Consider the following 113,200-nt stretch of genomic DNA (forward strand, 5'->3'; position numbering starts at 1 on the left):
CGGCGAGCTTCTCCAGGGCGGTGTTCGCGCCGGTGACGTAGGCCTGGTGGTGCTTGGAGTGGTGCAGCTCCATGATCCGCCCGGAGATGTGCGGCTCGAGCGCACCGTAGTCGTAGGACAGCTCGGGCAGGGTGTAAGCGGGCATCCGGATGTACCTCCTGGTACGGACCGCCGGAGGTCGTCCGACGGTCCCTGGGCAGTGAACTGACGGTGTCCCTGCCGCCTCACGCGGGCGCTGTCGCGCCCCCGGGGCAGAGACGACGATGACCCGCGACCTGCCCACCTGGAAGAGGGGGCTGGTCGCGGGTCATCGTCCTACTGTGCAGGAACCCGGAGGTCAGCGCTCGTCGGCGCCCTTCTCCGGCTCCACGAGGTCCCGACCGCCGCCGACGGGGGCGGTCCCGGCCTCGATCTGCTCGTGGCTCGTGCTCTCGAGGGCGTCGTGCTCACCGTGCGAGTGCGCGGCGGCGAGCTCGGCCGGCGTCACGGGCTCGATGCGGTCCTCGTAGAAGAAACGCGACAGGCGCTGGAGACGCTTGTCCTTCTTGTAGCCCTTGCGACGCACGCCGCGGGAGTCCGTCGCCGGCTCGATCTCGAGCGGGGCGTGGGCGGAGTAGTTGACCCGCAGCCAGCGCTCCTGCTCGTCGAGCGGGCGGTGGACCTCGATGTACTCGCCGTGCGCGAACCGGACGATCCGCCCGGTCTCGTGGCCGTGCAGCACGAGCTCGCGGTCCTTGCGCTGCAGCCCGAGGCAGATGCGCTTGGTCACCCAGAACGCGAACCAGGGGCCCACGAAGATCAGGATCCGGAAGGCCCAGGTGATCGTGTTGATCGACATGTGGAAGTGCGTCGCGATGAGGTCGTTCGACCCGGCGAGCGCCAGGATGATGAACGCCGTGAGGAACGCGACGCCCAGGCCGGTACGAACCGGCACGTTGCGCGGGCGGTCGAGGACGTGGTGCTCGCGCTTGTCCTTCGTCACCGCGGACTCGAGGAACGGGTAGACGAAGAGGAACGTGAACAGCAGGCCCGGCACGACGACCGCGGGGATGAGGACGTTCAGCGACAGCGTGTACCCGCCGATCACGAACTCCGTCTGCCCCGGCATGAGTCGCAAGGACCCCTCGAGGAACAGCATGTACCAGTCGGGTTGTGCTCCCGCGGAGACCGGTGACGGGTCGTAGGGGCCGTAGTTCCAGACGTTGTTGATCGCCATCGTGCCGCCCATGAGGGCGAGGATGCCGAACACGACGAAGAAGAAGCCGCCGGCCTTCGCGACGTACACGGGGAACAGCGGGAAGCCGACCACGTTGGTGTCCGTGCGGCCGCCACCCGGGTACTGCGTGTGCTTGTGGAGCACGACGAAGAACAGGTGGAGCGCGACGAGCGCGAGGATCAGGCCCGGCACCAGGAGGATGTGGACCGTGAACAGTCTCGGGATGATGTGCTCGCCCGGGAACTCGCCGCCGAAGATGAAGTACGACATGTACGAGCCGATGAGCGGGATCGCCTTGACGACGCCGTCGGTGATGCGCAGGCCGTTGCCCGACAGGACGTCGTCGGGCAGCGAGTAGCCGGAGAAGCCGGCGGCGAGGCCCATGATCATGAGCAGCATGCCGACGAGCCAGTTGACCTCGCGGGGCTTACGGAACGCGCCCGTGAAGAACACGCGCATCATGTGCGTGACGATCGACGCCATGAAGATCAGCGCGGCCCAGTGGTGGATCTGCCGCATGAGCAGACCGCCGCGGACCTCGAACGACATGTGCAGCGTCGACGCGAACGCGTCGGACATGAGCACGCCGTCCATGGAGGCGGGCTCGCCGTGGTAGGTCACCAGGGACATGCTCGGGACGAAGAACATCGTCAGGAAGATGCCGGTGAGGATCAGGACGACGAACGAGTAGAGCGCGATCTCGCCCAGGAGGAACGACCAGTGGTCGGGGAAGACCTTGCGGGCGAACTCCTTGACGGCGACACCGATGCCGGTGCGCTGGTCGAGGTAGTCCGCGGCCTTCCCGGCGGGGGTCGTCGGCGCGGCTGACTTCGGTGCGGCCGCCCGAGGTGCGGCGGTTCCGGTGCTGGTGGTCACTTCAGACGCTCCCAGAAGCTCGGGCCGATGGGCTCGTGGAAGTCGCTCTGCGCAACCAGGTAGCCCTCGTCATCAACGGTGATCGGCAGCTGCGGCAGGGGCCGCTTCGCGGGGCCGAAGACCACCTTGGCGCTGTCGGCCACGTCGAACGTCGACTGGTGGCACGGGCACAGCAGGTGGTGCGTCTGCTGCTCGTAGAGAGCGACGGGGCAGCCGACGTGCGTGCAGATCTTGGAGAACGCGACGATGCCGTCGTACGACCAGCTCTCCCCGGCGGGGGCCTGCTCGGACACGATGTCGCGCGGGTCGAGACGGACCAGGAGGACGACGGCCTTGGCCTTCTCCGTGATCCACTCGTGGGACTGCATCGCCTCCTGCGAGGCCTCGGGGATGACGTGGACCACCGAGCCGATGGTGACGTCGGCGGCCTTGATGGGCCGGCCCGAGGGGTCGATCGCGAGGCGCGTGCCGCGCTGCCAGAGGGTGTGCTTGAACTTGGAGACGTTCCAGTCGCCGCCGACGCTCCCGACGAGCGGGACCGCGATGGTGAGCGGGAAGAGCGCGAGGGCGGAGATGACCGCGCCCTTGAGGACGCCGCGGCGGGCGATGCCCGAGTCCTTGACGCCCGCGTCGAGCTCGGCGAGCGCGGCGGTGCGCGTCTCGGGGTCGCTCGCGATGGGGTGGCGCTCGTCCACCTTCTCGTGGTCGGACATGAGGACCTTGGCCCAGTGCACCGCGCCGAAGCCGATGCCGAGCAGGGCGAACGCGATGGCGACGCCGAGCGCCACCGTCGAGAGGCGGACGCCCGCGGTGGTCCCGTCCGGCGGGATCACGAAGTAGACGACGAGGGCCGCGATGGTGCCGATGACGGAGATCCCGAAGAGGGCGGCGACCTGACGCTCGGCGCGCTTCGACGCCTTCGGGTCGCGGTCGGCCATGCGGCTCTTGTGCTCCGGCAGACCGGGGTCCGGGAACGTGTCGAGGGTGCCGTGCTCCTCGCGGTGCCCGACCTCGCGGTGCGAGGACTCGGACGAGCGGGGGCTCTGGTAGTCGCTCACGAGGACTTCGCTCCGATCCACACTGCGGCCCCGATGAGGAGGCCCATTCCGACGATCCAGGCCCACAGGCCCTCGCTGACCGGACCGAGCGACCCGAGCGACAGGCCGCCGGCGGAACCGTCGCGCTGCTCGGCGAGGAACGCGATGACGTCCCGCTTCTCCTCGGGCGTCACGGTGGCGTCGTTGAAGACCGGCATCGACTGCGGGCCGGTGAGCATCGCCTGGTAGATGTTGCGCTCCGAGGTGTCCCACAGCGGGGGAGCGAACTTGCCCTCGGAGAGGGCACCGCCTGCACCGATCGCGTTGTGGCACATCGCGCAGTTGGTGCGGAAGACCGCGGCACCGTTGGCCGGGTCGCCCAGTGCTGCGTCGACCTGCTCGTCCGTGGGGATCGCGGGGCCGGCGCCGAGCGACGCGACGTAGGCGGCGAGCTGCGCCGTCTGCTCCTCGTCGAACTGGCGCGGCTTCTGGATGGCCTGCGGACCGTCCATCTGCATGGGCATGCGGCCGGTGGACACCTGGAAGTCGACCGACGCGGCGCCGACACCGACGAGCGAGGGCGCGGTGGCCGTGCCCTCGGCGTTCGGCCCGTGGCACGTGGCGCAGTTGGCCTGGAACAGCTTCTGGCCGGTCTCGATGTCCTCGGTGCTGGCGGTCTCGGCGTTGGCCGAAGTCGGGGCAAAGGCGGCGTAGACGCCACCGGTGACCAGCAGCGCCAGCAGCAGCAGCACGACCGGCGCGAAGCGGTGGTGTCTGCGGGCGGCGAGTGCCTTCACGAAATGATCCTCGTCTCGCAGGTGGGGGAGCAGGGGGCGGGTGGGCGGTCCGGGGCGGACCCCGGGCGCGACGTCAGCGCAAGATGTAGATCACGAAGAAGAGCGCGATCCACACGACGTCGACGAAGTGCCAGTAGTAGGACGTCACGATGGCCGTCGTGGCCTCGTGGTGCCCGAAGTTCTTGGCCGAGAACGAGCGGCCGAGAAGGAACAGGAAGGCGATCAGGCCGCCGACGACGTGAAGGCCGTGGAACCCGGTCGTGATGTAGAAGACGGAGCCGTAGGGCGTGGAGGAGATCGACACGCCGTGCTCGACGAGCTCGGCGTACTCGAAGATCTGACCACCGATGAAGAACGCGCCCATGAGGAACGTCAGCGTCATCCACTCGTTCATCCCCCAGCGGTTCACCTGGAAGATCGAGCCGGTGCGGACGGGCTGGAAGCGCTCGGCGGCCCACACGCCCATCTGGCACGTCACCGACGACAGCACCAGGACGGTCGTGTTGATCGCCGCGAAGGTCAGGTTGAGCTTGTCCGCCTCGAGGGCCCACTCGTCGGCGGGCATCACGGCGCGGACCGTGAAGTACATGGCGAAGAGGCCGGCGAAGAACATGAGCTCGCTGGCCAGCCACACGATCGTCCCGACCGAGACGGGGTTCGGTCGGTTGACGCTCACGTGCTGATGGGCGTGGGGGGCAGCCGTTGCGGTCGACACAGGAGCCATTATGGCCGACGAACCTCAGCTTCGCGGCACGCAGACGGCAGCCCGGAGGCGGTGAATCTCACAATGTCTCCAGAACTTCCCACGGAGACCTGCACTTGGTGACGGAAACCGTCCGAGTGCCATGAAACCCGGGCGTCCGGGGCGCGGGCCAGGGCCCTTGGTCCCCGGTCCGCCGCCGGTCGGCGCACGACCCGCCGCAGGGGTGCTGCGGAGCGCTCCGACGTGCCAAGATGCCAGTCGGGACGTGCGTCCGCCACCCGCGGCGCCGCGCGCTCCCGGGCCCACCCGAGGGAACGACGAAGGCGACGGTGACGACGATGACGACGACCGTGACGACGACGCACGGGGACACGGACGTGACCCCGCGCGCGCCGCGCATCCTGCTCTACAGCGACGACGTGACCGTGCGCGAGCAGGTGCTGCTCGCCGTCGGGCGGCGGCTGGGCGCGGGGCAGCCGGAGATCGAGTGGCACGAGGTGGCCACCCCGGCGGCGGTCGTGGCGTCGGCGGACGCCGGCGGGTGGGACCTGCTGGTCCTGGACGGCGAGGCCGACAAGGCCGGGGGCATGGGTCTGTGCCGCCAGCTCAAGAACGAGATCTATGCCTGCCCGCCGGTCCTGGTCCTCACCGGCAGGCCGCAGGACGGTTGGCTAGCATCGTGGTCGCTCGCCGACGACGCGGTGCCCCGGCCGTTCGACGCGGTCGCCCTCCAGCGCGCCGTCGCCGACCTGCTGCGCGCCTCCGGCACGCGGTAGCCGACCAGGAGACCGACCAGCCGAAGGGCCACCCGTGACCGCCACCCCGCACCCTGCCGCCTCGACCACGAGCGACTCGACGGGTGCGGGGCTCACCTGGCCCGGTCTGCTCACCGAGCTCGTCGCGGGGAACGACCTCGACGCCGAGCGCACCGCGTGGGCCATGGACCAGGTCATGTCGGGCGAGGTCTCGCCCGTGAGGCTCGCGAGCTTCCTCGTCGCGCTGCGCGCGAAGGGCGAGACGGTCGCCGAGCTCACCGGTCTCGCCGACGCGATGCTCGCGCACGCGAGCCGCTTCTCCGTGGACGGGCCCGCCGTGGACATCGTCGGCACGGGCGGCGACCGCGCCCACACCGTGAACATCTCGACGATGGCGTCGCTCGTCATCGCGGGCGCGGGCGTGCGCGTCGTCAAGCACGGCAACCGCGCCGCGACGTCGTCGTCCGGGGCCGCAGACGTGCTCGAGGAGCTCGGGATCCGGCTCGACCACGGTCCCGACCGCGTGGCGCGCATCGTGCAGGAGGCGGGGATCACCTTCTGCTTCGCCATGGTGTTCCACCCGTCGATGCGGCACGCGGGCGTCGCGCGCAAGGAGCTCGGCATCCCGACGGCGTTCAACGTGCTCGGCCCCCTGACGAACCCCGCGCAGCCGCGCGCGGCCGCGATCGGCGTGGCCGACGCCCGGATGGCGCCGCTCATCGCCGGCGTGCTCGCCGGGCGCGGCACGTCGGCGCTCGTGTTCCGCGGCGACGACGGCCTCGACGAGCTCGCGGCGACCGGCGGCGCCACGGTGTGGGAGGTGCGCGACGGCGCCGTGACGGAGCACCGCCTCGACCCCGTCGCCGACCTCGCGCTGACGCCCGTCACCGTCGAGGACCTGCGGGGCGGGAACGCGGCGCACAACGCCGACGTCGCGCGGCGGTTCCTCGCGGGCGAGCCGGGCGCGGTGCGCGAGACCGTGCTGCTCAACGCGGCCGCTGGCCTCGTCGCCGACGGCACGCTGCCCGGTACCGCGGAGGGTTCGCTCGTCGAGCGGCTGCGCGCGGCCTACGACGTCGCGGCGCGCAGCGTCGACTCCGGCGGCGCGCGCTCGGCGCTCGCCCGCTGGGCGGAGGCCGCGGCGCGCGACTGACCGCCGGTCAGCCGGCGCGCGACTGACCGCCGGTCAGTCGTCGAGGCCGAGGGCGAACGCCTGCTCGAGGTCGACGTTCGAGTAGGCGCGGAACGCGATGAACGTCTCGGTGCGCACGACGCCCTGGACCTTGCTGATGCGGTCCGCGATGACGTCGGCGAGCTGGTCGTGCTCCTGGACCCGCACCATCGCGACGAGGTCCGCCTTGCCCGTCACCGAGTAGACCTCGCTGACGCCGCGCAGGTCCGCGACCTCCGACGCCACCTCGGGGATGCGTGCGGGGTCGGTGTCGATCAGGACGATGGCGGTGAGCATGGTTCCTCCGGGGACGGGTCGTCGTCAGGCGACCACTCTACGGTCGGCCCGGCCGACGCGTGGGCCAGGTCGACGCCGTCGGCGTCCGCGTGGCGCGCGACGTGGCGGGCCGTGGCCGCGAGGTCCACGTGCGACCCGGCCGAGCGGACCGGGCACGCCCAGGGACCCGTGACGTCGACGATCCGCACGCCTGGTTCCTGGAGCCACGACAGCAGGATCTCGGCCTCGTGCGGATGGCTCGCGGGGGCCGGCGGCACGGGTGGTGCCACCGTTTCGCCCGTCGCGACGAGCGCGTGCACGAGCGGCCACGGGTCGGTGCCCGGGGCGCTGACGCCGGTCGCGGCGAGCCGCGCGTGCCGCACGACGACGACCTCCCACCCGCCGGCGTCCGTCGGGCGCGCGGCGACGAGCTCGGCGCACGCGGCGAGCGGGGCGAGCCGCTGCGCACGCGCCGCACCCGTGAGGAAGGCGCGCAGGCGCTGGGTGAGCTCGCCGGCCTGCTCGAAGCGCTCGTCGCGCGAGAGCGCCACGATGCGGCGCCCGAGCTCGGCGACCACGCGCGACGGGTCGCCCTCGAAGGCCTCGCGCGCGCCCGCCGCGACGTCGCCGTAGCCCGCGTCGCGCTCGGTCGCCGTGCACGGGGCGGAGCAGCGGCCCATCTCGGCGAGCACGCACGCCGTCGCGCCGGGCGAGGCGACGACGGGGAGGCGCCGGGTGCACTGGCGGAGCGCGAAGGCGTCGTGCAGGGCGTCCACGGCGGCCTGGGCCTGGTGCCGCGAGGCGAACGGGCCGATGTGCGCCGCCGGTGCGCGGACGTCGCGGACCAGCGAGAGGCGCGGGTACGCCTCGTCGGTGAGCCGGACCCACGTCATGCGCTCCGGGTGCCGCGACCGGCGGTTGTACCGCGGAGCGTGCTCGGCGATGAGGCGCAGCTCGCGGACCTGCGCCTCGAGCGGCGTCGCGCACACGACGGGCGTGACGGCGTGCGCGATGCGCACCATCTCGGTGATGCGCCCGCGCTTCTCCGAGCGCGTGAAGTACGACCGCACGCGGCGCCGGATCGACGTCGACGTGCCGACGTACAGCACCTCGTCGCCGGGGCCGCGGAAGAGGTAGACGCCGGGCGCGTCCGGCAGGCCGTCGGCGAGGTGGCGCTTGCGGCGCACGTCCTGCGGCACGGGGTCCGTCGCCCCGGCGAGGTCCTCCAGGTGCGTCACGCCGAGCGGGCCGAGGCGGCCGAGGAGCGCGTGCAGCACGTCGACGGTGGCGCGTGCGTCGGCGAGCGCGCGGTGGTCCGGCGTGACCGTGGCGCGGAAGAGGGCCGCGAGCGTCGCGAGCTTGTGGTTCGGCGCCTCGTCGCGCGTGACGACCCGCCGCGCGAGGGGCACGGTGTCGAGCACCTGGTTCCCGGGCCAGTCGTAGCCCGCGGCGCGGCACGCGGCCTTGAGGAACGAGATGTCGAACGGGGCGTTGTGCGCGACGAGCACGGCGCCGCGCGCGAACTCGAGGAAGCTGGGCAGCACGGCCTCGATGCGGGGCGCGGTGGCGACCATGGACGACGTGATGCCGGTGAGCCGGGCGACGAAGGCGGGGACGGGCACCCCGGGGTCGACGAGCGTCTGGAACTCGCCGAGCACGTCGCCGCCGCGCACCTTCACCGCGCCGATCTCCGTGATCCCGGCGCCGGCGGGGGAGCCGCCGGTCGTCTCGAGGTCGACGACGACGAACGTCACCTCGTGCAGCGGCGTGCCGAGGTCCTCGAGCGTGGGCTGGACGGGGACGCCCTGCGGTGCGGACCCGGCGCGGGGTGCGGCGAGGGCGGGTCCGGACGACATGGCGGCGAGGCTAGCGAGGGCCACCGACACCGCCGCCGCGAGGTCCGTCGGTCGCCCGCCGACACGAAGGCCGGGAGCCGGGGCGCGCGTCCCCGGCGGCATAGGGTGGGACCGAGAGAATCAGGACGATCAGGGACGAAGCGCCCGTGGTGACCCGCGGACGAGGTGCGGAGGAGGCGCGGCGCATGGTGGCCGACGGACCGGAGGACGCCCTGCCCGCGGAGCCGGACGTGCCGCCGTCGGTCCGCAGCCTCCTCGTGGCCGCCGCGGCGGACGCGCTCGGCGCGCTCGACGCGGCACTCGTCCCGGTCGCGCTCCAGCGGGTGCGGGCCTTCGCGCCCCGGCGGCGGGCGACAGCCGGCGCGGCGCCCCTGTGGCGGGCCCTGGTCGACGACGCGGGGTTCCGGCACGCGGTCGCCGCGGCCTGGTCCCGCGAGCACGACAGCGAGCCGGAGCCCGACGCCGCGCCCCCGGACGGCCTGTCCCCGGCGCAGGCGCGCGAGCGGGCGGCGGGTGCCTTCCTCCTGCGGCCCGACGGCTGGCAGACGGAGGTGGAGCGCGCTCGCTCGCTCGACGACACCCTCCGGGCGGACCGGTCGGCCCGGGACGACGCGGCCCGCCTCCGCGGCGAGCGCGACCGGCTCGCCCGCCAGGTCGAGGAGCTCCGGGCGCGTGCCCGCGACGCCGACGCGCGCGCGGAGGCCGCGACGGCCGAGCTCGCCGCGGTGCGCCGGACCGAGCGGCGGCTGCGCGCCGACGCGGACCGGGCGCGTGCCGAGGCGCGGGCCGCCGAGCGGGCGGCGCAGGGGGTGCGGGACGCCGCCGAGGTCGCGCTGCGGGACGCACGCGAGGAACGTCGCGCGGCCGCCGTCGAGCTGGCCCGGGCGCGCGCGGAGCGGGACGAGGCACGCCGGGCGCGGACGTCGTCGGCCGACCGCGCGACGGCCCGGGCGCGGCTCCTGCTGGACACGGTGGTCGACGCGGCGGCGGGGCTCCGGCGCGAGCTCGCGCTCGGCCCGTCGACCACGACCCCCGCCGACGACGTCGCGGCCGGGCTGCCGGACGTGGTGCGTCCCCGGCCGGGCTCGCGCGTCCGCGCGGCGGACGACCCGGCGCTCGTGGACGACCTGCTGTCGGTCCCGCGGACGCACCTGGTCGTCGACGGCTACAACGTGACGAAGACGGGCTACGGCGAGCTGTCGCTCGCGGACCAGCGCGACCGGCTCCTCGCCGGCCTGCTCCGCGTGGCCGCCGCCGGCACGGAGGTCACCGTGTGCTTCGACGGCGCCGACGGCGGCCCCCGGCCGGTGCACGCCCCGCGCGGCGTGCGCGTGCTGTTCTCGTCGGGGGAGATCGCGGACGACCTCATCCGGCGCCTGGTCGCCGCCGAGCCGCCCGGGCGCCCGGTCGTCGTCGTGACGAGCGACCGCGCCGTCGCCGACGACGTGCAGGCGATGGGCGCGGCGTGCGTCCCGGCCCACGCGCTCCTGGCGCGGCTCGCCCGCCGCTGACGACGCGGCCCTCCCCGGCATGCTGCCGGGGAGGGCCGTGGTGCGCGGGGACGAGGGCCCCGGGCCGTGTCAGCGGACGGGTGCGGGCCCGTCCACGTAGATCGCCTCGACGTCGACCGCGAAGTCCTTGAGCACCTCGCTGCGCTTCACCTTGAGCGACGGCGTGAGGTAGCCGTTCTCGACCGTGAAGTCCGTCGTGAGGACCGTGAACTTGCGGATCGACTCGGCGCGGGAGACCGCCTGGTTCGCGCGCGTGACCGCGGCGTCGAGGGCGGCGAGGACGTCCGGGTCCTTGGCCGCCTGCTCGACGGTCAGCGGCTCCTTGCCGTGCATGCTCGCCCAGCCGGGCAGGCCCTCCGGGTCGAGCGTCACCAGGGCGCCGATGAACGGCTTCTGGTCGCCCACGACGACGCACTGCGAGACGAGCGCGTGCGCGCGGATCCGGTCCTCGAGGACGGCGGGCGCGACGTTCTTGCCGCCCGCGGTGACGATGATCTCCTTCTTGCGCCCGGTGATGCGCAGGAAGCCGTCCTCGTCGAGCGAGCCGAGGTCGCCGGTGCGGAACCAGCCGTCGACGAACGCGTCCGCGGTCGCCTGCTCGTTGTTGTGGTAGCCGCGGAAGATGTGGTCCCCGCGCAGGAGGATCTCGCCGTCCTCGGCGATCCGGGCGCCGCAGCCGGGGAGCTGCTCGCCGACGGTCCCGATCTTCGTGTTCCCGGGGCGGTTGACGCTCGTCGGCGCCGTCGACTCGGTGAGGCCGTAGCCCTCGAGGATCCGCACGCCGATGCCGCGGTAGAAGTGGCCGAGGCGCTCGCCGAGCGGCGCGCCGCCGGAGACCGCGTACTTCGCGCGCCCGCCGAGCGCGTGCCGGAGCTTCTTGAAGACGAGCGCGTCCGCGACCTTGTGCTGCAGGCGCAGCCCGATGCCCGGCCCCGACGGCTCGTCGAGCGCGCGCGAGTACGCGATCGCGGTCGCGGCGGCCCAGTGGAAGATCTTCAGCTTGCCGCCCGCGGCCGCCTTCTGCTCCGAGGAGTTGTAGACCTTCTCGAAGACGCGCGGCACCGAGAGGATGTACGTCGGCTTGAACGTGCCGAGGTCCTCGAGCAGCGTCTTGGTGTCCGGCGTGTGGCCCAGCACCGTGCCGCCGGCCACCACGAGCACGCCGATGAACCGCGCGAACACGTGGGCGAGCGGCATGAACAGCAGCGTGCGGCCGCCCGGCTCCCCGAAGACCTCGGGCACGGCGGCCACGGCGTTGACCGTGAGGGAGTAGAAGTTCTGGTGCGTGAGCTCCGCGCCCTTGGGGCGGCCGGTCGTGCCGGACGTGTAGATGATCGTCGCGACGTCCGCGAGGTCGGCCAGGCCGCGTCGGCGCACGATCTCGGCGTCGTCCACGCCGGCGCCGTCGGCCGTGAGCGTGGCGATCGCGCCCGCGTCGATCGCCAGCACGTCCTGCAGGGCCGGGGCCTGGTCGCGCACCTCCTCGACCGTCGCCGCGTGCGCCTCGGTCTCCACGACGAGCAGGCGCACGTCCGCGTCCGAGAGGATCCACTGCACCTGCTCCGGGCTCGACGTCTCGTAGAGCGGCACGGGCACGGCGCCCGCCGCCCACGTCGCCCAGTCGAGCAGCGTCCACTCGTAGCGCGTGCGCGACATGATGCCCACGTGGTCGCCCGGCTGGATGCCGCGGGCGACGAGCCCCTTCGCGACGGCGACGACCTCGGCGTCGAACTCGCGCGCGCTGAGCGCCTGCCACGCACCGTCGGCACCCGTGCGGCGTTCGACCATCGGCGCGGCGGGGTCGGCCGCGACGCGGCTCGCGAGGAGGTCGTTGAGGTTCTTCGAGGGATCGACTTCGACGATCCGTGGGGCGCTGATCTCGTCCATTCTGGCTCCAGTGGCAGTAGTCGACGGTGGGAGAACCCTACCCAGTGGCGGCGTGTGCCCGAGACCTGCCGTTGTCGGTAGGCTTCAGGTGCTGTGCGCTGCTTGCGCAACGTTTCGCGCGGGCGCGGAGTTCCGGTGGCCCGACCCGTGGCGCGGGGTCGAGGCCCCGTCGTCGTGCGTGGTCCGTGAGCGGGCGAGCACCCGCAGCGAGACCTTGCAGTCAGCGGAACCGAGCGAGTAGAGGACGGGACATGCACGCCATCGGGGTGGACATCGGCGGGACGAAGATCGCGGCCGGGGTCGTCGACGAGAAGGGCGAGATCCTCGTCCAGACGCGCCGCGACACCGAGCCCGACGACGTCGCGAGCATCGACCGCGCCATCGCCGACGTCTATGCCGAGCTCACCGCCGACCACGAGGTCGGCGCGATGGGCCTCGCGGCGGCCGGCTTCGTCAGCCCGGACCGCACCTCGGTGCTCTTCGCGCCGAACATCGCGTGGCGCGAGTACCCGCTGGCGCGCAACGTGCGCGAGCTCATCGGCGACGTCGACGTCCCGATCGTCGTGGAGAACGACGCGAACGCGGCAGGCTGGGCGGAGTTCCAGTTCGGCGTCGCGCGCGACGCGACCGACATGCTCATGCTCACGGTCGGCACGGGGCTCGGGGGCGCGATCGTCGTCGACCGCGAGCTCGTGCGCGGCAAGTGGGGCGTCGCGGCGGAGGTCGGCCACATGCGCGTCGTCCCGGGCGGGCACTACTGCGGCTGCGGCCACGAGGGCTGCTGGGAGCAGTACGCGTCCGGGCGCGCCCTCGTGCGCGACGGTCAGAACGCCCTCATCGCCCAGCCGGACCGCGCGACGCGCCTGCTCGAGATCTGCGGCGGCGACCCGGACAAGCTCAACGGGCCCCAGATCACCCAGGCCGCGCAGGAGGGCGACGACCTCGCGGTCGAGCTGCTCGCGAACCTCGGCCGCTGGATCGGCGAGGGCGCGGCGTCGGTCACGGCGCTGCTCGACCCCGAGCTCATCGTCATCGGCGGTGGCGTCGGTGCGGCGGGCGACCTCCTGCTCCAGCCGGTGCGGCGCGCGTTCGCCGACCAGCTCTCCGCGCGCGGGCACCGCCCGGAGGCGCGGATCGAGCTCGCCGAGCACGGCAACGAGGCGGGCATCGTCGGCGCCGCGGACCTCGCGCGCCGCTGACGGGCGGCGCGGGCGCGGTGCGGGGCAGGCGCGGGCGTCAGACGACGGCGCCCGGCCCCCGGTCGTCGTCGTCCCGCCGGTGCGGCATGCGCCAGAGCAGGATCGCGAGCCCCACGAGGAAGGCGCCGCCGCCCACCTGCGCGACGAGCACGGGGTACGGGCGCGCGACGACCAGCACGACGAGCAGCAGGATCGGCACGCCCACGACGAGCGCCCACGCCATCGTCAGGAGCGGGTCGCGCCCGAGGACGAGCGGCGGGTCCGGGGGCACGAAGTGGCTTTCGGCCTCCTCCAGGTCCTCGACCCCGGGCGTCGTGGGCCAGTCGCGCGGCCCCGTCGGGCGCACCCAGGGCGCCACGGGCACGGACCCGAGCACGTCGCGGCCGCTGCGCGGGGAGCCCTCGGGCGCCCCGGCCGCCGGGTCCTGCGCGGCGCGGGGGTCGTCATCGCCCGCCCGGGTGCCGGGGTCTGACCGGTCGAGCTCGGACAGGTCCGCGAGCTCGGCCACGATGCCGGCCCACCGGGCGTCCACGTCGAGGGCCGGCTCGGGCGCCTCGTCGCGCGGCGCCGTCGCCTCCCCGTCGTCGGCGGCAGGGTGGTCCGTGCCCGGCGCCGCGTCGTCGGGCGTGGGGTCGGGGACGTCGTCGGGCTGCGGGGAGTCCGGCTGGGCGTTCGGTGCGGCCATGGGAATCACTCTAGAGTCGGATGCACGTCCCGCGCCGGGACCCCGCGAGGAGGAACGTTGTTCTACTGGTTCATGAAGCAGGTGATGGTCGGCCCGATCCTGCGGCTCCTGTACCGTCCCTGGACGCGGGGCGTCGAGCACGTGCCGGACGAGGGCGGTGCCATCCTCGCGAGCAACCACCTCGCGGTGATCGACTCGTTCATCCTGCCGCTCGTCCTCGACCGCAAGGTCCAGTTCCTCGGCAAGTCCGACTACTTCACGGGCACGGGCGTCAAAGGCCGCCTGACCGCGGGCTTCATGCGCGGCGTCGGCACGATCCCCGTGGACCGCGCGGGCGGCAAGGCGAGCGAGGCCGCGCTCGAGACGGGCCTGCGCGTCCTGCGCGAGGGCGACCTGTTCGGCATCTACCCGGAGGGCACGCGCAGCCCGGACGGACGGCTGTACCGCGGCAAGACGGGCGTCGCGCGCCTCGCGCTCGAGTCGGGCGCCCCGGTGGTCCCGGTCGCGATGGTCGGGACGAACATCGCGCAGCCGATCGGCAAGGTCATCCCCACGCCGATGCGCATCGGGGTCGTCATCGGCGAGCCGCTCGACTTCTCGCGCTACCGCGGCATGGAGAACGACCGCTTCATCCTGCGCGCCGTCGCCGACGAGATCCAGTACGCGATCATGCGGCTGTCCGGCCAGGAGTACGTCGACATCTACGCGGCCACGGCCAAGGCGCGCCTCGCGGCCGGCCACACCGAGTCCGAGGTGGCGGGCGGGGCCCCCGGCGGGCGTCCCGTCCCGGACGTCCAGGTCCCGGAACCGCCGCCGGAGCCCGGCGCGGCGTCAGTAGACTGAGCGACGGCCGGTCGCGCCGGGCCCCGTGCAGGGCCCGAGCCCCGTCGCCGCCACCCCGCCGGACCGCGTCCGTCCGGCCAGGATCCGTCCTACGAGAGGTTCTGAGTTCACATGTCGGTTCGTCGCGTCGCCCTCCTCACCGCGGGCGGTTTCGCCCCGTGCCTGTCCTCCGCGGTCGGGGGTCTCATCGAGCGGTACACGGAGCTCGACCCGGAGATCGAGATCATCGCCTACCAGTACGGCTACCACGGCCTGCTGACCGGCACGAAGATCGTCGTGGACTCCGAGGGGCGCAAGCAGGCGGGGATCCTGCACCGCTTCGGCGGCTCGCCGATCGGCAACTCGCGCGTCAAGCTCACCAACGCGGCCGACTGCGTCAAGCGCGGCCTCGTCCAGGAGGGCCAGGACCCGCTGCAGGTCGCCGCGGAGCAGCTCAAGGCGGACGGCGTCGACGTGCTGCACACGATCGGCGGCGACGACACGAACACGACCGCGGCCGACCTCGCCGCGTACCTCCACGAGAACGGCTACGAGCTCACGGTCGTGGGCCTGCCGAAGACGATCGACAACGACGTGATCCCGATCCGTCAGTCGCTCGGCGCGTGGACCGCCGCCGAGGAGGCCGCGGGCTTCGCCGCCAACGTCATCGGCGAGCACCGCTCGGGCCCGCGCATGCTCATCGTGCACGAGGTCATGGGCCGGCACTGCGGCTGGCTCACCGCGGCCTCCGCCGCCGAGTACCGCAAGTGGCTCGACGCCCAGGAGTGGGCTCCGGCCCTCGGTCTGACGCGCGAGCGCTGGGACGTCCACGCGGTCTTCCTGCCGGAGCTCGCGCTCGACATCGACGCCGAGGCCGAGCGCCTCAAGGCGATCATGGACGAGCAGGGCAACGTCAACATCTTCCTGTCCGAGGGCGCCGGCATGCACGAGATCGTGGCGCAGCTCGAGGCGGCGGGCGAGGAGGTCCAGCGCGACCCGTTCGGCCACGTCAAGCTCGACACGGTCAACCCCGGCCAGTGGTTCGCCAAGCAGTTCGCCGAGAAGCTGGGCGCCGAGAAGGTCATGGTCCAGAAGTCCGGCTACTTCTCGCGCGCGGCCGCCGCGAACGCCGAGGACCTGCGCCTCATCAAGTCGATGACCGACCTCGCGGTCGAGTGCGCGCTGCGCGGCGAGTCGGGCGTCATCGGCCACGACGAGGAGAACGGCGACCGCCTGCGCGCCATCGAGTTCCCGCGCATCGCCGGCGGCAAGGCGTTCGACGTGTCGCAGCAGTGGTTCGGCGAGCTCCTCGAGGGCATCGGCCAGCCGCTCGTGCCCGCGGCGCCCGCGGCCCACTGACCGGCACCACCGCACCAGGAACCTCGTCAGGGGACGCCGTATGACCACCACGAGCGAGCCGGGCACCGACTCCGGGCTCGACCACTTCCGCACGCTCGTCGCGCTCCAGCAGCCGACGTGGCCGGACGAGGCGGCGCTCGACGCCGTCCGTGACCGGCTGGCGGCCTCCGCGCCGCTCGTGGTGCCGGCGGCTGCCGACACACTGCGCTCCCGCCTGGCCGCGGCCGGGCGGGGCGAGGCGTTCCTCCTGCAGGGGGGCGACTGCGCCGAGACGTTCGCGGAGGCGAACGCCGACCGGATCCGCAACAAGATCCGCACCATCCTCCAGATGGCGGTCATCCTCACGCACGGCGCGAGCATGCCCGTCGTCAAGATGGGCCGCATGGCGGGGCAGTACGCCAAGCCGCGCAGCTCCGACTCGGAGACGCGCGACGGCGTGACCCTGCCCGCGTACCGCGGCGACATGATCAACGGGCACGCCTTCACGCCCGAGGCGCGCATCCCCGACCCGGAGCGCCTCGTCCAGGCGTACCAGATCTCCGCGGCGACGTGGAACGTCGTGCGCGCGTTCACGACCGGTGGCTTCGCCGACCTGCGCCAGGTCCACGAGTGGAACCGCGGCTTCATGCGCAACCCCGCCTACGCGCGGTACGAGCGCACGGCCTCCGAGATCGACCGCGCGATCCGCTTCATGGACGCGTGCGGCGCGGACTTCGACGCGCTGCGCACCGTCGAGTTCTTCGTCAGCCACGAGGCGCTCGTGCTGGACTACGAGCGCGCGCTCACGCGCCGCGACGCGCGCACGGGGGACGCGTACGACACCTCCGCCCACTTCCTGTGGATCGGGGAGCGCACGCGCCAGCTCGACGGCGCGCACGTCGACTTCCTCTCGCGCGTCGCGAACCCGATCGGGGTCAAGCTCGGCCCGACGACGACGCCCGACGTCGCGCTCGAGCTCGCCCGCCGTCTCAACCCCGACGACGTCGAGGGCCGCCTGACCTTCGTCACGCGCATGGGCGCGGGCAACGTGCGCGACGCGCTCCCGCCGCTCGTCGAGGCCGTCGCGCGCGCGGGCGTGCCCGTCACGTGGGTCACGGACCCCATGCACGGCAACACCATCACGTCCGCGAGCGGCTACAAGACGCGCCGGTTCGACGACGTCCTCGACGAGGTGCGCGGCTTCTTCGAGGTGCACCGCGCCGCGGGGACCGTGCCGGGCGGGCTGCACGTCGAGCTCACGGGCGACGACGTGACCGAGGTGCTGGGCGGGAGCGAGGAGATCGACGACGCGGGGCTCGCCCTGCGCTACGAGACCCTCGTCGACCCGCGCCTCAACCACCAGCAGTCGCTGGAGATGGCCTTCCAGGTCGCGGAGATGCTGCGCGGCTGAGGGCGTGGGGAGACGGCCGTCTCCCGTCGAGCGCAGGGCTGTGGCCCGTCCCGTGGTCGGGGCGGGCCACAGCCGTCTGCGCGGCGCGCGAGCTTAGAAGACGTTGAGGACGATCGTCGAGCCCTTGGGCGCGGTGCGCCCGTCACCGCCCGGAGGGTCCTGGGCGTAGACGATGTTGAGCGGGTGGATGCCCTGCGGGTAGCGGATCTCCACCTGGAAGCCCGCGTCCTTCAGGGCCTTCTCGGCGTCGGCGACGTTGCGCGTGCTGACGTTCGGGACCTCGACGAGCGGGGGCCCGAGCGACACCACGAGGTTCACGGTGTCCTTCCGGTGGGCGTCGGAGCCTTGCTCGGGGTCCTGGCGGATCACGAGCCCCGCGCCGACGGTCTCGGAGTACTCCTCGGTGACCGCGGGGACGAGGCCCTGCTCCTCGAGGGCGGCGACGGCGGCGTCCTTCGCGGAGCCCGTGACCTGCGGCACGACGACGGGCGCGGGCCCGGACGAGACGGTGAGCACGACCGGCACGTCGTGCCGGATCGTGGCGCCCTCCTCGATGGCGTTGCCGTCGGGGTCCTGCACGGCCATGACCTGGCCCGACGGCACCTCGTCGTGCGGCTCGGCGACGGGGTCGCCGAGCGTGAGGTCGGCGCCCTCGATCGCGGCGGTCGCCTCCTCCTGCGTCGCGCCCACGAGGCCCGTCGGCACCGTGAGCATCCGCACGCCCTTCGACACGACGAGCTGCACGCTGCCGTCCTTGCGCACGTCCTCACCGGACGCCGGGTCGGTCGCCACGACGGCACCTTCGGGCACGGCGTCGTCGTAGCGCTCCTCGACCGTGTGCGAGAGGCCTGCGTCGTCGAGGATCGCGACGGCCTCCGGGCGCGACGCCTCGACGAGGCCGTCCGGGACCTGGGTGTAGGCGCCCGGCCCGGACGAGAACCACCACGCGGCACCGCCGCCGACGCCCGCGAGGACGAGGAGCACGACGAGCGACCAGACGACCACGCGGCCGTGGCCACGTCGCCGCGCCGGGGTCGGGGCAGCAGGGGGCGGCGGGCCGGGCCGCGTGGTCGGCGCGACGACGTGCCCGACGGCGAGCGGCTCGGTGAGGCCCGCGGCCTCGCGGTCGCGCAGGCTGAGCGCCGCGAGGGACGCGGTCACGGCGGCGGACGGGTCGTCGGGCTCGGTCCGCGGGCCCGGACCCGGCGGGGGCGGCACGACGGCGGACCCCCCGGCGGGCGGGTCGACGCGCCGCTCGAGGTCGGCCGGGTCGAGCGCCGCGCGGGTCGAGCGCACGAGCGCGAGCGCGGCGCCGGCGTCGGCCGGGCGGTCGGCGGGGTCCCGCGCCGCGAGCGCGCACAGCAGGTCGTCGACCTCGGGCGGGATCCACGGGGCGACGTCCGACGGCGGGGGCACGTCGTTGTTCACGTGCTGGAACGCGACCTGGATCGGCGTCGTGCCGGTGTGCGGGACGGTGCCGAGCAGCATCTCGTACGCGAGGATGCCCGCCGCGTAGACGTCGGTGCGGGCGTCGCACGTGCCGGTCGCGATGAGCTCGGGGGAGAGGTAGGCGACGGTCCCGAGGATCGTGCCCGTCGTCGTCGCGGTCACCTCGTTCACGGCGCGCGCGAGACCGAAGTCGGTGACCTTGAGCCGGCCCTCGGTGTCGAGCAGGACGTTCTCGGGCTTGATGTCGCGGTGCACGAGCCCCGCACGGTGGGCGGCGGCGAGCGCGTCGAGCACGTGGTCGAGCACGTCGAGCGTGCGACCCAGCGTCAGGGTGCGCTCGGTGAGCATGGTGCGGCGCAGGTTCGACCCCGCCACGTACTCCATCGTCAGGTAGCTGGTGTCGCCGTCGAGGCCTTGGTCGTACACGGCGACGAGGCCCGGGTGGGTGAGGCGGGCCGCGGCGCGCGCCTCACGGCGGAAGCGGGAGACGAAGTCGGCGCCGGACGCGCCCTCGGCGAGGTGGGGGTGCATGACCTTGAGCGCGACCTCGCGCTCGAGCCGACGGTCGACCGCGAGGTACACCGTCGCCATGCCGCCTCGCGCGATGCGCGAGACGACCTCGTACCGCCCGTCGACCAGGCGGCCGACGAGGGGATCGGTCGTCACGGTGGCCACGGGGAGAGTCTAGGTGGCCGGGTGTCACGATCCGGTGAGCGCGGCGCGCACGGCGTGGGTGTCGTGTGGAGGCACGCCGTAGGCTTGCCCGGTGACCGATCGCGACACCAGCCCCCGCCCCACGCTCGACGACCTCGTCGGCGAGTGGCTGACCCTCCCCGACGTCGCCGAGGCGCTCGGCACCGACGTCGGCAAGGTGCGCCGTCTCGTGCAGGAGCGGCGCGTCGTGGGCGTGAAGCGCGGCGAGCGCACGACGTTCCAGGTCCCGGCGCGCTTCCTCGTTCCGCTGCACCTGGTCGACCCGGCGAACGCCGGCCGCCCGGACGAGAGCGGCCGCGTGGGTGTCCTGTCGAGCCTGCAAGGCACGATCGTCGTCCTCACCGACGCCGGCTTCGACGACGCCGAGATCCTCGAGTGGCTCTTCACCCCGCACGACGAGCTCGGCGAGGCCCCGTTCGACACGCTCCTCAGCGGGCACAAGGCGCGCGTGCGCCGCGTGGCGCAGTCCGAGCTCTGACGCGTTCCGCCCGCCGCCCCGATCGTCCGGGCCTGTGCCGGGCCTGTGCCGGGCCGACGGGCGGCAGTGCGGTCAGGCCGTGCGCTCGACGGCGGCGCGCGCGAGCAGCGCGAGCATCGTCGCGCCCGGCTCCGCGAGCCCGGCCCCGTCGAGGGCGGCCGCGGCGCGCTCGGTGAGCTCCGCGATGAGCGACTCGACGGCGTCGCGCGCGCCCGTCTCGACGAGGACGGCGCGCAGGTCCTCCACCGTGGTCGGGTCGAGGTCCGGGTCGCCCAGGTGCGTGAGCAGCAGCTCGCGCTGCGCGGGCGTCGCCGCGGCCAGCGCGCGCACGACGAGCACCGTGCGCTTGCCCTCGCGCAGGTCGTCGCCGGCCGGCTTGCCGGTGACCTGCGCGTCGCCGAAGACGCCGAGCACGTCGTCGCGGAGCTGGAACGCCTCGCCCACGGGCAGGCCGAACGCGCTCGTCGCGGCGACCGCGTCGTCGTCGGCACCGGCGAGCGCCGCGCCGAGCGCGATGGGGTGCTCCACGCTGTAGCGCGCGGACTTCGAGCGGATCACGGCCCGGGCCCGCTCCTCGTCGGCCGCCGGGTCCTCGCCCCACGGCAGGACCTGCGCGTGCACGTCGAGGTACTGGCCGGCCGTGACCTCCGTCTGCATACGGCCGAACACGCGTCGCGACCGCGTGGCGACCGCGGGTGCGAGGTCGTCGAGCGCGTCGCCGAGCTCCCGGTGGCTCGCGATGAGCGCGAGGTCGCCGAGCAGGATCGCGGCGTTCTCGCCGTACCGCGCGCCGTCGCCGGACCAGCCGAGGTCGCGGTGGCGCGCCGCGAAGGCGCGGTGCGCCGTCGGGCGGCCGCGCCGGGTGTCGGAGGAGTCCATGACGTCGTCGTGGAAGAGCGCCGCCGCCTGGAACAGCTCGAGCGCCGCGCCGGCGCGCAGCACCGTGGTCCGGTGCGGGCCCGCGGCGTCACCGCCGTGCGCGCGCCACGACCAGTAGCAGAACGCGGCGCGCAGGCGCTTGCCGCCCGCGAGCAGCTCCTGCGTCGCGTCGGCGAGCAGGTCCGTGTCCGGGTGGGTCCCGGCGAGCTCGGCGCGCAGCGCCGCGGTCGAGGCGTGCAGGGCGTCGTCGACGCCGGTGCGCACCCCCTCGCGGTCGACGAGCGCGGCGGGGCTCGGGTCGGTGAGGTCCTCGGACGCCTGGGGAGGGACGGAGGGCGAGGTCGGCAGCGACGGGTTGGGCACGGGGGCAGCCTATGCGGAGCGAGCGCCACCCTGCCCGCCCGGTCTGGTGGCGGTCGGGCGGCGCGGCACCTCAGCCGGCGGCGACCTGGCCGCTGATCGTCACGAGGCGTTCCGTCTCGTCGTCGAAGACGCCGACGGCGACCGACTCGGTCGGGGCCTCGGGCGCCGTCGTGCGGACGAACGTGGTGAGCGAGGTGAGCGCGCTCGGCACGGTCGACGGCGACACCGCGAAACCGGCCACGCCCAGCGTGTCGGTGTAGTAGGCGGTGAGCGCCTCGACCGTGTCCGTGGAGCGCAGGTTCAGCGTGACGTCCACGAGCGCGCCGTCCTGCGACGGCCGCGCCGAGCTCGCGAGCACCTCGGCGCCCGGCGCCACCGGGACGAGCGCGGCGGGGAACCCCTCCACCAGGTCCCCGACCGCCGAGGCGGCGTCGTAGTCGGGCAGCGGCGTGCCCGGCGCGCCGGAGTCGGCGTCCGGCGCCGGTTGCTCCTCCCGGGGTGCCGCGGCGCCCTGCACGTCGCCCAGGTCCGCCTGGCACCCCGCGAGCGTCGAGCCCAGCACGGCCGCGACGAGGACGACGGCGGCCCGGCCGGCGGGGGAGAGCGCCGGGTGCGCGGCGGCGCGGGTTCGTGGTGGCACGCGCACACCGTAGTCACCCGCGCGTGCGCGAGCCACCACCGAGGTCGGGGGCCGACCACAGCCCCGGGTGCCCGCCCCGCGTCGTCCACAGCCGGGCGGCGGGCGCCCCGCACGCCGCCCCGACCGACTGGGATGGGCGCATGACGACCCTCATCCGGGCCCAGGGCCCGCGCGAGCTCCTCGCCTACGTCCCCTTCCGGCTCGGCTACCGACCGCAGGACAGCGTCGTCCTCGTGGGGCTGCGGCCACCGCGCGGCCGCATCGGTCTCGTCGTGCGCGTCGACGTCGCCGACGCGGCGGACGTCGAGCACGGGCCGCAGCTCGCGCGGTCCGTCGTGGGGCACCTCGCGGCCGACGGCGCACGCCGCGTCGTGCTCGTCGTCTACTCCGACGCGCCGCTGCGCGCGGCGGGCGTCGCGGCCGCGCGGGTGCGGGCCGCCGTCGAGCACTGCCGCGAGGCCGCCGAGCCGCACCACGGGCCCGTCGAGGCGTGGGTCGTGTCGTCGACGGGCTGGTACGCGCTCGACTGCACCGAGGACGACTGCTGCCCGCCGGAGGGAAGGTCGCTGCGCGAGCTCGAGTCGAGCGAGGTCGGCGCGCACATGGTGCTGTCCGGGGCGGCGCTCGCGGACTCGCGCGAGGAGGCGCTGCGGATCCCGCCCGCGGGCGCGGACGCGCGGCGCCGTGCGGCGCGCGCGGCACGGCGGGTGCGCGACCGCGCCCGGTCCGTGGCGGCCGGCGACGACGTCGCGTCCCGGGTCGCGGCGCGGGTCTCCGCCCTCGCGCTGTGGCGGACCGCGGTCGCGCAGGTCGTCGCCCGCGACCGGGCGCGGGACGGCGGGCCGGTCGACGACGGCGCCGGTGCCGCGGTGCCCGCCGCGACGGTCCTCGGGCGCCTGGCCGCGGGCCTCGAGTCGGTCCCCGTGCGCGACGCCGTGCTCCTCTCCCTCGTGCCGGGGACCGACGACCTGCCGGACCGCACGGTGCGGGGCGGCGACGTGGACGCCGGGACGGGCCGCGCCATCGCGGCCGTCGTGGACCCAGGCGCGGGCCTCGCGCCCGACCCGGCGGTCACCGGACCGGCGAGGGCCGTGCTGGAGGGCGTGGTCGCCCACGCGCCGCGCGGGAGCACCGCGCCCGCGCTGACGCTCCTGGCGCTCGTGGCCTGGTGGCACGGCGACGGCGGCCGGGCCCGTCGGCGGCTGGCCGAGGCGCTCGCGGAGGACCCGACGTACCGGCTCGCGCTGCTGCTCGCGAGCGCGCTCGACGCCGGGGTCCCGCCGGGCTGGGTCCGCGCGGACGCGTGCGCCGACACGCACGACGTCGGGTAGGTTCGACGCAACACGACCTGCGGTCGCCCCCGCGGCCGGCCGCACCCACGAGCCGTCTCCGGAGGACACATGAGCGTCGTCGTCGCGCACCTGAGCACGCCCGAGGGTCGCGAGGCTCTCGACAGCGCGGCCACCGAGGCCGTCCGGCGCGGCACCGACCTCGTCGTCGTCGTGACCGAGGCCTCCATGGCGACTCCCGAGCTCGTCGCCGCGCACGAGGACGACCTGCGACGCGTGGAGGCACGCCTCGAGGGGACGGGCACGACGCTGCGCCGCGAGCAGGGCTCGTCGGACCTCGCGGACGACCTCGTGGGCGCCGCGGAGCGGTCGTCGGCGGACCTCATCGTCATCGGGCTGCGTCGGCGCAGCCCCGTGGGCAAGCTCATCCTCGGCTCGAACGCCCAGCGCATCCTGCTCGACGCGCCCTGCCCCGTGCTTGCCGTCAAGCCCGAGCGGCCCGCCGGCGTCTGAGCCGCCGCGCGTCGGCGCGCGGACGTGGATCCCTGCGGTCCGGCGCGCGGTGGGCGCCGGGTGAGGGCCAGGGTGGGCGGGGGAATCTTCCAGGGTCCCGACCCGTTGTACACGTCACGAACCGGGTGACGAACGTCGTGACGACGTGGTGCGCCGGGCCGTCGGGAGGCGGTCAGGTCCGACATCACCCCGTGTCGCGGCGTCCGGCGCACGGATCGCCGGTACAATATAGGTAGTCCGCCAGAGCCCGACGACTCACCGTGAGAGTCCAGAGCAGCCCGCACTTCACGGTTCACGTCCCCGCTCCGGCGGCCCTACCGCCCCCCATGATTGCCGAAAGGTCGGTTTGTGGCGCCCTCAACCCCGATTTCCGCACTCCCGCGAGAGTTCGAGCACCCCGCCCTGCAGGAGCTCCTGCGGCGCGGCAGCGCGAACGGTCGCGTCGACGCCGAGAGCTTCCGCACCGCGTGCGAGCAGGCTGCCGTCAACGACGCCAAGCGGCTGAAGGCGGTCTTCCGCGCGCTCGCGGGCGCCGGCGTCGAGGTCGACATCCCGACCACGACGAAGGTGGCCGCGGCGGCTTCCCCGCGCAGCACGACGACGGCGCGCACCAAGCCCGCCGCGACGAAGTCCGCGTCGGCGACCAAGCGCACGACCACGACGAAGGCCGCCCCGGCGGCCGACGCCGAGGGTGCGGAGACCCCGTCGACCGGCCCCGCGAAGCCCGCCGCCCGCAAGACCGCGGCCAAGGCCCCCGCCAAGTCCAAGGCGACGCCCGCGCGCGCCAAGAAGAAGGACGACGACGAGGACGACGCCGAGGTCGAGATCGAGGACCTCGAGATCGACGTGACCGAGGACGAGGAGGCTGCGGAGCCGGGCGCCAAGAAGGCTGCCGCCGCCGCGCCGAGCGACGAGCCCGAGGAGACCGGCTTCGTCGTCTCCGACGCGGACGAGGACGACGCCCCGGTCCAGCAGGTCGTGACCGCGGGCGCGACGGCCGACCCGGTCAAGGACTACCTCAAGCAGATCGGCAAGGTCGCGCTGCTGAACGCGGAGCAGGAGGTCGAGCTCGCGAAGCGGATCGAGGCCGGTCTGTTCGCGGAGGAGAAGCTCGCGGCCGAGGGCGACGACCTGGACCGCAAGCTCAAGCGTGAGCTGCAGTGGATCGCGCACGACGGCAAGCGGGCGAAGAACCACCTGCTGGAGGCGAACCTGCGTCTGGTGGTGTCGCTGGCCAAGCGGTACACGGGTCGCGGCATGCTGTTCCTGGACCTGATCCAGGAGGGCAACCTCGGTCTGATCCGTGCGGTCGAGAAGTTCGACTACACCAAGGGCTACAAGTTCTCGACGTACGCGACGTGGTGGATCCGGCAGGCGATCACGCGAGCGATGGCAGACCAGGCGCGCACCATCCGTATCCCGGTGCACATGGTCGAGGTCATCAACAAGCTCGCGCGCGTGCAGCGTCAGATGCTGCAGGACCTGGGCCGGGAGCCCACGCCCGAGGAGCTCGCCAAGGAGCTCGACATGACCCCGGAGAAGGTCGTCGAGGTCCAGAAGTACGGCCGCGAGCCCATCTCGCTGCACACGCCGCTCGGCGAGGACGGCGACTCCGAGTTCGGCGACCTCATCGAGGACTCCGAGGCCATCGTCCCGGCGGACGCGGTGAGCTTCACGCTCCTGCAGGAGCAGCTGCACCAGGTGCTCGACACGCTGAGCGAGCGCGAGGCGGGCGTCGTCTCCATGCGGTTCGGCCTCTCGGACGGCCAGCCCAAGACGCTCGACGAGATCGGCAAGGTCTACGGCGTGACGCGTGAGCGCATCCGTCAGATCGAGTCGAAGACCATGTCGAAGCTGCGCCACCCGAGCCGCTCGCAGGTGCTGCGCGACTACCTCGACTGACGCGTCGCGGTGGGCGGCCGGTGGCACCACCGACCGCCCGCCGCCGTCGCACGACGAAGGCCCCGAGGAGATCTCCTCGGGGCCTTCGTCGTGTCTGAGGTCTGTCTCTGAGGTGGTCGTCGCGGGGGACCGGGCGGTGGAGCCGGTCCCCGCGGTCGTGCGCTCCTGGCGCGGGACGTGCTCGGCGGACCGGCGCGTCAGCGCGCGCCGTGCTCCGCGAGCAGCTTGTCGGTCTCGTCCTGGATGGACGTCGCGAGGTCGGTGTAGGCATCCGCGTGCGCCCGCGCGTGGTGGCCGCAGAACAGCAGCTCGCCGCTCGGCAGGACCACACGGACGTACGCCTGGGCCCCGCAGCGGTCGCAGCGGTCGGCCGCGGTCAGCGGTTCGGTGGTGGTCGTCGTAGCAGTCACATGAACATCAAACCATCCCCTCCTGAGGTTTCGTCCCGGGGGAGCGCCGGGTTCGCTACCCGCGAAGCGCGCTCACCCGCGCCGTGGCCTCCCATCGGCATCCCGCCGGATCCCGCCGCATCCCGCCGGATCGCGCGGCGTCCGCGGCAGCGCGGCGGGGCAGCACCGCGCTGTGGGCGCCCTCGTCTAGGCTTGCCGCCGTGACGACCACCTCCGCTGAGTCCAGCTACACCGCTCGGCACCTGTCCGTGCTCGAGGGCCTCGAGGCCGTGCGCAAGCGCCCGGGCATGTACATCGGCACGACCGACTCGCGCGGTCTCATGCACTGCCTCTGGGAGATCATCGACAACTCGGTCGACGAGGCGCTCGCGGGCAACTGCTCGAAGATCCGGGTCGTGCTGCACGCCGACAGCTCCGTGACGGTCGAGGACGACGGTCGCGGCATCCCCGTCGACATCGAGCCGAAGACGGGCCTGTCCGGCGTCGAGGTCGTCTTCACCAAGCTCCACGCGGGCGGCAAGTTCGGCGGCGGGTCGTACACGGCGTCGGGCGGCCTGCACGGTGTCGGCGCGTCCGTCGTCAACGCGCTGTCCTCGCGTCTCGACGTCGAGGTCGACCGCGGCGGCAAGACGCACCGCATGACCTTCCACCGCGGCGAGCCCGGCGTGTTCAGCGACCCGAAGACGGGCCCGACGCCGGACGCCCCGTTCGAGCCGTTCGTGTCCGGGTCCGAGCTCGCGGTCGTCGGGAAGACGAAGCGCGGCGTCACCGGCACGCGCGTCCGCTACTGGGCGGACCGCCAGATCTTCCTCAAGACGGCCGTCTTCTCCTACGACGAGCTCGTCACGCGCGTGCGCCAGACGACGTTCCTCGTCCCCGGTCTCGAGATCACGGTGCGCGACGAGCGCGGCGTGCCGGGGACGCCGGGGGAGTCCGGGCCGCACGAGGAGACGTTCGTGCACACGGGCGGGTCGGTCGACTTCGTCGACTTCCTCGCGCCGGACACCCCCGTCACCGCGACGTGGCGCCTCACGGGCTCGGGCTCGTTCACGGAGACCGTCCCGGTGCTCGACGACCGGGGTCACATGACCCCGCAGGCGGTGCAGCGCGACTGCGAGGTCGACGTCGCGCTGCGCTGGGGCACCGGCTACGAGACCGAGGTCCGCAGCTTCGTCAACATCATCGCCACGCCCAAGGGCGGTTCCCACCTCGGCGGCTTCGAGCAGGGTCTGCTCAAGGTGCTGCGCAAGGCGGTCGAGACGAACGCGCGCCGCCTCAAGGTGTCGACGAAGGACGCGTCCGAGCGCATCGAGAAGGACGACGTGCTCGCCGGCCTGACGGCCGTCGTCACCGTGCGCCTCGCCGAGCCGCAGTTCGAGGGCCAGACGAAGGAGGTCCTCGGCACGGCGCCGGTGCGCGGCATCGTGGCGCGCGTCGTCGAGAAGGAGCTGAACGCCCTCCTCACCTCCACCAAGCGCGACGAGAAGACGCAGGCCGCGCTGCTGCTCGACAAGGTCGTCGCCGAGATGCGCGCGCGCATCACCGCGCGCAAGCAGAAGGAGATCTCGCGGCGCAAGAACGCGCTCGAGACGTCGTCCCTGCCGGCCAAGCTCGTCGACTGCCGCAGCGACGACGTCGAGCGCAGCGAGCTGTTCATCGTCGAGGGCGACAGCGCGCTCGGCACCGCGCGCCTCGCGCGCAGCTCCGACTTCCAGGCGCTGCTGCCCATCCGCGGCAAGATCCTCAACGTGCAGAAGGCGTCCGTGAGCGACATGCTGCGCAACGCCGAGTGCACCGCGATCATCCAGGTGCTCGGCGCCGGGTCGGGGCGGTCGTTCGACCTCGAGGCCGCGCGCTACGGCAAGATCGTGCTCACGACGGACGCCGACGTCGACGGCGCCCACATCCGCACCCTGCTGCTCACGCTCTTCTACCGGTACATGAAGCCGCTCGTCGAGGCGGGCCGCGTCTTCGCTGCCGTGCCGCCGCTGCACCGCATCGAGGTCATCGGCGCCGGGCGCCGCAAGAACGAGTACATCTACACGTACTCCGAGGCCGAGCTCGCCGCGACGCTCAAGAAGCTCGACAAGGCCGGCCGCCGCTACAAGGACGACATCCAGCGGTACAAGGGCCTGGGGGAGATGGACGCCGACCAGCTCGCCGAGACGACGATGGACCCGCGCCACCGCACCCTGCGTCGCGTCACGGCCGAGCACGCCGAGGCGGCGGAGCGCGTGTTCGAGCTGCTCATGGGCAGCGACGTCGCGCCGCGCAAGGAGTTCATCGTCGCCGGCGCGGCCGAGCTGGACCACGCCCGCATCGACGTCTGACGATGTCCGCCGGGCGGGACGCGCGACGGGCGGGCGACCCCGACCTGGTCGGGCTGCTGCGGCGCACCGTCCTGCTGGTCGCGGGGCTCAACCTCGCGTACTTCGTCGTCGAGCTCACCGTCGCGCTCGCGGCGGGTTCGGTGTCGCTGCTCGCCGACAGCGTGGACTTCCTCGAGGACACCGCGATCAACCTGCTCATCGCCGTCGCGCTGGGCTTCCCGCTCGCGCGGCGCGCGGTCCTGGGCAAGGCGCTGGCGCTGCTCATCCTTGTCCCCGCGCTGTTCGCGGCGTGGGAGGTCGTGCGCCGGTTCGGCGACCCGCCCGCACCCGAGGTGCTGCCGATCGTCCTCGCCTCGCTCGGCGCGGTCGTGGTCAACGGGGTGTGCGCGTGGCTCCTCGTCCGCGTCCGCCACCACGGCGGGTCGCTGAGCCGTGCGGCGTTCCTGTCGGCGCGCAACGACGTGCTCGTCAACGTCGCCGTCATCGCGATGGGGCTGGTGACCGCGTGGACCGGGTCCGGCTGGCCGGACATCGTCCTGGGGTGCGGGATCATCCTCCTCGCGGGCCACTCCGCGTACGAGGTGTGGGAGGTCAGCGAGGAGGAGCGGCTGGCGGCCAAGGCCGTCGCGGGCGAGGAGATCGGGTGAGGGGCCGTCGTCCGACAGGCGGGCGACCCGGCGCGAGCCGGGCGGCGCTCCGTACGCTGACGATGTGACCCTCCGAACGCTTCGCGCCACGTCCGCGCGCCCGCTCACCGCCCTGACCGCCGTCCTGCTCACCGCGGGCCTGCTGGCCGGGTGCTCGTCCGCCGACGAGCCCGCCGCCGACACCACGTCGACCTCCACGGCGACCGCGGGCGAGGAGTCGAGCGCCCCGGCCGACGACACGACGGACGAGGCGCCCGACGACGAGTCCGGCGACGACGAGGACGCGCCCGAGCTCTCGTACGAAGGGCGCGAGGGCGCGACGGCCCTCGACCTGCTCCTCGAGGCGGACCCGTCCGCCCAGGTGACCGGTGAGGGCGAGAACGCGTTCGTCACGGCGATCGACGGCGTCGCCGCCGACCCGGACAGCGAGTTCTGGGCCCTGTACGTGAACGACGAGATGGCTACCGTGGGAGCAGGCTCCCTCGAGACGAAGGACGGGGACGAGATCACGTGGAAGCTCGAGACGTTCACCTCGTGACGCGCTCGGAGAGCACGGCGCTGCGCTGGTGGCGCCCGGCGCTCGTCGTCACGCTCGCGGCGCTCGCCGTCGTCTGGCGGCTCGTGCGCGCCGACCTCGGTGCACCCCCGAACCTCGAGCTCGTCACCGCGGCGACGTTCGCGGCGACCATCCTGCTGCGCTCGCGGTGGGCGTTCGTCGTGCCGCTCGCGGTGACGGTCGTGTCCGACGTCGTGCTCGGCAACACGGCGATCGCGCTGTTCACGTGGAGCGCGTGGCTCGTCGTCGGGCTGGGCTCGCTGCTCGCGCGGGACACGACCGGCTGGCGCCGCGTCGGCGCGGGCGCGGCGTTCGGCGTCGCGGGCTCGCTGTGGTTCTTCGCGTGGACGAACTTCGGCGTCTGGCTGCAGGGCCGCGGCGTCTGGTACCCGGCCGGAGCGGACGGGCTCGTCGCGAGCTACGTCGCGGGTCTGCCGTTCCTGCGCACCATGCTGCTCGGCAACCTCGTGCTCGTGCCGCTGGTCGCGGCCGGGACGCTGCTCGTGGACCGGCTCGAGGCGTCGCACGGGATGGTCGGCGCCCACGCCGTCCCTGCCGCCCGGTAGCGTGGTTCGTGCCGGAGGGCCGCACGGGCCGAGCCGGTGACGGGCGCAGCCGAGGCAGGAGGAGGTCATCCATGGCGGGACACCGGATCTTCGGGACGAGCTTCGCGAGCATCTACCCGCTCTACGTGACCAAGGTGGAGCGCAAGGGGCGCACGAAGGACGAGCTCGACCAGGTCGTCGGCTGGCTCACCGGCTACGACGACGCCGGCCTCGCGCAGGCGATCGCCGACGAGATCACGCTCGAGGAGTTCTTCGACCGGGCCCCCGCGTGGAACCCGAACGCCTCGCTCATCACCGGGGTGATCTGCGGCGTCCGCGTCGAGGACATCGAGGACCCGCTCATGCAGAAGGTCCGCTACCTCGACAAGCTCGTCGACGAGGTCGCGCGCGGCAAGAAGATGTCGTCGATCCTGCGCGGCGAGGCGGCCACCGCCTTTTAGCGGCGCCTGTGGCTCACCCGAGCTCTTCCGCGAGCCCGACGATGATGCCGCCGGGTCCCCGCAGGTAGCAGAGGCGGTACGCGTCCTCGAAGCGCACGATCTCCCGCAGCACCGCCCCGCCGTGGCGGGCGAGGCGCTCGACCGTGTCGTCGAGGTCGTCCACGGCGAACATCACCCGGTGCAGGCCGACGACGTTCGGCGGGGCGGTGCCGAGCCCCAGGTCGAGCGGCGCCGGCGCGTGGTACCGCGTGAGCTCCAGCCGCCCGGGGCCGCCGGGGACGCGCATCATCGCGATCTCCGAGCGCAGGTCGTCGAGCCCGACGACGCGCTCCGCCCACCGTCCCTCGATCGTCATCCGGTTCTCGAGCTCCATCCCGAGCTCGGCGAAGAACGCGACGGCCGCGTCGGGGTCGTCGACGACGACGGCCACGTTGTCGAGGCGCTGGATCGCCACGGGTGCCTCCTGAGGTGCTGGGGACGGCGGGTCGTCCGGGGTGCTGGTCCGGCGCCGAGCAGGGCGTCAGCCGTCCTGCCCGACGCCGCGTCCCGGCTCGCTCATGTCGCCCGTCCCGGGTGTGCCGTCCGCGAGGCCGTAGCGCAGCAGGACCGTGCCGGTCGGGCTGGGCGACGGCGGTTCGAGGAGCGTGAGGTTGGTGGGGACTGCGCCGCCGTCGAACACGGTCTTGCCCGCGCCGAGCACGATGGGGTGCACCCACAGGTCGAGGCGGTCGAACAGCCTCTCGCGCAGCAGCGTCTGCACCAGGTCGAGGCTGCCCACGACCTTGACGTGCTCGTGCCGGTCGCGCACCTCGCGCACCGCGGCGGGCAGGTCCGGGTAGAGCAGCGTCGACCCGGCCCACGACAGGTCCGGCGTGCCGCGCGACGCGACGTACTTGGGGATGCGGTTGAACAGGGCCGCGAAGTCGTCGTCCTGCCCGCCCTCCTGGAACGGCCAGTACGACGCGAAGATGTCGTACGTGCGGCGCCCGAGCAGCAGCGCGTCCGTGCCCTCGTACGCCGCAGCGATCTGCTCGCCCGCGACGTCGTCGAGCAGCGGCGCCTGCCACCCGCCGAACGCGAACCCGCCCTCCGAGTCCTCCTCCGGCCCGCCGGGCGCCTGCCCGACGAGGTCGAGGGTCGTGAACAGCTCGATCTCGATGCTTCCCATGGCTCGGCTCCCGCGGCGTCGTGGTCTCGGTCACGGGTAAGACGTCGTCCGGTCGCCGAACTCATCGACGCGGCGGCCGGGCGGGTCAGGTGGCGGGCGGTCCTGCGTCGTCGGGCTCGTCCGGGACCCACCGCAGGACGTCTCCGGGCTGGCACCCGAGGACGCGGCAGACGGCGTCCAGCGTCGAGAAGCGCACGGCCTTCGCGCGCCCGTTCTTCAGGACGGCGACGTTCGCCGGCGTGATGCCGACCGCGGCGGCGAAGTCGCCGACGGACATCTGCCTCCGCGGCAGGAGGACGTCGAGGTCGATGACGATCGGCACCTAGATCACCGCGGCCAGCTCGCGGCGGTCGGCGGTCGCGGCGCGGAGCAGCGCGCGCAGCACCACGACGAGCAGGGCCAGCGCGCCCCCGCCCACGAGCGAGCCGAGGAGGCCGAGGAGCACGAGCGGCCCGCCGAGCTGCGCCCCGAACGTCAGGTGACCGAACACCGTCGCGGCGAGGATCGCGACCGTGACCACGCACCCGATCACCACGGTGACCGAGCGCAGCGCGCGCGGGTCGAACACCTCGTCGCGGGCGGCGAGGCCGAGCAGGCGCCACACCGCCACGAGGGCGACCTCGACCGCGAGCAGCGCCAGCACGGCCAGCACGGAGTACGGGACCACGAGGCTGCGGACCTCCGGGTACTGCGCCCCGACCTCGGCCGCGAGGAGGGGGGCGAGGAACATCGACAGCGCGGTGCCGAGGACCACGAGGACGAGGAGCGCTCGTGTGCACGCGACGAGGGGAGGTCTCATCTATCGATTGTCGATAGATGAGACGGCCCTGTCAATGACCGAGGCACGACCCGTTGCGCGAAGGGGGAAGCGCGCGGCCGGGCGGTATCCGCTGTACCCGTCCGCCGGCGGCGTCGGCCCCGGGTGCTCTCTCGTCCGCGGAGCGGTCGATCAGCCGAGTCACAGCGTGGCGTCCCAAGATCCTGGGGATCCTGGCCTGTGGATAACGGGTGCCCTCGCCGTCGCGGCGTCTACCGTCCGGTCCAGGAGCCCACGACCAGGAGGATCATCATGCTCGACCAGCATGAGCGCACGTGCCAGCACGAGCGAACGACCGCGGTCCCTCGCACGGGGCACCGTTCCCGTACTCGCCTCGCCACGCGTCGGAGAGCCACCGTCGGTCGCGTGCTCTCGGGACTCGGGGTCGCCGTCGTCCTCACGGTCGTTCCCGGCTGCGCGCTGCCCTTCGTCGAGACCGACGACGGCGCGACCCCTGCGGCGGCGGTGACGCCCCAGAGCGAGGGCGAGCCGGCGACCCCCTCCGGGGCCGGGTACAAGATCGTCTCGGGCCAGCCGGTGCGGACGCACTGCTGGTCCTGCGAGGGTCCGAAGGCGTTCGTGAACAACGTCTCCTCGGACCAGGAGGAACACTGCCACGGTGCCCTCGAGCTCTGGGGCGAGGTCGTCGACGGGGCGGTGGTGCCCACGGGCGTCGGGGCGGTCTACGGGCAGGTGTCGGTCGAACCGGTGCGGGTCGCGACGTCCGAGGCGTGGGGGGTCGGGACCGATCTCGGGGGAGCGGTCGACCTCCTCGCGGACTCGTACTTCGCCGAGAACGGCAGCATGCTCAACCTGCACGAGGCGACCACCCTCGACGGCGTTCCGGCGAACATCACCCGGGTCGAGGGGACCTTCGAGGAGACGCGGACGAAGGCCTTCATCACCGCCTTCGCACCTGAGCGGTTCGCGTCGGGCACGGACGAGGTCCAGTTCTTCGTGATCGCGATCGTCACCCCCTACGACAACGGCGACGAGCTCATCGAGCAGGTCACGGGCACGTGGACGTGGTCCTGACGCTGCTCCCCGGTCGCCCCGGAAGGACGCCCCGCGGCTGGCGATCGTCAGACGCTGAAGTACTTGGCCTCGGGGTGATGGAACACAAAACAATCCGTCGACTGCTCCGGGTGGAGCTGGAGCTCCGCGGAGAGCTCGACGCCCACACGCTCGGGCCGCAGGAGCTCGACGACCTTCGTCCGGTCCTCCATGTCCGGGCAGGCGGGGTACCCGAGCGAGAAGCGGGCGCCGCGGTACTCGAGCTTGAACATGCCCTCGACCTCGGTCGGGTCCTCGTCGGCGAACCCGAGCTCGGCGCGCACGCGCGAGTGCCACATCTCGGCGAGCGCCTCGGTGAGCTGCACCGACAGGCCATGGAGCTCCATGTACTCGCGGTAGTGGTTCCCCGCGAAGAGCTTCGCGGTGTGCTGGTCCACGCTCGCTCCCATGGTGACGAGCTGGACGGGCAGCACGTCGTACCGGCCCGTCTCCTCGACCCACGACCGCGGCTTGACGAAGTCGGCGAGGCACAGGTGCCGGTCGCGGCGCTGGCGCGGGAACGTGAAGCGCAGCCGCTCTGTCCCGGGCTCGCCGCCCGACCCGCCGTCGGGCGCGCCGATGCCCGCGAGCCCGGCGCCGTGGTGCGCGACGACGACGTCGTCGCCCTCCGACCACACCGGGAAGTACCCGTACACGACCGACGGGTCGACGACGCCCTCGGTGCGGATCCGCTCGTACCAGGCGTTGAGGCGCGGGCGCCCCTCGGTCTCGACGAGCTCCTCGTACGACGCTCCGTCGTCACCCCGGCCGGGCTTGAGCCCCCACTGGCCCATGAACGTCGCGCGCTGGTCGAGGAACGCCGCGTACTCCGCGAGTTGGACGCCCTTGACGAGACGCGTGCCCCAGAACGGGGGAGCCGGCACCGGGTTGTCGGCCGCGACGTCGGACCGCGCGGGCAGGTCCTCGACGGGCGTCTCGGTCACGGTGACCACGGCGTGGCGGCGCTTCTTCAGCGCGGGCAGCCCGACGTCGTCGGGCGACTCGCCGCGCGCGACGCGCACGAGCGGCTCCATGAGGCGCAGGCCTTCGAACGCGTCGCGCGCGTACCGGACGACGCCCGGGAACTGGCCCGCGAGGTCGTCCTCGACGTACGTGCGGGTGAGCGCCGCGCCACCGAGCAGGACCGGCCAGCGGCCGGCGAGCCCGCGCGACGTGAGCTCCGCGAGGTTCTCCTTCATCACGACGGTGGACTTCACGAGCAGCCCGGACATGCCGATGACGTCGGCGTCGTGCTCCTCGGCGGCCTCGATCATCGCGGAGATCGGCTGCTTGATGCCGATGTTGACGACCGTGTAGCCGTTGTTGGTGAGGATGATGTCGACGAGGTTCTTGCCGATGTCGTGCACGTCGCCGCGCACGGTCGCGAGCACGATCGTGCCCTTGGAGCCGCTCGAGCCCTCGATCTTCTCCATGTGCGGCTCGAGGTAGGCGACCGCGGTCTTCATGACCTCGGCGGACTGCAGCACGAACGGGAGCTGCATCTCGCCGCGTCCGAACAGGTCGCCCACGACCTTCATGCCCTCGAGCAGGTGGTCGTTGACGATCTCGAGCGCCTTGATCCCGGACGCCATCGCCGCGTCGAGGTCCTCCTCGAGACCCTTGCGCGCGCCGTCGACGATCCGCCGCTCCAGCCGCTCGCCGACGGGCAGCGCCGCGAGCTCCGCCGCGCGCTGGTCCTTGAGCGCCGCCGAGTCCACGCCGTCGAACAGCTCGAGCAGCCGGGCGAGCGGGTCGTGCACGAGGTTCCCCTCGTCGTCGTACCGCCGCCGGTCCCACACGAGGTCGAGTGCGGCCTCGCGCTGCTCGGCGGGGATCTGCGCGAGCGGCAGGATCTTCGCGGCGTGCACGATCGCGGAGTCCAGCCCCGCCTCGACCGCCTCGTGGAGGAAGACCGAGTTGAGCACGGTGCGCGCGGCGGGGTTGAGGCCGAACGACACGTTCGACACCCCGAGCGTCGTGTGGATGCCGGGGTAGCGGCGCGTGATCTCGCGGATCGCCTCGATCGTCTCGATCGCGTCGCGACGCGTCTCCTCCTGGCCCGTGGCGATGGGGAACGTCAGGGCGTCGACGATGATGTCGTCGACCCGCATGCCCCAGTCACGCGTGAGCGTCTCGACGAGCCGCGTGGCGATCTCCACCTTGCCCGACGCGGTGCGCGCCTGGCCCTCCTCGTCGATCGTCAGCGCGACGACGGCCGCCCCGTGCTCGACCACGTGCGGCATGATCCGTGCGAATCGCGACGTCGGCCCGTCGCCGTCCTCGAAGTTCACCGAGTTCACGACGGCGCGCCCGCCCACGAGCTCGAGGCCCGCCGCGATGACCTCGGGCTCCGTCGAGTCGATGACGAGCGGGAGCGTCGACGCGCTCGCGAGACGCGAGACGACCTGCTTCACGTCCGCGACGCCGTCGCGCCCCACGTAGTCGATGCACACGTCGAGCAGGTGCGCGCCGTCGCGCGTCTGGGCGCGCGCGATCTCGACGCACTCGTCCCAGTTCTCCGCGAGCATCGCCTCGCGGAACGCCTTCGACCCGTTCGCGTTCGTGCGCTCGCCGATCGCGAGGAACGACGCGTCCTGGTGCAGGTCGGTGTGCGAGTACAGGCTCGCGACGCCGTTCTCGCGCTCCGGCTGGCGCACGACGACCGGACGCGCGCGCACCGCCTCGACGACGCGGCGCAGGTGCTCGGGCGTCGTGCCGCAGCAGCCGCCCACGAGGCCCAGACCGAACTCGGTGACGAACTGGGTGTGCGCCGCCGCGAGCTCGTCCGGCGTCAGCGGGTACGTCGCCCCGTTCGGGCCGAGCACCGGCAGGCCCGCGTTGGGCATGCACGTCACGGGGATCTCCGCGTGCCGCGACAGGTGCCGCAGGTGCTCGCTCATCTCGGCCGGGCCGGTCGCGCAGTTGAGACCGACCGCGTCGACGCCGAGCGCCTGGAGCGTGGTCAGCGCGGCCCCGATCTCGGAGCCCATGAGCATCGTGCCCGTGGTCTCGACCGTCACCTGGACGATCACGGGCACCTCGCGCCCGACGTCGCGCATCGCGTTCCGCGACCCCGTCACCGCGGCCTTCGCCTGGAGCAGGTCCTGGCTCGTCTCGACGAGGATCGCGTCGGCCCCGCCCTCCAGGAGGCCCGCGGCCTGCTCGGCGAACGTGTCGCGCAGGTGCGCGTATGTCGTGTGCCCGAGGCTCGGCAGCTTGGTCCCGGGCCCCATCGAGCCGAGCACCCAGCGCGGGTGGTCGGCGGTCGCGTGGGCGTCCGCGCGCTCGCGCGCGATCCGTGCCCCGGCTGCGGCGAGCTCGCGGATCCGGTCGTCGATGTCGTAGTCCGACAGGTTGGACCAGTTGGCGCCGAACGTGTTCGTCTCGATCGCGTCCACCCCGACCTCGAGGTACGCGTCGTGCACCGCGGCGATGATGTCGGGTCGCGAGACGTTGAGGATCTCGTTGCAGCCCTCGAGCCCCTGGTAGTCCTCGAGCGTCGGGTCCTGCTCCTGGATCATCGTGCCCATCGCGCCGTCCGCGACGACGACGCGCGTGCGCAGCGCCTCCGCGAGGGCCCGGGAGCGGGCGTCGGCGAGATCCTGAGGAACGACGGTCGGCATGCTCGCAGCGTAGATCGCGTGCGGCACGGCACGGGGAGCCGTCTCAGCGGGCCGACGCGCCGCGCGCGGACTGAACGGGAAAAGCACGTGCCCGACGGCGCGGGCCCCCCTACCGTGGTCGCCATGTCCTCTCCCTCGACGACCGACCGCGCCGAGGCGGCGCCCCCGACGCTCGCCCCGATCGCCGAGCGCGCCGCCGCGCCGTCGACCCTGCCGCCGGTGACCGCCGGCGGGCTCACGTGGCGCTCCGCCACGCCTGCCGACGCGCCGGCCCTGCTCACGCTGCGCAACGACATCGCGGAGGCGGACGACGAGCCGTACCGCGAGACGCTCGCGGAGATCGAGGAGATCTTCACCGCGCCGTGGCGCGACGTCGCGGCCGACTCGATCGTCGGCCTCGACACCGACGGGACGCTGCGCGCCTACGGGATGGTCGACACCAACCCGGGGGACGCGCGCACCGTGCGGGCGTTCCTCGGCGGCGGCGTCCACCCGACCCACCGGGGGCGCGGGATCGGACGTGAGGTGCTCGCCTGGCAGGTGGCCCGCGCCCGGCAGGTGCTCGCCGCGAGCGGCAAGGAGCTGCCGGCACGGCTCGCCGTCTTCGGGGAGGACACCGACCCGCCCGAGAAGGCGCGGCTCTACGCGCGGTTCGGGTTCGTCGCCCGCCGCTTCTACTCCGACCTGCGCCGCGACCTCGCGGCCCCGGTGCCCGACGTCCCGCTCGACGGTTCCCTGCGCGTCGTCCCGTGGTCGGCCGAGCTCGACGAGGCGACGCGCCTCGCGCACAACGACGCCTTCCGCGACCACTGGGGGAGCGAGCCCCGCACCGCCGAGGCGTGGACGCACGGGCGCAGCGAGTTCGCGCCCCAGTGGTCGTTCCTCGTGGTCGACGACGCGCCCGACGTCGACGCGCTCCTCGCCGACCCGACCACCGACCCCGAGACCGCCGCCGCGCTGCGCGCCGGCGAGCCGCTCGTCGTCGGCTACGAGATGGCGGGCCGGTACGACGAGGACTTCCCCGTGCGGGGGTACACGTTCGGGTACACCGAGCTCCTCGGCGTCCGGCGCGCGTACCGGGGGCGCCGTGTCGCCGTCGCGGCGCTCGCGGCCGCGATGCGCGCGTTCGCGGCGGACGGCATGCAGTACGCCGCGCTCGACGTCGACACGGAGAACCCGTCCGGCGCGCACGGTCTCTACGCGAGCCTCGGCTACGAGAAGGTCACCGGCTCGCGCATGTACTCGATCGAGCTCTGAGCGACTTCGGCCAGAGCGGTCACAGCGTCGAGGCGGAGAGCGCGTCGCAGTCCTGGATCGTGCCGCCGTTGTAGCCGATGGTGAACCAGCGCTGGCGCTGCTCGCTCGACCCGTGGGTCCAGCCCTCGGGGTTCACCTGGCCGGTCGCGGCCTCCTGGATGCGGTCGTCGCCGACCGCGGACGCCGCGGACAGCGCGTCGTCCAGCTCCTGGTCGGTGATCGGTGCCAGGAACGTCACACCGGTTTTCGGGTCGACGGTGGTGGCGGCGTGGCCAGCCCACATGCCGGCGAGGCAGTCGGCCATGAGCTCGATGCGCACGGAGTCGGACTCCGGGCCCGTGCCCTGCCGGTCCGCCGCGTCCATGGCGCCGGTCAGATGCTCGATGTGGTGCCCGAACTCGTGCGCCACGACGTACATCTCCGCGAGCCCGCCGTCGTTCGCGCCGAAGCGGTTCGTCAGGTCGTCGTAGAAGCCGAGGTCGATGTACACCGTCTGGTCGGGCGGGCAGTAGAACGGCCCGACGGCGCTCGTCGCCGCGCCGCACCCCGTCGAGACCTGCCCGGTGAAGCTCACGACCTCCGGCAGCGCGTACTCGACCCCTGCCTGCTGGGGGAGGGCCTCGGTCCAGTAGGCGTCGAGCGACCGGACGGTGCCGTTGAGCCGGCACTCGCGCGTCGTGTTCGCCTGCTCGGCGGTGCACGTGTCGATGTACTCCTGCTGGCCGTCGCCGTACGCGCCGGAGTCCGACCCGTCGCCGCCGGTCAGCGCGCTGAGGTCGACGCCCGTCTGGTTGCCGACGAACGCGATGAGCAGCGCGACGAGCACCGCGCCGATCCCGCCGCCCGCGATCATCGGGCCGCGCCCGCGGCCGCCACCCTTGCGGACGCGTCCGCCCTCGAACGATCCGCCCTCCTGGAATGTCACAGGGGAACGCTACCCCCGGGCGCGGTCGCAGGCCTCAGAAGCGGACCAGCGCGCGCAGCACCCGGGCGAGCAGGTCGTGGTCGCCGCGGTGCTCGTGCCGCTCGCCGGGCCCGACGACGGGCGCCGGCGGCTCGCGACGCGGCAGCGTGCCGGGGCCGTCACCGGGTGCCTCGGCGACGGTCTCGGCCAGGTAGGTGTCGACGAAGTCGACGAGGAACCGCTCGACGCGGCGGCCCGTGAGGGCGATGTTCCAGTCCGTCGGGCCCACGAGGATGACCGACAGGTCCTGCCCCAGCAGGTAGACGAAGACGCACGCCTCGGCGGTGTTGAGGATGCAGCGCGCCGAGCTGCCCGGGACGGCCGGGCCCTGGGTGAGGGCCGCGGCGACGGCCCGCGCCACCTCGACGACCGGGCCGGGAGAGGGGCCGGCGCTGCCGAGGACCCGGCCACCGGGACCGAGGGCGAGCACGTGCGCCTCGTGGTCGAGGGCGTCGTCGATGCCCCGCAGCACGTCCACCACGCTGCGGGGGGCGACCCGCCCGCGCTGGTCGAGGGCGTCCGCGACCACGGGCGTCAGAGCGACAGCGACTCGTCGAGCTGGGCCAGGCCGCGGCGCGCGAGCGCGAGGTTCGCCCGTCCGCGCTCGAGCACGAGGTAGGAGAAGGTGCCCCGCAGGCTCTCGCGCTGCGACAGGCGGATGAGGTGGTACTGGCGGCCGAGCGTGATGAGGATGTCCTCGATGCCGTCCTCGAGCCCGAGCTGCTCGATCGCCCGGAGCTTCGCGCGGATGACCTCGGTGTTCGCCGCCGCGGCGAGCTCGAGGTCGAACGGGGCGGCCTGCTTCTGGACCAGGGCCAGGCCGCTGCTGTAGTCGACGACCGCGATCGCGATCGCCCCGTCCAGCTCGAGGACCTTGCTCAGTGCTGCTTCGGCGTTGCTCAACGTGCTCTCCTTGCTCGGGTCCCCCCGCCATCTCCTCGGCGGTCCGGGACGTCCGGAGGCTAGCACGATGGGCTGATTGTCCCGTTCTGTTCCCTGTGTGTGGGACCGCCGTGGGGCGGTCCGGGGGGGCGTCGAGAGAAAGACCGCGCGGGAGCGGGCGCGCGGCCCGTAGAATCGTCGGGCCCCGTCGATCGGATCGCCCCACCAGGCTGGATCCACCGGGGTCACCCTTCGGAGAGGACCTGCACGTGATCACCGCCCACGGCGTCGAGCTGCGCGTCGGCGCCCGCGTCCTGCTGCACGAGGCGACGTTCCAGATCGCCGCGGGCGACCGGATCGGCCTCGTCGGCCGCAACGGCGCCGGCAAGACGACCCTGACCAAGACCCTCGCGGGCGAGACCCAGCCCACGGCGGGCAAGATCACGCGCGGCAACGACATCGGCTACCTGCCCCAGGACCCGCGCACCGGCGACCTCGACGTCATCGCGCTCGACCGGGTCCTCTCGGCACGCAACCTCGACAAGATCGTGCGCCAGATGCGCGAGACCGAGGGCGCGATGGCGAGCGCGGACGCGGAGACCCACGAGGCCGCGATGGAGCGCTACCCCAAGCTCGAGGCGCGGTTCCTCGCGGCCGGCGGGTACGCGGCCGAGAGCGAGGCGCACCGCATCACGAGTAACCTCGGTCTCGACGACCGCGTGCTCGGGCAGCCGCTGAGCACGCTGTCCGGTGGCCAGCGCCGCCGCATCGAGCTCGCGCGCATCCTCTTCTCCGGCGTCGAGACGCTGCTCCTCGACGAGCCGACGAACCACCTCGACGCCGACTCGATCGTCTGGCTGCGCGACTACCTCAAGTCGTACAGCGGCGGCTTCGTCGTGATCTCGCACGACGTCGAGCTGCTGCGCGCGACGGTTAACAAGGTGTTCCACCTGGACGCCAACCGCGGCGAGCTCGACCAGTACAACCTCGGCTGGGACGCCTACCTCGCGCAGCGCGAGTCCGACGAGCGCCGTCGTCGTCGCGAGCGGCAGAACGCCGAGAAGAAGGCGGGCGCGCTCCTCGCCCAGGGCGAGAAGATGCGCGCCAAGGCCACCAAGGCCGTCGCCGCGCAGCAGATGATGCGCCGCGCCGAGAAGATGCTCGCCGGCATCGAGGGCGAGCGCCAGAGCGACAAGGTCGCGAAGCTGCGCTTCCCGAAGCCCGCACCGTGCGGCCGCACGCCGCTCACCGCGAGCGGGCTGTCCAAGGCCTACGGCTCGCAGGAGGTCTTCGCGGGCGTCGACCTCGCGATCGACCGCGGCAGCCGCGTCGTCGTGCTCGGCCTCAACGGCGCCGGCAAGACGACGCTCCTGCGCATCCTCGGCGGGGTCGAGCAGCCGGACACGGGCGAGGTGCACCCGGGCCACGGCCTGAAGATCGGCTACTACGCCCAGGAGCACGACACGCTCGACATGGACGCGACCGTCGTCGAGAACCTGCGCCACGCGGCGCCCGACCTCACGGACACGCAGGTGCGCTCGGTGCTCGGGTCGTTCCTGTTCTCCGGCGACGACGCGGACAAGCCGACGAACGTGCTGTCCGGCGGGGAGAAGACGCGCCTCGCGCTCGCGACGCTCGTCGTCTCGGCGGCGAACGTGCTGCTCCTCGACGAGCCGACGAACAACCTCGACCCCGCGTCGCGCGCCGAGATCCTGGGGGCGCTCAAGACGTACGAGGGCGCGGTCGTCATGGTCACGCACGACGACGGCGCGGTCGAGGCGCTCGAGCCCGAGCGCGTCCTCCTGCTGCCCGACGGCGACGAGGACCTGTGGAGCGACGAGTACGCGGAGCTCGTCTCGCTGGCCTGACCGGGCCGCTCGTCGCCGGGACCGGGGCTACCGCGGGGCGGGCCCCTGCCGGGCGTCGAGCTGCGCGTCGATGAGCGCGTCCTCCTCGTCCTCGGCGCTCGGACGGCGTGAGCGCGGCTCCCGCCGGGCCCGCGCGGCGTCCGGGTCCTGGGCCGCGAGGAGGTCGCCGGCGGTGAGCGTGGTCTCCTCCCCGCGCGCGTCGCGCCGGTCGCGGCGCACGAGGAGCCAGAAGCCGGCGACCGCGCCGAGGGCGAACACCGCCCACTGGAACGCGTACGACAGGTGCGAGCCGGGGTCGGTGTCCGGCTTTGGGAGCGCCTCCAGGGTCTGCGCCGCGGGCGGCACCTCGGTGCGCAGCTGCCCGTAGGCGCCGACCGTGCGGCCCTCGGCCCAGCCGCCGCCGTCCGGGCCGGCGGCGAGGACCTGGTCGGTCGCGATGGCCTGCACCTGGCCCGCGGGCGCGTCCCGGCCCGACGGCGGCTCGTCGCCGCGCAGCGTCACGGTCGCCTCGACGTCGCCCGCGGGGGGCGGAGGCACGTCCCCGGGCGTGACGGCGTCGGTCCCCAGCGGCACGAACCCGCGGTCCACCACGACGACGAGCCCGTCCGGGGCGGACGGCGTGGGGTTCGTCACGAACGGGACGAGCACGTGGAAGCCGGGGCTGCCGCCCACCGGGCGGTTGCGCAGCAGGACCGTGGCGTCCGTCTCGTAGCGCCCCTCGAGGGTCACCGGCCGCCAGAGGTCGGCCTCGTCGAGCTCGGCACCCGGGGCGGGCAGCACGTCCTCCACCGGGACCGGGTCCGACGTGTAGTTCGCCTCGATGCGCTCGATCTCGGCGTCGCGCGAGACGTAGCGGTTCCACTGCCAGCGGCCCGCGACGAGGCACAGCGCGACGAGGACGAGGACCCCGACCGCGAGCGTCGCCCACTGGCGCGGGGTGCGCGGGTGGTGGGCGTCCGCGGTCGCGCGCTGCGGCGTCGGGCCCGCGGGGACCTGCGGTGGTGCGGCCTGCGTCACGGGGCCGCCCGGCGCTCGAGCTCGTCGACCGGCACCGTCGAGCGCCAGAACGAGCGGGCGCCGAGGAACGTCTCCAGGTGCTCCCGGTGCGCGTCGCACGCGAGCCACACCTTGCGCCGCTCGGGCGTGTGGATCTTGGGGTTGTTCCACAGCAGGCCCCACGCGGCGGCCTCCTGGCAGCCCTTGGCGCTGCACACCAGCTCGTCCTCGCCGACAGGGTCGGCGAGGCCCAGGGCGTCGGTCACCGGCGGTCCTCCTCGTCGTCGTGCGGCTCGTGGGGCTCGGCGCCCCCGATGCCGTGGCTCCCGGGCGCACCCGCCGTGGGCAGCGCGCGGTGCTCCATGGGGGAGGTGTCGTAGTGCGCCTGGTCGCGGCCCGCGTTGGCGACGAGCACCGCGCTGTACGGCAGCACGACCGCGCCGACGGCGAGGACCCACGTCACCCAGCTGCCCTGCGCCAGGATGGCGCCGAAGATGCACACGAGCCGGATGCCCATCTGGATCAGGTACTTGCGCTCCCGGCGCGCCTGGTCCGCGGCGAGCGGTTCCGGTGCGGCGGTGATGCTCGGGACCGCCTCGGCCGACCTCCGGGCGGCGCGTCGTGTGGTCACCCGTCCAGTCTACGTTTGTCGGGACCCCACAAAGTGTGGGGGAGCGGTGTGACCTGGCCGCACCGCGCACCGCGGGGCCCGCGCACGGTACGGTCGGTGCGGCGCCGTCGCGCCGGGCCCGGCAGGGCCCACCCGGCACCGGCCGTGCGGGACCCGTCCCCGGCCGCCGCCGACCCACCCGACCGTCCCGAGGAGCCGCACGTGTCCGAAGCCACCGCCCCCGCCCCGCGCACCGTCGTCGTCACCGGCGCGAACCGGGGCATCGGCCGTGCCATCGCCGAGCGCTTCGTCGCGAACGGCGACCGCGTCGCGACCGTCTACCGCGGCGGTGACCTGCCCGCGGGCGTCTTCGGCGCCGTGGCGGACATCACCGACACCGCCGCCGTCGACGCCGCGTTCTCCGAGATCGAGAAGGAGCTCGGCCCGGTCGAGGTGCTCGTCGCGAACGCGGGCGTCACGCACGACCAGCTCCTGCTGCGGATGACGGACGAGGACTTCGAGTCCGTGATCGACGTCAACCTCACCGGCACGTTCCGCTGCGTGCGCCGGGTGACGAAGGGCATGATCCGGCTGCGCCGCGGGCGCATCGTGCTCGTGTCGTCCGTGATCGGCCTCTACGGCGGCGCGGGCCAGGTCAACTACGCCGCCTCGAAGGCCGCGCTCGTGGGCATGGCGCGCTCGATCACGCGCGAGCTCGGGTCGCGCAACATCACGGCGAACGTCGTGGCGCCCGGGTTCATCGACACCGCGATGACCGCCGAGCTCCCCGAGGAGCGCCAGGCCGCGTACAAGTCCGCCATCCCTGCGGGCCGGTTCGCCCAGGCGGACGAGGTCGCCGGGGTCGTGCAGTTCCTCGCGTCCGACGACGCGGCGTACGTCTCGGGGGCCGTGATCCCCGTCGACGGCGGCCTCGGCATGGGCCACTGACCGCACCCCGCGGCGCCTCGCGCGCCCGTCCCGCGGCGCCGTCACCGACGCGCCCGCCCCACCTCTCTTTCAGTACGCTCGCCTCAGCGCGCCCACAGCGGGCGCACGACGGAAGGAAACCGATGGGTCTGCTCGATGGCAAGAAGCTCCTCGTCACGGGAGTGCTCACCGACTCCTCGATCGCGTTCCACGCGGCGCGGCTCGCGCAGGAGGAGGGTGCCGAGGTCGTGCTCTCCTCGTTCGGCCGCCAGATGAAGCTCACGCAGGCCTTCGCGAAGCGCCTGCCGGTCGAGGCGCCCGTCGTGCAGCTCGACGTCACGAACGACGACGACCTCGCCGGCCTCGCGGACGCGGTGCGCGAGCACACGGACCGCCTCGACGGCGTCGTGCACTCCATCGGCTTCGCGCCGCAGAGCGTCATGGGCGGCAACTTCCTCTCCGGCACCTGGGAGGACGTGGCGACCGCGCTCCAGGTCTCGACGTTCTCCTACAAGTCGCTCGCGGTCGCGGCGAAGCCGCTCATGACCGACGGCGGCGCCGTCGTCGGCCTCACGTTCGACGCGCAGTTCGCCTGGCCGGTCTACGACTGGATGGGCGTCGCGAAGGCGGGCCTCGAGTCCGCGAACCGCTACCTCGCGCGCGACCTCGGCCCCGACGGCATCCGGGCCAACCTCGTCTCCGCGGGCCCGATCCGCACCACGGCGGCGAAGTCCATCCCGGGCTTCGCGCAGATGGAGGACGCCTGGCCGAACCGGGCGCCCCTCGGCTGGGACCAGACGACGGCGGAGCCCGCCGCGCGCGCGGTCGTCGCGCTCCTGTCCGACTGGTTCCCGGCGACGACCGGCGAGATCGTGCACGTCGACGGCGGCGTGCACGCCATGGGGCAGTGACCGCGGAGGAGCGCAACGGCGCGCAGACCCCCGACGGCGGCACGCGCCGCCTCGTCCTGCTGCGCCACGCGAAGGCCGAGCCCGGCGGCGGGAGCGTCGACGACGTGCTGCGCCCCCTCGCGCTGAACGGCCGCCGGCAGGCGGTGCGCGTCGGCGCGGCGCTGCGCGAGACGGGGCTCGTCCCCGAGCGCGTGCTGTGCTCCTCCGCGCTGCGCACGCGTCAGACGTGGGAGCTCCTGTCGGCGCACCTGGGCGACGTCGCGCCCGACGTGCTCGTGAGCGACGGCCTCTACGCGGCCGACGTCGCCGACGTCCTGGACCTCCTGCGCACCACGGACCCGCGGGTCCGCACGCTGCTCGTCGTCGGGCACGAGCCCACGATGGCGGCCACCGCGTCGTACCTGGCGGACCCGGCGTCCGACGGCGGCGCGCTCGCCCAGGTGCGCGTCGGCGTGCCGACCGCGACGTACTCGGTGCTGGAGTCCGGGGCGTCGTGGGACGCGTGGGAGCCGCAGGCCGCCCTGCTGACCTACGTGGGCCGCCCGTCCTGACCCGGTCCCGGCGCACCCGCACGACAGAGCCCTGGCACCCCACGGTGCCAGGGCTCTCGTGCGTCCGGCGTCAGCGCGCGGCGTCGACCTGGTCGACGACCGCGAGCACCGCGTCGAGACGCGGTCCGTCGACGCCGTAGGGCGCCTGCTCGCGCACGACGGGCTTGGCCCCGAACGCGATGCCGACGCCCGCGGCGCCGATCATGTCGAGGTCGTTCGCGCCGTCGCCCACGGCGATGGTCGCGCTCATGGGCAGGCCGAGCTCGGCCGCGAACTCGCGCAGCGCGGCCTCCTTCGCCGCACGGTCGACCACTGGCCCGGTCGTGCGGCCCGTGAGCCGCCCGCCGGAGACCTCGAGCCGGTTCGCGCGGAAGCGCGTGATGCCGAGCTCGGCCGCGAGCCCGGCCACGACTTCCTCGAAGCCGCCCGAGACGAGCGCGACCTCCCAGCCGCGGCGCCGCGCCTCGGCGACGAGCTCACGGACGCCGGGGGTGAAGGTCGCGCGCTCGCGGACGTCGTCGAACGCCTCGACGGGCACGCCCGCGAGGGTCGCCACGCGCTCGCGCAGCGAGGCGCCGAAGTCGATCTCGCCGCGCATCGCGCGCTCGGTCACCGCGGCGACCTCGGTGCGCGTGCCGGCGTGGTCGGCGAGGAGCTCGATGACCTCCTGCTCGATGAGCGTCGAGTCGACGTCCATGACGAGGAGCCGCACGGGGGCGCTCGGCGGGTCGGGGGTCACGCGAGGGCTCCTCGGGCTGGCGGTCGCGGGCGGGGCAGGGCTCGGCGCGGCGTCGGGCACGTGCACGACGCCGGTCGGGGAAGGCGTCACTCGACGACCGTCCCCTTGGGGACGACCGTGATCCCGGACTCGGTGACCGTGAAGCCGCGCGCGCGGTCCTGCTCCGGGTCGAGGCCGATGCGGGCCTGCTCCCCGACGACGACGTTCTTGTCGATGATCGCGCGGTGCACCTGCGCGTGGCGGTGCACCTGCACGCCGTCCATGAGCACGGAGTCCGAGACGGACGACCACGAGTGCAGGTAGGTGCCGGGCGACAGGACGGAGCCGACCGCCGTCGCGCCCGAGATGATCACGCCGGGGGAGACGATCGAGTCCGCGGCGTGGCCCAGGCGGCCGCGCCCGGCGTGCACGAACTTCGCGGGCGGCAGACCGGTGTAGCCGGTGTGCAGCGGCCACTCCTCGTTGTAGAGGTTGAAGACCGGCGTGACGGCGATGAGGTCCTTGTTCGCGTCGTAGTACGAGTCGATCGTCCCCACGTCGCGCCAGTAGTCGCGGTCGCGGTCCGTCGAGCCCGGCACGTCGTTGCGGATGAAGTCGTAGACCGCCGCGGTGCCCTTCTCGACGAAGGCGGGCACGATGTCGCCGCCCATGTCGTGGCGGGAGTCCGCGTTCGCGGCGTCGGACGTGACGGCCTCGACCAGCGCGTCGGTGTCGATGACGTAGTTGCCCATCGAGGCGAGCACCTCGTCCGGGGAGTCAGCGAGGCCCACCGGGTCCGACGGCTTCTCGCGGAACGCGGCGATCTTCGTCGGGTCCTTCGGGTCGGTCTCGATGACGCCGAACTGGTCCGCCATCGAGATCGGCTGGCGGATGCCCGCGACGGTGAGCTGCGCGCCGGACTCGACGTGCGCGTCGACCATCTGGGAGAAGTCCATGCGGTACACGTGGTCCGCGCCCACGACCACGACGATGTCCGGACGCTCGTCGTCGATGATGTTGAGGCACTGGTAGATCGCGTCCGCGCTGCCGAGGTACCAGTGCTTGCCGACGCGCTGCTGCGCGGGCACCGGCGCGACGTAGTTGCCGAGCAGCGACGACATGCGCCACGTCTTCGTGATGTGCCGGTCGAGGCTGTGCGACTTGTACTGCGTGAGCACGATGATGTGCAGGTAGTGCGAGTTCACGAGGTTGGACAGCGCGAAGTCCACGAGGCGGTAGATGCCCCCGAACGGCACCGCGGGCTTGGCCCGTGAGGCGGTGAGCGGCATGAGGCGCTTGCCCTCGCCCCCGGCGAGGACGATGGCGAGGACTCGGGGTGCGGCGGCCATGCCCAGACGGTAGCCCCTCGGGGCGGGACCACGCAGCAGGACCCGCATCCTGGGCGCGGGTCGCGTCGGCCCCGCCCACCGGGGGTCGGCGGCGGGCGACTCGGTTACGGTGTGGCGCGTGAGAGTCGACCTCCTGACCCGTGAGTACCCGCCGCACGTCTACGGCGGGGCCGGCGTGCACGTCGCCGAGCTGTCCGCGGTGCTGCGGCGCCACGTCGACGTGCGCGTGCGCTGCTTCGACGGCCCGCGCGGCGACGACGGCGTGACCGGGTACTCCGTGCCCGGCGTCCTGTCCGGGGCGAACGCCGCGCTCGGCACGTTCGGCGTCGACCTGCAGATGGCGGACGACGTTGCGGGCGCCGACCTCGTGCACTCGCACACCTGGTACGCGAACCTCGGGGGCCACCTCGCGGGGCTGCTGCACGGCGTCCCGCACGTGCTGTCCGCGCACTCGCTCGAGCCGCTGCGGCCGTGGAAGGCGGAGCAGCTCGGCGGCGGGTACGCGCTGTCGTCGTGGGCGGAGCGCACCGCGTACGAGGGTGCGGCGGGGATCGTCGCGGTCTCCGGCGGGATGCGCGACGACATCCTGCGCGTCTACCCGCAGGTCGACCCGGCGAAGGTGCACGTCGTGCACAACGGGATCGACCTCGACGGCTGGCGCCGCCCCGAGCCCGGCGTGCAGCAGGACGTCGCCGACCGCGTCGTGCGCGACCTGGGGATCGACCCGGGGCGGCCTGCCGTGGTGTTCGTCGGGCGGATCACGCGCCAGAAGGGGCTGCCGTACCTGCTGCGGGCCGCGCGCTCGCTGCCCGACGACGTCCAGCTCGTCCTGTGCGCGGGCGCTCCGGACACCCCGGAGATCGCCGCGGAGGTGAGCGGCGCCGTCGCCGAGCTGCAGGCCGAGCGCAGCGGGGTCGTCTGGATCGAGCAGATGCTGCCGCGCGCCGAGCTCGTCGCGGTGCTCGCCGCGTCGACCGTCTTCGTCTGCCCGTCCGTGTACGAGCCGCTCGGCATCGTCAACCTCGAGGCGATGGCCGTCGGGCTGCCCGTCGTCGGGACCGCCACGGGCGGCATCCCCGAGGTCGTGGACGACGGCGTCACCGGCCTCCTCGTGCCGATCGACCAGGCGGACGACGGCACGGGCACGCCGCTCGACCCCGACCGCTTCGTCGCCGACCTCGCCGCCGCCCTCACGCAGGTCGTGAGCGAACCCGAGCGGGCCGCCGCCATGGGCCGCGCGGCGCGGCAGCGCGTCGAGGACCACTTCGCGTGGGACGCGATCGGCGAGCGCACGCTCGAGGTCTACCGGACGGTGCTGGGGCAGTCGTGAGCACCGCGGGGAGCGACCGGGTCGACGAGGCGTCGCGCCTCGTCGCCGCCGCGCCCCGCGCCGTGTACCGCGCGCTCGTCGACCAGGACGCGCTCGCGGCCTGGCTCCCGCCCGACGGCATGACGGGGAGCTTCGAGCGCTTCGACCTGCGCCCCGGCGGCGGCTACCGCATGGTCCTCGCCTATGACGACCCGCAGGCCGACCCCGGGAAGACGGGCCAGGGGACCGACGTCGTCGACGTCGCCGTCGTGGACCTCGTCCCGGGTCGGAGCGTCGTGCAGGAGGTCGTCTTCGCCGCGGACGATTCGGCGTTCGCCGGGACCATGACGATGACGTGGATCGTCGAGCCGGTCGGGGACGGCGCGCGCGTCACGGTCCGCGCGACGGGCGTGCCGCCAGGCATCTCCCCGGCGGACCACGCCGCCGGGATGGCCTCCTCGCTCGCCCACCTCGACGCGTACGTGACGTCGCGCGCCTGACGGCCGACGCCGCGCGGACCGGGCCAGGCGGCGGCGGTCCGTGGCCCGGGTCAGGCGGTGGCGGTCCAGAACGTGGCGGCGCCCACGGCGTGGCGGGACGCGCGGTCGACCTCGCGCAGCGCGGTCGAGCGCTGGTCGGCCTGCCAGAGGTTGACGGCCCCGCCGTCGTCGGCGGTCGCGAGGTCGACGATCGCGCGCAGGCGCACGGCCTGCACGAGGACCTGGACGGCGCGCGGCGGGACGCCGGGCGGGAGCTGCCAGGTCGGGGCGCCGCCCGCGCGCAGGTCGGCGATGGCGCCCGCGGCGTCGTCGCGCCAGCGGGCGACGTCGAGCTCGTCGAGGGCGCGCGTGGCCAGCAGCAGCGCCGTGCGCAGGTCGCGCTCGGCCTCGGGGAGCGACCCGACGGCGCCGAGCACGCGGGCGCTCCACGGCCCGACCTGCGTGACGTGCCACGTGACGAGGTGGCCCGGCTCCAGGTCGCTGCCGAACTCCGTGACCTCGGGCACGATCGCCCACGACCCGGACGACGTCGTGACCACGACGCACTCGCCCGCGTCCGTCGCGCGTGCGGCGGCCTCGGGCGGGACGCCCGACACGTCGCCGGGGACGGGTGCGAGCGCGACGACCTCGCGCGCGTCGCCGGCCCACGCGCCCGCGAGGTCCGCGAGCCGGACGTCGCCGAGCGCCCCGGACACCACGTGCGGCTCGTCGTCGCGCTCCACGGCGCGCACGAGGCGGGCGGTCCCGTCGTCGTCGCCGAGGCGCGCGGCGCGCAGCCAGAGCGCGAGCAGGGCGCTGCGAGGGAGGGCGCCCGTGCTCGACGCGGAGCCGGGGCCCGGGGCGGGCTGCGGGGCGTCGTGCGGACCCCCGGACGAGTGTGAGACCACGACGGCCAACCTATAGGGTCGGTGACCATGAGCGCGGTTCTCGACCTGAAGGGCGTCACCGTCCGACGCCACCCCAAGACCATCCTCGACGCGGTGGACTGGCAGGTGAACGAGGGCGAGCGGTGGGTCGTGCTGGGCCGCAACGGCGCCGGCAAGACGACGCTCCTGCAGATCGCGTCCGCACGCATGCACCCCACGGCCGGCACGGCCGACGTCCTCGGCGAGCGGCTCGGCCGCGTCGACGTGTTCGAGCTGCGCCCGCGCGTCGGGCTCGCGTCCGCGGCCCTGGCCGACCGCATCCCCGGCGACGAGACCGTGCGCGACGTCGTGCTCACCGCCGCCTACGGCGTCACGGGCCGGTGGCGCGAGGAGTACGAGGAGTTCGACGCGCAGCGCGCGGACGACCTGCTCGCCGCGTTCGGCGTCGACCACCTCGCGGACCGCACCTTCGGCACGCTGTCCGAGGGGGAGCGCAAGCGCACGCAGATCGCGCGCGCCCTCATGACGGACCCGGAGCTCCTGCTGCTCGACGAGCCCGCCGCGGGCCTCGACCTCGGGGGCCGCGAGGAGCTCGTGGGCGCGCTCGCGGAGCTCGCGGGGGACCCGGCGTCGCCGGTCCTCGTGCTCGTCACGCACCACGTCGAGGAGATCCCGCCGGGCTTCACGCACGTCCTGCTGCTCAAGGACGGCGTCGTGCACACCGCCGGCCCGATCCGCGAGGTGCTCACCGCGGAGAACCTCAGCGACGCGTTCGGCGTGCCGCTGCTCGTCGCGCACGGCGGCGGCCGGTGGATGGCGCGCGCCGCGCGGGCGTGACCTCCACGCGACGTGCGCCGGGGGCGTGCACGGCGGGCGGAAGAACGGTAAAGTACGCGTAAAGCGCGCACGTGGGAACGGGGGTCGAGATGGACTGGCTGTGGTGGGTCGGAGCGGCACTGCTCCTCGGTCTCGTGGAGATCATCTCGCTCGACCTCGTGCTCATCATGCTCGCCGGGGGATCGCTCGCCGCGGCCGGCGTCAACGCCGCCGGCGGGCCGCTCTGGCTCCAGATCGTCGCGTTCGCGGTCGTGAGCGTCATCCTGCTCCTCACGCTGCGCCCGTGGCTCCTGCGGCACCTGCGCTCGCGCGTCCCGCTCACGGAGACGAACGTCGCGGCGCACGTCGGCCGCACGGCGCTCGCCGTCGACCGCGTGAGCGAGTTCGGCGGCCGCGTGAAGCTCGTCGGCGAGGTCTGGACCGCGCGGACCGAGCCCGACGCGCCGCAGATCCCCGTGGGCACGGAGGTGCGCGTCGTCCGGATCGACGGCGCGACGGCCGTCGTCGCGCCGCTGCCCGCCCAGCACCCCACCGGGTCGTGACCAGCCGGCACACCCGCACCGCGCCGCCGGGCGACCGGTCGCGCGACCGACGACCAGGAGGCAGTCGATGAACGATCCCAGTCCCGGAACGATCCTCGCGTACGTCGTCCTCGCGCTGATCCTGATCTTCGTGATCGTCGCGCTCGTCAAGGCGGTGCGCATCGTGCCGCAGGCGGTCGCGATCATCGTCGAGCGCCTGGGCCGGTACTCGCGCACGCTCGAGCCGGGCCTGCACCTCCTGGTGCCGTTCATCGACCGCGTCCGCGCCTCGGTGGACCTGCGCGAGCAGGTCGTGTCGTTCCCGCCGCAGCCGGTCATCACGTCCGACAACCTCGTGGTGAGCATCGACACGGTGATCTACTTCCAGGTCACCGAGCCGAAGTCCGCGGTCTACGAGATCGCGAACTACATCACCGCGATCGAGCAGCTCACCGTCACGACCCTGCGCAACGTCATCGGCTCGATGGACCTCGAGCAGACGCTCACGAGCCGCGACCAGATCAACGGCCAGCTCCGCGGCGTGCTCGACGAGGCGACCGGCCGCTGGGGCATCCGCGTGAACCGCGTCGAGCTCAAGTCGATCGACCCGCCGCCCAGCGTGCAGGGCTCCATGGAGCAGCAGATGCGCGCCGAGCGTGACCGCCGCGCCGCGATCCTCACCGCGGAGGGCGTCAAGCAGTCGCAGATCCTCACGGCCGAGGGTGAGAAGCAGGCGGCGATCCTCCGGGCCGAGGGTGACGCGCAGTCCCAGATCCTCCGGGCCGAGGGCGAGGCGCGCGCGATCCTCCAGGTCTTCGACGCCATCCACGAGGGCGACGCGGACCCGAAGCTGCTCGCCTACCAGTACCTCCAGATGCTCCCGCAGATCGCGAACGGCACGGCGAGCAAGCTGTGGGTCGTGCCGACGGAGTTCACGGCGGCGCTCGGCTCGATCGCCAAGGGGTTCGGCGGCGTGCCGGGGATCGACGGCGGGGGAGTGCCGAGCGGGGGCCCTGCCGAGGACGCGGAGGCGGCAGAGGCGAGCGCCGAGGCGCGTCGCGAGCGCGACCGTGACCGCGTGAAGTTCGGCGTCCCGTCGCTGACCGACCCCGCCGAGGCCCTGGCCGAGGCGCGGCGTCAGGCGGAGGCCGCGACCGCGGACGCGACGAGCTCGGGCACGCGGTCGGGCCTGCCGTTCGACCCGCAGACCGAGCGGGGCCAGCACCCGGGCGGCCCCGGCGAGCACCACGCGGCCGCGCCGGAGCCCGGGACCGCCACGCCGCGTCCGCTGGGCGGGCCGTCGCAGTACGCGCCGCCTCCGCAGCCGATCGTCGAGGACGCGCCGACCACGGACGAGCCCCCGCGCGACGAGCCGCCCGCCGGCGGCCCGCCGCCGTCCTTCTCGCCGCGGCACTGACGGGGCGCCACCGCGCAGCCCGAGCGGCCGCGGTGGCCCCGGCCACGCACGACGACGCCCCTGCACCCACCCGGGTGCGGGGGCGTCGTCGTGCCGCCCGCGGGAGGTTCGCCGGGAGCGGACGGCCTTGAGAGTGAGTGCTCACTCAGTTACCGTCGAGGCGTGGTCCCCGTCTCCGTGCCCTCCGACGCCCCGCCCGACGCTCCTCTCGACGCGCCCTCGGGCGCGCCGTCCGAGGCGCCCGCTCCGGAGCGCACGCGTGCGCGACCGCTCTCGCGCGAGGAGCGCCGCGACGCGATCGCCGCCGCGACGATCCCGCTGCTCGTCCAGCACGGCGCCGCCGTGACGACGCGCCAGATCGCCGACGCCGCGGGCGTCGCGGAGGGCACGCTGTTCCGCGCGTTCGCGGACAAGGACGAGATCCTCCACGCCGCGGTCGTGCGCTCGCTCGACCCGGCGCCCGCCGTCGCCGCGATCGGCACGCTCCCGGACGGCGACGGGCTGCGTCCGCTCGTCGTGAGCATCGTCGAGTTCCTGCTCGAGGCGCAGCGCGTCGGGATGCGCATCTTCGCCGCGGCGCACCAGGTGCTCGACCCGCACCGCGCGACGGCGGACCGCGCCGAGGCCGTGCGCCGGATGCGGGCCGGGGACGGCCGGGACGCTCGTCGGGCCGGGTTCGACGCCCGGGAGCGGTCGGCGCGCGAGATCGTCGCGGCGATCGAGAGCAAGCTCGCGGCGCACCGGACGCAGCTGCGCGTGGACCCGGCGCTGGCCGCGCGGGCGCTGTTCTCGCTCGTCTTCGGAAACGCCTTGCCGCACCTCTCGGGCGGTGACAGGCTCGACGCCGTGCAGCTCGCCGACCTCATCCTCGGCGGCATCGGGGCGGACGTCACGACCGACCCGTCGCCCTGACCGGCGGCCCGTCCACGACGCGCGCGCACCCTCGCCCGGTGCCGCCCGCCCCGCGCACCCGCGACCCGCGGCTCGCGCCCTCGTCCCGCAGCCCCCACCCGGACAGGAAGCCCATGCTCGTCAGCCTCTTGCGGACACGACTGCGTCCCTACCGGACGCCGATCGTCGTCCTCCTCGTGCTCCAGCTCCTCGCGACGCTCGCGTCGCTCTACCTGCCGAGCCTCAACGCCGACATCATCGACCAGGGCGTCACGCAGGGCGACACCGCCTACATCATGCGGACCGGCGGCCTCATGCTCCTCGTGAGCCTGGGCCAGGTCGTGTGCGCGGTCGCGGCCGTCTACTTCGGCGCGCGGGTCGCCATGTCGTTCGGCCGCGACGTGCGCGCCGGGCTGTTCACCAACGTGCAGCGCTTCTCGGCCCAGGAGATGGGCCAGTTCGGGGCGCCGTCCCTCATCACCCGCACGACGAACGACGTGCAGCAGGTGCAGATGCTCGTGCTGCTCTCGCTGACCATCATGGTCATGGCGCCGATCATGCTGGTCGGCGGCGTCGTCATGGCGCTGCAGGAGAACGTCGAGCTCTCCGGCCTGCTGCTCGTCATCGTGCCCGTCCTCGGGGTGAGCGTCGGGCTCATCATCTGGCGGATGGTGCCCTACTTCCGGCAGATGCAGAAGAAGATCGACGGCATCAACGCCGTGCTGCGCGAGCAGATCACCGGCATCCGCGTGATCCGCGCGTTCGTGCGCGAGCGTCGCGAGGCCGAGCGGTTCGACGTCGCGAACGACGCCCTGTTCGACGTCTCGCTCAAGGCGGGCAAGCTCATGGCGCTCATGTTCCCGACCGTCATGCTCGTCATGAACGCGTCGAGCATCGCGGTGCTGTGGTTCGGCGGGCGCCAGATCGACGCCGGCGACATGGAGGTCGGCGCGCTCACCGCGTTCCTGTCGTACCTCATGTACATCCTCATGGCCGTGATGATGTCGACGATGATGTTCATGATGGTGCCGCGCGCGGCCGTCTCCGCGGAGCGCATCACCGACGTCATGCAGACCCGCGCGACGGTCGTCGAGCCCGAGCGGCCCGTCGCCCTCACCACGCGGACGGGCCGTGTCGAGCTCGACGGCGTCGAGTTCCGCTACCCGGGGGCCGAGGAGCCCGTGCTCCACGACGTGTCGTTCGTCGCCGAGCCCGGGCGGACGACGGCGATCATCGGCTCGACCGGCTCCGGCAAGACCACGCTGCTCAACCTCGTCCCGCGGCTGTTCGACGTGACGGGCGGCGCCGTGCGGATCGACGGGACCGACGTGCGCGACCTCACCGGCGCAGACCTCGGCTCCCTCCTCGGCCTCGTGCCGCAGAAGGCCTACCTCTTCTCCGGGACGGTCGCCGACAACCTCCGCTACGGCCGACCGGACGCCACCGAGGAGCAGATGTGGGAGGCCCTCGAGGTGGCGCAGGCGCGCGACTTCGTCGAGGCGCTCGACGGCGGCCTCGACGCACCGGTCGCGCAGGGCGGCACGAACTTCTCGGGCGGGCAGCGTCAGCGGCTCGCCATCGCCCGCGCGATCGTGCGCGACCCGGCGGTCTACCTGTTCGACGACTCGTTCTCCGCGCTCGACTACGCGACGGACGCCCGCCTGCGCGCGGCGCTCGCGCCCCGCACCCGGCGCTCGACCGTGATCGTCGTGGCGCAGCGCGTCGCGACGATCCGGGGCGCCGACCAGATCCTCGTGCTCGACCACGGCCGCATCGTCGGTCGCGGCACGCACGCCGAGCTCCTCGAGTCCAACGAGACGTACCAGGAGATCGTCTACTCCCAGCTCTCGATCGAGGAGGCAGCATGAGCGGCGAGCAGGACGCCTCGCGCACGCCCGCGACGTCGGGCGACGGCGCTCCCGAGAACGGCGCACCCGCGGCGGGCGGCGGGCGCGACGTCGCCGCGACCCGGCTCGCGGGCCGACCCCGCGGTGGCGGCGGGCACGGCCCCATGGGCGGCATGGGCGTCCCCGGGGAGAAGGCGCTCGACTTCAAGGGCTCCCTGCGCCGGTTCGTGGGATCGCTGCGCCCCGAGCGCGTGCCGATCGTCGCCGTCGTGATCCTCGGCGTGGTGTCCGTGGCGCTCGCGGTCGCCGGGCCGAAGCTCCTCGGCAACGCGACGAACATCATCTTCGCCGGCGTCGTCGGCTCGCAGCTCCCGGCCGGCGTCACCCAGCAGCAGGCCGTCGAGGCGCTGCGGGCGCAGGGCCAGGACCAGGTCGCCGACCTGGTCTCCGGCGTGCCGGGGCTCGTGCCGGGGGAGGGCATCGACTTCACCGCGCTCGCGACCGTGCTCGCGTGGGTGCTCGCCGTGTACGTCGGCTCGTTCCTCTTCGGCTGGCTCCAGGGGCGCATCACGGCGATCGTCGTGCAGCGCACGGTCTACCGGCTGCGGGGCGAGGTGCAGGCCAAGCTGGCGCGCCTGCCGCTGTCGTACTTCGACCGCAACGCGCGCGGCGAGATCCTCTCGCGCGTGACGAACGACATCGACAACATCTCCCAGACGCTCACGCAGACGCTGTCGCAGCTCGTGACGTCGGTGCTCACGGTGGTCGGCGTGCTCGGTGTGATGTTCTGGATCTCGCCGCTGCTCGCGGTCGTCGCGCTCGTCACCGTGCCGCTGTCCGTGCTGGTCACGGCGCAGATCGCGAAGCGCTCCCAGCCGCAGTTCATCCGGCAGTGGGCCGCGACGGGCCGCCTCAACGCGCACATCGAGGAGATGTACACCGGCCACACGCTCGTCAAGGTGTACGGCCACCAGCAGGCCGCGATCGACGACTTCGAGCGCGAGAACGCGGCGCTCTACGACGCGAGCTTCCGCGCGCAGTTCATCTCGGGCACCATCCAGCCCGCGATGGGCTTCCTGGCGAACCTCAACTACGTGATCGTCGCGGTCGTGGGCGGCCTGCGGGTCGCGTCGGGCACGATGACCCTCGGCGACGTGCAGGCGTTCATCCAGTACTCGCGGCAGTTCACGCAGCCCATCACCCAGATCGCGTCGATGATGAACCTGCTCCAGTCGGGCGTCGCGTCGGCGGAGCGCGTGTACGACCTGCTCGACGCACAGGAGCAGACGCCGGACCCGTCGCCCGCGAAGACGGTCGACCCGGTGCGTGGCCGCGTCGCGTTCGAGGACGTCTCGTTCTCCTACGACCCGGACGTCCCGCTCATCGAGCACCTCGACCTCGTGGTGGAGCCGGGGCAGACGATCGCGATCGTCGGGCCGACGGGCGCGGGCAAGACGACGCTCGTCAACCTGCTCATGCGGTTCTACGACGTGGACGGGGGCCGGATCACGCTCGACGGCGTGGACACGCGGGACATGACGCGCGACGACCTGCGCTCCGACATCGGGATGGTCCTGCAGGACACGTGGCTCTTCCAGGGCACGATCGAGGAGAACCTGCGCTACGGCGTCCGCGACGGCCGCACCGTGGACGACGAGGCGTTCCTCGCCGCGACGCGTGCGACGCACGTCGACCCGTTCGTGCGCACGCTGCCCGACGGGTACGCCACGGTGATCGACGACGAGGGCTCGAGCGTGAGCGCGGGGGAGAAGCAGCTCCTCACCATCGCGCGCGCGTTCCTCGCCGACCCGGCGATCCTCGTGCTCGACGAGGCGACGAGCTCCGTGGACACGCGCACGGAGGTGCTCGTGCAGCAGGCGATGAACGCGCTGCGCGAGGGCCGCACGTCGTTCGTCATCGCGCACCGCCTGTCGACGATCCGCGACGCGGACACGATCCTCGTCATGGAGCACGGCTCGATCGTCGAGCAGGGGTCCCACGACGAGCTGCTCGCGGCCGGCGGCGCGTACGCCCGGCTGTACGAGAGCCAGTTCGCGGCGCCGCTCGACGCCGAGGCGGAGGACCCGGAGGGCGTGGTCGCTCCCGCGGGCGGTCCCGCGGGACGCTGACACGCCGCGGCCCGCACCGCGCCCACCCGAGGGGTGAGGCGAGGTGCGGGCCGCGTGCGTCCCGGCCGTCGCGCTCAGGCGAGCGAGAGGAAGAGCTTCTCGAGCTTGGCCACGTCGAGCGTCGGGTCCTCGCCGTCCTCGGTCGGCTCGGTGAGGCACTGGCGCATGCCGGACGCGATGATCGCGAACCCGGCCCGGTCCAGGGCGCGCGAGACGGCGGAGAGCTGCGTGACGACGTCCTCGCAGTCCCGCCCTTCGTCGAGCATGCGCACGACGGCCGCGAGCTGGCCCTGGGCGCGCTTGAGCCGGTTGGCGACCTTGCTCATGTCGGTGGGGTCGAGCTCCACGGTCGTCCTCCTGCGTTCGTCGGTGTTCTTGTCGGTTCTCGTCGCGGCGTGCCTGGTCAGGCGCAGGTGCAGCGCTGCTCGGGCGGCACCTCGGCCATGACCTCGTCGGCGTGCATGCCGCAGCCGGTCCAGGTGGTCTTGCCGCAGGTGCGGCACAGGGCGGGACTGCACATGGTGGGTCTCCTCGGGTGTGGGGGTCGATCGGGGGTGCGAGGGTCGGGGTTCGGCGGGGCCGGGGGCGGCCGTGCGTGGTGGCGCAGGATCAGCGTCGCACGGCTCCGCCCGCGGCCTGCCACGCGCCGAGCCCGCCGGACAGGCTCGTCGCGGCGTAGCCGAGCGAGCGGAGCTGGCGCGCCGCGGTGCGCGAGCGCATCCCCGACGCGCACACGACGACGACGGTCGCGCCGTCCTGCAGGCGCCGCGGCGCGACCGACGGGACGTCGGCGAGCGGTACGTGCACAGCCTGGGGCGCGTGCCCGGCGCGCCACTCGTCGCGCTCGCGCACGTCGAGGAGCGTCGCGCCGTCGCGGACGAGCTGCACCGCGGTGGTGGCGTCGACGGTCGGGCGCACGCCGCCGTCGTCGGAGGAGCGGGAGAACAGGCGGCGGAGGCGGTCGATCATGCGGGGACTCCTTCGAGGGTGCGCGCGGCGCGCGGCGTGGTGGTCAGGGTGAGCCAGCCGCCGGAGAGGTTGCGCGCGTCGAGCCCGGCGGCGAGCAGGACACGGGTCGCGAGGTAGGAGCGCACGCCGCTCGCGCAGTGCACGGCGACGTGGCGCCCCGCCGCGGCGGCGCGCACCTCGTCGAGCCGCTCGCGCAGCTCGGTGTGCGGCACGTTGAGGGCCCCGTCGAGGTGGCCCCCGGCGTGCTCGGCGCGCGACCGGACGTCGAGCACGAGCGAGGTCGCGACGACCTCGTCGAGGTCGGCCGCGTGCCACTGCGGCATCGTGCCGTCGAGCACGTTCTGGGCGACGAACCCCAGCATGTTGACGACGTCCTTGGCAGCGCCGTAGGGCGGGGCGTACGCGAGCTCGAGCTCGGCGAGGTCGTCGGCCGTGAGCCCGGCGCGCAGCGCGGTCGCGAGCACGTCGATGCGCTTGTCCACCCCCGCGCGGCCCACGGCCTGCGCGCCGAGCAGGCGGCCGTCGGGCGCGAAGCTCGCCGTCACGTGGACCGGCTCGGCGCCGGGGAACCAGCCGGCGTGGTGGGCCGCATGGACGCGCACCTGCTCGTGCACGACGTCGGCCGCCGCCAGGGTCGCGTGGCTCGGCCCGGTCACGGCGGCGGTGAGCCCGAACACGCGCACGATCGCCGTCCCGAGCACGGGCGCCTGCGGTGTCGTCCGGTGGCCCAGCATCGAGTCCGCGGCGCGCCGGCCCTGGCGGTTGGCCGGGCCGGCGAGCGGGACGGGGCCCGTCGCTCCGGTGACCGCGTGCACGACCTCGACGGCGTCGCCGACGGCCCACACGTGCGGGTCGGACGTGCGCTGGTCGGCGTCGACGCGGATCCCTCCGCGCTCCCCGAGCGCGAGCCCGGCCGCCGCCGCGAGGTCGCTCGCGGGCCGCACCCCGACGCTCACGAGCACCACGTCGGCGTCGAGGGCGTTGCCGTCCGTGAGCTCGAGCGCGACGGCGTGGTCCGCGCCCTCGGGCTGCGGCACGACGGCGCTCGCGGAGGTCCCGAGGTGGAGCCCGACGCCGTGGTCGCGGAGCTCGTCCGCGAGCAGCGGCGCGAGGTCGGGCTCCAGCGGCGGCAGCACCTGGTCGGCGCGCTCGACGACGTCGACCGTGAGGCCGCGGCCGACGAGCGCCTCCACGGCCTCGAGCCCGATGAAGCCCGCGCCGACGACGACGGCCCGCAGCGGGGCCGTGCGACCCGCGGCGACCTCCGCCTCGAGCTGCGCGAGCCGGGCCGACAGGGCGTCGAGGTCCGCCATGGTCCGCAGCGTGTGCACGGCCGGGTGGTCGAGGCCCGCGACGGGCGGGAGGACGGTGGTCGCGCCGGGCGCGAGGAGGAGCGCGTCGTAGCCGAGCTCGTACGTGCCGTCCTCGGCGGCGACGGTGACCGTGCGCGCCGCGCGGTCGACCGCGGTGACGCGGTGACGCGTGCGCACGTCGAGGTCGAGGCTCGCGCGGAGCGAGGCGGGCGTGTGCAGCAGGAGGGCGTCGCGCTCCGCGATCTCGCCCGCCACCTGGTACGGCAGGCCGCAGCCCGCGAACGAGACGTGGTCGGACTGCTCGAGCACGATGATCGACGCGCGCTCGTCGAGGCGGCGGGCGCGCGCGGCGGCGCTCATGCCGCCCGCGACGCCGCCGACGACGACGATGCGGCGGGCGCCGTCGGGGTCGGACGGGTGGGTCGTCGAGCCGGGGGGCGAGGGGATCATGCTCCGACGATACCCCCCGGGGTATCTGTCGACGCAAGCCGACGGGCTGAGAGGTCGGTCACGGGACGCCCCGGGAGCCGCGCGGCCGCTCACAGCGGACGGACAGCGGTGGCATCCGGACAGCACACGCCCGCTCCGTAGACACGGCCCATGAGCACCCCTGCCCCGCACCCCGCCCCTCCCGCCTCGTCCCCGCCGCCCGTGTCCCGACGCCGACGACGGTGGCGTGCCGCGATCGTCACGGCCCTTGCCGTGCTGCTCCCGCTGGGTGGCGCCACGGCGTGGGCGCTGGACCGGTTCGTCGTCGAGCACGTCGAGATCGCCGACGTGTCGGCGTACGAGGCCTCGCAGGGTCTCGACGTGAGCGGGGCGTCGGGCCAGGGGGCGACCGCGGACGACGGCGCGGGCGCCTCGACCGGGACCTCGGCGGGCACCTCCGCGGGCACCGGGACGGTCGACGGCGACACGTACACGTCCGACAGCACGATCATCACGGTCTCCCGGGTGACCACCGGGTCGGGGGACGACACCCTGACGTACTACGTGGCCGACGTCGTGCTCTCCGACATGACGGACCTGCGCTCCGCGTTCGCGCAGGACGCGTTCGGCACGAACATCACGGAGACGACGTCGGACATCGCTGCCGACAACGGCGCCGTCCTCGCGGTCAACGGCGACTACTACGGGTTCCGTGACACCGGCATCGTCATCCGCAACGGCGTCGTGTACCGGGACGAGGGCGCGCGCGAGGGCCTCGCGATCTACCGCGACGGCCACGTCGAGGTCTACGACGAGACGACGACCGACGCGCAGAGCCTCGTCGACGCCGGGGTGTGGAACACGCTGTCGTTCGGGCCCGCGCTCGTCGAGGACGGCGAGGTCGTGGCCGGGATCGACGACGTCGAGGTCGACACGAACGTCGGGAACCACTCGATCCAGGGCGAGCAGCCGCGTACGGCGATCGGGGTCGTCGACGAGAACCACCTCGTCCTCGTCGTCGTGGACGGCCGTCAGGAGGGCTACTCGCGCGGCGCGACGACGACCGAGCTCGCCGGGATCCTGCAGGACCTCGGCGCGAAGACCGCCTACAACATCGACGGCGGCGGGTCCTCGACACTCTGGTTCGACGGCGAGGTCGTCAACAGCCCGTCGCAGGGTCGTGAGCGTGGCACGTCCGACGTCCTCTACGTCGCGGACGGTGCCTGATGGCCGCCGCGACCACGCGCGAGCAGCCCGCGGACCCGGCGACGAGCGTCGCGCGGACCGCCGTCGTGGTGCCTGCGTACCAGCCCGACGCGCGGCTCGTCGCGCTCGTCGACGCGCTGCGGGCGGCCGTCCCCGAGTCGCCGGTCGTGGTGGTCGACGACGGCAGCGACCGGCGGTGCGGGGGAGTGTTCCGCGCGGTGCGGGCGCTGGGCGCCGTGGTGCTCACCGTCCCGGTGAACCGTGGGAAGGGCTACGCGCTGCGGACCGGGATCCGGTGGGTGCGCGACCGGCTGCCCGGCCACGGCGTGGTGTGCGCCGACGCGGACGGGCAGCACACCGTGGTCGACGTGCTGCGGGTCGCTGCGCGCTCGCAGGCCGAGCCCGAGGCCGTCGTGCTCGGCGCGCGGCGCTTCGCGGGCGACGTGCCGGTGCGCAGCCGCATCGGCAACGCCGCGACCCGCTGGGCGTTCGCCGCGACGACCGGCACGCGTGTCCGGGACACCCAGACCGGGCTGCGCGCCTACGGGCCGGGCCTGCTCGGCGATCTCCTCGCCGTGCGCGGGGACCGGTACGAGTACGAGCTGCGCGCGCTCCTCGAGGCGACCCGCGCGGGCCGCCGGATCGTCGAGGTGGACGTCGCGACGGTGTACCTCGACGACAACGCGTCCTCGCACTTCCGGCCCGTCGCCGACTCGCTGCGCGTGTGGGCGCCGCTGCTGCGGTTCGCGGCGTCGTCGCTCGGTTCGGCCGCGGTCGACGTCGTCGCGCTGCTCGCGCTGCACGCGGGCACCGGGTCGCTCCTCGCGGCCGTGGTGGGCGCGCGCCTGCTCAGCGCGGGCGTGAACTTCGCCGTGAACCGCCGCCTGGTGTTCCCGGGCGGGCGCGATCTCCCGCTGCGCGTCGCGGCGGCCCGGTACGTGGCGCTCGCGGCCGTGCTGCTCGCGGCGAGCTACGGGCTGCTCGCGCTGCTGACCGGGATCGGCCTGCCGCTCCTCGCGGCCAAGGTCGGCACCGACGCCGTGCTCGTCGCGACGAGCTACGAGGTGCAGCGGCGCGTGGTGTTCGCGCCTCTCAGCGCTGACCGGCGTCCCGCTCGACGAGGGCGGGCACGTGGTCGCGCGCCGTCCAGCGCCGGCCGACCCACTTGATGACCTCGACGAGCAGGAAGACGACGAGCGCGAGCCCGAGCGTCTTGCCCCACTCCGCGAGCGCGATGGGCGCCGAGTCGAACCACGAGTGCATGAACGGTGCGTAGACGAAGACGGCCTGCAGCGCGAGCAGCGTCGCCGCCGAGACCCAGACGACCCGGTTGCCGCGCAGCACGTCAAGCGTGAGGCTCGACCGGTCGAGGAACCGGCAGTTGAACAGGTAGGCGAGCTGGCCGAGCGCGAGCATCGTGACAGCCGTCGTCTGGGCCTCGGCGAGCGGGACGCCCTGCGCCCGCTCGACGTAGAACAGCAGGATGGTCGCGCCGCCGATGAGGAGCGACACGAGCAGGATGCGGCGCACGTACGCGCCGTCGAGGATCGACGCCTTCGGGTCGCGCGGGGCGCGGCGCATGACGTCGGGCTCCGCCTTCTCGTACGCGAGCGCGAGCGACAGCGTGACCGCGGTGATCATGTTGATCCACAGCACCTGGACCGGCTGGAGCGGCAGGGTGAGGCCGAACAGGACCGCGACGAGGATGACGAGCGACTGCGCGCCGTTGGTCGGGAGCAGGAACAGGACGGACTTGCGGATGTTGTCGTAGATCCGCCGCCCCTCCTTCACGGCCCGCTCGATGGTCGCGAAGTTGTCGTCGGCGAGCACGACCTCCGCGGCCTCCTTGGTCGCCTCGGTGCCCTTGATGCCCATCGCGACGCCGACGTCCGCCTGGGTGAGCGCGGGGGCGTCGTTGACGCCGTCGCCCGTCATCGCGACGACCTCGCCGTGCGACTGGAGCGCGGACACGATGCGGATCTTGTGCTCAGGGCTCGTGCGCGCGTACACGTCGACGTCGCGCACCACCTGGCGCAGCTTCTCCGTGCTCATCTCCTCGAGCTCGGGGCCGGTGAGCACGGCCGGCGCGGACGAGCCGTCGTGGGCGTCGACGATGCCCATCTCGCGGCCGATCGCGAGCGCGGTGCCCGCGTGGTCGCCGGTGATCATCTTCACGCGGATGCCCGCGTCGCGGCACTCGGCGATGGCCTCGATCGCCTCGGGGCGCGGCGGGTCCACGATGCCGACGAGCCCGCACAGCTCCAGGCCGTCCGCGACGTCGGCGACGTCGAGGTCCGCCGTGCCCTCGGCGGCCGGGCGTCGCGCGGCTGCCAGCACGCGCAGACCCTGCCCGCCGAGCGCGTCGATCTGCGCGTCCCAGAACGCCCGGTCGAGCGGCTCGCTGCCGCCGTCCAGGTCGAGCTGGGTCGCGCAGCGGTCCAGGACGCGGTCGGGCGCGCCCTTGACGTGCACGTGCAGGCCGCCGTCGGGGTCGGCGTCGAGCGTGGCCATGAACTTGTTCTCGGACTCGAACGGCACGACGGCGACGCGCCGCCACCCCGTCGGGTCGACGCCGGCCTTCATGCCGAGCGTGCGCAGCGCCCCCTCCGTCGGCTCGCCGACGAGCCGCCAGCCGTCGGTGTCCTCGCCGTCGGGCACGATCCGCGCGTCGTTGCACAGCATCATGACCGTCGCGAGGGCCGCGAGGTCGCGGTCGTCGGCGAGGTCCGCGTGCCGGGTGCCCGACGCCGGTCCCTCGCCCGCGCCGTCCACCTCGCCGGGTGCGCCGGTCGCCCCGGGGCGGGGTGCGTCGTCGGGCACGGTCACGTCTCCCACGGGCGCGTACCCCGCGCCCGCGACCGCGAACGTGCGCCCGCTCGTGCGGACCGTGCGCGCCGTCATCTCGTTCTTGGTGAGCGTGCCGGTCTTGTCCGAGCAGATCGTGGTCACCGAGCCGAGCGTCTCGACCGCGGGGAGCTTGCGCGTGATCGCGCGGCGCCGGGCCATCTGCTGCACCCCGAGCGCGAGCGTGATCGTCACGAGCGCGGGCAGGCCCTCCGGCACCGCGGCGACCGCGAAGCCGATGGACGCCGAGATGAGCTCCGGGACGGTGAAGTCGTGGAAGACGCGGCCGATGATCACCATGACGACGGCCATCGCGAGGATGAGCACCGCGAGCAGCTTGCCGAACCGGTCGAGCTGGCGCGTCAACGGCGTCGCGAGGCTGCGGACCTCGGAGATCATCGTCTGGATCCGGCCGATCTCGGTCGCCGTCCCGGTCGCGGTGACGACGCCCACGCCCTGGCCCGCGGCCACGAGCGTGCTCGAGAAGAGCATGCTCGACCGGTCGCCCACGCCCGCGTCCGCCCCGACCGGGGCCACCGACTTTGCCGCCGCGACCGACTCGCCCGTGAGCGCCGACTCCTCGACGCGCAGGTTCGTCGCCTGGATCAGCCGGACGTCCGCGGGCACGCGGTCGCCCGAGCGCACGCGCACGACGTCGCCGGGCACGACGTCGTCGGCGTCCACGCGGGCCCACGCACCGTCGCGCCGCACCTCGGCGTTGACGGACAGCATGTTCCGGATGCCCTCGAGCGCGCTCTCCGCGCGCCCCTCCTGGATGAACCCGATCGCCGCGTTGATCACCGCGACCGCGAGGATCACCGTGAAGTCGACCCAGTCGCCGAGGATCGCCTTGAGCACGGCCGAGACGAGCAGGATGTAGATGAGGATGTCGTCGAAGTGGACGAGGATCCGCTTCCACAGCGGGTCGCGCTGCGGCGGCGGCAGCCGGTTGGGCCCCACCTCCGCGAGCCGTGTCGCGGCGTCGGCGCTGGAGAGGCCGCCTGCGTCCGTGCCGAGCTCGGCGAGGACGGCGTCGGGCGGGCGCGACCACGGCGCGTCGAGCGACCGCTCGGTCGTGCTCGCCGAGGTCGAGGAGGCCGCCGTGGCGGGGGTCGGTGCAGCGTCCGGCGCGGATCCCATGCCCCTATTCGACCCCCGATGCCCGGATCGCGCGAGGGGCGAAGGACCGTGACCCGCGACACGCCAGCGGCGAGCGGTCAGCGGTGAGCGGTCAGGGTGAGGAGAACGGGTTGACGACGGGGACGCCGCAGGTAACGAAGTCCCGGGTGTTCCGGGTCGCCACCGTGAGCCCGTGGGCGAGGGCGGTCGCCGCGAGCAGAGAGTCGACGACGGGCAGCGGGCGCGCCGCGTGCACGGCCGGCCACCGCTGCGCGATCTCGAGCGTGACGGGGAGGATGCGGTCCCCGTACGTCTCCTCGAGACCGTGGACCCACGTCTCGAGCGCGGTCGCCCGCGCGGCGTCGCGAGACATGAGGCGCTGGACCCCGGTGCGGATCTCGCCGACGGTCAGCACCGAGAGGTAGATCTGGTGCGTCCGCAGCCCGCGGAGCCACGCGACGACCTGCTCGTCCGGGCGGGTTCGCACGAGCTCGGAGACGACGTTCGTGTCGAGCAGGTACCTCACGCGTCGGCCCCGAGATCGAGCTCGCGCAACGGAGTCCGGTCACGGGTGAGGTCGAGGTCGTCCGCCGTGGGTGCCTCGAGGAGATAGTCGGCGAGCTCCACCCGGACCCCGGCGAGCTCGTGGTAGAGGTCGATCCCGACGACGACGGCGATCTCCTTGCCGTGCCGGGTGATGACCTGGGGACCGTTCTCGGCCTCTCGCAAGACCTCGCTCAGGCGTTGCTTCGCGTCCTGCACCTGCCAGCTCATGGGGCCCCCGCTCCTCGTCCTGTCTGGACAGACTAGACAGGACGGAGCCGGGGATCAAGGCGCGTGGCATGCCTGGGAGAATCGACGACGTGAGCGAGACCAGCACCCGAGCCGGCCTGAGGGTCGTGCACGTCACCGACCCCGCCGACGACCGCCTCGCGGACTACAACCGCCTGACCGACGTCGCGCTGCGGTCCAAGCACGAGCCGGAGAAGGGGCTGTACATCGCCGAGAGCTCGACGGTGATCCGGCGCGCGCTCGCCGCGGGGCACCGCCCGCGGTCGTTCCTCATGGCCGAGCGCTGGCTCGACGACCTCGCCGACGACATCGCCGCGCTGCCGGTCGACGACGCCCCGGGCGGCACGGGCGAGCAGGTCCCGGTCTACGTCGGTGCGCCCGACGTGCTCGAGGCGATCACCGGGTTCCACCTGCACCGCGGGGCGCTCGCGGCGATGCACCGGCCGCCGCTCGCGCCCGTGCACGACCTGCTCTCCGCGGCACGCGGCGGGACGGGCGCGCGCCGGGTCGCGGTGCTCGAGGACATCGTGGACCACACCAACGTCGGTGCGATCTTCCGGTCGGCCGCCGCGCTCGGGGTCGACGCCGTCCTCGTCTCGCCGCGCTGCTCCGACCCGCTCTACCGCCGCTCGGTGCGCGTGAGCATGGGCACGGTGTTCCAGGTGCCGTGGACGCGGTTCGAGACGTGGCCGGGCGGCCTCGACCTGCTGCGTGACGAGGGCTTCGTCGTCGCCGCGCTCGCCCTCGCCGACGACGCGGTGAGCCTCGACGACATCGTGGCCGACCCGCCCGAGCGGCTCGCGCTCGTGCTCGGCACGGAGGGCGACGGCCTGTCGCACGGTGCGATCGAGGCGGCGGACCGGGTCGTCACGATCCCCATGGCGGGGGGAGTGGACTCGCTCAACGTCGCCGCGGCGTCGGCTGTCGCGTTCTGGGCGACGCGCGTCCCCTGACTCGTCGGTCGCGGCGGGAGCGACGGGAACAACGGTGCTCCCCGACGCGTTGGGCCCGTGTCCGTACGTCGTACGAGAAGAGGTCCCGTGCCGGTCCAGCCCTCCCCGTCCCTGCGTGCCACCACCCGTCCCGACCGCCTGCGCGACGCCGCGGCGCATGCCGTCGCCGAGGAGCAGCAGCACCTCGACGCCGCGCTCACCCGCCGCGCGGAGCTCCTCGCGGAGCTCGACGCGCAGCTCGCCGCCCCTGCCGACGACGTCGCCGACCGGGTCCCGGCCGCGGGCCCGCCCGGGGCCGAGGCCGTCGTCGAGCGCGCGCGGCGCGCCGGGCTGCGCCGCCGTCGCACGGAGCTCGAGCGCGCGGAGAGCGGGCTCGTCTTCGGCCGCGTCGACACCGTCGACGGGGTCACGCGCCACGTCGGGCGCGTCGGGATCACTGCGCCCGAGGACGACGCGGACCCGCTCGTGCTCGACTGGCGTGCTGACGGTGCACGCGCCTTCTACACCGCGACAGCGCGCGAACCGCAGGGTCTCGCGCGGCGTCGGCACGTGCGGACCGCGGGGGACCGGGTCACCGGCGTGGACGACGAGCCGCTCGACGGCTCGGTGACCGGGGCGGAGCAGGAGGACGGGCTCGTCGGCGAAGGCGCGCTGCTCGCGGCGCTGTCGGAGCGCCGTACCGGGCGCATGGGCACCGCCGTCGCGACCCTCCAGACGGAGCAGGACGCGATCGTGCGCGCCCCGGCGGACCAGGTGCTCGTCGTGCAGGGCGGCCCGGGGACGGGCAAGACCGTCGTCGCGCTGCACCGCGTCGCGTACCTGCTGTTCACCCACCCGCACCTCGCGGAGCGGGGCGTCCTCCTGCTCGGGCCGTCGTCGCGCTTCCTCGAGTACGTGGCGCAGGTGCTGCCCGCGCTCGGGGAGACGGCGGTCGTCTCGGCGACGTGCGACACGCTCGTGCCCGGCGTCGCGCCGGAGCGTGACGAGGCGCGCGACGTCGCGGAGATCAAGGGGCGCGCGCTGTGGCAGGGCGTCGTCGCCCGGTACGCGGACTCCCTCGTCCCGGACGCGCGAGCCCTGACGGTCCGCCTCGACGGCGAGCCGCTCACGCTCGACGCGGCCCGCGTCGCCCAGGTCCTGCGCGCCTCTCGCGCGGGAGGCCGCAGCGTGCTGGCCGCGCGGGGCCGGGCCGTGGACCTGCTGCTCGACGCTCTCGTGGACGAGGCCGCGGCACGCCACGCTGAGCTACTCGAACGGGTCGAGGAGGGGTTCGAGGACGTGCTCGGGAAGCTCGACGCCGGGCTCGCCGCGCGCGACGACCGCGCCCCCACGACCGGCGCGCGCGGCGGCGACGTCGACGGCGAGCTCACCGAGGAGGACCTCGACCGGCTCCGGGAGGACCTCGCGCGCGACGCCGGGTTCACGGCCGCCGTCGACGCCTGGTGGTCCGTCACGGACGTCCGCACCGCGCTCGCGCACCTGCTGGGCGACGCCGCGCTCCTCGCGCGCCACGCGCCCGACCTGACGGCGGCCGAGGTGCGTCGCGTCACGAGCGGGCCGCCCGCGCTCGCACCGAGCGACGTGCCGCTGCTCGACGCGCTCGCCGACGCGCTGGGGGCTCCCGACGCGCCCGGCGAGCAGGGCGAGTTCCTCGCGCAGCGCGCGGCCGCGCGTCGCGACTGGGTCTACGGGCACGTCGTGGTCGACGAGGCGCAGGAGCTCTCGCCCATGCAGTGGCACATGGTCCTGCGACGCTGCCCGACGCGGTCCGTGACGGCCGTCGGGGACGTCGACCAGACCGAGGCGCCGCACCGCCACACGGACTGGGCGGACGCCGTCGGGCCGGTCCTCGGGGACCGCTGGCGGCGCGCGGACCTCACCATCTGCTACCGCACGCCGCGCGAGGTCATGGCGCTCGTCGGGCCGGTGCTGCGCGCCGCGGGCAGCCGGAACGACCCGCCGTGCGCGGTGCGGGACGCGGCGGTCGAGCCGCGGGACGTCGTCGTGCCGGGCGGTACGCCGGGACGACTGGGTGAGGCGGTCGCCGCCGAGGTCGCACGCCTCGCGGCCCGGTACGACGGCGGGACCGTGGGTGTCGTGGCGCCGCTCGCGCGCCTCGCGACGCTGCGCGCGGCGGTCGAGGGCGTGCCCGTCCTCGGGACGTCCGAGGCGAAGGGCCTCGAGTGGGACGCGGTCGTCGTCGTGGACCCCGACGGCGTCGCCGCCGAGCCGCGCGGGTGGAACGGGCTGTACGTGGCGATGACCCGGTGCACGCAGGAGCTCGTCCGCGTCGCGGTGGGCGAGCCCGCCCGCTCGGCCTGAGGGCCGCGCTCAGTCCGAGGGCGCCGACCGGGCGAACCGGTCGACCTCCCGCACCACGACCTCGACGAGCGCCGGGTCGCCGAGCGGGAGGAAGTGCCCGGCGAGCGGCAGCTCGACGTTCCGTCCGCCCTCGAGGCGGCCGGTCTCGGGGATGTGGGGGTCGAAGCGCGGGTAGACGGCCGTGATGCGGGCGTCGACCCCGCGCTCGGCGGCGAGCGCGACCAGCGCGGCGTCGCGCGGCGAGAACGCGCGCAGCGTGCGCCCGAGCAGGTACTGCGCGTAGCGCGAGCCGCGGAACGGCGTCGCCACGGCGACCATGCCGGCGACGCGCGGCCCGGCGGTCGACAGCATGACGCGCTTGCCGACGAGGCCGCCCTTGCTGTGGGCGACGAGGACGACGTCGTGCAGGTCGGACCGCTCGAGGAACGCCGCCGTGCGGTCGGCAGCCTCGGCGAACGGGCGCCGGTTGTAGCCGAGGCCGGGCACGGCGTGCACGGGGTGCCCGGCCCGGGCGAGGGCCGTCGCGATCGGCCCGAGGAGCTGCCACGTCTCGTAGACGCCGGGAAGGAGCACGACGGGGCTCGCGCCGCCGGGGCCCGTCGGGACGGGTCGGCGTGCGCGCAGGGCGCCCTGGACCTGGCGCGCGGCGACGTACGCGTAGTCCACCGCGCGGTCGCGCAGCCGCAGCGAGCGGGGCCAGCGGGGCGCCCTCACGGCAGGTCCCGGGGCAGTCCGCGCGGCAGTCCACCGGCAGCACGCACGGCGGCGACGATCCCCTCCGGGTCGGCGTCCATCGCATGGTGGCGTCCCCGGACCTCGCGGAACATGCCGCGCGGCGCGGCGAGCGCGAGCTCGCGGCACCACCGGCGCGGCGCGATCGGGTCGTGCGCGCCCCGCACCACGACGAGACGCCCCGGCACGTGCGGCACGACGTCCTCGAGCCGGTGCGCCAGCATGTGCCGGACCTGGCGCGCGTAGTGCGGCAGCGAGCAGCGCAGCACGTAGTCGACGGCGAGCGTCGCGAGCGCGCGCGGCCGCTCGCCCACCGCGTCGCGCGCGAGCCGAAGCGCCTGGCGCGGCGCGCTGCGGGCGTGGCGGTCCGCCGTCGGCCCGACGAGCACGCCCGCGGGCGCCTCGCGGGGGTGGTCGGCCATGGCCTGGGCGACGACCTGCGCGCCCATCGAGTGGCCGACGAGCACGACGACGGGGCGCGGCGCCCCGTCGGGGAGGTCGAGCACGTGGCGGCGCACGTGCTCCGCGACGACGGCCGCGTGCTCCTCGATCGACACGTCGCGCGCCGCGCGGGGCGCCGCGCCGAAGCCGGGCAGGTCGATCGCGTGCACCGCGACCCGGGGGAGCGCGCCCGGCCGCAGGAGCGCGCGCCGCACCGGGTCGAACGCGCGCGCCGACGACCCGACGCCGTGCACGAGCACGACCACGACGTCGGGCGCGTCCGCCCCGGACACGTGCACGACCGCGGTGAGGTCGCCGACCGCGCAGCGCACCTCCGCGGTGCCTGCCGACGCTGCCGCCGAGGGCGTCGCCGACGCCGACGCCGACGCCGACGACGCCGTCGACGGCGCGGACGACGCGCCGGAGCGGGCCCGGGCGAACCGGACCCGCTCCGTGACGTGCTGGGTGTCGTCGCCGGCCGTGGCCGACGACGTGCTCCGGGTCGTCAGCTGACGTCTCCTCGCCACGCGCCCGTCTCGGCCCCGCGGGACTCGATGAACTCCTTGAACCGGGCGAGGTCGCCCTTGACGCGGCGCTCGTCGAGCTGGAGGACGTCGCCCACCTTCTCCAGGACCCCCTCCGGCGTCCAGTCGAGCTGGACCGTGACGCGGGTCTGCGTGTCGTTCAGCCGGTGGAAGGTCACGACGCCCGCGTGGTCGGGGCCCGACGTGCTGTTCCACGCCACCCGCTCGTCGGGGTGCTGCTCGGTGATCTCCGCGTCGAACTCGCGCTCGACGCCGCTGATCTTCGTCTTCCAGTGCGTGTGCGTCGCGTCGAGCTGACGGATCTCCTCGACGCCCTCCATGAAGCGGGGGAACTCCTCGAACTGGGTCCACTGGTCGTAGGCCGTGCGGACGGGGACGTCGACGTCGATCGACTGGGTGACCGTGCTCATCGGTGATACCTCCTGTGGTTGGCGGGCGGTACGACCACACCCTTCCCGGGGTCCGTCCCGCTCGCGCGGCGAACGGGGGTCGGCCTCACTCCAGCGCGCTCGACGGGTCCCCGGACGCCGGCTCGGCCGCGTCGGTGCGCGAGCCGAGGGAGTCGTCGCCCATGTCCTGCGCGTCCACGACGGCGAGCTCGTCGAGGAGGAACAGGAACGCACGGGCGTAGGGGTTGTCGTCCACGCGCTCCCGGACGTCGGACCAGTCGATCTGCTCGCGCATCGCCCGCGCGACCGGCAGGAGCCGCGAGAAGTCGCAGTAGTGCTCGCCGAGGACGCGCAGCTTCGACGCCATGATCTCGGTCGCGGACAGCACCGGCATGCGGACCGCGAGGACCTCGAGCTCGTCGGTGCGCGCGAGCAGGTCGTCGTCGATCGGCTCGCCGACCATCCGGTACAGGACGTCGATGAGCTCGCCCCCGTGGTACGCCTTGAAGAGCCAGTTCTCCGTCGGCTCCGTGATCTCGAGCCCCGCCTCGCGCAGCACCTCGCGCGCGCGGTCCACGTCCACCTCGCGGATCGCGAAGTCGGCGTCGTGGCTCGGCTCCGGCGCCCCGCGCGCCCACGCCGCGTAACCGCCGACGAGCGCGTGCGGGATCTCGGCCTCGGCCAGCGCCGCGGCGGTCATCCGGAGGCCGTCGTGCAGTGCGTCCCTGTCGTCCACCATGCCCAGGGTCTACACCACCCCGGGGGTGCTGGCACGTCGCCACGGGGGAGCTGTCGCCCCGCGGAGCGCGTGCGGCGTCGGGCCGTGGTCCCCACAATCGGGAGGGTGCGCCTCGCGACGTTCAACATCCTGCACGGGCGGTCGCTCGTCGACGACCGCGTCGACGTCGACCGCTTCGCCGGTGCCGTCCGGGCCCTCGACGCGGACGTCCTCGCGCTCCAGGAGGTGGACCGGGACCAGCCCCGCTCGCACCGCGCCGACCTCACGGCGGTCGCGGCCGAGGCGGCGGGCGCCGTCGACCACCGGTTCGTCGCGACGCTCGTCGGCGAGCCGGGCGTGTGGACCGCGCCGACGGGGGAGCACCAGCCGGGCCGCGCCGCCTACGGGATCGCCGTCGTGAGCCGATATCCGGTCACCGCGTGGCGCACCGTCCTGCTGCCCGCGCCCCGCACGCGCGTGCCCGTGCGCTTCCCCGGGCGCCGGCTGCCGACGCTCGTGCGCGACGAGCCGCGCGCGGCGCTCGTCGCGCGCGTCGAGGCGCCGGGCGGGCCGGTGACGGTCGTGTGCACGCACCTGACCTTCGTGCCGGGGCGCAACCTCACGCAGCTCGTGCGGCTCACCCGCGAGCTCGCCGCCGACGTGCCCGACGGCGAACCCGTCGTCCTGCTCGGCGACCTCAACATCGAGGCGCCCCAGGCGGCGCGCACCAGCGGGTGGCGTCCGCTCGCCTCCGCGCCGACGTTCCCCGTCGGCGAGCCCGCGCGCCAGCTCGACCACGTGCTCGCCCACGGCCCGGTCCGGGCGACGGCGCCCGCCGTCGCGGTCGACACGGGGCTGTCGGACCACCGGGCGCTCGTCGTGCCCGTCGCGCTCGGCGGGGAGCGGCACGCGTCCCCGACGCGCGCGCACGCGGCGGACGAGGACCACGCGCCGCCCACCGCGGGCGCGGGCGAGCCGCGACGGCGGGCCGGCCGGGCCGCCGAGGGCTGACCGCGAGGCTGTTCGTGAGCCCCGTCACACGGACGTGAGGGGCTGGTTCCGGGCGGGCGACATAGATTAGCCTCACCTTTGTGAGTGGAACCTCAGCTGCCTCGGTCGCGCCGGGCCTGCCCGGCGCCCCGGCGCTCGCGGGTCACGACCTGCGGCTGTCCTACGACGACCGCACCGTGGTCCACGGCGCCGCGCTCGAGCTCGCCCCGGGGGCCGTCACGGCCCTCATCGGGCCCAACGGCTCGGGCAAGTCGACCCTCCTGCGCTCGCTCGCGCGCCTGCACCGGCCTGACGCCGGGACCGTCGCCCTGGACGACGAGCCCGACGCGCTCGCGCTCCACGCCAAGGACTTCGCGCGGCGCGTGACGCTCCTGTCGCAGAGCCGGCCCACGCCGTCGGGCGTGAGCGTGCGCGACGTCGTCGCCTACGGGCGCCACCCCTACCGCGGCCGGTTCCGCTCGAACGACCCCGACGGCCCGCGCGCGATCGCGCACGCCATGGACGTCACGGGCATCACCGCGATGGCCGACCGCGGCGTCGACGAGCTCTCCGGCGGCGAGCTGCAGCGCGTGTGGCTCGCGACGTGCCTCGCGCAGGACACGAAGGTGCTCCTGCTCGACGAGCCGACGACGTACCTCGACCTGCGCTACCAGGTCGAGCTGCTCGACCTGGTCCGCGACTTGGCGAGCGAGCACGGCGTGGCCGTGGGCGTCGTCCTGCACGACCTCAACCAGGCCGCCGCGGTGGCCGACCACGTCGTCCTGCTCCACGGCGGCGTCGTGCGCGCCACGGGCCGGGCCGAGGACGTGCTCACGACCGAGCTCCTCACCGAGGTCTACGGCATCCACGTCGACGTCTACACGCATCCCCTCACGGGGCGCACGTGCTGCGAGCCGCTCGGTCGGCACGCCGCCCGGCTGGACGCGGCCGTCCTCGTCTGACCGCGGCGTCCGGCGCCGGGCCGCGACTCTCCGCACCTCTTCGTACTCCTCCGCACCGTCTCCGCACCGAACCCGAAGGACACCCATGCGCTCGACCACCCGTTCCCTCGCCGTGGGCGCCGTCGCGCTCGCGACCGCGCTCGCGCTCACCGCGTGCGGCACGACCGAGGAGCCCGCGACCGGCGGCTCGTCCGACGGCGCGACGACCGACGCCGCGTCCGGCCCGGTCACCGTCACCGACGAGCGCGGCGAGGTCACCCTCGACGCCCCGGCCACCGACATCGTCTCGCTCGAGTGGGGCCTCACGGAGAACCTCGTGGCGCTGGGCGTCGAGCCCGTCGGCCAGGCGGACGTCGAGGGCTACAACACGTGGGACACCGTCGCGCCGATCGACGCGAGCACGCCCGACGTCGGCACGCGCGGCGAGCCGAGCCTCGACGCGATCTCCGCGCTCGAGCCGGACCTCGTGGTGACGACCACGGACCTGCCGGAGAACGTCATCGCGCAGATCGAGGAGGTCGCGCCGGTGCTCGCGCTGCGCGGCTCCGACGGCGAGGACCCCATCGGCTACATGCGCTCCACGGTCGAGACGCTCGGCACCGTGACGGGCCGCGAGGACGAGGCGGCCGCCGCGCTCGAGGAGTACGACGCGAAGATCGCCGAGGCCACCACCGCTCTCGACGAGGCGGGCCTCGCCGGGGCCGAGTTCACGATGGCCGACGGCTGGGTGACGAACGGCGCCGTCTCGATCCGCATGTACACGCCGGGCTCGTTCTTCGGCGCCATCGGCGAGGAGATCGGCCTCGTCAACGCCTGGACCGAGGGCGGCGACCCCGACTACGGCCTCGCGCAGACCGACGTCGAGGGCCTCACCCAGCTCGGCGACGTGCAGTTCCTCTACGTCGCGAGCGACTCCGAGGCGAACCCGTTCGAGGAGGGCCTCGCCGGCAACGCCGTGTGGGAGCAGCTCCCGTTCGTCACGGCCGGCGACGTGCACCGTCTGCCCGACGGCATCTGGATGTTCGGCGGCCCGCTGTCCGCCGCGGCCTACGCCGACGCGGTCGTCGAGGCCCTGACGGCCTGACGCGGCACCCCCGGGCGCGTACCACGCCAGGACGACGAGAAGGCTGACGAGACCCACTGTGAGCAGGCGAGAGCAGCGCACCGCGCCGGAGCCGGACACCCTCCTCCTGGAGGACCCGGCTCCGGCCGTCGTCCCCGGCGCGGACGGCCCGGAGGGCGGCTTCCCTCCGGGCACCGGCACCGCCCCGGGCCCGACGGCGGCCACCCCCCGCGCGCGGACGTCGCGCCTCGGGGTCGCGGGCGCGTTCCTCGCGGCCGCCGTCGTCGCGCTCGTGCTCGCCGCCGTGCACCTCACGCAGGGCACGGCCGACGTCGGCCCGCTCGACCTGCTGCGCCTCGCGACCGGGGGAGACGGGGTCGACCAGACGGTCGCCGTCCTCGTCGCGTCGCGCGTGCCGCGGCTCCTCGCCGGTCTGCTGCTGGGCGTCGCGCTCGGCGTCGCCGGCGCGGTGCTGCAGTCGGTCGCGCGCAACCCGCTCGCGTCGCCCGACACGCTCGCGGTCAACGCGGGCGCCTACCTCACGGTCGTCGTGGTCGCCGCGTTCGGCCTCTCGGTCCCGTTCTACCTCCAGGGCGGCCTCGCGTTCCTCGGCGGGCTCGCCGCGGCCGGGCTCGTGCTCGTCCTGGCGCGCGGCGGCGCCGACGGGCCGACCCGGCTCGTGCTCGCCGGCTCCGCCATCATGCTCGCGCTCCACTCGCTGACGACGGTCCTCCTCGTGCTGTTCGAGCAGGAGACGATGGGCCTGTTCGCGTGGGGGAGCGGCTCGATCGTCCAGTCGGGCACGCGCACGGTCACGATGGCCACGCCCGTCGTCGTGGTCGGCGTCCTCGCCGCGCTCGTCCTCGCGCGCCGGCTCGACCTTCTCGGCCTCGGGGACGACGCCGCGACCGTCCTCGGCGTCGACGTGCGCCGCACGCGCGTCGCCTCCGTGCTCGTCGCCGTCCTGCTCGCCTCGATCGCCGTGACCGTCGCCGGTCCGGTCGGGTTCGTCGGTCTCGCGGCGCCCGTCGTGGCCCGCCTCGTCGCACGTCGCGTGCCCGGGCTCGGGCGGCACGTCCTCCTCCTGCCCTTCGCGGCCCTCGTCGGCGTCGTCGTCGTGCTCGGCGCCGACGTCCTGCTCCGCCTCCTGCTGCCCGGGACGCTCTCGATCGCCGTGCCGACCGGCATCGTCACGACCGTCCTCGGCGCGATCCTGCTCGTGTGGCTCGCGCGCCGCCTGCGCGACTCGGGGCCCGCGTCGTCGCGCGGCGGGCACGGTGCGCTGAGCCGGCCGCGCTCGCGGCGCGCGGTCGTCGTGGTCGTGGTCGTCCTGTCGCTCGCCGTCGCCGCGGCCGCCGTCGCGGGCCTCCTGCTCGGCGACCGGGTCGTGCTGCTGGGCGACGTCGCGAACTGGTGGGCCGGCGTCGCCGGCCGGCACGTGACGTTCGTGCTCGACCAGCGCGTCCCGCGCGTGCTCGCGGCCCTCCTCGCGGGCGCCGCGCTCGCGCTCGCCGGCACGATCGTGCAGGCCGTGTGCCGCAACCCGCTCGCGGAGCCGAGCCTGCTCGGCGTGACGTCGGGCGCCGGCCTCGGTGCCGTGACGATGATCCTGCTCGTCCCCGGCGTCGGGATCTGGCCGATGTCCGCCGCCGCCGCGGTCGGGGCCTTCGCCGTGTTCGGGCTCGTCTACGGGCTCTCGTACCGGGGCGGGCTGAGCTCCGACCGGCTCGTGCTCATCGGCATCGGCGCCCAGGCCGGGGTGATGGCGATCATCACGCTCCTCGTCGTCGTCGTCGCGCCGTGGGACGTGAACCTCGCGCTCACGTGGCTGTCGGGCTCCACGTACGGGCGCACGCTCGAGCAGCTGATCCCCGTCGCGCTCGCGCTGCTCGTGCTCACCCCGCTCACCGCGGTGTTCCGGCGCGACCTCGACGTCGTGGCGCTCGACGACGACACGCCGCGCGTCCTCGGCGTCGCGCTCGACCGCACGCGGCTGCTCCTGCTCGGCGTCGCCGCGCTGCTCACCGCCGCGGCCGTGTGCGCCATCGGGGCGCTCGCGTTCGTCGGCCTCGTCGCGCCGCACGCCGCCCGCGCGCTCGTCGGGTCGCGGCACTCCCGGGTCGTGCCCGTCGCGATGCTGCTCGGGGCCCTCCTCGTGTCCGTCGCGGACACGCTGGGCCGCGTCGTCATCGCGCCGGGGCAGATCCCCGCGGGTCTCGGCACCGCGCTGCTGGGCGCGCCGTACTTCGTCTACCTGCTCTGGCGCAGCCGCGGCCGCGGAGCGTGACGTGTCTCACCCCGCCGGGCGCAGGTCCGCGTCCCGGACGGGTTGACCCCGCCGTGGGCGCGTAGGTTAGCCTCACCTGTGTGAGCCAGACCGTCGTCGCACCCCGCACCCGCGCTCGTCGTCCCGTCGCCCGTGCGACCGCCCCCTGGCGCTTCTTCGACGTCGAGGTGGCGCGGGTCGAGCAGCTCTCGCCGAGCTTTCGCCGCTTCACCTTCACCGGCCCGGAGCTCGACCTCTTCGGCGACCCGGGGCTCGACGTCCGGATCAAGTTCGTGCTCCCCGCGCCCGACGGCGGCTACGAGCACCTCGTGCGCGACGCCGAGTCCTGGTACGCCGCGTGGCGCGACCAGCCCGAGGAGCGCCGCAACCCGCTGCGCACCTACACGACCGTCGCGGTGCGCCCCGAGGCGCGCGAGGTCGACGTCGACGTCGTGCTGCACGGCGACGCCGGCCCCGCGTCGCGCTGGGCGCTCGCCGCCGAGGTCGGCACGCCGCTCGTCCTGCTCGGCCCGGACGCCACGTTCGACGGCCCGGCCGGCGGCATCGAGTTCCGCCCGCCCACCCGCCCGCACGCGCTCCTGCTCGCGGGCGACGAGACCGCGCTGCCCGCCATCGCGGCGATCTGCGAGGACCTGCCCGCCGACGCGTGGGGCGAGGTCTACGTCGAGGTCCCGCACGTGGGCGACGCGCGCGACCTCGTGACCCCGCCCGGGGTGCGCGTGACGTTCCTCGCGCGCGACGACGTCCCCGGCGGGCCGCACGACGCCCACGGCGCGCGCCTCGTGCCGGCCGTCAAGGAGGCCGCCGCGCGCATGCTCGGTGCGGGCGTCCTCGGGACGGACCCGCCCGTCCAGTGCCGCACCGCGGAGGACCTCGAGGACGTCGACGTCGACGCGTCGATCCTCTGGGAGGTCCCCGGGCTCCTCGACGAGGAGACCGTCCTCTACGCGTGGCTCGCGGGCGAGGCGAGCGCCATCAAGACGCTGCGCCGCCACCTCGTCGCCGACCTCGGCGTCGACCGCCGCGCCGTCGCGTTCATGGGCTACTGGCGCGAGGGCCGCGCCGAGAGCTGAGGCGTTCCCGGGATCCTGTCGAGGCTCCCGTCGAGACACGAGAAGTGGCCCCCACCGAGCACGGTAGGGGGCCACTTCTCGCATCTCGGCTGTGCGGCGCCGCTCAGACGCTGCGCGGTCGACGTCGGTACCCAGAGCGTCGGCACCGAGCGCACCGCCACGACGTCGGGCAACGAGAGAGGGAGGCCCGACCGGCCTCCCTCTCCAACGTATAGCGCACCGGGGGTCTTGCGGCAAGGCCCCCTCGGGGGCGCAGAATCTCCGCTCGTGCGCGGGTCGTCGTGGCCCGTGCGTCCCTCCGCAGGACCCGGACCGGAGCTGATGACGTTGCCCGACGCCCCCGTGACCGCCACCACCGACCCGTCCCGCCGCCCGTCGGCCCGCCCGACCGCGGACCAGGACCCGCGGCCCGCGCCGTTCTTCGGCCTGCCCGCGCGGCTGGCCGCGAAGGCCGACCCGGCGCTGGTCGACCCCGACGAGCGCCACTTCGCGGCGATCGCCGCGAGCCTCGAGCACTCCGTGGCCGACCTCGCGCAGCGTCTCGACGCGGCCCGGCGCGCGCCGGGCGGGAGCGGCACCGAGGCGCTCGAGCGCGACCAGGAGATCCACCGCCTCAGCAGCCGGTTGCGGCTGCTCCAGCGCTACGGCGTCGACCTGTGCCTGGGTCGCATGACCTTCGCCGACGGCTCCGCCCCGGTGTACGTGGGCCGCGTGGGCCTCACCGACCCGGCGGGGGAGCGCCTGCTCGTCGACTGGCGCTCGCCCGCCGCCGAGCCGTACTTCGCGGCCACGCCCGCGCAGCCGCTCGGCCTCGCGGCGCGGCGCCGGTACCGGTGGGCGCGCGGGCGCGTCACCGACTACTGGGACGAGGAGCTCGTGCCCGACGGCGCGGGGTCGAGCGCGGCGCTCGACGACCAGTCGGCGTTCGTCGCGAGCCTCGGCGCGAGCAGGTCGCCGCGGATGCGCGACGTGCTCGGCACGATCCAGGCCGACCAGGACGCGATCGTGCGCGCGGGCTCGCGCGGCGCGCTCGTCGTCGACGGCGGCCCCGGCACGGGCAAGACGGTCGTGGCGCTGCACCGCGCGGCCTACCTGCTGTACGCCGACCCGCAGGTGGGCGGCGGGCACGGGGGCCGACACGGTGGTGGGCGCGGCGGCGTGCTCGTCGTCGGGCCCAGCCGTCCCTACCTCGCGTACGTGGCCGACGTGCTGCCCGGCCTCGGCGAGGAGGGCGTGCAGACCTGCACGCTGCGCGACCTCGTCCCCGAGGGCGCGACGGCGCGCGCGGAGGCCGACCCCGAGGTGGCCCGGCTCAAGGCGTCCGCCGAGCTCGTCGCCGCGATCGAGCCCGCCGTGCGGTTCTCCGAACGCCCGCCCGACGAGGGCATGGAGGTCGAGACGCCGTGGGCCGACGTCTGGCTCTCCCCGGCCGACTGGGCCGAGGCGTTCGAGTCCGTGGACCCGGGCACCCCACACAACGAGGCGCGCGACGACGTCTGGGCCGCGCTCGTCGAGATCCTCGTGGACAAGGCCTGCGGGGGAGCCGCGGAGGACGGCGTCGACGTCGAGGCCGACGACGTGCGCCGCGCCCTGCGCGGCCACCGCGGGCTCGGTGCCGCGTTCGACCGCGCGTGGCCGCTCGTCGAGCCGACGGACCTCGTGGCCGACCTGTGGTCCGTGCCCGCCTACCTGCGGCTGTGCGCGCCGTCGCTCACGCCCGAGCAGGTGCGCGCGCTCCAGCGCCCGGACGCGCACGCGTGGACGACGGCGGACCTCCCGCTGCTCGACGCCGCGCGCCGTCGGCTCGGCGACCCGGAGGCGTCGCGCCGCCGCCGCCGCAACGAGGCCGCCGTGGCGGCGGAGCGCGCGCGCATGGACGACGTCGTCGACCACCTCGTGGCGACCGACGACAGCGAGCTCGGGGTCATGCAGATGCTCCGCGGCCAGGACCTGCGCGACGCGCTCGTGGACGACGGCGCGCTCGTCGTCGCGACGCCGGACCGCCTCGCGGGGCCCTTCGCGCACGTCGTCGTCGACGAGGCGCAGGAGCTCACCGACGCCGAGTGGCAGATGGTCCTCAGCCGCTGCCCGTCGCGCAGCGTCACGGTCGTCGGGGACCGCGCCCAGGCCCGCCACGGCTTCCCCGAGGGCTGGCGTGAGCGGCTCGCGCGCGTGGGCTTCGCCCGCGTCGAGGAGGCGTCGCTGAGCGTCAACTACCGCACGCCGCGGGAGATCATGGCCGAGGCGGAGCCCGTCGTCCGGGCCGCGATCCCGGACGCGAACGTCCCGACGTCGGTGCGCAGCACGGGCGTGCCCGTCGCCCACGGGGCGGTCGCGGACCTCGACGCGGTCCTCGGCGCGTGGCTCGCCGAGCACGCGGACGGCACGGTGTGCGTCATCGCCGCCACCGAGTCGTCCGGGCCGTCCGGGCCGTCCGGCGAGGAGTCGGACGGCAGGGTCGGTGGCGTCGGTGGCGAGGGCGAGGGGGCCGCGCGGGTGCGGTGGCTCACGCCCGAGACGGCGAAGGGCCTCGAGTTCGACCTCGTGGTGCTCGTCGAGCCGCAGGCGTTCGGCGACGGCGTCGAGGGCGCGGTCGACCGCTACGTCGCGATGACGCGCGCGACGCAGCGGCTCGTCGTCCTGGATCGCTGAGCACCGGGCGTCGAGCACGACCTGGCGGTCGTCGGGCCGCCCGTGGCGACCGCCAGGTCGTGCTCGGCAGGGGGACGGGTCAGGCGACCGGGACGGCCAGGTCCTCGACCACCTCGACGCCGGGCAGGCGGCCCAGCAGGTCGCCGGGGAGCAGCAGCTTCGAGCGCCGCACGCCGCTGCCGATCAGCGCGAGCGCGCCGTCGGTCACGACGCGGGAGTCGACGAGCACGCGCCACCCCTCGGGCAGCCCGACGGGCGTGATGCCGCCGTACTCCATCCCGGACTCGGCCGTCGCGCGGTCGGTCGGCAGGAACGACGCCTTGCGCACGTCGAGCAGCTTGCGGACGCGCGTGTTGACGTCGGCGCGCGTGTGCGCCCGCACGACGGCGGCGGCGACGCGCTCGTCGCCCGCCCGCGTGCCGCCCACGACGACGCAGTTCGCCGACGCCTCGACGGGCAGGTCGAACGCGGCGTTGAGCGTCGCGGTGTCGGCGAGGTCCGGGTCGATCTCCGTCACGGCGACGAGCGTCGCGACGTCCGGGTCGGCGTCGACCCACCGGCGCAGCGCGTCGGCGGTCACGGGGGCGACGAGGTCGAGGTGGTCGAGCGCCGGCTCCCAGGTGAGCGAGCCGAGCGTGGGCAGGGTCGTGCGGGCGTCCATGGCGTCAGCCTGCCACCCCGGCGGGCCGCCGCGCGGGAGAGGCCGGATGCCGAACACACCCCCGGAGCCCCTCGAGCCCGCCGAGCATGCGGTCGCAGCCGTGCCGCCCGCCGGACGGGCGACAGCCGCATGGTCGGCGGGGGGAGGAGGGTCAGGTAGAGGTCGAGGGTTTCGGGCAAGTCTCCAGTGGGGGTCGAAGGTTGGGGTGGGCATCTCGGACGAAGCAGGCGCCTCCGACTTGCGGAGTTGACACCTCGGAGCGGCGGTCGTTCACTGGAAGTGTTCGAACGTTTGTTCGAACACTGGCGGGTGCAGAACGACGCCCCCAGCAGTCGACGCGCGGTGCGCGTCCCGTCCGAGCAGCATCCCGGGAGGCGAGATGACTCTTCTCGCCGACCCCGCCGAACGGGCGGGGGCACCAGGCCCGACGGCTGCGGCCGTCGACAAGGCCGAGCGCGCCCGTGCCGTCCTGCGCCGTGCGGAGGAGCGTACGGGCGTCCGCCGACACCGTCCCGTCGTCGCCCCCCCGGCCCCGGAACCGCTCACCGCCCCGGCGGCACCGGCCGTCGTCCCACGCACCGAGACCGCCCCGCGTGCCGACACCTTCCTGCGCGCCGGCACCGCCCTCCTCACCGAGGTCGCCCCGCTCGTGGACGCCGCCGCCTCCCCGGTCGTGCGGCCCGCCCCCGCGCCGCCCGACCCTCCGACGCGCGCCCGTACCCGCCACGTCCGGACCTCGGGCGCGAGCCGGGACGCGGGCACGGACGAGCGGGTGTGGCCGGTGCACGACGCGCTCGCGCCGCTCCTCCCGCTCGGCGCCCTGCAGCGCGGCACCGTGCTGGCGGTGCGCGGCTCGACGAGCCTCCTGCTCGCGCTCGTCGCGCGGCCGTCACGGGCCGGGGCGTGGACCGCCGCCGTCGGGTTCCCCGCCGTCGGGCTGCTCGCGGCCGCCGACGCCGGCGCCGACCTCGACCGCGTCGTGCTCGTCCCGCGGCCCGGCCCGGACGCGGCGCTCGCGATCTCGGCGCTCGTCGACGGCCTGGACGTCGTGGTCGTCGGGCCCGACGCCGCCCTCACCGACCCCGACCGACGGCGCCTGGCCGCGCGGGCGCGCGAGCGCGGGGCGCTGCTCGTCGCCGCGGGGACGTGGCCGGGCGCGCACGTCGCGCTCACCGTGACGGGCGGCGGCTGGTCCGGGGCGGACCGCGGCGCGGGCTGGCTGCGCCGTCGCACCCTCGTCGTCGAGCGCGCGGGCCGCGGGGGAGCCGCGCGCCCCACGCGCCTCGAGGTCGAGCTCCCGCTCGTCCACGAGGACTGGCCCGCGTTCCTCGCCGAGGACGCCCGGGGCACCCGGCCCGCGGTCGGGACCGGCGCCACCGCGGCCGGGACCGCCGAGACCGCCCACGAGACCGCCCGGGCCGACGACCCCGACCGGCCCTCCCGGCTCCGGCTCGTCGGATGACCACGAGCCCGACCCGCACGGCGGCCCTGTGGGTGCCGGACTGGCCGGTGCTCGCGGCGATGGCGGTGCGCGACGTCCCCGCGCACGTCCCCGCCGCGACGCACGACGGCCGCCGCGTCGTCGCCGTCTCCGCGACCGCGCGCGCCCACGGCGTGCGCCGGGGCATGCGCCGCCGTCGGGCCCGCGAGTGCTGCCCCGAGCTCGAGCTGCTCGACGTGGACGACGCGCGCGACGCCCGCGAGTTCGAGCCCGTCGCGCTCGCGGCCGAGACCGTCGTCGCGGGGCTGGAGATCACCCGGCCCGGCCTGCTGCTCCTGCCCGCCGCCGGGGCGAGCCGGTACCACGGGTCCGACGCCGCGCTCGCGGAGGCGCTCGTCGCGCGCGTCGCCGAGCGCACCGGCCACGAGAGCCAGGTGGGCGTCGCCGACGGCATCCTCGCCGCCGTGCTCGCCGCGCGGGACGCCGCCGTCGTCCCGCCCGGCCGCTCCGCCGCGTTCCTCGCGCCGAGGCCCGCGCGCGACCTCGTGCACGTCACCGCCCGGCCGGACGCCGCCGTCGCGGTCGACGAGCTCGTGGACCTCCTGGGCCGGCTCGGCGTGCGCACCCTCGGGGCGCTCGCGGCCCTGCCGCCCGCGACCGTCGAGGGGCGCTTCGGCGACCTCGGCGCGTGGGCGCACCGGCTCGCGCGCGGCGAGGACCTGCGCCCGCCCGCGCGGCGCCGCGTCGAGCCCGACGTCGCGGTGAGCGCCGAGCTCGACCCGCCCGCCGAGCGCGTCGACGTCGCGACCTTCGCCGCGCGTCGGCTCTCCGAGGACCTGCACGACCAGCTCGTCGCGCGCTCGCTCGTCGCCGGGCGCCTGCGCATCACGGCGCGGACCGTCGAGGGCGACGACCTCGAGCGCACCTGGCGGCTCGACGGGCCGGGCGCGATGAGCCCGGCGCGCCTCACGGACAAGGTCCGGTGGCAGCTCGAGGGCTGGCTCACCACCACGTCCGTCCGCGCCGGGCGCGCGGCCCGGGCCGGTCGCGGAGGAGAGCGGGGCGGCTCGCCCGGCGGGGCCGACGTCGTCCCGGGCGTCGCGCCGCTGGCCCGCCTGTCCCTCACGGCCGAGGAGGTCGTGCCCGCGGGGGCGGAGCAGCCGCGCCTGTGGGGCGCGTCGAGCGGCGAGGACGCGCGGGCCCACCGCGCGCTCGGGCGCGTGCAGGGCATCCTCGGGGGCGACGCCGTCCTGCGCGTCCAGGTCCAGGGCGGCCGCGACGCGACCGACCGCGTGCACCTCGTGCCGTTCGGGGAGGACGTCGTGCGCCCGCGCGACCCGGCCCTGCCGTGGCCCGGCGCGCTGCCGAGCCCCGCCCCCGCGCTCGTGCCCGTCGAGCCGCAGGACGTCGTCGTGCTCGACGACGCCGGGCGGCCCGTCGTCGTCGACGCGCGCCTCGCGATGAGCGGCGAGCCCGCGACCGTGCGGTGGCCGGCCCCCGCGCCGGAGGAGGGCCCGCGCCGTGCGGCGGCGCCCCGGGACGAGACGGCGCTGCCCGGGCCCGGGTCCGCGCGCACCGTCGTGGACTGGGCCGGGCCGTGGCCGCTCGCCGAGCGCTGGTGGACGCCCGCGCCCCGGCGCCGCGTGCACGTGCAGGTCCTGCTCGACGACGGCCGCGGCCTGCTCCTCGCGAGCGCGCGCGGGCGGTGGACCGTGGAGGGCCTGTATGACTGACCGGACCACCGGCCCGCGCTACGCCGAGCTCCACGCGCACTCCGCGTTCAGCTTCCTCGACGGCGCGTCCCACCCCGAGGAGCTCGCCGCCGAGGCCGCACGGCTCGGGCTGTCGGCGCTCGCCGTCACCGACCACGACGGCCTGTACGGCGTCGTGCGCTTCGCCGAGGCCGCGCGCAAGGTCGGTCTCCCCACGGTCTTCGGGTCCGAGCTGCACCTGCCCGCGCCGACCACGACCGGCGCGCCCGTGCTCGACCCGCCCACCGGCGTCCCCGACCCGCGCTCGACCCACCTGCTCGTGCTCGCGCGCGGCACGCAGGGCTACCGCAACCTGTCGCGCGCGATCGCGACCGCGCACCTCGCGACGGGCACCAAGGGCGCCGCCGACTACCGCCTCGAGCAGCTCGCGGCGGAGGCCGCCGGGCAGTGGCTCGTGCTCACCGGGTGCCGCAAGGGCGCGGTGCGGCGCGCGCTCGTCACGTCCGGACGCGCCGCGGCCCGCCGCGAGCTCGACCGTCTCGTCGCCCTCTTCGGCGCCGACAACGTGGCCGTCGAGATCACCACGACCGACGACCCGCGCGACGCCGACCTGCACGCGGCGCTCGCCGACCTCGCCGCCGACGCCCGGCTGCCGCTCGTCGCGACGACCGCCGCGCACTACGCCCACCCGCGCGACGCCGACCTCGCGGGGGCGCTCGCGGCCGTGCGCGCGCGCTCGTCGCTCGACGACCTCGACGGCTGGCTGCCCGGTGCCCCGACGACCCACCTGCGCTCCGCGGCGGAGATGCTCGCGCGCCACCCCCGGCACCCGCAGGCCGTCGCGACGGCGGCGGCGCTGGGGGACGAGTGCGCGTTCGACCTGCACCTCGTCGCACCCGACCTGCCGCCCTACCCGGTGCCGGACGGGCACACCGAGGCGACCTGGCTGCGCGAGCTCGTGCGGCGCGGCGGCGAGGACCGGTACGGGCCGCGCGGCCAGGAGAAGATCACGGGCGCGTGGGCGCAGATCGACCACGAGCTGCGCGTCATCGAGGACCTGCACTTCCCGGGGTACTTCCTCGTGGTCTACGACCTCGTCGAGTTCTGCCGCAGGAACGGGATCCTCGCCCAGGGGCGCGGCTCGGCCGCGAACTCCGCGGTCTGCTACGCGCTCGGCATCACGGCCGTCGACGCGGTGAAGCACGGTCTGCTGTTCGAGCGCTTCCTCGCCCCCGAGCGCGACGGCCCGCCGGACATCGACATCGACATCGAGTCGGCGCGGCGCGAGGAGGTCATCCAGCACGTCTACGCGACGTTCGGGCGCACGCACGCCGCGCAGGTCGCGAACGTCATCTCCTACCGGCCGAAGTCGGCGGTGCGCGACGCGGCCCGGGCGCTGGGGTACGACGTCGGGCAGGCCGACGCGTGGAGCAAGTCGATCGAGCGGTGGGGGTCGCTGCGCGGTCCCGACCCGTCGTCGCCCGCGGCCGACCGGGCGGCGAAGGAGCGGTCGATCGCGGCGAAGACCCCGGGGCCCGCCGGCCCGGCCGCGCCGCGGGTCACGACGCGCACCGCCCGGAAGGACGCCGCGACGTCGCGCCTGTGGGGGAGCCGGGACTGGTCGCCCGACCTCACCGGCCGGGGCGCGCGCGTCGTCGACCCGCTCGCGGTGGACGAGGGCGACGTCCTGCGCGCGGACGACACGCACGACGTCGTGCCTGTGCACCGGCCGCCGTCGGCGGCGCAGGAGGGCGAGATCCCGGACGCGGTGCTCGACCTCGCCGACCGGATGCTGCGCCTCCCGCGGCACCTGGGCATCCACTCGGGCGGCATGGTCATGTGCGACCGCCCCGTCATCGAGGTGTGCCCCGTGGAGTGGGCGCGCATGGAGGGCCGCACCGTCCTGCAGTGGGACAAGGAGGACTGCGCGGACGCGGGGCTCGTGAAGTTCGACCTCCTCGGCCTCGGGATGCTCACGGCGCTGCGCATCGGGTTCGACCTCGTGGAACGGCACGAGGGCGGGCCGCGCCTCGCGCTGCACACGCTGCCCGAGGACGACCCGGCGGTTTACGACCTGCTGTGCGCGGCCGACACCGTCGGCGTGTTCCAGGTCGAGTCGCGCGCGCAGATGGCGACGCTCCCGCGCCTGCGACCCCGGACGTTCTACGACATCGTCATCGAGGTCGCGCTCATCCGCCCGGGTCCCATCCAGGGCGGCTCCGTGCACCCGTACATCAACCGGGCGCGAGGCCGGGAGGAGGTGACGTTCCTGCACCCGCTGCTGGAGAAGTCGCTCGGCAAGACGCTCGGCGTGCCGCTGTTCCAGGAGCAGCTCATGCAGATGGCGATCGACGTCGCGGGCTTCTCCCCGAAGGAGTCCGACCAGCTCCGGCGCGCGATGGGGTCCAAGCGGTCGGTCGAGCGCATGGAGGAGCTGCGGGGGCGGCTCATGGACGGGATGCGGGAGAAGGGCGTCACCGACCCGGCCGTGCGCGAGGAGATCTACGACAAGCTCAAGGCGTTCGCCGACTTCGGGTTCCCCGAGTCGCACGCGTACTCGTTCGCGTTCCTCGTCTACGCGAGCTCGTGGCTCAAGGTGCACCACCCCGCGGCGTTCTACGCGGGGCTGCTCGCGGCGCAGCCCATGGGGTTCTACTCGCCGCAGTCTCTCGTGGCGGACGCGCGCCGCCACGGCGTCACCGTGCTGCGCCCCGCCGTCAACGCGTCCGACGTCGAGGCGACGGTCGAGCGGCTGCCCGCCGACCATGCGGCTGCGCCCGCCGAGCATGCGGGTACGGACCGTCCTGGCGCCCGGACGGGCGGCAGCCGCATGCTCGGCGGGAAGGTAGGGGTCGATACCCGCTACGGGCCGGAGCCCGACCTCGGGCTCGCGGTGCGGCTCGGGCTCGCGAGCGTGCGCGGGCTCGGGAAGGACGCGGCCGAGCGCGTCGTCGCGGCGCGCGGGGCACCGGGGGAGGGGCGGGCCTTCAGCGACCTGCGCGACCTCGTGCGGCGCGTCGACCTCACGACCGCCCAGCTCGAGGGGCTCGCGACCGCCGGCGCGACCGACGGCCTCGGCGTGACGCGACGCGAGGCGCTGTGGGCGGCCGGCGCGCTCGCGCAGGAGGGTCCGGGGACGCTGCCGGGCGTGAGCGTCGGCGTCGAGGCGCCGGCGCTGCCCGGCATGACCGACGTCGAGACCGCCGTCGCCGACGTCTGGGCCACGGGCGTGTCGACCGACTCCTACCCGACGCAGTACGTCCGCGACGGCCTCGCCGCGGCCGGGGTGCTCACCGTCGTCGGTGCCGTGGCGGTGTCGCGCGAGATCGAGGAGGTCGACGCGGCGGAGCGCGCGGCGGGCGAGGTGCCGGGCACGCGCCCGCACCCGCCGTCGCGCGTCGCCGTGGGCGGCGTCGTCACGCACCGGCAACGGCCCGGGACCGCCGGAGGCGTGACGTTCCTGTCGCTCGAGGACGAGACGGGCATCCTCAACGTCGTGTGCTCGCCCGGGCTGTGGCAGCGGTTCCGGAAGGTCGCGCGCGGGTCCGCGGCGCTCGTCGTGCGCGGGCGGCTCGAGCGGGCCGACGGCGCCACGAACCTCGTCGCGGAGCACCTCGCGCCGCTCTCGCTCCAGGTCGGCACGACCTCGCGCGACTTCCGCTGAGGCGGGAGGCGGGGACCGCGGCGCCGCGGGCGGCGTGGTAGGAACGGACCGGGTGCCGTACGTCCGCCGACGTCGCGGCCCCGGACCGTCTCGCCGACGAGAGGAAGCCCGTGATGCCGCCCCGTCTCACCGCCCGCACGATGCTCTGGACCGGGCTCGGCCTGACCGTCGGGAGCGCGCTCGTCCAGAACGTCGGCCTCATGAACCTCGCCTATCCGTTGGCGGGCACCTGGTTCGTGGGCGTGCTGCTCACCGTGCTGCAGGTCGCGTTCACCGGGGGCGTCGTGCTCGCCGCGGGGTCGTTCGTCGTGCGCGCGCTCCAGCCCGACGACGTCACCCCGCCCGGGCGGTCGCCCGCCGCGTCGCCGTGGGAGGACCGGGACAACCGGCTGTCCTGACCCGGGGCGCTCGCGGGTCGGCGCGGCCTACGGGCCGACCGGCACCGCGACGCACACCTCGAACGTGTCCCGTGCGCGGCGCAGCAGGTACCGCACCTCCTGCGCCTCCTGCTCGTTCGCGTACTCGTCGCGGTAGCTCCAGCGCGCGTGCGCCCAGACGAGCGCGTCGCCGACCTCCTCGACCCCGACGAGGTGCGCGACCACGCCGACGAGCCCGCGCTCGCGGAACCCCCGGGCGAGCTCGGCCGTCGACGCGCGCACGTCCTCGGGGTCGCCGAGGAGCACCGAGCCCGTCGTGCCGACGACGAGCGCCGGGAAGGCGTAGCTCTCGCCGATCGTGTCGAGGTCGCCCGTCGAGAGCGCGACGCCGTAGGTCGTGAGGAACGTGCGGACGTCGTCGGCGTCGAAGGACTCGGTGGAGGGCTCCATGGTCCCGTTCTACCCCGTCCGCCGCGCCCCGGCGCGGGCGGCGGGAGCTCCGGGGCCCGGGCTCAGGGCCGCAGGGCCGCCCCGACCTGCTCGAGGAGCGCGAGGTCGGCGAGGATCGTCGCGTGCTCGGCGGCGACCCGGCCCGCGTCGTCGGTGACCCGGCCCGCGTCGTCGGCGGGGTCCGCCGTCGTGCGCGCCGCGGCGGACGCGGTCGTGGCGGCACCGGGTGCGAGGACCGCGAGCCCGTGCTCGACCACCGGGGCGAGGTAGTCGGCGTCGAGCACGACCTCGGTGCGCTCGACGCTGCGGGGCGTGCGCACCGCGACCGCGAACCCCGCGGTGGGGTGGGCGCCCGGGTCCAGGAGGAGCAGGCGGACGTCGACACCGCCCAGCCGCGTCGTGGCGACGATCCCGTCCGCCGAGCGGGTCACGACGGGCGGCGACCACGCCGCCCCGGGCGGCGCACCGACGACGGCGCGCGCCGCCTCGACGACGTGGATGCCGAGGAAGAACAGCCCGTCGCGCTCGTCGTGCGGGTCCGCCGGGCCGGACACCTCGACGGCGGGTCCGGGCGGCGACGCCGCTGGCCCGGGTGGCGACGCCGGTGCCGCGGCGACGAGCGGCGCGACGGAAGCTCCGTCGGCGGTCGCGAGGGCGGCGCGCGCCGCAGCGACCTCGGGCGCGAACCGCAGCGCGGACGCCGTCGTCACGGCCGTGCCGTGCGCGCGCGCCACGTCGAGCGTCGCCCGCGCGTCGGCCACCGACGCGGCGAACGGCTTGTCCACGAGCACCGGGACGCCCGCCGCGAGGAGCGCACGCGTCGCGGCGCCGTGCCGCCGCCCCGCGCGGTGGGCGACGATCGCGGCGTCGACGTGCCCGACGACGTCGGTCACGGTGGCGTCGCCCGCGTCCAGGAGCAGCCCGCCGGCCGCGGCGAGCTCCGCCCGGCGGCCGGGCTCCCCGTCGACGAGCGCCACGAGCCGCACGCCCGGCCAGCGCCGCTCGGCGGCCACGAGCCGCACATAGTGGTCGGCGTGGGACGAGTCGAGACCGACGAGGGCGAGGCGCAGCACGCGGTCGATCGTCGCACGGACGGCCGGGACACCCGGTCGTCACCACGCCTGGGCGAGCAGCACCGCGAAGAGCTCGTCCGCGTCCGTCTCGAGCCCGCGCCCGGCGAACCACGCGGCCATCGTGCGGCAGTCGCGCAGCAGGAGCTCGGTGCCGAACGGGTTCGCCACGAGGTCCACGACCTGCGGCAGGTCGATGACGACGATCCGCTCGCCGTCCGCCAGGACGTTGTACGGCGACAGGTCGCCGTGCGCGTAGCCGAGCCGGGCGAGCACGGCCATGGCGTCGCGGACCTGGTCCCACCACGACGCGAGGAGGTCGCGGTCGGGCCGCGTGCGTGCGAGCCGGGGCGCGGCCTCGTGCGACACGCCGTCGGACGTGCCGACGAACTCCATGAGGATCTCGTCGCCGTCGATCTGGACGGGGTACGGGACGGGCGCACCGGCCGACCACAGCTCGCACAGCGCGGCGAACTCCGCCGCGGCCCACTGCCCGGCCGCGACCTGGCGGCCGTAGCGCGACTTGCGGTCGAGGGCGCGACGGTCGCGCGTCCGGCGCACGCGGCGGTCCTCGGTGTAGACGGTGTCGCGCCGGAACGAGCGGTGGTCGAGGTCGCGGTAGCGCTTCGCGGCGAGCAGGCTGCGGCGCGCGGGGTCGCCGGGGACGGCCCGCTCCAGGAGGAAGACGTCCGCCTCCTTGCCGGTCTTGAGCAGGCCGAGCTCGGTGTCGAGGGCCGCGTCGGCCGTCACCACCCAGTCGGGGCGCGGCTCCGGCCCGCGCTGTCCCTTCTCGACGGCGGACCACGTGGACCAGCGCTGGTCGTCGCCGAGCGCCGCGTCGAGGACACCGGCCTCGGCCTCGGCGTCGGCCAGGTCGGCGAGGCGCCGCAGACGGCGCGGCGGGGGAGTGCGGGGGTCGCGCGCCAGGGCGGGCGGGAGGGAGAGGTCGGGGTACGGCAGGTCGTGCTCGGGCACGGGGGGCTCCTCGGGGGAGGGGAGCGCGCGTCGCCGCGGCCGCCGGGCGGCGGTCGGGGACGGTCGTCGCGAGCGGTCGTGGACCGGTCAGCGGCGGTGGGTGCTCCCGGGGGTGGTGGACACGCGAGCGGGGGTCGTCCAGCTCATGGCGTTCCTCCTCTCCTCCGGTGCCCGACGACGCGGGCGACGTGCTGCGACCGTCTCATCGCCGCGCGGCCCGGCGCAACGGAATTACGGCGGATACGATCGCGCCCATGACGGCGCCGTCGACGAGGGCTGCGGGACTGACGTCACGAGACGTCGCGGAGCGCGTCGCCGACGGCAGGGTCAACCGGTTGCCGCCCCGTTCGGGGCGGACGACCTGGGACATCGTCCGGGCCAACACCGCGACCCGGATCAACGCCCTGCTCGGGGTGCTCCTCGTCCTGGCGCTGAGCACGGGCTCGCTCATCAACAGCCTCTTCGGTCTCGCGATCCTCGCCAACGCCGGCATCGGGATCGTCCAGGAGCTGCGCGCGAAGCGCACCCTGGACGCGCTGGCGATCGTGGGGCGGGCGCCGGTGCGCGTGCGCCGCGACGGGGCGGTGACGGAGGTCGACCAGGCGGACGTCGTCGTCGACGACGTCGTCGAGCTCGGCGCCGGGGACCAGGTCGTGGTCGACGGCCCGGTGGTCGAGTCCGCCTCGCTCGAGGTCGACGAGTCCCTCCTCACGGGCGAGGCCGATCCCGTCGTGAAGAGGCCCGGGGACCGGCTCCTGTCCGGGAGCTTCGTGGTGGCCGGCTCGGGCGCCTACCGGGCGACGGACGTCGGCCCGGCCGCGTACGCCGCGCGGCTCGCGCACGAGGCGAGCGCGTTCACGCTCGTGCGCTCGGAGCTGCGGTCCGGCATCGACTCGATCCTGCGGGTCATCACGTGGCTGCTGGTGCCCGCGGGCGTCCTCACGGTGGTGAACCAGCTCGTCATCTCGCGGCAGGGGTTCCGGCAGTCCGTGCTCGGCATGGTCGCGGCCCTCGTGCCCATGGTCCCCGAGGGCCTGGTGCTACTGACCTCCGTCGCCTTCGCGATCGGCGTGGTCCGGCTCGGCCGACGGCGGTGCCTCGTGCAGGAGCTGCCGGCCATCGAGGGGCTGGCGCGCGTGGACGTGGTGTGCGCGGACAAGACGGGCACGCTCACGGAGAACGGGATGCGCCTCGCCCGGGTGGACGTGCTCGACGGCCCCCGGGACGAGGTGGAGCGCGCCCTGGCGGCGCTCGCCGCCCTCGACCCGCGGCCCAACGCGTCCGTCGCCGCGGTCACGGAGGCGTTCCCGGACGCACCGGGCTGGCGGGCGACCGCCGTCGTCCCGTTCTCGTCGGCCACGAAGTGGTCCGGCATGTCCTTCGCGGACGCCGACGGCCCGCGGGGGAGCTGGGTGCTCGGCGCCGCGGACGTGCTGCTGGACCCCCGGTCCGCCGTGGCGCAGCAGGCGACGGCCCTCGGCGCCGACGGCCTGCGGGTGCTGCTCCTCGCGTCGACCGACGTCCCGGTCGACGCCGCCGCCCCGGACGGAGGCGCCCCGGGGCACCTCGCCCCGCGGGCGCTCGTCGCGCTCGAGCAGCGGGTGCGCGCGGACGCCCGGCAGACCCTGGACTACTTCGACGCCCAGGGCGTCACGGTGAAGGTCGTCTCGGGCGACAACCCGGTGTCCGTCGCCGCGGTCGCGCGGTCCCTCGGCCTGGGCGGTCCCGAGACGTCGGTCGACGCCCGCACCCTGCCCGCCGACCGGGAGGAGCTCGCAACGGTCGTCGAGGGCGCCACGACGTTCGGCCGGGTGCGACCGGACCAGAAGAGGGCCGTCGTCGGGGCGCTGCAGGCGCGCGGGCACACCGTCGCCATGACGGGGGACGGCGTGAACGACGTGCTGGCCCTCAAGGACGCGGACATCGGCGTGGCGATGGGGTCCGGGAGCCCGGCCGCGCGGTCCGTGGCGCAGATCGTGCTGCTGGACGACCGCTTCGCGACGCTGCCGTCCGTCGTCGGGGAAGGGCGCCGGGTGATCGGGAACATCGAACGGGTCGCGCACCTCTTCCTCACCAAGACCGTGTACGCGGTGGTGCTCGCCGTCCTCGTCGGCCTCGCCGGGGTCGGCGCCTGGCTCCTCGGGGCTGCGCCCGTCTCCTACCCGTTCCTGCCGATCCACGTGACCGTCGCGGCGTGGTTCACCATCGGGGTCCCCGCGTTCGTCATGTCCCTGGCGCCGAACGACGAGCGGGCGCGCCCGGGCTTCGTGCCGAGGGTGCTCCGGCTCGCGGTGCCCGCGGGCGTCTCGATCGGCGTCATGACCTTCCTGTGCTACCTCGTGGTCGACCCGGGCGCGGGCGGGGCGTCGCTGGGCGGCCCGGCGGACACGCTCGCCCCGGCGGAGGTCCGCGCGTCCACCGCTGCGCTCGTCACCCTGCTCGTGGGCGCCCTGTGGGTGCTCGCCGTCGTGGCGCGTCCGTACACGGCGTGGAAGGTCGTCCTGGTCGGCTTCTGCGCGGTGTTCTACGTGGCGCTCTTCAGCGTCCCCGCGGCGCGGGAGCTCCTGTCGCTCGACGTCTCCGACCCCGCGACGCTCGGCGTCGGCCTGGCGTGCGGCGCGCTCGCGATCCTCCTCACCGAGGCGCTGCGGTGGTCGACGGCGCGCGTCCCCCGCGCCCGCGCCGCCGGCTGAGGACGGGCTCAGGCCGCCCCGGACGCGAGGACCTGGATCGCCGCCACCACGCGCTCGTACGTGCCCAGGGTGTCGAAGCCCATCTGGTCGAGCGCCGACCACACGAACCCGACCGTCGCGTACATCCCGACGGCCGTCGCGAGGATCCACTCGCGCACCGACCCCGTGGAGCCGAGCAGGGGGAGGGCGAAGCTCCCGCTCGGGCGCCACACGTCGTCGACGACGAGCGAGCGCCGCACCCAGCGCGGCGAGCGGATCTTCACCGGCCACAGCAGAGGGGCGCCGTTGGTCGTGAGCACGTCGCCGAGGATGTGGATCGCGACGCCGAGCCCGACCGCGACGGGGAGCCAGTTCCACTCCTCCGGGGAGAACAGGGCGACGAGCACGGCGACGGTGAGCGACGTCACCCACGGCACGAGCTTGCCGCGCCGCGAGAGCTTGAGCGCCTTGAGCGCGAGCGCGACGAGCAGCACCGCGAGCAGCCCGCCGCCGACGTAGACCGTGCCGAAGCTCGCCGTCTCGACCGTGACGAGCCCCGCGAGCCAGGCGAGCGCGGTGAACACCGCGATGCCGAGGAACGAGTGCGTGCCCTGGCGGTGCCCGCCCGCGATCGTCTCCACGGCGTCGGACACCCACTCGCTCACGGGCGGCAGCGAGTGCGCGAACGTGCCGTTGTGATGGTCGGCGTCGGGGAGGAGCGCGGCCCCGGCGCACACGACCGCACCCGTCATGACCCCGACCGACGACACGGGGTGCCAGCCGAGGGCGAACGGGGCCGTGGACGTCACGGCGATCCACGCCGCCGCACCGGTCGCGGCGTGGTTGGCACCCATCATGGCGGCGCATCTCCTGTCGTCGGGCCCGCGCGCGGTTAGTCGGCGTCGGGAGGTCTGTCCGGAACGTCCGGAACCCTACCCGGTGCCGCCGACAGTCCCGGTCGACCGCCCGGAAGACCGGGATCCCGGACCTCGGCCGAGATAAAAGTGTGCCAAGCGCCGACGGGCGCACTGCGGGTGCGAGCTCGTCCGCGGACAGGAAAGGCGGCCGGTGCGGGCAGGAAAGACTGCCGGCCGGTGGGTGCCCCGGGCGCACAGCGGGCCCCGACCGGAGAATTCCCGACGAATTCGAGAAATGGGGTTGTGTCGATCGGGAAAGGCGCGTACGGTCTTCCTCGGTCGACCACATTCCGGTGCGTGGGCCACCCGACACGACCGAGAGGAGCAGTGCCGTGCGCGAACCCGTCCAGCAGGACCGGCGACGTCCCGTCCTGCCCTGCGAGCAGCCGCGCGTCGTGCTGCCCGTGGCGTATCTCAGCGTGTCCTCGTTCCTCGTCGGCTACCCCGGCGGTCCTGTCGTCTGACCACAGCGTCGTCACGACAGGCCGTCCCGGACATCGCCGGGGCGGCCTTTTTCTTGTGCGGGAATGCGCCCGGTCGGGGTGCATTTCTCGTGCTGCTTTTCTGTTCTCTCCGCCGTCGGCGCGCATTTGTCGTGCGCCTGCGGTGAAAAGCACTGCCTTCGTGGTCCAACGGACACGACGCCGCTCTACGGAAGCGGAGACGGGGGTTCGACTCCCTCCGAGGGCACCTGGACGCTCGCGTCCCGTCTGCTCGACGTTAAGGAGCACCAGCGCGCGTAGCTCAGCGGACAGAGCGCCGGCTTCCGGAGCCGAGCGTCGGGGGTTCGAGTCCTCCCGTGCGCACCTCGTCGCCCCAGCCGGGGCGGCGTCATGATCGTCAGGACGACCCGAGGAGGTCAGCATCGTGAGCACCGAGGCACACGCGTTCCCCGTCCCGCTGTCGGGCGCGAAGGCACCCACTCTCATGTGGGCGCACGAGCACGCCGTCGAGCCGGCCGCGCTGCAGCAGCTGCGCAACATCGCCGCGCTGCCGTGGGTCGAGGGCGTGCGTGTCATGCCCGACGTCCACCTGGGCAAGGGTGCGACCGTCGGCTCGGTCATCGCGATGCGCGACGCCGTGTCGCCCAACGCCGTCGGCGTCGACATCGGGTGCGGGATGATCGGCGTCCGCACGTCCCTCACGGCGGAGGACCTGCCCGACGACCTCGGGCCGGTCCGCGCGCGCATCGAGGCCGCGATCCCCGTCGGCTTCCACGCGCACGACGAGCCGGTCGACCCGCGCCGGCTGCGCTCGATCTCCGGCCGCGGCTCGGCCGAGGTCGCGCGCGGCGCGGACGCGTTCTGGTCGCGGTTCTCCGGGCTGCACGGGCGCGTGTCGGACATCGAGGGCCGCGCGCGCCGTCAGCTCGGGACGCTGGGCGGGGGAAACCACTTCGTCGAGCTGTGCACGGACACCGACGGGCAGGTCTGGCTCCAGCTGCACTCGGGGTCGCGCAACATCGGCAAGACGCTCGCGGAGCAGCACGTCGCGGTCGCGAAGCGGCTGGAGCACAACCAGGGGCTCGTCGACCGCGAGCTCGCCGTGTTCCTCGGCGGCACGCCGGAGATGGACGCGTACCTCGCCGACCTGTGGTGGGCGCAGGAGTACGCGGCGCGCTCGCGAGCGGTCATGATGACGCTCGTCGTCGACGCCGTGCGTGCGTCGTTCCCCGGCCGCGAGATCGCGTTCGACGAGGCCGTGAACGTCCACCACAACTACGTCGCGGTCGAGCAGGTCGACGGCCAGGAGCTCGTCGTGACCCGCAAGGGCGCGATCCGGGCCGGGAAGGGCGACCTCGGGCTCATCCCGGGGTCCATGGGCACCGGCTCGTACATCGTGCGCGGGCTCGGGAACCCGGAGTCGTACTGGTCGGCGTCGCACGGCGCGGGCCGTCGCATGTCGCGCACGAAGGCGAAGAAGACCTTCACGCTCGACGACCTCGCCGCCCAGACGGCCGGCGTGGAATGCCGCAAGGACGCCGGGGTGCTCGACGAGATCCCGGCCGCCTACAAGGACCTCGACGAGGTCATCCGTGCCCAGTCCGACCTCGTCGAGGTCGTCGCCCGGCTCGTGACGCTCCTCTGCGTCAAGGGCTGACCAGGCGGTCCGGGCGCGGCGAGCAGGTGGTCCTGGCGCGTCCCGAGGTCCGGACGAGCCAGGACCACCTGCTCGACACCGGAGGGTGTTAGGGGCGGTCGCGGGGGAGGCGGACCGCGACGGTGGTGCCGGTGGGGCCGGGCTCGTCCGCCGTCGCGGACGTCACCGTGATCGTGCCGCCGTGGGCGGTGACGATCGCGTCGACGATCGCGAGCCCGAGGCCCGTGGAGCCGCCGGTGCGGTTGCGGGCGTCGTCGCCGCGCGTGAAACGGCGCAGGAGCGTCGGCCGCAAGGTCGCGGGGATGCCGGGCCCGTCGTCGGCGACGGCGAGCACGACGGCGTCGGCGTCCGCGGAGAGCCGGACGTCCACGTGCGTGCCGGGCGGGGTGTGCGTGCGGGCGTTGGCGAGGAGGTTGGCCAGCACCTGGCGCAGGCTGGCCTCGTCGCCGGTCACCTCCAGGTCGACGGCGTCGTCCGGCAGGTCGTCCGGGTCCGGGGCGCCGGACGCCGGGTCGACGTCGAGGTCGTCCGCGCCGGGCAGGTCGAGCGCCCAGTCGTGATCGGGTCCCGCGGCGTGCGCGTCGGTGACGGCGTCCACGGCGAGCGCCGCGAGGTCGACGGGCGCGCGGTCGAGCGGGCGGCCGGCGTCGAGCCGGGCGAGGAGCAGCAGGTCCTCGACGAGGCCGGTCATGCGGACGGCCTCGGCCTCGATGCGGTCGAGCGAGCGCGCGGTCGCGGGCGGCACGTCGTCGGGGGAGCGGCGCACGAGCTCGGCGTACCCGCGGATGGAGGCGAGCGGCGTGCGCAGCTCGTGGCTCGCGTTGGCGACGAACCGCCGCACCTGGGTCTCGGAGTCGTGGCGCGCCTGGAGCGAGGTCTCGACGTTCTCGAGCATCCGGTTGAGCGCGGCGCCCACCTGGCCGACCTCCGTGCGCTCGTCGGTGAGGTCGTCCGGGACGCGCGGGATGGCGTCGATCTCGCCCTGCGCCAGCTCGAGCTCGGAGACGCGGCCCGCGGCGGCGGCGACGTCGTCGAGCGGGCGCAGCGACCGCCGCACGAGCCAGGTGCCGAGGAGCACGGCCGCGAGGAGCCCGGCCGCGCCGAGCGCGGCCTCGACGAGCACGTACCTCTCGACCGTCGCGTCGACCTGGGCGGTGCTCGACGCGACGGCGACGGGCTGCCCGTCCGCGGTGGTGCGGTGCACGGCGCGGAACGACCCGAGGTCGGGGAGGTCGACGTCGTGCGCGGCGCCGTCGGCGGGGACGTTCTCGAGCGCCGCGACCTGGGCGTCGTCGAGCGCCACGCGCTGGAGGTCCGGGGTGACGTACTCCGCGAGGGCGAGCGCGCCGTCGTCGTACCGCAGCACGGCGCTGCCGGGGCCGGTGCCCGCGGGGAAGCGCGACGGGTCGTCGGGCCCGCCGGGCTCCGGCCCGGAGGCGTCGCCGGTGCCGTCCGGGGGCTGCGTGGGGCCGCGGGCGAGCCGGTCGCTCGCCTGGCGCAGCTCGTGGTCGACCTGGGCGACGAGCTGGGTGCGCAGCACGACGGCGGACGCGACGGCGAGCCCGACGGTGACGAGCAGCACGACGACCGCGAGCACGAGCACGAGGCGCCGGCGCAGCGCGGTGGGCCGCCGGTCCCTGCCGGTGGCCGTCGGGCGGGTCGTGCCGAGGTCAGGCACGGGTGCTCTCCGCGTCGGCGGCGGGCTTGAGCACGTACCCGACGCCGCGCAGCGTGTGGATCATGGGCGCGCGGCCCTTGTCGATCTTGCGGCGCAGGTAGGAGACGTAGAGCTCGACGATGTTGGCCTGGCCGCCGAAGTCGTAGTTCCAGACGCGGTCGAGGATCTGCGCCTTGGACAGCACGCGGCGCGGGTTGCGCATGAGGTACCGCAGGAGCTCGAACTCGGTCGCGGTGAGCCGGATCTCCTCGCCGGCGCGCCGCACCTCGTGCGCGTCCTCGTCGAGCTCGAGGTCGCCGACGACGAGCACCGAGTCCTCGCGCTGGGCGGTCGCACCGCCGCGGCGCAGCAGCCCGCGCAGCCGGGCGACGACCTCCTCCAGGCTGAACGGCTTGGTCACGTAGTCGTCGCCGCCCGCGGTGAGCCCCGCGACGCGGTCCTCGACGGCGTCGCGCGCGGTGAGGAAGAGCACGGGCACGTCGGCGTCGCGCTCGCGCAGGCGGCGCAGGACGGTGAGCCCGTCCATGTCGGGGAGCATGACGTCGAGCACGACGACGTCCGGCCCGGTCTCCCGCGCGGTGCGGATCGCGGTGTGCCCGTCGAGCGCGGTGGAGACGTCCCAGCCCTCGTACCGCAGCGCCGAGGTGAGCAGCTCGGCGAGGTTCGGCTCGTCGTCGACCACCAGCACGCGGACGGGGGAGCCGTCCGGGCGCGTGAGGCGCGGCTGGTCCGGGCGGCCGACGGGGGCGGGAGCTGCGGTCATGCTCCCAGGGTCGCGCGGGACGCGGAGGGGTGCCTGTGGTGACCCTGTGCGCTCGCTGTGCCCCGGGGCCGGCCCGGCCGCCGCCCGACGCGCGCCGCAAACCGGGGTGAGAAACCGCAGTCGCGAGTCGTTGAAACCTTGACTTTTGTGCGCCTGCCGTCAAAACTCGCTGCATCGGCAGCAGCCGACGTCCACGCACGCAGGAGTGCGCGTGTCGCCCCGTGGGGTCGCCGTCGGCGACCCTCCGGCTCGCGCTCTCGACGACGAGGGAGAAGCACGCATGGATTTGTTCAGCGGCATGACGTTCCGGCGGGCGGTGGCCGCGGCCGCCGCGCTGCCGCTCGTGGGCGGTGCCACGCTCATGACGGCGGGCCCGGCGGCCGCCGACGAGGAGGACTACAAGATCCTCGTCGTCGGTGAGACGCTCGGCTTCCGCCACTCGCACATCGACGACACCACGCGCGCGCTCATCGAGCTCGGCGCCGACAACGGCTTCACGGTCGACGTGTGGGACCCGCCGAACAGCTCGGCGGGGTGGTGGGGCAGCGGCTCGCCCGGCCAGCCCGACCTGACGATGGACTCCTCGCCGTTCACGAGCGCCGAGGACCTCGCGCAGTACGCGACCATCGTCTTCGCGTCGCCGGTCGACAACACCAACTCCCTCAACCCGGCCACGCCGCGCCTCCTGGACGACGCCGAGCTCGCCGCGTTCCAGGGCTACATCCGGGGCGGCGGCGGGTTCGTGGGCCTGCACGCGGCGACGGACACGATGCACACCGTGCCCTGGTACAGCCAGCTCACGGGCGGCGGCGCGCGGTTCGTCAGCCACCCGCAGCAGCAGACGGCGACGATGCGCGTCGAGAGCCCGGGGCACCCCTCGACGGCGCACCTGCCCGCCGTCTGGGAGCGGTTCGACGAGTGGTACAACTACACGACCAACCCGCGCGAGGACGTCCACGTCCTCATCACGCTCGACGAGTCGACGTACAACCCGGGCAACAACGCGATGGGCGAGGACCACCCGATCGCGTGGTGCCAGAACTTCGAGGGCGGTCGCTCCTGGTACGAGGGCGCCGGGCACACCGACGCCTCGTGGACCGACCCGCTGTTCCTCGAGCACGTCCTCAAGGGCGTCGAGTGGACCGCGGGCGTCGTCGAGGGCGGCGGCAACTGCGTCACCTTCGGCGAGGTCGACGAGCTCGTGGCGGGCCTGAACACCTCCGCGGTCGGCGACGGCGTCATCGCGGGCGCGATCTCGTCCCTGCTCGGCAGCGCGCGCAGCGCGGCTGACGCGGACGACCCGACGACGGCCGTCCAGGTGCTCGGCGGCGCGCGCTCGCTCGTCGACCACCTGTCGGCGGCGGCGGGCGACCGGGCGCTGCTCGGCACGAAGATCGACGACCTCGTCGACTGGCAGTCGGCCCTCGTCGACGACGGCCCCGCGCTCGACCTCTCGGCCGAGGCCGAGCTGCGCACCATGGGCGGCAAGCAGTACCTCGCGGTCCGGGTGGTCAACCAGGACGACACGGCCGTGGACCTCACGGTCACCACGCCGTACGGGACCAAGGAGTTCGCGGCCGTCGCACCGACCAAGAACGCCTACCAGGCCTTCGCGACGCGCCTCGTCGAGGTGCCCGCGGGGCAGGTGACGGTGACCGCCACCGCCGAGCGTGACGGCGAGACGGTCACCGAGGAGCTCGTGGTCGACTTCGGCGGCACCGCCTGACGCCTCCCCGGCCCAGCAGGCACGACGCCCGTCGCACCCCGGTGCGGCGGGCGTCGTCGTGCGCGGAGCGGGACGCCGCCGGGCGCGCCCGCTGCGCGTCAGGCGAGCTGGAGGGTCGTGAGGCAGGTGGGGTCGTCGTCGCGCGTCGAGACGGTCGTGGTGCCGACCCGGCCGTCGTGCTCGACGCGCAGCTCCGCGTCGACGTCGCGCGGGAGCCAGTAGCCCACGAACCCGTTGGCGCCGAGCGTCGTGTCCTCCTCGACGAGCACGTCGCCGGTGGCCGCGTCGACCACCGTCACCGAGACCGGCTCGCCCGCGAGCTCGCCCTGGCACGTGGTGAGCGAGTGGTAGAAGCACTCGTGCGTCTCGTCCACGAAGGGCGCGACGGAGAGGTAGAACGTGTCCTCGGGCAGCGGGACCGTGGTCTCGTACGACTCGTCGGCGAGCACGAGCTCCGCCGCGCGGACGGAGGCCACGAGGTCGGTCGGCCGGTCGGCGGTCTCGAGCCCTTCCAGGCGGTCGACGACCTCCTGGCCGCTGAGCCCGGCGAGGTCGTGGCGGTCGAGCAGGGCGTCCAGCGCGGAGGGTTCCGGGGACCCGCCGGAGCAGCCGGCGAGCACGAGGGCGGTGGCGGCCACGGCGGCCACGAGGGTCGGGAGGGCACGTCGTCTCATGCGCCGATCCTCTCAGAGCGCGACGCCGTGACCAGGGCCGGAGGTCCCGGGCGCGCCGACGGCCGGGACCCTGGCGGGCCCCGGCCGTGCGGGTGGCGGACGGCGTCGCGTCACGCGGTGAGCATCGCCACCGGGTTGTCGTGCGTGAGGCGCGCGAGCACGTCGCGCGGCACCCCGCGCGCGGCGAGCATCTCGGTGAACACCGTCGGGACGTAGGCGAACCCGTTGCCGCCGTGCTGCACCCACATCTGCTTGAGGAACACGTCGTGGCTGAGCAGCACCTGGCCCGCGTGACCGGCCTCGACGAGGCGCTGTACCGCGGTCGCGGTCGTGTGCGGGTCGGGGGACACGCCCTCCTTCGGGAAGGTGATGTCCATGCCGACCATGTCGAACTCGAGCCAGACGCCGCGCTCGGCCACGGACCGCTGGTAGCCCGGGTCGTCGGCGGACGGGTCCATGTGGCACAGCACGACCTTCTCCGGGCGCACGCCCACCTCGTCGAGCACGAGGTCGAGCACCTCGTGCGCGCGGCGCTGCCAGCCGGGCAGGTGCACCTGGAGCGCGACGTGCGGGTGCTCGCGCTGCGCGAGGGCCGCGGCGCGCAGCGACGCGGCCTCGCCCGGCGTGAACGACGGCGAGACGCCGATCTCGCCGATGATGCCGGGCCGCACGCCGGTCCCGCCGATCCCGTCGGCGAGCTCCGCGACGATCGCGGACGCCTGGGCGTCCACGGCCGCGGCGGCGATGCGGTCGCCCTCGAACTTCTCGAGGTACGCGCCGCAGCCCGCGACCACGTGCAGGCCCGTGCGGCGCGCGACCTCCGCGAGGCGCTCGGGGTTGCGCCCGATCGCGGCGCTCGACGTCGCGTCGACGATCGTGCGCCCGCCCAGCGCGGCGAAGCTCTCGAGCTCCGCCGCGACCGCGGCGACCGGCTTGTCGGCGATGTTGTCCGCGCAGCAGTACGGGTCCTGGCGCAGCGCCCACGCGACCGACGCGGAGACCGGGACCTCGACGACCGCCTCGGAGAAGCGGTAGCTCGGCGGGTCGAGCACCCCGGACAGGTCGTTGAAGAGGTGCTCGTGGGGGAGCGTGAGGCCGAGGTCCGCGGCCGCGGCGCGGCCGGTGACCGTCTGGACGTGGCCGGCGGGCGTGACGCTCATCGCGCGCTCGTCTCGCCGGCCTCGCCGCCCGCGACGGCCGCCGCGACGCCCGCGTCGGGTCCGTCCGGGCCACCGGGGGCGTCCGGGCCGTCGGCGTGCGCGGCCTTGCCGGACGGGATCATGCCGATCCCGGCGGCGACGAGCGCGATGACCGTGCCGATGACGGTCGCGACGTGCACGGTGTGGCCGAGCGCCGGGATCGCGGCGTCGAGGACGAGCGAGCCGACGAGCTGGCCCGCGACCGAGGCGAGGCCGAGCAGGAGCAGCCCGAGGCCGCGCACGAGCAGCGCCATGAGCGCGATGGACAGCAGGCCGAGCGGGCCGCCCAGGTACATCCACCACTCGCTCGGGAGCTGGAAGTCGACGCCGCCCACGGCCGCGCGCACGAGGTAGGCGATCAGCAGGGCGGTGAAGCCCACGAGGAAGTTCCAGCCGATCGAGACGAGCATCGACCCGGTGACGTCGGCGACGGCCGCGTTGCCGGCAGGCTGCCAGCCCGCGAGCAGACCGCCCACGAACGGCATGATCGCGAGGACGATCGTGTGCGGCACGGAGAAGCTCGGCGAGATGACGACGACGGTCGCCGCGATGGCGAGCGCCGCGCCGAGAAGGCGCGTGGTGGTGAGCGGCTGCTTGACGGACGCCGTGACGCCCAGGCGGTCGCAGATGACGCCCGAGATGACGAGGCCGGAGATGAGCGAGATCTGGAACGTCGCGACGCCGAGGACGCCGACGGTCACGCCCTCGGACAGGACGATGACGGCCCCGCACAGGCCCGCGAGGTAGTTCCACCACGGGATGGTGCGCGAGCGGATCAGGCCGGGGATCGCGAGCGCCTCGCGTCGGGTCGCGGGGCGCGCGAACACGACGACGAACATGAGGACCAGGCCGGTCCCGAACGAGATGAGGGCGGCGGCGTGCCCGTCGCCGATCGTCTTGCCCAGCTGGCCGTTGACGGCCGCCTGCATGGGGCCGAGGGCCCCCGCGAGGACGGTCGCGACGACGAGCAGGGCGGTCGCGGTGTCCTTGACCCTGCTGCGGCGGGCTGACGGGCTCACAGCACCTCCCTGAGTGCCGGACGGGGAACCGGTGGTCGCCGGCGTGGTGTGCTTCATTGCGTGACCGTGCCTTCCTCCGACGGTACGTCGGACTTAGCTGTGGAGCGGAATCCTGGTGCCCTCGGGGGCCAGGTCGGTGGCGCGCGGCAGGGAGTCGACGGCGCCGTGGCGGGTGGTGGTGGAGGCGGCGACGTGCGCCGCCCAGCGGGCGGACTCGACGAGGTCGCCGCCGTGGAGGAGGCCGTCCGCGAGCGCCGCGCAGAACGAGTCGCCGGCGGCGGTCGTGTCGACGGCGTCGACGCGCTCCGCCGGGACGGTGACGGGTGCGCCTCCCGCGGGGACGACGAGCGCGCCGTCGGCCCCGAGGGTGACGACGACGTCCCCGGGGTGGTCGAGCGCGCGGACCATGGCGAGCACGGCGTCGGTGCCGACGGGCTCGTCGCTCGCGCCGACGAGGGTCGCGAGCTCGAACCGGTTGGGCACGAGCACGCGGAACGCGGCGCGCACGGGGGCGGGCAGCGGGACGGCGGGCGCCGGGTTGAGCACCGTGGTGCCCGTCGCGGTGGCGGCGACGGCGCGCAGGGCGCCGAGCGGCGTCTCGCACTGGCACAGGACGGCGGCCGCGTCGCGGACGAGGTCGGCGCGCTCCGTGACGAACGCCTCGTCGACGACGGCGTTCGCGCCGGGCTCGATGACGATCGTCGACTCGGGCTGCTCCCACAGCACGACGGCGACGCCGGTGGGGCGGTCCGCCGTCGCGAGGCCGTCGAGGACGAGGCCCTCGACGGCGAGACGGCGGCGGATCGCGCGGCCGTCGTCGTCGTCGCCGACGGCGCCGACCATGGCGACGCGACGGCCGAGCCGGGCGGCGGCGACCGCCTGGTTGGCGCCCTTGCCGCCGGGGGAGCGGACGAGGCCCGTCGCGGAGACGGTCTCGCCCGAGCGGGGCAGGCGGTCGACGGTCAGCCTGAGGTCCATGTTCAGGCTGCCGACGACCACCACCTCGGGCGTCATCAGCCCGCGAGCCAGGTGACGGCCTGGCCGAACAGCGGGCCGTAGCCGGCCCAGTCCATGAACTCGCGCGGGGCCCAGTGCGGGGAGATGTCGGAGGCGAACGCGAGCGTGCGCCCCTCGCCCTCGGTGCGGACGGCGACGAGCGGGCGGCCCTCGATGGTGGCGAGGACGGTCGCGTCGGCCTTGGCGGTGAGGCGCTGGTAGCCGAGGAGGATCGGCCACTCGCGGTCGAGGCCGGCGGTGACGGGGTGCTCGACGTCGGTCAGGGTGCCGCCGATGCCCTCGGGGGTCTCCTCGCGGTCGTCGTACGGGAGGATGTCGACGGGCAGGACGGCCTCGACGGCGGTGCCGTGGTAGTTCGCCTTGGCCTGGAAGCCCTGGAAGCTGAGGTAGCCGCCGGCCATCATGAGGCCGCCGCCGCGGCGGACCCACTCGGCGAGGAGCTTGAGCCGGTTCGGGAACGGGCGCCCCTGGGAGAACACGACCGGCGGGAGCAGGAGCGAGTTGGCGCCGATGTCCGACAGGATCACGACGTCGTAGGCGTCGAGCTCGTCGAGCGTGGAGGGGAAGTCCTCGGCGACGAGGTGCGAGGGCAGGTGCGTGACCTCGTGGCCCTCGGCGGCCAGCGCCTCGAGCAGGCGCGCGCACCCGATCTCGAGCTGGGCGTGGGGGAACGCGTCGTACCCCTTGTAGTCGGTGGTCGCGTTGATCCACGACTCCCCGGCGAGCAGAACCCGGCTCATCCCGGCCTCCTTGCGATCAGGTCGCGCGGCGACGTCGGCGACGACGTTGCGCAACGTTGTGTGGCGTTGCGCAAGACCGTAGGGTGGAGATGCTCGGCCTGTCAACACCGTCTGTGCGACGCGGTGCCGGTAGGGTGCAAGGGTTCTGGGACGCGAGCCGTTGGAGGGGAGCCATGACGCTCACGCGTGTTGCGCAACGTGCCGGCGTGTCGGCCTCGACGGCGTCGCGCTACCTGCGCGGACAGCTCAACGTCCAGCCGGAGACGGCGGCGCGCATCGACGCCGCGGTCCGCGAGGTGGGGTACGTCGTGCCTGCGCCGGGCCCGGCCGCGCGCGAGGACGAGCGCCGCACGGGCGTCGTCGCGCTCGTCGTGCCCGACTTCGTCAACCCGTTCTTCACCGCGCTCGCCGAGGAGGTCGCGCGCCTGGCGGGCGACCGCCGCGTCCCGCTCGTCGTCGCGCTGTCGACGCGGCACGGCGACGCCGAGTCAGGCCTGGGCCAGCTCCTCGCGAGCGACGGCTCGCTCGGCGGCATCGTCTACGTGGGGATGTCCCGCACCGACGACCGGCTCGCGCGCGCCGTCGCGGACGGGCTGCCCGTCGTCGTCATCGACGAGGAGGTCGACCTCGACCTGCCCGTCGAGACGATCACCGTCGACAACTACGGCGGCGCCTACCAGGCCACGAGCTACCTCGTGCAGCAGGGGCACCGGCGCATCGCCCACGTCGCCGGGCCCGCGGAGCTGTCCACGACCCAGGACCGCCTGCGCGGCTACGTCGACGCGATGCACGACGCCGGCCTCGACGTCGACCCGGACCTCGTGCGCCACGGCCCGTACACCGAGCAGTTCGGCGCCTCGACGTTCCCCTACCTCACGCGGCCCGGGAACGCGCCGACGGCCGTGTTCGTCGGCAGCGACATCGTCGCCGTCGGGATGCTGGGCGCCGCCGAGCTGCACGGCATCTCCATCCCCGAGGACCTCTCGGTCGTCGGGTGCGACGGCATCCGCGTCGGCCAGTGGCTGCGCCCCAAGCTCACGACGCTGGAGCAGCCCGTCGCGGCGCTCGCGCTCGCCGCGATGGACGCGATCGAGCGCTCGATGGCCGGCACCCCACCCGCGGTCCCGCCCGCGCGCACCGTGCTGCCGCTGCACCTCGTCGTGCGCGGCTCGGTCGCCCGGCCCGCGGACGGCTGAGGCCAGCCCTCTCGCACGGCGGGGCCCGCCGGGCGGCACGGCTGCAGCACGGACGCCCGATGCCGCGACCACGAGGCGGCTCGTCCGTTCTGCGCTGTTGGTACCTTTCCGCCATGACGTCACGCGCAGGTTCGGAGCACGGGCCGGGCCGAGGGCGGCGGGGTGCCGCGCTCGTCGTGGGAGGTGCCGCGCTCGCCGCCGCCGTGCCCACCGTGCTGCTGGGCCGGGCGGCCAGCGAGTACCTGTGGGAGCTGTGGTGGCTGGACGCCGGGTCGAGCGGGCTGCTCGACGGGGTGCCCGACCGGCCGGTCGTCGTCCGCGCGCTGGTCGGTGCCGCCCTGTTGCTCGTCGTCGCGCTCTCCGCCGTCGGCCTGGCCGTCCGCACCCGGGCTCGCGGCGGGCTGACGGCCGCGTTCGCGGCTCGGTGCGCCCTCCTCGGCGTGGCGATCCCGGTCGCGGTGCTCACCGTGGCGCTCGTGCTCCAGTCGATGCTGTCAGGTCCGGAGCGACCCCCGTTCGTCCCGTTCTCCTAGCGGTCCTGCTCGCGGTCCTCCGCGGGGACGCGCAGTGCCCGGACGGCCAACGCCAGGCTGGCGACCAGGCACACGAGGCCGGCGACGGCCAGGAGGGCGGCGGCCACCAGGTGCTCCCGGTTGGACTCGATCGCCGCCGCGCTCCACGGCTCGGCCCGGCTCTCCGCCTGGTTGACGTAGTCCCAGACCGAGCCGAGGTGGTAGTTCCCCTCCCAGGTGGTGAGCCACCAGGCGAGGAGCGGCAGCACGACGCCGGCGGCCAGGAGCCGGGCGGCGCGGACCAGGCGACGCTCTCGGCCGATCGGGTCCACGGTCCTCCTCCGGGCCGGAGCGCCGCGCCGCGCCGCGCCGTCACGCCGCGCGTGCGTCCGCGGCCCGGCGGGTCCAGCGCATCACGACGTACAGCACCGCGCCGACGGCGAGCAGGATACCCGCGCGCAGCCACGTCACGGCGTCCTGCTGCGTCAGGAGCAGGACGCACGACGCCACGCCCAGCACCGGCACGACCGTCGCGACGCGGAAGTGCGGCGCGTCGACGGGGTCGCGGCGCAGCACGAGGACCGCGACGTTCGTCGAGGCGAACACGAGCAGCAGGAGCAGCACGACGGTCTCGGCGAGGCCCGCGACGTCGCCCGTGAACACGAGCCCCATCGCGACGACCGTCGTCACGACGATCGCGACCCACGGCGTGCGGCGGCGGGGGAGCACGCGCCCGAGCGTGGCCGGGAGCAGGCCCTGCTCGGCCATGCCGTACGCGAGCCGGCTCGCCATGATCATCGTGAGCAGCGCCCCGTTCGCGACGGCGATCAGCGCGACGAGGGAGAACACCCAGGCGGGCACCGACCCCTCCGCGTCGACGACCTCGAGCAGCGGCCCGGTCGAGCCCGCGAGCGTCTCCGGGTCGACGACCGCGACCGCGGCGACGCCCACCGCGACGTACACGACGCCCGCCGTGACGAGCGCGCCGAACAGCGCGCGCGGGTAGGTCCGGCGCACGTCGCGCACCTCCTCGGCGAGGTTCGCCGACGTCTCGAACCCGACGAACGAGTAGTACGCGAGGATGGCGGCCGCGAGGACGGCGAGCGCCGGCGTCGTGCCCTCCGCGAACTGCGTGACGCGGCCCGGCGACCCTTCGCCGCGCCCCAGCACGACGGCGGCGAGCACGACGACGAGCACGAGCCCGGACAGCTCGATCGCGGTCATCGCGACGTTCGCGCGCAGCGACTCCTTGATGCCGCGCGCGTTGAGCGCCGCCACGACGGCGAGGAACAGCACGGCCACGAGGCGGTCGGGGGCGTCGACGAACGTCGCGAAGTAGTCGCCGGCGAAGGCCAGGGAGAGGCCCGCGGCGCTCGTCACGCCCGCGGCGAGCATGGAGAACCCGACGAGGAACGACACGAGCGGGCTGCGGAACGCGCGGTCCGCGAACACGGCCGCGCCGCCGGCCTGCGGGTACTTGGTCACGAGCTCGGCGTACGACCCGGCGGTCAGCAGGGCGAGGCCGAGGGCGACGAGGAGCGGCAGCCAGACGGCGCCGCCCACCTCGCCGGCCATCTCGCCGACGAGCGCGTAGACGCCCGCGCCGAGCACGTCGCCGAGGATGAAGAGGTACAGGAGCCGTCCCCCGACCGAGCGGGACAGCTTCGTGTCCGGGTCGGTGGCCTGCTGCTGGGGTGCGGTCGGTGCGCTCATCGCGTCACCGTGCCACGACCCCGGATCGCTCGCGCCCGGTGCCGGACCGTGCGCCCGCCACGTGCGCCCGTCTCGTGCGCCCGGACGAACCCGCACGGGAACGGCGTGCGAGCCGCCGTGCGAGCCGACAGGAGGCGTGTGAGCGTGGGAGCCCCGGGTCCAGCCACGAGCCCGTCCGCACGAGCGCGACCGGCGGGACGGAGATCGTCCCCGCGTGCCTGCGTCGCGCTCCGTCGCGAGGAGACGAGCATGAGCGACACCCCGGAGACCTCGAGCGCTGCCCGCACCGTGCGCCGCGCCGTCGTGCTGGGCGGTGCCGGGTTCGTGGGCAGCCACGTGTGCGAGGCGCTGGTGGGACAGGGCGTCGAGGTCGTGTGCGTCGACGACCTGTCGACCGGGCGGGTCCGCAACCTCGACGCGCTGCGTGACGAGCCGCGGTTCCGCTTCGTCGAGGGAGACGTCAGTGCCGGGATCGACGTGCCCGACCCGGAACGGGTCGACCTCGTGCTGCACCTCGCGTCGCCCGCCTCGCCCGTGGACTACCTCCGGCTCCCGCTCGAGACCCTGCTCGTAGGGTCGGCGGGGACCCGCCACGGCCTCGAGCTGGCCGAGCGCGCGGGGGCGCGGTTCGTGCTCGCCTCGACGTCCGAGGTGTACGGCGACCCGGAGGTGCACCCGCAGCGCGAGGACTACTGGGGCCACGTGAACCCCGTCGGGCCGCGCAGCGTCTACGACGAGTCCAAGCGGTTCGCGGAGGCGACCACCGCCGCGTACCGCCGCAGCCGCGGCGTGGACACGGGGATCGTGCGGATCTTCAACACGTACGGGCCCCGGATGCGCGGGCACGACGGCCGTATGGTCCCGACGTTCGTGCGGCAGGCGCTCGCGGGCGAGCCGCTGACCGTCGCGGGCGACGGGTCGCAGACCCGGTCGGTGTGCTTCGTGGACGACCTCGTCGAGGGCATCCTCGCGTTCGCGCGCACCGACCACCCGGGCCCGGTGAACCTCGGCGACCCGACGGAGCTCACGGTGGAGCGCGTCGCGCGGGACGTGCTCGCGGCGACGGGGAGCGACGCCGGGATCGTGCACGTCGACCTGCCCGAGGACGACCCGCGCCGCCGTCGGCCGGACACGAGCCTCGCCGAGCGCACGCTCGGCTGGCGCGCCCGCACGCCGTGGGCCGAGGGCCTCGCCCGGACGGTCGAGTGGTTCCGCGCCGACGGCGGCGGCGAGACGCCCGTCGCGGTCGGCGCGGCGCGCGGCGGCGCCGCCGGCGAGGCCGGTGAGCCGGCATGAGGGTCTCCGTGCACGGCTGCGGCTACCTCGGGGCGGTCCACGCGGCGGCCCTCGCGCGCCTGGGGCACGAGGTCGTCGGCATCGACGTCGACCCGGCCCGCGTCGCGGCGCTCGCCGAGGGCCGCGCCCCGTTCTTCGAGCCGGGTCTCGCCGCGCTCCTCGCCGACCCGGGCGGCGCGGGGTCGCTCACGTTCTCGACCGACGTCGCGCACGCGGGCGTCGCCGACGTGCACTTCCTGTGCGTCGGCACGCCGCAGTCGGCGGGCAGCGGCGTCGCGGACCTGCAGCAGCTCGAGGCCGCGCTCGCGGCGCTGCGCCCCCACCTGCGCCCGGGGTCGGTGGTGGTCGGCAAGTCGACCGTCCCCGTCGGCACGGCGGCCCGGCTCGCGACGGACCTGCCCGACGGCGTCCGGCTCGCCTGGAACCCCGAGTTCCTGCGCGAGGGGCACGCGGTCGCGGACACGCTGCACCCGGACCGGCTCGTCTACGGCGTGCCCGACGACGGCGACGCGCTCGTCGAGCGCCTCGACGCCGTCTACGCGCGGCTGCTCGACGACGGCGTGCCCCGCCTCGTGACCGACCTCGCGACGGCGGAGCTCGCGAAGGTGGCCGCCAACGCGTTCCTCGCGACGAAGATCTCGTTCGCCAACGCGGTCGCGGAGGTGTGCGAGGCCGCGGGCGGCGACGCGGTCGCGCTCGTCGGCACCATGGCGCTCGACCGCCGGATCGGCGGCGAGTACCTGGGCGTGGGCCTGGGGTTCGGCGGCGGGTGCCTGCCCAAGGACATCCGCGCGTTCGCGGCCCGGGCGCGCGAGCTCGGCGTCGGCCCGGCGGTGTCGTTCCTCGACGAGGTCGACGCCATCAACGACCGCTGCCGGGAGCGCGCCGTCGTGCTGGCGCGCACCGCGTGCGGCGGCTCGCTCGCTGGGCGACGCGTGGCGGTGCTCGGCGCCGCGTTCAAGCCGGACAGCGACGACGTGCGCAGCTCGCCCGCCCTCGCGCTGGCCCGGGCGCTCGCCGCCGAGGGGGCCGAGGTCGTCGTCACCGACCCGCAGGCGCTCGCGCTCGCGCAGGCGGCCGCCCCCGAGCTCGGGTACGCCAC

At 74.6% G+C, this 113,200-nt stretch carries 103 protein-coding genes, 2 tRNA genes and 1 pseudogene (1 of these 106 cut by a window edge); 55 read left to right on the forward strand and 51 right to left on the reverse strand.

Features of this window, described 5'->3' with window-relative positions:
- The 5 genes and pseudogenes from ACI769_RS11725 to ACI769_RS11745 form a co-directional block, all read right to left on the reverse strand.
- A pseudogene (locus ACI769_RS11725) lies at positions 1 to 145 on the reverse strand (superoxide dismutase); the annotation flags it as partial.
- Between the two features lie 192 nt (positions 146 to 337).
- Positions 338 to 2,092, reverse strand: coding sequence for a cytochrome bc complex cytochrome b subunit (locus ACI769_RS11730; protein WP_021481147.1), 1,755 nt, complete (start codon positions 2,090 to 2,092; stop codon positions 338 to 340).
- Entirely contained in the window at positions 2,089 to 3,150 is a 1,062-nt protein-coding gene (locus ACI769_RS11735) for a ubiquinol-cytochrome c reductase iron-sulfur subunit (RefSeq protein WP_232322550.1), read from the reverse strand. Before ACI769_RS11735 ends, ACI769_RS11730 begins: the two co-directional genes overlap by 4 nt.
- Positions 3,147 to 3,926, reverse strand: coding sequence for a c-type cytochrome (locus tag ACI769_RS11740; RefSeq protein WP_021481149.1), 780 nt, complete (start codon positions 3,924 to 3,926; stop codon positions 3,147 to 3,149). The genes ACI769_RS11735 and ACI769_RS11740 overlap by 4 nt, the downstream gene beginning before the upstream one ends.
- A 73-nt stretch (positions 3,927 to 3,999) precedes the next feature.
- Positions 4,000 to 4,650 carry a heme-copper oxidase subunit III gene (locus ACI769_RS11745; protein ID WP_021481150.1) on the reverse strand — a complete coding sequence of 217 codons (651 nt, stop codon included), beginning with the start codon at positions 4,648 to 4,650 and terminating at the stop codon, positions 4,000 to 4,002.
- Positions 4,651 to 4,967: 317 nt separating this feature from the next.
- Between ACI769_RS11745 and ACI769_RS11750 the strand changes: the two genes are divergently transcribed.
- A complete protein-coding gene (locus tag ACI769_RS11750) occupies positions 4,968 to 5,405 on the forward strand; it encodes a response regulator transcription factor (protein WP_021481151.1) in 438 nt (145 codons plus the stop codon).
- A gap of 34 nt (positions 5,406 to 5,439) precedes the next feature.
- Entirely contained in the window at positions 5,440 to 6,537 is a 1,098-nt protein-coding gene (trpD, locus tag ACI769_RS11755) for an anthranilate phosphoribosyltransferase (RefSeq protein WP_409141621.1), read from the forward strand.
- 33 nt (positions 6,538 to 6,570) lie between these two features.
- On the opposite strand, the gene ACI769_RS11760 is transcribed toward trpD, so the two are convergent.
- On the reverse strand, positions 6,571 to 6,852 hold the full coding sequence (locus ACI769_RS11760; protein WP_034654744.1) for an Lrp/AsnC family transcriptional regulator: 282 nt from the start codon (positions 6,850 to 6,852) through the stop codon (positions 6,571 to 6,573).
- A complete protein-coding gene (locus tag ACI769_RS11765) occupies positions 6,831 to 8,687 on the reverse strand; it encodes a DEDD exonuclease domain-containing protein (RefSeq protein ID WP_409141622.1) in 1,857 nt (618 codons plus the stop codon). The genes ACI769_RS11760 and ACI769_RS11765 overlap by 22 nt, the downstream gene beginning before the upstream one ends.
- Before the next feature lie 185 nt (positions 8,688 to 8,872).
- On the opposite strand from ACI769_RS11765, the gene ACI769_RS11770 reads away from it, so the two are divergent.
- A complete protein-coding gene (locus ACI769_RS11770; protein ID WP_409141623.1) occupies positions 8,873 to 10,198 on the forward strand; it encodes an NYN domain-containing protein in 1,326 nt (441 codons plus the stop codon).
- Positions 10,199 to 10,267: 69 nt separating this feature from the next.
- Here ACI769_RS11770 and ACI769_RS11775 read toward each other — a convergent pair whose 3' ends face one another.
- On the reverse strand, positions 10,268 to 12,085 hold the full coding sequence (locus tag ACI769_RS11775) for a long-chain fatty acid--CoA ligase (protein ID WP_085387764.1): 1,818 nt from the start codon (positions 12,083 to 12,085) through the stop codon (positions 10,268 to 10,270).
- A 251-nt stretch (positions 12,086 to 12,336) separates the two neighbouring features.
- Between ACI769_RS11775 and ACI769_RS11780 the strand changes: the two genes are divergently transcribed.
- On the forward strand, positions 12,337 to 13,284 hold the full coding sequence (locus ACI769_RS11780; protein WP_043658218.1) for an ROK family glucokinase: 948 nt from the start codon (positions 12,337 to 12,339) through the stop codon (positions 13,282 to 13,284).
- A gap of 37 nt (positions 13,285 to 13,321) precedes the next feature.
- Here the strand turns inward: ACI769_RS11780 and ACI769_RS11785 are convergent, their stop codons facing one another.
- Positions 13,322 to 13,969, reverse strand: coding sequence for a hypothetical protein (locus ACI769_RS11785; protein WP_409141624.1), 648 nt, complete (start codon positions 13,967 to 13,969; stop codon positions 13,322 to 13,324).
- Positions 13,970 to 14,026: 57 nt separating this feature from the next.
- Here ACI769_RS11785 and ACI769_RS11790 point away from each other — a divergent pair, with 57 nt between their 5' ends.
- The 3 genes from ACI769_RS11790 to ACI769_RS11800 all read left to right on the forward strand — a co-directional run bounded on the left by ACI769_RS11790 (position 14,027) and on the right by ACI769_RS11800 (position 17,540).
- Entirely contained in the window at positions 14,027 to 14,812 is a 786-nt protein-coding gene (locus ACI769_RS11790) for a lysophospholipid acyltransferase family protein (protein WP_391515357.1), read from the forward strand.
- 111 nt (positions 14,813 to 14,923) lie between these two features.
- Positions 14,924 to 16,150, forward strand: a complete 1,227-nt coding sequence (locus ACI769_RS11795) for a pyrophosphate--fructose-6-phosphate 1-phosphotransferase (RefSeq protein WP_074807116.1) — start codon at positions 14,924 to 14,926, stop codon at positions 16,148 to 16,150.
- Between the two features lie 40 nt (positions 16,151 to 16,190).
- Positions 16,191 to 17,540 (forward strand): class II 3-deoxy-7-phosphoheptulonate synthase, encoded by a 1,350-nt coding sequence (locus ACI769_RS11800; protein WP_043658206.1) that lies wholly within the window; start codon positions 16,191 to 16,193, stop codon positions 17,538 to 17,540.
- A 93-nt stretch (positions 17,541 to 17,633) separates the two neighbouring features.
- Here the strand turns inward: ACI769_RS11800 and pknB are convergent, their stop codons facing one another.
- Positions 17,634 to 19,664 (reverse strand): Stk1 family PASTA domain-containing Ser/Thr kinase, encoded by a 2,031-nt coding sequence (pknB, locus tag ACI769_RS11805; RefSeq protein ID WP_409141625.1) that lies wholly within the window; start codon positions 19,662 to 19,664, stop codon positions 17,634 to 17,636.
- A gap of 91 nt (positions 19,665 to 19,755) precedes the next feature.
- On the opposite strand from pknB, the gene ACI769_RS11810 reads away from it, so the two are divergent.
- Positions 19,756 to 20,181 (forward strand): Rv2175c family DNA-binding protein, encoded by a 426-nt coding sequence (locus ACI769_RS11810; protein ID WP_034655478.1) that lies wholly within the window; start codon positions 19,756 to 19,758, stop codon positions 20,179 to 20,181.
- Positions 20,182 to 20,253: 72 nt separating this feature from the next.
- On the opposite strand, the gene ACI769_RS11815 is transcribed toward ACI769_RS11810, so the two are convergent.
- Positions 20,254 to 21,423 (reverse strand): polyprenyl synthetase family protein, encoded by a 1,170-nt coding sequence (locus tag ACI769_RS11815; RefSeq protein WP_232322551.1) that lies wholly within the window; start codon positions 21,421 to 21,423, stop codon positions 20,254 to 20,256.
- 70 nt (positions 21,424 to 21,493) lie between these two features.
- Complete coding sequence (locus tag ACI769_RS11820) at positions 21,494 to 22,063, reverse strand: hypothetical protein (protein WP_144723364.1); 570 nt, start codon at positions 22,061 to 22,063, stop codon at positions 21,494 to 21,496.
- A gap of 140 nt (positions 22,064 to 22,203) precedes the next feature.
- Between ACI769_RS11820 and ACI769_RS11825 the strand changes: the two genes are divergently transcribed.
- The 3 genes from ACI769_RS11825 (at position 22,204) to ACI769_RS11835 (ending at position 25,767) form a co-directional block, all read left to right on the forward strand.
- Positions 22,204 to 23,394, forward strand: coding sequence for a DUF4192 domain-containing protein (locus ACI769_RS11825; protein ID WP_085387769.1), 1,191 nt, complete (start codon positions 22,204 to 22,206; stop codon positions 23,392 to 23,394).
- Between the two features lie 69 nt (positions 23,395 to 23,463).
- A complete protein-coding gene (locus ACI769_RS11830) occupies positions 23,464 to 23,865 on the forward strand; it encodes a universal stress protein (protein ID WP_085387770.1) in 402 nt (133 codons plus the stop codon).
- Between the two features lie 348 nt (positions 23,866 to 24,213).
- Positions 24,214 to 25,767 (forward strand): RNA polymerase sigma factor, encoded by a 1,554-nt coding sequence (locus ACI769_RS11835; protein ID WP_085387771.1) that lies wholly within the window; start codon positions 24,214 to 24,216, stop codon positions 25,765 to 25,767.
- A gap of 197 nt (positions 25,768 to 25,964) precedes the next feature.
- Here ACI769_RS11835 and ACI769_RS11840 read toward each other — a convergent pair whose 3' ends face one another.
- Positions 25,965 to 26,177, reverse strand: coding sequence for a hypothetical protein (locus tag ACI769_RS11840; protein WP_021479923.1), 213 nt, complete (start codon positions 26,175 to 26,177; stop codon positions 25,965 to 25,967).
- Between the two features lie 200 nt (positions 26,178 to 26,377).
- On the opposite strand from ACI769_RS11840, the gene ACI769_RS11845 reads away from it, so the two are divergent.
- From ACI769_RS11845 to ACI769_RS11865, 5 genes are all read left to right on the forward strand, one after another.
- A complete protein-coding gene (locus ACI769_RS11845; protein WP_409141626.1) occupies positions 26,378 to 28,507 on the forward strand; it encodes a type IIA DNA topoisomerase subunit B in 2,130 nt (709 codons plus the stop codon).
- Between the two features lie 2 nt (positions 28,508 to 28,509).
- A complete protein-coding gene (locus tag ACI769_RS11850) occupies positions 28,510 to 29,154 on the forward strand; it encodes a cation transporter (RefSeq protein ID WP_085387772.1) in 645 nt (214 codons plus the stop codon).
- A gap of 64 nt (positions 29,155 to 29,218) precedes the next feature.
- On the forward strand, positions 29,219 to 29,692 hold the full coding sequence (locus ACI769_RS11855; RefSeq protein ID WP_034655592.1) for a DUF4430 domain-containing protein: 474 nt from the start codon (positions 29,219 to 29,221) through the stop codon (positions 29,690 to 29,692).
- Positions 29,689 to 30,276 (forward strand): DUF6580 family putative transport protein, encoded by a 588-nt coding sequence (locus ACI769_RS11860; protein WP_085387773.1) that lies wholly within the window; start codon positions 29,689 to 29,691, stop codon positions 30,274 to 30,276. Before ACI769_RS11855 ends, ACI769_RS11860 begins: the two co-directional genes overlap by 4 nt.
- Positions 30,277 to 30,347: 71 nt before the next feature.
- A complete protein-coding gene (locus tag ACI769_RS11865) occupies positions 30,348 to 30,716 on the forward strand; it encodes a DUF2200 domain-containing protein (protein WP_114552602.1) in 369 nt (122 codons plus the stop codon).
- Positions 30,717 to 30,729: 13 nt separating this feature from the next.
- On the opposite strand, the gene ACI769_RS11870 is transcribed toward ACI769_RS11865, so the two are convergent.
- From ACI769_RS11870 to ACI769_RS11885, 4 genes are all read right to left on the reverse strand, one after another.
- The gene (locus ACI769_RS11870; protein WP_085387775.1) at positions 30,730 to 31,170 is read right to left on the reverse strand and encodes a VOC family protein; all 441 of its coding nucleotides are present in this window, start codon (positions 31,168 to 31,170) and stop codon (positions 30,730 to 30,732) included.
- A gap of 66 nt (positions 31,171 to 31,236) precedes the next feature.
- Positions 31,237 to 31,884, reverse strand: a complete 648-nt coding sequence (locus tag ACI769_RS11875) for a dihydrofolate reductase family protein (RefSeq protein ID WP_085387776.1) — start codon at positions 31,882 to 31,884, stop codon at positions 31,237 to 31,239.
- An 85-nt stretch (positions 31,885 to 31,969) separates the two neighbouring features.
- On the reverse strand, positions 31,970 to 32,206 hold the full coding sequence (locus ACI769_RS11880; RefSeq protein WP_085387777.1) for a helix-turn-helix transcriptional regulator: 237 nt from the start codon (positions 32,204 to 32,206) through the stop codon (positions 31,970 to 31,972).
- The gene (locus tag ACI769_RS11885) at positions 32,207 to 32,683 is read right to left on the reverse strand and encodes a DUF2975 domain-containing protein (protein WP_081599868.1); all 477 of its coding nucleotides are present in this window, start codon (positions 32,681 to 32,683) and stop codon (positions 32,207 to 32,209) included.
- A gap of 384 nt (positions 32,684 to 33,067) precedes the next feature.
- On the opposite strand from ACI769_RS11885, the gene ACI769_RS11890 reads away from it, so the two are divergent.
- The gene (locus ACI769_RS11890; RefSeq protein ID WP_409141627.1) at positions 33,068 to 33,736 is read left to right on the forward strand and encodes a hypothetical protein; all 669 of its coding nucleotides are present in this window, start codon (positions 33,068 to 33,070) and stop codon (positions 33,734 to 33,736) included.
- Between the two features lie 47 nt (positions 33,737 to 33,783).
- Here the strand turns inward: ACI769_RS11890 and metH are convergent, their stop codons facing one another.
- Complete coding sequence (gene metH / locus ACI769_RS11895) at positions 33,784 to 37,377, reverse strand: methionine synthase (protein WP_409141628.1); 3,594 nt, start codon at positions 37,375 to 37,377, stop codon at positions 33,784 to 33,786.
- A gap of 123 nt (positions 37,378 to 37,500) precedes the next feature.
- Here metH and ACI769_RS11900 point away from each other — a divergent pair, with 123 nt between their 5' ends.
- Positions 37,501 to 38,634: a GNAT family N-acetyltransferase gene (locus ACI769_RS11900; protein ID WP_409141629.1), complete on the forward strand. Its 1,134-nt coding sequence runs from the start codon at positions 37,501 to 37,503 to the stop codon at positions 38,632 to 38,634.
- A gap of 19 nt (positions 38,635 to 38,653) precedes the next feature.
- On the opposite strand, the gene ACI769_RS11905 is transcribed toward ACI769_RS11900, so the two are convergent.
- The 3 genes from ACI769_RS11905 to ACI769_RS11915 are packed head-to-tail and all read right to left on the reverse strand — an operon-like array spanning position 38,654 to position 40,501.
- Positions 38,654 to 39,559, reverse strand: a complete 906-nt coding sequence (locus tag ACI769_RS11905) for a neutral zinc metallopeptidase (protein ID WP_409141630.1) — start codon at positions 39,557 to 39,559, stop codon at positions 38,654 to 38,656.
- 34 nt (positions 39,560 to 39,593) lie between these two features.
- Entirely contained in the window at positions 39,594 to 40,127 is a 534-nt protein-coding gene (locus ACI769_RS11910) for a hypothetical protein (RefSeq protein WP_409141631.1), read from the reverse strand.
- A 5-nt stretch (positions 40,128 to 40,132) separates the two neighbouring features.
- Entirely contained in the window at positions 40,133 to 40,501 is a 369-nt protein-coding gene (locus ACI769_RS11915) for a hypothetical protein (RefSeq protein WP_021481118.1), read from the reverse strand.
- A 248-nt stretch (positions 40,502 to 40,749) separates the two neighbouring features.
- Between ACI769_RS11915 and ACI769_RS11920 the strand changes: the two genes are divergently transcribed.
- Complete coding sequence (locus tag ACI769_RS11920; protein WP_034655609.1) at positions 40,750 to 42,348, forward strand: ABC-F family ATP-binding cassette domain-containing protein; 1,599 nt, start codon at positions 40,750 to 40,752, stop codon at positions 42,346 to 42,348.
- A gap of 27 nt (positions 42,349 to 42,375) precedes the next feature.
- On the opposite strand, the gene ACI769_RS11925 is transcribed toward ACI769_RS11920, so the two are convergent.
- From ACI769_RS11925 to ACI769_RS11935, 3 genes are read right to left on the reverse strand one after another with little or no spacing between them, the layout of a single operon-like run.
- On the reverse strand, positions 42,376 to 43,365 hold the full coding sequence (locus ACI769_RS11925) for an SURF1 family protein (RefSeq protein WP_409141632.1): 990 nt from the start codon (positions 43,363 to 43,365) through the stop codon (positions 42,376 to 42,378).
- Entirely contained in the window at positions 43,362 to 43,610 is a 249-nt protein-coding gene (locus tag ACI769_RS11930; RefSeq protein WP_409141633.1) for a hypothetical protein, read from the reverse strand. Before ACI769_RS11930 ends, ACI769_RS11925 begins: the two co-directional genes overlap by 4 nt.
- Positions 43,607 to 43,975: a DUF3099 domain-containing protein gene (locus ACI769_RS11935; protein ID WP_081896064.1), complete on the reverse strand. Its 369-nt coding sequence runs from the start codon at positions 43,973 to 43,975 to the stop codon at positions 43,607 to 43,609. Before ACI769_RS11935 ends, ACI769_RS11930 begins: the two co-directional genes overlap by 4 nt.
- A 201-nt stretch (positions 43,976 to 44,176) precedes the next feature.
- Between ACI769_RS11935 and fabG the strand changes: the two genes are divergently transcribed.
- The 3 genes from fabG to ACI769_RS11950 all read left to right on the forward strand — a co-directional run bounded on the left by fabG (position 44,177) and on the right by ACI769_RS11950 (position 46,343).
- Entirely contained in the window at positions 44,177 to 44,902 is a 726-nt protein-coding gene (fabG, locus tag ACI769_RS11940; protein WP_043653054.1) for a 3-oxoacyl-ACP reductase FabG, read from the forward strand.
- A 122-nt stretch (positions 44,903 to 45,024) separates the two neighbouring features.
- On the forward strand, positions 45,025 to 45,792 hold the full coding sequence (gene fabI, locus ACI769_RS11945; RefSeq protein ID WP_021483251.1) for an enoyl-ACP reductase FabI: 768 nt from the start codon (positions 45,025 to 45,027) through the stop codon (positions 45,790 to 45,792).
- Entirely contained in the window at positions 45,789 to 46,343 is a 555-nt protein-coding gene (locus ACI769_RS11950) for a histidine phosphatase family protein (RefSeq protein WP_076404699.1), read from the forward strand. The genes fabI and ACI769_RS11950 overlap by 4 nt, the downstream gene beginning before the upstream one ends.
- Positions 46,344 to 46,413: 70 nt before the next feature.
- Here the strand turns inward: ACI769_RS11950 and serB are convergent, their stop codons facing one another.
- Together serB and glgC are read right to left on the reverse strand one after the other, a co-directional pair.
- Complete coding sequence (serB, locus tag ACI769_RS11955; RefSeq protein WP_409141634.1) at positions 46,414 to 47,082, reverse strand: phosphoserine phosphatase SerB; 669 nt, start codon at positions 47,080 to 47,082, stop codon at positions 46,414 to 46,416.
- Positions 47,083 to 47,168: 86 nt separating this feature from the next.
- The gene (gene glgC, locus ACI769_RS11960; protein WP_034655614.1) at positions 47,169 to 48,410 is read right to left on the reverse strand and encodes a glucose-1-phosphate adenylyltransferase; all 1,242 of its coding nucleotides are present in this window, start codon (positions 48,408 to 48,410) and stop codon (positions 47,169 to 47,171) included.
- A gap of 118 nt (positions 48,411 to 48,528) precedes the next feature.
- On the opposite strand from glgC, the gene glgA reads away from it, so the two are divergent.
- Positions 48,529 to 49,740 (forward strand): glycogen synthase, encoded by a 1,212-nt coding sequence (gene glgA / locus ACI769_RS11965; RefSeq protein ID WP_085388735.1) that lies wholly within the window; start codon positions 48,529 to 48,531, stop codon positions 49,738 to 49,740.
- Complete coding sequence (locus ACI769_RS11970) at positions 49,737 to 50,219, forward strand: SRPBCC domain-containing protein (RefSeq protein WP_085387784.1); 483 nt, start codon at positions 49,737 to 49,739, stop codon at positions 50,217 to 50,219. Before glgA ends, ACI769_RS11970 begins: the two co-directional genes overlap by 4 nt.
- A 50-nt stretch (positions 50,220 to 50,269) precedes the next feature.
- On the opposite strand, the gene ACI769_RS11975 is transcribed toward ACI769_RS11970, so the two are convergent.
- Positions 50,270 to 51,106, reverse strand: coding sequence for a hypothetical protein (locus tag ACI769_RS11975; protein WP_157446619.1), 837 nt, complete (start codon positions 51,104 to 51,106; stop codon positions 50,270 to 50,272).
- 27 nt (positions 51,107 to 51,133) lie between these two features.
- Between ACI769_RS11975 and ACI769_RS11980 the strand changes: the two genes are divergently transcribed.
- From ACI769_RS11980 to ACI769_RS12005, 6 genes are all read left to right on the forward strand, one after another.
- Positions 51,134 to 51,922, forward strand: coding sequence for an ABC transporter ATP-binding protein (locus ACI769_RS11980; protein ID WP_021483599.1), 789 nt, complete (start codon positions 51,134 to 51,136; stop codon positions 51,920 to 51,922).
- Positions 51,923 to 51,993: 71 nt separating this feature from the next.
- Entirely contained in the window at positions 51,994 to 52,464 is a 471-nt protein-coding gene (locus ACI769_RS11985; RefSeq protein ID WP_306303300.1) for an NfeD family protein, read from the forward strand.
- Positions 52,465 to 52,531: 67 nt separating this feature from the next.
- The gene (locus ACI769_RS11990; protein WP_085387785.1) at positions 52,532 to 53,860 is read left to right on the forward strand and encodes an SPFH domain-containing protein; all 1,329 of its coding nucleotides are present in this window, start codon (positions 52,532 to 52,534) and stop codon (positions 53,858 to 53,860) included.
- A gap of 162 nt (positions 53,861 to 54,022) precedes the next feature.
- Positions 54,023 to 54,772, forward strand: a complete 750-nt coding sequence (locus ACI769_RS11995; protein ID WP_198163059.1) for a TetR/AcrR family transcriptional regulator — start codon at positions 54,023 to 54,025, stop codon at positions 54,770 to 54,772.
- A gap of 113 nt (positions 54,773 to 54,885) precedes the next feature.
- Positions 54,886 to 56,619 carry an ABC transporter ATP-binding protein gene (locus ACI769_RS12000; RefSeq protein WP_021483161.1) on the forward strand — a complete coding sequence of 578 codons (1,734 nt, stop codon included), beginning with the start codon at positions 54,886 to 54,888 and terminating at the stop codon, positions 56,617 to 56,619.
- Entirely contained in the window at positions 56,616 to 58,727 is a 2,112-nt protein-coding gene (locus tag ACI769_RS12005) for an ABC transporter ATP-binding protein (protein WP_085387787.1), read from the forward strand. Before ACI769_RS12000 ends, ACI769_RS12005 begins: the two co-directional genes overlap by 4 nt.
- A 74-nt stretch (positions 58,728 to 58,801) precedes the next feature.
- Here the strand turns inward: ACI769_RS12005 and ACI769_RS12010 are convergent, their stop codons facing one another.
- The 3 genes from ACI769_RS12010 to ACI769_RS12020 form a co-directional block, all read right to left on the reverse strand.
- A complete protein-coding gene (locus ACI769_RS12010; RefSeq protein WP_021482683.1) occupies positions 58,802 to 59,074 on the reverse strand; it encodes a metal-sensitive transcriptional regulator in 273 nt (90 codons plus the stop codon).
- A 262-nt stretch (positions 59,075 to 59,336) separates the two neighbouring features.
- On the reverse strand, positions 59,337 to 59,696 hold the full coding sequence (locus tag ACI769_RS12015) for a rhodanese-like domain-containing protein (protein WP_085387788.1): 360 nt from the start codon (positions 59,694 to 59,696) through the stop codon (positions 59,337 to 59,339).
- Positions 59,693 to 61,459 carry an FAD-dependent oxidoreductase gene (locus tag ACI769_RS12020; RefSeq protein WP_085387789.1) on the reverse strand — a complete coding sequence of 589 codons (1,767 nt, stop codon included), beginning with the start codon at positions 61,457 to 61,459 and terminating at the stop codon, positions 59,693 to 59,695. The genes ACI769_RS12015 and ACI769_RS12020 overlap by 4 nt, the downstream gene beginning before the upstream one ends.
- A gap of 150 nt (positions 61,460 to 61,609) precedes the next feature.
- Here ACI769_RS12020 and ACI769_RS12025 point away from each other — a divergent pair, with 150 nt between their 5' ends.
- Together ACI769_RS12025 and ACI769_RS12030 are read left to right on the forward strand one after the other, a co-directional pair.
- A complete protein-coding gene (locus ACI769_RS12025) occupies positions 61,610 to 62,665 on the forward strand; it encodes a phosphodiester glycosidase family protein (RefSeq protein ID WP_085387790.1) in 1,056 nt (351 codons plus the stop codon).
- Positions 62,665 to 63,813, forward strand: a complete 1,149-nt coding sequence (locus ACI769_RS12030; protein ID WP_085387791.1) for a glycosyltransferase — start codon at positions 62,665 to 62,667, stop codon at positions 63,811 to 63,813. The genes ACI769_RS12025 and ACI769_RS12030 overlap by 1 nt, the downstream gene beginning before the upstream one ends.
- Here ACI769_RS12030 and ACI769_RS12035 read toward each other — a convergent pair.
- The 3 genes from ACI769_RS12035 to ACI769_RS12045 form a co-directional block, all read right to left on the reverse strand.
- A complete protein-coding gene (locus ACI769_RS12035; RefSeq protein ID WP_085387792.1) occupies positions 63,737 to 66,628 on the reverse strand; it encodes a cation-transporting P-type ATPase in 2,892 nt (963 codons plus the stop codon). The genes ACI769_RS12030 and ACI769_RS12035 overlap by 77 nt on opposite strands.
- Positions 66,629 to 66,719: 91 nt before the next feature.
- Positions 66,720 to 67,133 (reverse strand): type II toxin-antitoxin system VapC family toxin, encoded by a 414-nt coding sequence (locus tag ACI769_RS12040; protein WP_085387793.1) that lies wholly within the window; start codon positions 67,131 to 67,133, stop codon positions 66,720 to 66,722.
- Positions 67,130 to 67,381 carry a type II toxin-antitoxin system Phd/YefM family antitoxin gene (locus ACI769_RS12045; RefSeq protein WP_085387794.1) on the reverse strand — a complete coding sequence of 84 codons (252 nt, stop codon included), beginning with the start codon at positions 67,379 to 67,381 and terminating at the stop codon, positions 67,130 to 67,132. Before ACI769_RS12045 ends, ACI769_RS12040 begins: the two co-directional genes overlap by 4 nt.
- A gap of 89 nt (positions 67,382 to 67,470) precedes the next feature.
- Between ACI769_RS12045 and ACI769_RS12050 the strand changes: the two genes are divergently transcribed.
- Both ACI769_RS12050 and ACI769_RS12055 read left to right on the forward strand, forming a co-directional pair.
- Complete coding sequence (locus ACI769_RS12050; protein ID WP_232322552.1) at positions 67,471 to 68,352, forward strand: RNA methyltransferase; 882 nt, start codon at positions 67,471 to 67,473, stop codon at positions 68,350 to 68,352.
- 87 nt (positions 68,353 to 68,439) lie between these two features.
- The gene (locus tag ACI769_RS12055) at positions 68,440 to 70,674 is read left to right on the forward strand and encodes a HelD family protein (protein WP_409141635.1); all 2,235 of its coding nucleotides are present in this window, start codon (positions 68,440 to 68,442) and stop codon (positions 70,672 to 70,674) included.
- Between the two features lie 9 nt (positions 70,675 to 70,683).
- Here ACI769_RS12055 and ACI769_RS12060 read toward each other — a convergent pair whose 3' ends face one another.
- Together ACI769_RS12060 and ACI769_RS12065 are read right to left on the reverse strand one after the other, a co-directional pair.
- Positions 70,684 to 71,388: an alpha/beta hydrolase gene (locus tag ACI769_RS12060; protein ID WP_168945948.1), complete on the reverse strand. Its 705-nt coding sequence runs from the start codon at positions 71,386 to 71,388 to the stop codon at positions 70,684 to 70,686.
- Positions 71,385 to 72,179: an alpha/beta fold hydrolase gene (locus tag ACI769_RS12065; RefSeq protein ID WP_409141636.1), complete on the reverse strand. Its 795-nt coding sequence runs from the start codon at positions 72,177 to 72,179 to the stop codon at positions 71,385 to 71,387. Before ACI769_RS12065 ends, ACI769_RS12060 begins: the two co-directional genes overlap by 4 nt.
- 7 nt (positions 72,180 to 72,186) lie before the next feature.
- Here ACI769_RS12065 and ACI769_RS12070 point away from each other — a divergent pair, with 7 nt between their 5' ends.
- Entirely contained in the window at positions 72,187 to 72,360 is a 174-nt protein-coding gene (locus ACI769_RS12070) for a hypothetical protein (protein ID WP_409141637.1), read from the forward strand.
- Here the strand turns inward: ACI769_RS12070 and ACI769_RS12075 are convergent.
- The gene (locus ACI769_RS12075; RefSeq protein ID WP_409141638.1) at positions 72,353 to 72,802 is read right to left on the reverse strand and encodes an SRPBCC family protein; all 450 of its coding nucleotides are present in this window, start codon (positions 72,800 to 72,802) and stop codon (positions 72,353 to 72,355) included. The two genes, ACI769_RS12070 and ACI769_RS12075, sit on opposite strands and share 8 nt — an antisense overlap.
- 85 nt (positions 72,803 to 72,887) lie before the next feature.
- Complete coding sequence (locus tag ACI769_RS12080; protein ID WP_076404711.1) at positions 72,888 to 73,520, reverse strand: nucleotidyltransferase family protein; 633 nt, start codon at positions 73,518 to 73,520, stop codon at positions 72,888 to 72,890.
- A gap of 105 nt (positions 73,521 to 73,625) precedes the next feature.
- On the opposite strand from ACI769_RS12080, the gene ACI769_RS12085 reads away from it, so the two are divergent.
- The 6 genes from ACI769_RS12085 (at position 73,626) to helR (ending at position 82,526) form a co-directional block, all read left to right on the forward strand.
- Positions 73,626 to 74,510 carry an endonuclease/exonuclease/phosphatase family protein gene (locus ACI769_RS12085; protein WP_082774365.1) on the forward strand — a complete coding sequence of 295 codons (885 nt, stop codon included), beginning with the start codon at positions 73,626 to 73,628 and terminating at the stop codon, positions 74,508 to 74,510.
- 80 nt (positions 74,511 to 74,590) lie between these two features.
- Positions 74,591 to 75,451, forward strand: coding sequence for an ABC transporter ATP-binding protein (locus tag ACI769_RS12090; RefSeq protein ID WP_051876422.1), 861 nt, complete (start codon positions 74,591 to 74,593; stop codon positions 75,449 to 75,451).
- An 85-nt stretch (positions 75,452 to 75,536) separates the two neighbouring features.
- Positions 75,537 to 76,535, forward strand: coding sequence for an iron-siderophore ABC transporter substrate-binding protein (locus tag ACI769_RS12095; RefSeq protein WP_043656895.1), 999 nt, complete (start codon positions 75,537 to 75,539; stop codon positions 76,533 to 76,535).
- A 106-nt stretch (positions 76,536 to 76,641) separates the two neighbouring features.
- A complete protein-coding gene (locus tag ACI769_RS12100) occupies positions 76,642 to 78,801 on the forward strand; it encodes an iron ABC transporter permease (protein WP_409141713.1) in 2,160 nt (719 codons plus the stop codon).
- 80 nt (positions 78,802 to 78,881) lie between these two features.
- Positions 78,882 to 79,874 (forward strand): siderophore-interacting protein, encoded by a 993-nt coding sequence (locus ACI769_RS12105; RefSeq protein ID WP_043656901.1) that lies wholly within the window; start codon positions 78,882 to 78,884, stop codon positions 79,872 to 79,874.
- Between the two features lie 426 nt (positions 79,875 to 80,300).
- Positions 80,301 to 82,526: an RNA polymerase recycling motor ATPase HelR gene (gene helR / locus ACI769_RS12110; RefSeq protein WP_409141714.1), complete on the forward strand. Its 2,226-nt coding sequence runs from the start codon at positions 80,301 to 80,303 to the stop codon at positions 82,524 to 82,526.
- A gap of 79 nt (positions 82,527 to 82,605) precedes the next feature.
- On the opposite strand, the gene ACI769_RS12115 is transcribed toward helR, so the two are convergent.
- Entirely contained in the window at positions 82,606 to 83,187 is a 582-nt protein-coding gene (locus ACI769_RS12115) for a YbaK/EbsC family protein (protein ID WP_409141639.1), read from the reverse strand.
- Between the two features lie 379 nt (positions 83,188 to 83,566).
- Here ACI769_RS12115 and ACI769_RS12120 point away from each other — a divergent pair, with 379 nt between their 5' ends.
- The 4 genes from ACI769_RS12120 to ACI769_RS12135 all read left to right on the forward strand — a co-directional run bounded on the left by ACI769_RS12120 (position 83,567) and on the right by ACI769_RS12135 (position 90,402).
- A complete protein-coding gene (locus tag ACI769_RS12120) occupies positions 83,567 to 84,649 on the forward strand; it encodes a hypothetical protein (protein WP_409141640.1) in 1,083 nt (360 codons plus the stop codon).
- On the forward strand, positions 84,646 to 86,361 hold the full coding sequence (locus ACI769_RS12125; protein ID WP_137280621.1) for a DNA polymerase Y family protein: 1,716 nt from the start codon (positions 84,646 to 84,648) through the stop codon (positions 86,359 to 86,361). The genes ACI769_RS12120 and ACI769_RS12125 overlap by 4 nt, the downstream gene beginning before the upstream one ends.
- On the forward strand, positions 86,354 to 90,004 hold the full coding sequence (locus tag ACI769_RS12130; protein ID WP_409141641.1) for an error-prone DNA polymerase: 3,651 nt from the start codon (positions 86,354 to 86,356) through the stop codon (positions 90,002 to 90,004). The genes ACI769_RS12125 and ACI769_RS12130 overlap by 8 nt, the downstream gene beginning before the upstream one ends.
- 113 nt (positions 90,005 to 90,117) lie before the next feature.
- Positions 90,118 to 90,402, forward strand: a complete 285-nt coding sequence (locus ACI769_RS12135; protein WP_395412897.1) for a hypothetical protein — start codon at positions 90,118 to 90,120, stop codon at positions 90,400 to 90,402.
- 27 nt (positions 90,403 to 90,429) lie between these two features.
- Here the strand turns inward: ACI769_RS12135 and ACI769_RS12140 are convergent, their stop codons facing one another.
- From ACI769_RS12140 to ACI769_RS12150, 3 genes are all read right to left on the reverse strand, one after another.
- Entirely contained in the window at positions 90,430 to 90,831 is a 402-nt protein-coding gene (locus ACI769_RS12140; protein ID WP_034653570.1) for a hypothetical protein, read from the reverse strand.
- A 62-nt stretch (positions 90,832 to 90,893) separates the two neighbouring features.
- Entirely contained in the window at positions 90,894 to 91,904 is a 1,011-nt protein-coding gene (locus ACI769_RS12145; RefSeq protein ID WP_409141642.1) for a Gfo/Idh/MocA family oxidoreductase, read from the reverse strand.
- Between the two features lie 39 nt (positions 91,905 to 91,943).
- A complete protein-coding gene (locus ACI769_RS12150; RefSeq protein ID WP_061267434.1) occupies positions 91,944 to 92,774 on the reverse strand; it encodes a serine protein kinase RIO in 831 nt (276 codons plus the stop codon).
- 356 nt (positions 92,775 to 93,130) lie between these two features.
- On the opposite strand from ACI769_RS12150, the gene ACI769_RS12155 reads away from it, so the two are divergent.
- Entirely contained in the window at positions 93,131 to 95,569 is a 2,439-nt protein-coding gene (locus ACI769_RS12155) for an HAD-IC family P-type ATPase (RefSeq protein WP_409141643.1), read from the forward strand.
- An 8-nt stretch (positions 95,570 to 95,577) separates the two neighbouring features.
- On the opposite strand, the gene ACI769_RS12160 is transcribed toward ACI769_RS12155, so the two are convergent.
- Positions 95,578 to 96,405: a metal-dependent hydrolase gene (locus ACI769_RS12160; protein WP_409141644.1), complete on the reverse strand. Its 828-nt coding sequence runs from the start codon at positions 96,403 to 96,405 to the stop codon at positions 95,578 to 95,580.
- A 392-nt stretch (positions 96,406 to 96,797) separates the two neighbouring features.
- Here ACI769_RS12160 and ACI769_RS12165 point away from each other — a divergent pair, with 392 nt between their 5' ends.
- From ACI769_RS12165 to ACI769_RS12180, 4 genes are all read left to right on the forward strand, one after another.
- Positions 96,798 to 96,929 (forward strand): hypothetical protein, encoded by a 132-nt coding sequence (locus tag ACI769_RS12165; RefSeq protein ID WP_255376401.1) that lies wholly within the window; start codon positions 96,798 to 96,800, stop codon positions 96,927 to 96,929.
- 154 nt (positions 96,930 to 97,083) lie between these two features.
- Positions 97,084 to 97,155, forward strand: a tRNA-Arg gene (locus ACI769_RS12170).
- 43 nt (positions 97,156 to 97,198) lie between these two features.
- Positions 97,199 to 97,271 (forward strand) — tRNA-Arg (locus ACI769_RS12175).
- A gap of 121 nt (positions 97,272 to 97,392) precedes the next feature.
- Complete coding sequence (locus tag ACI769_RS12180; RefSeq protein WP_409141715.1) at positions 97,393 to 98,565, forward strand: RtcB family protein; 1,173 nt, start codon at positions 97,393 to 97,395, stop codon at positions 98,563 to 98,565.
- 88 nt (positions 98,566 to 98,653) lie between these two features.
- Here the strand turns inward: ACI769_RS12180 and ACI769_RS12185 are convergent, their stop codons facing one another.
- Together ACI769_RS12185 and ACI769_RS12190 are read right to left on the reverse strand one after the other, a co-directional pair.
- On the reverse strand, positions 98,654 to 100,243 hold the full coding sequence (locus tag ACI769_RS12185; protein WP_409141645.1) for a sensor histidine kinase: 1,590 nt from the start codon (positions 100,241 to 100,243) through the stop codon (positions 98,654 to 98,656).
- A complete protein-coding gene (locus tag ACI769_RS12190; RefSeq protein ID WP_409141646.1) occupies positions 100,236 to 101,006 on the reverse strand; it encodes a response regulator transcription factor in 771 nt (256 codons plus the stop codon). Before ACI769_RS12190 ends, ACI769_RS12185 begins: the two co-directional genes overlap by 8 nt.
- 280 nt (positions 101,007 to 101,286) lie before the next feature.
- On the opposite strand from ACI769_RS12190, the gene ACI769_RS12195 reads away from it, so the two are divergent.
- Positions 101,287 to 102,732: a ThuA domain-containing protein gene (locus ACI769_RS12195; RefSeq protein WP_409141647.1), complete on the forward strand. Its 1,446-nt coding sequence runs from the start codon at positions 101,287 to 101,289 to the stop codon at positions 102,730 to 102,732.
- Positions 102,733 to 102,830: 98 nt separating this feature from the next.
- On the opposite strand, the gene ACI769_RS12200 is transcribed toward ACI769_RS12195, so the two are convergent.
- The 5 genes from ACI769_RS12200 to ACI769_RS12220 form a co-directional block, all read right to left on the reverse strand.
- Complete coding sequence (locus ACI769_RS12200; protein ID WP_085387812.1) at positions 102,831 to 103,406, reverse strand: CueP family metal-binding protein; 576 nt, start codon at positions 103,404 to 103,406, stop codon at positions 102,831 to 102,833.
- 110 nt (positions 103,407 to 103,516) lie between these two features.
- Positions 103,517 to 104,566 carry a phosphotriesterase gene (locus ACI769_RS12205; RefSeq protein ID WP_085387813.1) on the reverse strand — a complete coding sequence of 350 codons (1,050 nt, stop codon included), beginning with the start codon at positions 104,564 to 104,566 and terminating at the stop codon, positions 103,517 to 103,519.
- Positions 104,563 to 105,624, reverse strand: coding sequence for a DMT family transporter (locus tag ACI769_RS12210; protein WP_216607979.1), 1,062 nt, complete (start codon positions 105,622 to 105,624; stop codon positions 104,563 to 104,565). Before ACI769_RS12210 ends, ACI769_RS12205 begins: the two co-directional genes overlap by 4 nt.
- 93 nt (positions 105,625 to 105,717) lie before the next feature.
- Positions 105,718 to 106,638 (reverse strand): ribokinase, encoded by a 921-nt coding sequence (locus ACI769_RS12215; RefSeq protein ID WP_043653989.1) that lies wholly within the window; start codon positions 106,636 to 106,638, stop codon positions 105,718 to 105,720.
- Positions 106,638 to 107,381: a glutamine amidotransferase gene (locus ACI769_RS12220; protein WP_074806944.1), complete on the reverse strand. Its 744-nt coding sequence runs from the start codon at positions 107,379 to 107,381 to the stop codon at positions 106,638 to 106,640. The genes ACI769_RS12215 and ACI769_RS12220 overlap by 1 nt, the downstream gene beginning before the upstream one ends.
- 173 nt (positions 107,382 to 107,554) lie before the next feature.
- On the opposite strand from ACI769_RS12220, the gene ACI769_RS12225 reads away from it, so the two are divergent.
- Both ACI769_RS12225 and ACI769_RS12230 read left to right on the forward strand, forming a co-directional pair.
- A complete protein-coding gene (locus ACI769_RS12225; protein WP_409141648.1) occupies positions 107,555 to 108,577 on the forward strand; it encodes a LacI family DNA-binding transcriptional regulator in 1,023 nt (340 codons plus the stop codon).
- 113 nt (positions 108,578 to 108,690) lie between these two features.
- The gene (locus tag ACI769_RS12230) at positions 108,691 to 109,110 is read left to right on the forward strand and encodes a hypothetical protein (RefSeq protein ID WP_137280613.1); all 420 of its coding nucleotides are present in this window, start codon (positions 108,691 to 108,693) and stop codon (positions 109,108 to 109,110) included.
- Here the strand turns inward: ACI769_RS12230 and ACI769_RS12235 are convergent.
- A complete protein-coding gene (locus tag ACI769_RS12235; protein WP_043653999.1) occupies positions 109,107 to 109,421 on the reverse strand; it encodes a hypothetical protein in 315 nt (104 codons plus the stop codon). The genes ACI769_RS12230 and ACI769_RS12235 overlap by 4 nt on opposite strands.
- A gap of 40 nt (positions 109,422 to 109,461) precedes the next feature.
- Positions 109,462 to 110,802, reverse strand: coding sequence for an APC family permease (locus ACI769_RS12240; RefSeq protein WP_194522792.1), 1,341 nt, complete (start codon positions 110,800 to 110,802; stop codon positions 109,462 to 109,464).
- Between the two features lie 249 nt (positions 110,803 to 111,051).
- Here ACI769_RS12240 and ACI769_RS12245 point away from each other — a divergent pair, with 249 nt between their 5' ends.
- Positions 111,052 to 112,098: an NAD-dependent epimerase/dehydratase family protein gene (locus ACI769_RS12245; RefSeq protein WP_354805244.1), complete on the forward strand. Its 1,047-nt coding sequence runs from the start codon at positions 111,052 to 111,054 to the stop codon at positions 112,096 to 112,098.
- On the forward strand, positions 112,095 to 113,200 hold the 5' portion of the coding sequence (locus ACI769_RS12250; protein WP_051028075.1) for a UDP-glucose/GDP-mannose dehydrogenase family protein. 235 nt of this gene lie beyond the right edge of the window; only the first 1,106 of its 1,341 coding nucleotides appear in the window; its start codon is at positions 112,095 to 112,097; the stop codon falls past the right edge of the window. The genes ACI769_RS12245 and ACI769_RS12250 overlap by 4 nt, the downstream gene beginning before the upstream one ends.

This window comes from Cellulosimicrobium sp. RS (genome assembly GCF_046159675.1).
GTDB classification, from domain to species: Bacteria; Actinomycetota; Actinomycetes; order Actinomycetales; family Cellulomonadaceae; genus Cellulosimicrobium; species Cellulosimicrobium funkei.

Coding starts and splice junctions, on each gene's coding strand:
- ACI769_RS11745 (WP_021481150.1), bottom strand. CDS start 4,650: ATGGCTCCTGTGTCGACCGCAACGGCTGCCCCCCACGCCCATCAGCAC.
- ACI769_RS11750 (WP_021481151.1), top strand. CDS start 4,968: ATGACGACGACCGTGACGACGACGCACGGGGACACGGACGTGACCCCG.
- ACI769_RS11760 (WP_034654744.1), bottom strand. CDS start 6,852: ATGCTCACCGCCATCGTCCTGATCGACACCGACCCCGCACGCATCCCC.
- ACI769_RS11765 (WP_409141622.1), bottom strand. CDS start 8,687: ATGTCGTCCGGACCCGCCCTCGCCGCACCCCGCGCCGGGTCCGCACCG.
- ACI769_RS11770 (WP_409141623.1), top strand. CDS start 8,873: ATGGTGGCCGACGGACCGGAGGACGCCCTGCCCGCGGAGCCGGACGTG.
- ACI769_RS11775 (WP_085387764.1), bottom strand. CDS start 12,085: ATGGACGAGATCAGCGCCCCACGGATCGTCGAAGTCGATCCCTCGAAG.
- ACI769_RS11780 (WP_043658218.1), top strand. CDS start 12,337: ATGCACGCCATCGGGGTGGACATCGGCGGGACGAAGATCGCGGCCGGG.
- ACI769_RS11785 (WP_409141624.1), bottom strand. CDS start 13,969: ATGGCCGCACCGAACGCCCAGCCGGACTCCCCGCAGCCCGACGACGTC.
- ACI769_RS11795 (WP_074807116.1), top strand. CDS start 14,924: ATGTCGGTTCGTCGCGTCGCCCTCCTCACCGCGGGCGGTTTCGCCCCG.
- ACI769_RS11800 (WP_043658206.1), top strand. CDS start 16,191: ATGACCACCACGAGCGAGCCGGGCACCGACTCCGGGCTCGACCACTTC.
- ACI769_RS11825 (WP_085387769.1), top strand. CDS start 22,204: ATGACGACCCTCATCCGGGCCCAGGGCCCGCGCGAGCTCCTCGCCTAC.
- ACI769_RS11830 (WP_085387770.1), top strand. CDS start 23,464: ATGAGCGTCGTCGTCGCGCACCTGAGCACGCCCGAGGGTCGCGAGGCT.
- ACI769_RS11850 (WP_085387772.1), top strand. CDS start 28,510: ATGTCCGCCGGGCGGGACGCGCGACGGGCGGGCGACCCCGACCTGGTC.
- ACI769_RS11865 (WP_114552602.1), top strand. CDS start 30,348: ATGGCGGGACACCGGATCTTCGGGACGAGCTTCGCGAGCATCTACCCG.
- ACI769_RS11875 (WP_085387776.1), bottom strand. CDS start 31,884: ATGGGAAGCATCGAGATCGAGCTGTTCACGACCCTCGACCTCGTCGGG.
- ACI769_RS11885 (WP_081599868.1), bottom strand. CDS start 32,683: ATGAGACCTCCCCTCGTCGCGTGCACACGAGCGCTCCTCGTCCTCGTG.
- metH (WP_409141628.1), bottom strand. CDS start 37,377: ATGCCGACCGTCGTTCCTCAGGATCTCGCCGACGCCCGCTCCCGGGCC.
- ACI769_RS11900 (WP_409141629.1), top strand. CDS start 37,501: ATGTCCTCTCCCTCGACGACCGACCGCGCCGAGGCGGCGCCCCCGACG.
- fabI (WP_021483251.1), top strand. CDS start 45,025: ATGGGTCTGCTCGATGGCAAGAAGCTCCTCGTCACGGGAGTGCTCACC.
- glgC (WP_034655614.1), bottom strand. CDS start 48,410: ATGGCCGCCGCACCCCGAGTCCTCGCCATCGTCCTCGCCGGGGGCGAG.
- ACI769_RS11980 (WP_021483599.1), top strand. CDS start 51,134: ATGAGCGCGGTTCTCGACCTGAAGGGCGTCACCGTCCGACGCCACCCC.
- ACI769_RS11990 (WP_085387785.1), top strand. CDS start 52,532: ATGAACGATCCCAGTCCCGGAACGATCCTCGCGTACGTCGTCCTCGCG.
- ACI769_RS12000 (WP_021483161.1), top strand. CDS start 54,886: ATGCTCGTCAGCCTCTTGCGGACACGACTGCGTCCCTACCGGACGCCG.
- ACI769_RS12005 (WP_085387787.1), top strand. CDS start 56,616: ATGAGCGGCGAGCAGGACGCCTCGCGCACGCCCGCGACGTCGGGCGAC.
- ACI769_RS12015 (WP_085387788.1), bottom strand. CDS start 59,696: ATGATCGACCGCCTCCGCCGCCTGTTCTCCCGCTCCTCCGACGACGGC.
- ACI769_RS12020 (WP_085387789.1), bottom strand. CDS start 61,459: ATGATCCCCTCGCCCCCCGGCTCGACGACCCACCCGTCCGACCCCGAC.
- ACI769_RS12025 (WP_085387790.1), top strand. CDS start 61,610: ATGAGCACCCCTGCCCCGCACCCCGCCCCTCCCGCCTCGTCCCCGCCG.
- ACI769_RS12030 (WP_085387791.1), top strand. CDS start 62,665: ATGGCCGCCGCGACCACGCGCGAGCAGCCCGCGGACCCGGCGACGAGC.
- ACI769_RS12035 (WP_085387792.1), bottom strand. CDS start 66,628: ATGGGATCCGCGCCGGACGCTGCACCGACCCCCGCCACGGCGGCCTCC.
- ACI769_RS12045 (WP_085387794.1), bottom strand. CDS start 67,381: ATGAGCTGGCAGGTGCAGGACGCGAAGCAACGCCTGAGCGAGGTCTTG.
- ACI769_RS12075 (WP_409141638.1), bottom strand. CDS start 72,802: ATGAGCACGGTCACCCAGTCGATCGACGTCGACGTCCCCGTCCGCACG.
- ACI769_RS12080 (WP_076404711.1), bottom strand. CDS start 73,520: ATGGTGGACGACAGGGACGCACTGCACGACGGCCTCCGGATGACCGCC.
- ACI769_RS12095 (WP_043656895.1), top strand. CDS start 75,537: ATGCGCTCGACCACCCGTTCCCTCGCCGTGGGCGCCGTCGCGCTCGCG.
- ACI769_RS12115 (WP_409141639.1), bottom strand. CDS start 83,187: ATGGACGCCCGCACGACCCTGCCCACGCTCGGCTCGCTCACCTGGGAG.
- ACI769_RS12120 (WP_409141640.1), top strand. CDS start 83,567: ATGACTCTTCTCGCCGACCCCGCCGAACGGGCGGGGGCACCAGGCCCG.
- ACI769_RS12125 (WP_137280621.1), top strand. CDS start 84,646: ATGACCACGAGCCCGACCCGCACGGCGGCCCTGTGGGTGCCGGACTGG.
- ACI769_RS12130 (WP_409141641.1), top strand. CDS start 86,354: ATGACTGACCGGACCACCGGCCCGCGCTACGCCGAGCTCCACGCGCAC.
- ACI769_RS12135 (WP_395412897.1), top strand. CDS start 90,118: ATGCCGCCCCGTCTCACCGCCCGCACGATGCTCTGGACCGGGCTCGGC.
- ACI769_RS12140 (WP_034653570.1), bottom strand. CDS start 90,831: ATGGAGCCCTCCACCGAGTCCTTCGACGCCGACGACGTCCGCACGTTC.
- ACI769_RS12155 (WP_409141643.1), top strand. CDS start 93,131: ATGACGGCGCCGTCGACGAGGGCTGCGGGACTGACGTCACGAGACGTC.
- ACI769_RS12160 (WP_409141644.1), bottom strand. CDS start 96,405: ATGATGGGTGCCAACCACGCCGCGACCGGTGCGGCGGCGTGGATCGCC.
- ACI769_RS12180 (WP_409141715.1), top strand. CDS start 97,393: ATGTGGGCGCACGAGCACGCCGTCGAGCCGGCCGCGCTGCAGCAGCTG.
- ACI769_RS12190 (WP_409141646.1), bottom strand. CDS start 101,006: ATGACCGCAGCTCCCGCCCCCGTCGGCCGCCCGGACCAGCCGCGCCTC.
- ACI769_RS12195 (WP_409141647.1), top strand. CDS start 101,287: ATGGATTTGTTCAGCGGCATGACGTTCCGGCGGGCGGTGGCCGCGGCC.
- ACI769_RS12200 (WP_085387812.1), bottom strand. CDS start 103,406: ATGAGACGACGTGCCCTCCCGACCCTCGTGGCCGCCGTGGCCGCCACC.
- ACI769_RS12205 (WP_085387813.1), bottom strand. CDS start 104,566: ATGAGCGTCACGCCCGCCGGCCACGTCCAGACGGTCACCGGCCGCGCC.
- ACI769_RS12215 (WP_043653989.1), bottom strand. CDS start 106,638: ATGACGCCCGAGGTGGTGGTCGTCGGCAGCCTGAACATGGACCTCAGG.
- ACI769_RS12220 (WP_074806944.1), bottom strand. CDS start 107,381: ATGAGCCGGGTTCTGCTCGCCGGGGAGTCGTGGATCAACGCGACCACC.
- ACI769_RS12225 (WP_409141648.1), top strand. CDS start 107,555: ATGACGCTCACGCGTGTTGCGCAACGTGCCGGCGTGTCGGCCTCGACG.
- ACI769_RS12230 (WP_137280613.1), top strand. CDS start 108,691: ATGACGTCACGCGCAGGTTCGGAGCACGGGCCGGGCCGAGGGCGGCGG.
- ACI769_RS12240 (WP_194522792.1), bottom strand. CDS start 110,802: ATGAGCGCACCGACCGCACCCCAGCAGCAGGCCACCGACCCGGACACG.
- ACI769_RS12245 (WP_354805244.1), top strand. CDS start 111,052: ATGAGCGACACCCCGGAGACCTCGAGCGCTGCCCGCACCGTGCGCCGC.